The organism is Tistrella arctica (assembly GCF_039630945.1).
Lineage (GTDB): Bacteria > Pseudomonadota > Alphaproteobacteria > Tistrellales > Tistrellaceae > Tistrella > Tistrella bauzanensis.
Genome location: NZ_JBBKTV010000008.1, coordinates 173,015 through 286,792, shown reverse-complemented (window position 1 = coordinate 286,792; position 113,778 = coordinate 173,015). Strand labels below are relative to the sequence as shown.

Sequence of the window (113,778 nt, the reverse complement as noted above, 5' to 3'; positions counted from 1 at the left end):
AGCCTTCATAGATCATGCCGTCGAACCGGATATGGGGCGCCTCCGGTATCTCCATCCGGCCGACCACGCCCGGGAAGGGCATGAAATTATTGGCCGGATCCTCGGCATTGATCCGCACCTCGATCGCATGACCGCTGATCCGGATGTCGTCCTGCGCCAGGCTCAGCGGTTCGCCGCCGGCGATGCGGATCATTTCCGCCACCAGATCGACACCGGTCACCATTTCGGTCACCGGATGCTCCACCTGGATGCGGGTGTTCATCTCGATGAAGAAGAACTGGCCGCTTGGCGCGTCATACAGATATTCCAGCGTGCCGGCGCCGCGATAGCCGACGTTTTCGGCCAGGGCGACGGCCGATGCGCATAGTGTCGCGCGGGTGGCGTCGTCCAGACAGGCGGCGGGCGCTTCCTCCCACACCTTCTGGCGGCGGCGCTGCAGCGAACATTCGCGCTCGAAGCAATGCACGGCGCGGTTGCCATCGCCCAGGATCTGAACCTCGATATGACGGGCGTTGATGATCACCCGTTCCAGATACAGCCCGCCATCACCGAAGGCGGCCTCGGCCTCGGATGCCGCCTGCGGCGCCAGCTTGCGCAACTCGGCCGGATCATTGGCAATGCGGATACCGCGCCCGCCACCGCCGGCGGCAGCCTTGATCATCACCGGATAGCCGACCGCCTCGGCGGCGACCAATGCGGCGTCGGTGTCGGCAAGCCGGCCATCCGATCCCGGCACCACCGGCACGCCGGCGGCAATGGCTGCTGCCCGGGCGGCGGCCTTGTCGCCCATCATCCGGATGGTCGCGGCCGTGGGGCCTACGAAGATGAGGCCGGCGGCGTCGACCGCCTCGGCGAAGGTGGCATTCTCGGCAAGGAAGCCATAGCCCGGATGGATGGCATCGCAGCCGGTTTCCCGGGCAGCGGCAATGATGGCCGCGGCATTCAGGTAAGAGGCCTTGGCCGGCGCCGGCCCGATGCATGCCGCCTGATCGGCCAGCCGCACCGCCAGCATGTCGGCATCGGCCTCGGAATGGGCCTGGACCGTCTCGATGCCCAGTGCCTTGGCGGCGCGCACGATCCGGACCGCGATCTCGCCGCGATTGGCGATGAAAAGCCGCTTGATCGCCATCGGCCTCAGCCTTCGACGGTGGCGAGGACGGCGCCTGCCATCACCGGGGTTTCGTTTTCGGCCAGAAAGCGGGTGATGGTGCCGCCGATCTCGGACTTCACCTCGATGAACGACTTCATCACCTCGATCAGACCGATGACCTCACCGGGTGTCACCATGTCACCGTCGGACTTGAAGGGCGGCTGGTCCGGCGCGGGCCGGCGATAGAACGTACCGGGAAGCGGCGAGCGGATTTCGGCCATCGATATGGTCCTTCTGGAGAGGGTCAGGTCGGCAGGGGCGGTGACTCGATGTCGGCGCGGGGGTGCGGTGCGCAGGAGGGAGTGGAGCAGGCGGCAGCGGGCTGGTGCGATCAGGTCGCGGGGGCGGCGGATACTTCGGCGGCATTGGCGATGCGGATGCCGGCATCGATCAGCGCGGCGCGCAGGGTGGTGCCGATCTTCAGCGCGCCGGGCGTGTCGGAATGGAAGCAGATCGAGTCGAAGGCGATCTCGATATCGTCGCCATCGACAGTGCGAACCCGGCCTTCCAGGCAGGCGCGGACGCATTTGCGCGCAACCTCGTCGGGGTCGAGCGCGCGCATGCGGCGGGCGAAGACGATCGAGCCGGACCGGTCGTAATCACGATCGGCATAGAATTCGCGGATCACCGGCAGCCCGGCATGGCGGGCGATGTCATAGGTAACCGATGCGCCCATGCAGTAGAGATAGGTCTCGGGGCTCGATTTCAGCAGCGCCTCGACCAGCAGTTGCGACAGGGTTTCGTCGCGGGCGACCTCCATGTACAGCGCGCCATGGGGTTTCACATGCTGCAACCGGACGCCGTGACGGCGGGCGAATTCGCGCAGCGCGCCAAGCTGATACAGGATGTCGTTGACCAGTTCGTCGGGCTTGGCCTGGATCACCCGGCGGCCGAAGCCCTGAAGGTCGCGGAAGCCCGGATGGGCACCCAGCGCCACACCGCGTTCGGCGGCCAGACGAACCACCCTGTCCATCAGATTGGGATCGCCGGCATGAAACCCGGTGGCGACATTGGCCGAACTGATCAGGTCGAGCAGGACGTCGTCCGATGCTTCGCTGATGGTCCAGTGGCCGAAGCTTTCACCCAGATCACAATTGAGATCGACCAGTCTGTTTGCCAAGCGTCTCTCTCCCGTTCTGGCGAACCGCCGCGATGGCATGCGGTCGTGAGCGCCGGTTTCTTCACATATCGTGCGGGAGAGTCTGTCATCTTCGCAATTTCTATTTTCTGAGGATATATTATCGAAAAATCAGAAGTTACCGGCTGCGCTTCAGCCTTCCAAATCCTTCGCTCATCATCTTATGATCGGATCGTGACAGGGCGAATTATCCGTTTCTTTGGAAAACATGCCCCACCTCTATCGAAAAATCAGAAGGCCGCCGGCCGATGTCGCTGAACTTCCGCCACGTGAAGTACTTCGTTGCCACTGCCACGCTGGGGCAGGTATCGCGGGCCGCCAAGGAATTGTCGATTTCGCAATCGGCCATCACCTCGGCGATCAAGGAACTGGAAGCGGAAACCGGCACCCGGCTGTTCGACCGCACCGCCCATGGCATGGAACTGACCGATGCCGGGCGGCGGTTTCTGGCCGCCGGCTATCGGATTCTGGCCAGCATCGAGGAGGCGCTGCACCCCGGCACGACGGATGATGAATTATCGGGGACGCTGTCGGTGGCCGCCAGCTATACCGTGCTGGGCTATTTCCTGCCGCAGCACCTTGAGCGGCTGGAGCGTCGCTATCCCAATCTGCGCATTCAACTGTATGAACTCAGCCGTGAGATGATCGAGGACGGGCTGGTGACCAACCGCTTCGATATGGCGGTGGTGTTGACGTCGAACGTCAACAATCCGGAACTGGTCACCGAGACCCTGATGTCGAGCCAGCGGCGGCTGTGGCTGCCCGCCGGCCACCCGCTGCTCGGCGGCGGCCGGGTCCGGTTCGCCGATATCGCGGCCGAGCCCTATATCATGCTGACGGTTGACGAAGCGGCACATTCGGCCTTGAAATACTGGAACCGCTCGTCTCACCAGCCGAATATCCGCCTGCGCACCTCGTCGATCGAGGCGGTGCGCTCGACCGTCGCCAATGGCCAGGGCATCTCGATCCTGTCCGACATGGTCTATCGGCCGTGGTCGCTGGAGGGTAAACGCATCGAAACCGTGGTGATGGCGGAAGAGGTGCCGCCGATGAATGTCGGCCTCGCCTGGCGCCAGGGGGTGGACCTGACGCCGGCGATGAAGCTGTTCCGCGGCTATTTCGCCGAGGTCTATCAAACCCCGCAAAGCATGCTGCCGCGTTGACGCCGCCAGTCACGTCGGCGCAACGAGATGCTCTCAACGGGCATGGCGGCCTTCGCCGATCTCCTCGACCAGCTTGTCGATGAAGGCCGGCAGGTCGCCCGGATTGCGCGAGGTGACGATGCCCTGATCGGTCACGACCTCGTCGTCGATCCAGGTGGCGCCGGCATTCCTGACGTCGGTGGCGATGGAGGGATAGGAGGTCACGGTCCGGCCGCGCAGGACACCGGCCTCGACCAGCATCCACGGGCCGTGGCAGATTGCCGCCACCGGTTTGCCGCTGGCGACGAAATCCGCCACCAGTTTCACCGCATCCCGGTCCTGACGCAGCGTGTCGGGGTTGATCTGACCGCCGGGCAGGATCAGGGCATCGAAGTCGTCGATCGTGACATCGGCGACCGTCAGGTCGACATCGGCCTCGTCGCCCCAGTCGGTCTTGTCCCAACTGCGGATGCGGCCGGATCCGGGGGCGGCGACCCGCACCTCGGCGCCGCGGCGGCGCAGATCGTCGCGCGGTTGAACCAGTTCGGCGCGTTCATAGCCGTCGGTGGCCAGGATCAGAACCCGGGCCTGATCGATCGCGGTCATGTCTCGTCTCCCGTTATGGGGTGGGGCGAGACCAACCCGCCGGGGCCCGGCAGGTTCCGCGACAGCTATGCCCGGCCGTTGGTTATGCCCGATCGGCGGTTACATCCGGTCGGTCGGGCGTCGGTCGGCGGTGAAGGCGCGGGTGCTGCGCTGGCGTGGCCCGGCACTGCGGCCGGGGGCGGCGGCATCCGGTTCGGCCTTGTCGGGGGCGATTTCGGCGTGCAGCCAGTTCACCACCGGCGCCGCGGTCAATGCAAGGCGGGCCACTTCGCCCACAATCGCATTGGCGGTATAGGGCGGTGACATGAGCTGTTCCTGGTTCACCACCACGATATGCTGGCGGTTGGTCACCTCGACGCCGATGCCGGTGCGGCCCGACCAGGATTTGCGGCCCACCAGCGACAGATAGCGCTGCCGGCGTTCCGGCGCCTCGGCGGAATAGGGCAGCACCCCCAGATCGGCGATCAGGCTGAGGAACACGCCTTCCGGCGCATTGCGCAAGGTGCCGGTATAGGCGATGTTGCGCCAGCGAAAGGTGAAGCGCAGCGGCTGGAGGCTGTCATTGCGCTTGAACTCGCCGTCCGACCCGATGCTCACGCTCATCGGCATGATCGGCAGCGGCTGCGACGAGATGAACCGGATCATCCGTTCACGGCGCTGGGCAGCCGTCTCCCCCTGATAGGGGCTGATGCCGCTGCGCGCGCCGTCTGTCTGGCCGCTTGCGGTCATGTCTACCCCTTCATGGCCTGCACGGTCGGTCATTGTTGATCAATCCATGGCTTGCGGCCCCGGTCCCACTGGACCCGCCGGCTCTTCATTAAGACTATAGGCACGAACGCCACGGAATGTCAGGTATGGCGATCGGGCAAGGCCGCCGGACAAAGAGCCGCCTGAACACGGGCTCGTGACTTGTGGCAGGGTATCCGCCGCGCGCATCATCGGGTCCATGTTCGACATCATCATCCGTCGCCGGATCGACCCGGCCCTGAACCGGATCGGCCACAGACTGGCCAGCGCCGGCATCACCGCCGATGCCCTGACCCTGACCGGGTTCGGGATCGGGCTCGGCGCCGTGCCGGCACTGGCGTTGCACGCATTCTGGATCGCACTTGGTTGCATTCTGGTTAACCGGATTGCAGATGGGCTCGACGGGGCTGTGGCACGTGCCGCCCTGGCACGCGCCGGTCCGCCGTCGACGGCCGATGGCCCGGCTGTCGGCACCGATCGCGGCGGGTTTCTGGACATCGCCTGTGACTTTCTGTTCTACGCGGCCGTGCCCTTCGGCTTCGCGCTGGCCGACCCGGCCGCCAATGCTCTGCCGGCGGCCTTTCTGATTTTCAGCTTCGTCGGCACCGGATCCAGCTTTCTGGCCTTCGCCGCCATCGCGGCACGGCGCGGCCTGTCATCGGCGCCGCAGACCGGCCTGAAGGCGATCCACTATCTGGGCGGGCTGACCGAGGGTACCGAGACCATCGCCCTGTTCATCGTGATCTGCCTGTGGCCGGGCCTGTTTCCATGGGCGGCATGGATCTTCGGCAGCCTGTGCCTGCTGACCACCGCAACCCGCTTCGTCGCGGCGATGCGGCAGTTCCGATGAGGGTCGGCGTATGCCGCCTGCAGGTCGATATCCACAGAAATGCAAAAAAACACAAAAATACATATTGTCGCCATATTTCCGCAAAGGGCGGTCCCCATGATCCGGCAGCGGCCTGCACACCCGGCGGTGCCGCATGACCTGGATATCCCCAGATGGGCATGAAGGATCGGACAGATGTTCAAGCGCCTCGCAGGTGGTGCCACCGCCACCATCGCTGCCGCCATGCTGATCGGCGGCAGCCTGTTCATGGCCCCGGCCGCCGCGGTTGCCGCCGACCAGATCGACAATAGCGCTTTGTCGGAGACGGGCTTCCGCGCCCATGAGCGGACCTTCGGGCTGGTCTACACCCTGCCGGCCGCGGTGAACGAGCAGCTTGCCCGCACCATCGCAGGGCCGCTGAAACAGGCGCTGCTGACTGAAGGGCTGATTGCCGAGGCGGTGACGCCCAACATTCCGCATGTGACCGTGGTTCATGTCCATAATGCCGATCCGGCAACGCCGGATCGCATGCTGGCGGCGCTGCCCGATCTGCCGCCGGTGCTGGATGTGTCCCTGACCCGGTTCTACACCACCGAGGCGGCCAAGGGTGCCGGCCAGCCCTGGTGGCTGGATCTGGGCGTGGCGAAGGAGGGGGCCGGCTATGAGGCGATGATGGCCTTCGATACCACGGCCACCGCGGCGCTGACCCCTCTGCGCGACGGCCCCCTGCCGCGTGTCACCGGCCCGGTCTATGCGGCGATGAGCGACGCCGGCAAGGACCTGGTCAAAACGGTCGGCGTCAGTGGCGTCAATGTCATGAAGGACGGCAAAGAAGTCCGGTCGCACAATCCGCACACCACCCTGGTCTACAGCATGGCCCGGTTCACGCCCGATTTGCAGGCGGCCATGGACAAGACCGCCAGCGCCTTCAACCAGATCATCCCCGCGCCGATCGACACCCGCTTCACCACAGTATCGATCGTGGAACTGGGCTTTGCCGGCAATGTCACCCGCGAGATCTATCGCATCAGCCTGGAAGATGGCAGCGTGCTGAACGTGGCGACCGGCCAGACCATGCCGGCGGCGCGGTAACAACTGGCGCTCCAAGGGGCCGGTCCGTGGACGGGCCGAGCCCCCCATTTCGTTGATTGCTGGAAGACCGGGACATCATGCTTCAGGACGAACGCCATCAGCGCATCCTGGCCATGCTCGCAACCTTCGGCCGGATGTCGACCGACCGCATCGCGGCGGATCTGGCGGTGTCGCGTGAGACGGTGCGCCGCGATGTTCTGGAACTCGATGCCCGGGGCGCGCTGCGCCGGGTGCATGGCGGTGTGGTCTCGATCGATCCGCCCGCCGAACCGTCGCTGGGCGAGCGGGCGCTGATCCGTCAGGCGCAGAAGCGGAGCATCGCCCGCGCGGCCGCATCGATCGTGCGGGCCGGTCAGACGCTGTTCATCGATGCCGGCACCACTGTCTCGGCACTGGCCGATGAACTGGCCACTCTCAACGGCCTGACCATCATCACCAACTCCTTCGACGTTGCGGCGCGCATCATGATCGCGGGGCGCGAGGACCGCGGCCATCGCGTGTTCCAGATCGGCGGCCAGGTCGCCCCCGGCGCCGCGGCCACGCTTGGGGCCGCGGCCATCGCCGGTATCGCGCGCTATCGCGTCGACATGGCCATGCTGTCGCCGGTCGGCATCGACAGCACGGATGGCGCCACGAGTTTCGATCATGACGAGGCCGAGATCGCGCGCGCGATGGCCGATCGGGCCGATCGGGTGGTGATCCTGGCCGATCACGCCAAGATCGGCCAGCGCAGCCGGGTCAGCTATTGCATCCCCGATCGGATCGATCTGCTGGTCACCGACATGGGCGCGCGCGATCTGGCCGAGCTCGACCGGCTCCGACAACTGGTCGGCGAGGTCATCATCGGGTGAGGCAGCCGGACGGGGCGCCCGGCTGCTTGCGGGTCATGCGGCGGGCCGCGGCTCGCGCCGGATGATCCGCCGCGCCCAGGCGCCGACCCGGTCGCCCAGCACCAGCATGGCCGGGGTCAGGATCAGGGTCAGCAGGGTGGCGAAGCCCAGGCCATAGACGATCGCGGTCGACAACTGCGTCCACCACTGGGTGGATGGCGCGCCGACCGCGATCACCCGGTTGGGAATGTCGACATTGACCGACAGCATCATCGGCACCAGCCCAAGCATGGTGGTGACGGTGGTCAGCATCACCGGCCGCAGGCGCTGAGCGCCGGTGCGCAGCGCCGCTTCCACAGCACCCACGCCGCGCGCGCGGATCTCGTTATAGGTATCGATCAGCACGATATTGTTGTTGACCACGATGCCGGCCAGCGCAATCAGCCCGATGCCGCCCATCACGATGCCAAAGGGCTGCGCCGTCGCCATCATGCCGATCAGCACGCCCAGCGACGAGAACACCACCGCCGAGAGCACCAGTGCCGTCTGATAGAAGCTGTTGAACTGGGTGACCAGGATGATCGCGATCAGGAACAACGCGATGCCGAAGGCGCGGCTGAGGAATTCCTGCGCGGCGCGCTGTTCCTCATCCTCGCCCTTATAGGCGATCTCCACCTGCGGATCGAGCGGGTTGGCGGCGATCCAGGCGCGGATCTCGCGCATCTTGTTGTCGGGCAGGACGCCATCCGGCACGTCGGCGTCCACCGTCAACACCCGGCGGGCATCCACCCGTTCGATGGTGCCCTGGGTGGGCGCGGCGCGGCGGATGACGAAATTGCTGATCGGCGTCTGGCCCATGGCGGTCTGTACCCGCAACTGGTCCAGCCGGTCGCCGGTGCGGTCGACCTCGGGGAAGCGCACCCGGATCTCGACCTCGTCATCGGTATCGTCGGGGCGGTAGGTGCCGACATTCACGCCCTGGGTCACGAAGCGCACGGCATTGCCCACGCCCATGACATCGGCGCCGAACCGGCTCGCCTGGGCACGGTCGACCACCATCTCCCATTCGATACCCGGCACCGGCCGGCTGTCGGCGATGTCGATCAGGCCTCCGACGGCATTCAGCCCCTTCAGCACATGCTCGACCGCCGCGGGCAGGACTTCGGGCGTGCGGCTGGACAGCTCGATCTGGATCGCCTTGCCGACCGGGGGCCCTGATTCCTCTTCGCGGGCCTCGACCACCAGCCCCGGATGTTCGGCGGTGCGTTCGCGGATGGTCTGCAGGATCTCGCTGGCATGTGGGCGGGTCCGCCAGTCGGCGAATTCCAGGGTGATGATGCCGATGGTATCGGCGGGGAAATCCTCGCCACGGATCGTGCCGGTGCGGGTATAGACGGTCTTGAACCCGTCCAGTTCCAGAACCTCGGCTTCCACCTCGCGGACCAGGGCGTCCTTTTCCTGGATCGACATATTGCCGCGCGCCCGGATCTGGACCTGGGCGTTGTCAGGCTCGACCGTGGGGAAGAATTCGATGCCGCGGCCGAAGGTGCCATAGGCCGTGAACACCAGAACCGCGGTCGCGATCGCGATCGCGATCACGATCCACGGATAGCGCACCGCCTTGTCCAGAGTGCGGACATACAGCCCGGCCATGCCGCCGACCGAGCGGATATCGCCTTCCTCGGCCGCCTGCATCATCTCGGCGACCCGGCTGCTGCCGGCGGTAGGCTTGCCGATGATGCTGCCGGTCACCGGCACGAACACCAGCGCCATGGCGAGCGAGGCGGTCAGGGTGACGATCAGGGTGATCGGCAGATATTTCATGAATTCGCCGACGATGCCCGGCCAGAACAGCAGCGGCAGGAAGGCCGCGAGCGTGGTTGCGGTCGACGAGATGATCGGCCAGGCCATGCGGTTCGAGGCTTCGCGATAGGCGGTGACCCGATGCGCGCCTTCCAGCATCCGCCGGTCGGCATATTCGGTCACCACGATCGCGCCATCCACCAGCATGCCCACGGCCAGGATCAGGGCGAACAGCACGACGATGTTGACGGTCAACCCCATTGACGACAGCACCAGCATGCCGGTGAGGAACGATCCCGGAATGGCGATGCCGACCAGGATTGCCGAGCGCAGGCCAAGGGCGGCCAGCACCACGATCATCACCAGAATGATGGCGCTCGCGACATTGCTCGACAGATCCGACAGCATGATCTTGATCTGCTCGGACTTGTCCTGGCTGTACGAAACCTCGACGCCGTCGGGATACAGCGCGCTTTCGGCCTCGGCCAGCGCCCGGACTTCGTCGATCGTGTCGATGATGTTCACGCCGATGCGCTTGGTCACCTCCAGCGCGATCGCCGGCCGGCCGTCGACGCGGGCAATGGATGCCGGATCCTTGAAGCCGCGCTGGCCGACCGCGATGTCACGGAAGGTCACCACCCGGCCGTCCACCGCCTTCACCGGCATGTCGAGGATGTCGTCGACCGACTGGATCAGACCGGGCACCTTGATCGACACGCGTCCGGCATCGCTGTCGAGCGCGCCGGCCGGCACCAACTGGTTGTTGCGGCCGACCAGTTGCACCAGTTCGTCCTGCGAGATGCCATAGCTGTCGAGCGCCCGCGGATCGACCACGATCTCGGCCAGATCCTCGCGATCACCGGCGACATCGACCTCCAGCACGCCGGGGAGAGCCGCGATCTTGTCCTTCAGATCGCGCCCCAGCCGGATCAGCAGCCGTTCATCGACATCGCCCGACAGGGTGACGACCAGAATCGGGAACAGCGCGACATTGACCTCGTTCAGTTCGGGTTCCTCGGTCTCGCTGGGCAGTTCGACCTTGGCGATATCCATCTGCTCACGGACATCGCGTTTGGCTTTTTCCACGTCGAATCCGGCCTCGAATTCCAGAACGACGGTGGCGAAGCCTTCCTCGGCCGTCGCCCGCATTTCCTTCAGGCCCTCGATCGACCGCAATTCCTGTTCCATCGGCCGCACCAGCAGCCGTTCGGCATCCTCCGGCGAAATGCCGTCATGCTTCATGGTGATGTACAGGATCGGGATCGCGACATCCGGGTCGCTTTCCTTCGGGATGTCGTTATAGGCCACCGCCCCGGAAATCAGCAGCAGCACCAGCAGGCTCATCACCGTGCGGGTGCGGGCGAGGCAGGCGTTGATCAGCGCCCTCACGAGCGGCCCTCCGCACCCGACCGCGCGCCCATGCCGGCCGCCGGGGTCGCCCGCGACATCTCCATGGCGTCGAGCGCGTCCTCGATCTCTCTGGGCAGCGGCACCAGGCCGCGCAGCTCGGCCGGCGTCACCTCCACCGGCGCCACACGCTCGCCGGTGGCGACATATCCCTGGCCGACCACGATCACGCGGGCATCCTCGCCAAGCCCGGTCACCCAGACCCCCTCGTCGCTGGCCGACAGAATCGACACCACGTCGAATACCACGCGATCGTCGTCATCCACCACCTTCACGCCCACCCGGCCGCGACCGTCCAGCGACAGCAGGGCAGGGGTGAGCAGGACAGCCGGCCGCTTGTCCAGCGGTATCGCCAGTTCGGCCGTGACACCGCCGGGCAGGGTGCCGTCGGGATTGCCGACCTCGATCTCGATGCGGAAGGTCCGGGTCTGGGGATCCGCCTGACGGCTGATATGGGCGAGCGTGCCGGAAACCTCGGTGCCGTCGGCCAGCCGCGCGCGCGCGGTCTGGCCGCGGGTGAGCGAGCCGATGTCACGCTCGGCGATCTCGGCCACGATCAGATAGGGCTCGGGCGCCAGCAGGCGGGCGATCTGGCTGCCGGGCGATACATAGGCGCCGATCTCGACATGGCGGCGATCGATAAAGCCCGCGAAGGGCGCATTCAGCGTGCTGTCGGCCAGATCCTGCTCGATCTCGGCAAGTTCGGCGCGGGCCGCCTCGAACTGGGCGCGGGCCTCGGCCAGCCGGAGCTCGGTCTGAAAGCCCTTGGCGCTGAGCGCCGTCGCCGCCTTCAACTCCGCCCGGCGCTGATCGACCAGTGCCTTGGCACGGGCGCCGCGGGCCTCCAGATCACGGCGATCCAGACGGGCGATCACGTCGCCAGCCGCCACCCGCATGCCCTGCGCCACCGGCAGGTCGATGATCCGGCCGGCGCTTTCCGCCGACAGGTCGACCACCCTGCGCATCTCGGTATGGCCGCTGACCACCAGGTCACGCACCTGCGATGCCTGCGACAGCCGCGCGGTGCGCACGGTGAACGGTCCGGCCTCTGCCGGCGGCGATGTGGCCGGATCGGCACCGGCATCGCCACCTGCCTCCGGCGCGGCTGTCGCATCGGCGGTCGATGCGGCATCGGCATCGAAGCCGTATTCGATGCGGCCGGTATACATCCAGGCGCCAAGGGCGGCGGCGAGGATCAGGGCAAGCAGGATGGAGCGGTTCATGATCGGTCCCGGCTGTGGCTGCAGGCCCCGGTCGGGCCATCGTCGGTTGGAGGGTCGGTTTCGGCAGGTGCCCGGGGATCGGGGGGCTGTTCGCGTTCGCGCGCCAGCGCTTCCAGCAGGGCGGGGCCTTCCCGCTCGACATGGGCCAGCGCCGCGCCATAGACGGCGCGGCCGAAGTCGAGCGTGAAGCGGGGGCCGGCACCGATCGGGCCGCAGGCGGCCTCTTCGTGCCGGTTCAATGTATCGAGCATCTGTCGATAGAAGGCGGCCTTCATCTTCAGCACGTCCTCGACCCGATCCAGGGTCATCATCCGTGCGAAGAACAGCAGCACCAGAAATTCCGACCGCACCTTCTGTCGCGGCCGGGCTGTGGCCAGCGCATCGACGAATGCCGCTTCGCCAGCGGCGGTGATGCGATACACCTTCTTGTCGGGGCGACCGTCACGTTCGACCCCGGTCACGGTCACCAGGCCCTCGTCGGCCAGGGTGGCAAGCGCCGGATAGATCGAGCCGAAGCCCGCCGCATGGAAATGCGCGAAGGCGTTCTCGAAATACTGCTTCACCTCATAGCCGGTCGCCTCGCCATGCGTCAGCACGCCAAGGCACAGCGTTCGCACGTCCATGCCACCATCCGCCTTTGCGGCCATCCCCTATCGGTCCGACATATCGATCCGATACACCCGGAGCGGACTCTGACACGTCTCACCGGTCCAGGTGGTGTGACTTATCTCACAATTAACAAGACTTCACATCAGATCTGGCGGCGCAGATGAACGCGCGGCGTGGAATCGGGCGGGGCAGGTCCGGGCCGTCGGACGATCGGCGACGGCCACGACTGGTCAGCGGCGCGGCAGGGCGGCCGACACCACCCGCACTTCCGCCGCCAGCGGCACGCGGCCTTCGGCGTCGGCCAGGGCCGCGAAGGCCGCGCGGATGCGGGCCTCGATCAGCGGTCGGGCCTGCGGTGCGGCGTCCAGGCGATGGCCCCAGCTCATCTCAAGCTGCGGGCGCCAGAAATCATCGGACAGGCGCGGGCGGGGCGCGAAGTTGTGGGTGTCGGTACGGATATCCCCCAATCCGGCATCGGTCATCGCATCGGCCAGCCGCGTGCAACTGCCGAAACGGAACGGGGTCAGGGCGTCGGCGTGATCGCCGTCATCGCCACCAAGCTCGGCATCGACCGCACTGCCCAGCACGTCGACCATGGTCGAGGCGCTGCGCCGGGTCCAGACCATCAGCGCCACCCGTCCGCCCGGACGCAGCACGCGGCGGATGCCGGCCATCACCACGTCGGTCTGCGGGGCGAACATGATGCCGAACCGGCTGACCACGGCATCGACGCTGGCATCGGCCAGCGGCAGGCGCTCCATATCGGCGGCGCAGACCGACACGACATCGCCAAGCCCGGCCTCTCCGGCGCGGGCGCGGATGGCCGGCAGCATCGCCGGCACCAGATCGGTGGCGATCACCAGGCCATCGCCGCCGACCTTGCGGGCCAGCGTCATCGCCGGTTCACCCGCGCCGCTCGCCAGATCCAGCACCCGATGGCCGGGCGCCACGCCGGCCGCGTCGAGCAGAATCTCGTTGAAGCGGGTCGCCATGGCTTCCATCGGCCGTGCCCAGCGCACCCAGGTCTCGGCCTTCGCGGCCCATAAGGCACTCTGTTCGCGGGTGCGGGCGGCGGCGGCGTCGGCGTCAGTGACAACACTGGTCACGGAGGCGGCGGTCACGGGGGCGGCGGTCGGGGTGGTGGCGGTCACGGCTCGGGTCATCCTTGGTCGGCGGGGGAGGGGGAGGTGGCGACCGACGGGGCGGCGGCAGTCGGGGCGGCCGGCAGTGGGGCGCCGCTTGCCGGCGGCAGGCCCTGGGCGCGTGCGGCGGCATCGGCGGCGGCGAGCGCCTCGGGCGTGTCGATATCGCCCAGGATCGCGGCATCGGGCATCTCCACCTCGACGACCATATCCTCATGGGCGCGCACCACCTCGCGGGCGCCACGATCGCCGGTTTGGGACATCATCTCGGTGAAGAACCGGCGGTCGAACAAGACGGGATTGCCGCGCCGCCCCTTATAGACCGGCACGCAGATCAACCGGCCCTCATCCGGGTCATAGGCATCGATCAGCCGGTCCAGGTGCCGGGCGCTGATGCCGGGCATGTCGGCCAGCAGCACCACGGCCGCTTCGGCGCCCTCCGGCACGTCGGCCAGCCCCAGCGACAGCGACAGCGACATGCCGGCCGCGGGATCCTCGTTCACCACCACCGGCACCGGCCGGCCGCCGATCGCCAGCCGGACATCGGTTTCGGGGCCGGTAACCACGGTCAGCGCCCGCAGCCGGCTTTCCAGCGCCGCATCCAGCACATGGCCGATCAGCGGCTTGCCCATGATCTGGCGCACCAGCTTGTTGGGCGGTCCCATCCGGGTGCCACGGCCGGCGGCCAGCACGACACCCGCCACATTGCGCACCGCCCGCGGGCCCCGCCGGCGCGGACCGGGGGAGGCGGCGGCCCGTGGCAGCGGCCGTTCACCCACCTCTTTCAGCAGCCCGCCGACGCCGAAATCGGCGATGTCGAGGGCCTCGATCGCCTCGCCGGCCGCCGCGCGCTCAAGAACGCGGTCGAATCCATTCATCTTGGGGCTGCGGGCACAGCCCGGCGCGCCGATCACCACCCGTCCGGCCAGACGCCCCAGCATCAGCAGATTGCCAGGATCGACCGGCATGCCCAGCCGCACCACCGTGCCGCCGATATCGGTCAGCGCCGCCGGGATCACATCGGCCCGATCCACGATCGCCGAGGCACCGGCCACGACAATGAGATCCATCGGCTCCCGCGCCAGATCGGCCATGGCACGGGCCAGACGCGTGCGGTCGTGGGGCACGCGTTCGATCACCGGTGCCCGCGCGCCCAGCCGCATCAACCGGGCACCGATGGCGCGCGCGGTTTCCTCGTAGATCTTCTCTTTCAGATGCGGCAGTTCGGTCATGATCAGCGCCGCATGGATCACCCGCCAGGGCGCGATCCGGATCGCCGGCCGTCCGGCGCGGGCGATCGATGCCAGCACCTTCTCAAGCGCCGGGCGGGGTGCCGCGAAGGGGATGATCTTGATCGTCGCCAGCATCTCGCCGCCCTCGCAGGCGGTGTCGTCGGCCAGGGTCGCGACCGTGATCGCCTCGTCGATCCGGTTGACCGCCCGGATCATGGCCTCGTCGATCCGCACCAGGCCGCGGGTGGCCGCATACAGGTTGACGCGGCCGGTGAAGGCGCGGGCGACGCGTACATTCGGCCCGGCCAGCGCCTCGGCCACCTGGGCCGCGGCCTCGTCCTCATGCACGTCGTCGGGGCCCAGGCGCGCGCCCAGAACCTGGGTGCGCCCCTGATCCCGGATCAGGGCAATCGTCTCCGCATCCAGCCGGTGGCCCTTCTTGAGCACGCGGCCCTCGACGGCGATGGCATGGGCCAGCAGAACGCCGTCTGCCTGATCAAGCGGATGTTCGGAGAAATCCATGGGGTCGGTCGACTTCGCATATGGCAGGGACAGGGTGGAGGATCGGGAGCGTCAGACGGGATGGCGGCCGCGCTATCCCTTGGGCGGGCGCTGCCGCAGGCTGGCGGCCGAGCCGGTGCGGCGCACGGCGACCACTTCCGACAGGATCGACAAGGCGATCTCGGGCGCGGTGCGCGCGCCGATGGCCAGGCCGATCGGCGCATGGATGCGGGCGATCCGGCCGGCATCGATACCGGCCTCCCGCAGACGCGCGACCCGCTTGCCATGGGTGCGGCTGCTGCCAAGGGCGCCGATATAGAACAGATCCGAGGTCACCGCCATCTGCAGCGCCGGGTCGTCGAGCTTCGGATCATGGGTCAGCGCCAGCATCGCCGAGGCGCCATCCAGGCCGATCTCGCCCAGCACGTCCTCGGGCCAGGCGACATGGGCGGTGACGCCGGGGAAGCGCTCCGGCGTCAGAAACGCGCCGCGCGGGTCCACCACCACCATGTCATAGCCGATCGCCGCCGCCATCGGCGCCAGCGCCTGGGCGATGTGCACGGCGCCGATCACGATCAGCCGTGGCCGGGGCGCGAAGACGTTGATGAACCAGCGCGTGCCGTCGGCCTCGACCGTGGCCGCGCGATCGTCGCGGATCGCGGCCAGCGCCGCATCGCGCAGGGCATCGGGCAGCGGGGCACCGGCGTCATCGCCGTTGTCGGCGATCAGCGCGGCCGGCCCGCCGGGGGTGAGGGCGCTGACCAGTGCCACGCCACGGCGTGCGGCACGGTCGGCGGCGATACGGCGGATCAGGGTTGCATCCATGGGTTTCCGCGCTCCTGTCAATCCAGCCGTTCGACCCAGACTTCCAGCCGGCCACCGCAGGCCAGGCCCACGGCCCAGGCCTGATCGTCGCCGATCGAGAAATCCATCAATCGCGGCGGTGCGCCGCCGATGCAGGCCTGCGCCGCCTCGATCACTGCACCTTCGACGCAGCCGCCCGACACCGACCCCGCGAAGCGGCCATCGGCGGTGACAGCCATCTGGGCGCCGGGCAGGCGCGGCGCGCTGCCCCAGGTGGACACCACCGTCGCCAGCGCCACGCCGGTGCCGGCATCGCGCCAGCCCAGTGCCGCGGCCAGAACGTCGTCGCCGGTGATGGCGGTGGTATCGTTTGCAGCAGCCGGACGTCCGGTCATGATCGCCTCCTTCTCGTCGTCGCCAGCCCGCGCCGTGGCGCGCGTCACGCGCCCGGCCCCAATGTCTCAGACCGGATCTGGGTCTCAGACCGGATCTGGGTCTCAGACCGGATCTGGGTTTCGGCCCGGATCTGGCGGCGCCATGCCTCCAGCCTCGGATCGGCCGCGGCGGCAGGGCGGGTCAATGCGGTTGCCAGCGCCTCGATCCCGATCAGATTATGCACCGCCCTGAATTCATGCACATGGGGCAAAATCGCCCGCACGCCACGGGCGGCCGGCTGGAACCCGTCGAACCGCAGCAGCGGGTTCAGCCAGATCAGCCGTGGCGTCAGCCGCGACAGGCGCTCGACCGCGCGGCCCAGAACGTCGTCTTCGGCCCGGTCCAGCCCGTCGGTGACCAGCAGCACAACGGCATTGCGGGTCAGCACCCTGCGGGCGAAGCGCCGGTTGAAATCGGCGAGACAAGGCCCGATCCGGGTGCCGCCGGACCAGTCCTTCACCCGACCGCCGACCGCCGCCAGGGCCTCGTCGGGGTCGCGGCGCGCCAGATCATGAGTGACATTGCTCAACCGCGTGCCGAACAGGAACACGCTCACCCGCTGCCCGGCATCCTGCATCATCGCGTGCAGCAGATGCAGCATCATCCGGGCATAGGCGTCCATCGAGCCCGAGACATCGACGATCGCCACCAGCGGCGGCCGTTCGCGCCGGGGCCCCCGGCGGGCCAGCCGCACCGCCTCGCCGCCGCTGCGGATCTGGGCCTGCAGGCTGCGGCGCAGATCGATGCGCCGGCCATGGGGCGCCGGCTTCATCCGGCGTGTCGGCCGTTCCGGCAGGCGGGCGCGGATCAGGCGGATGGCGCGCCGGGCCTCGGCGGCTTCCACGGCGCTCATCTGTTCGAAGTCGCGGGTCTTCAGCCGTTCGGTCGCATCCCAGGTCAGGCTGGCATCGATGCGGGTTTCCTCACGCACCTTCTGCCCGGATGGTGGCGGGGGTGGTGGCGCATCGCCGGTGAAGGCATCGGCCAGCCGCCGGGCCAGCTTGCGGCCATCGGGAGGCCGGTCGGCCTCCACCTGCGGCAGCAGCAGCGCCAGCAGCCGTTCCCGCAATTGCGGGTCGCGCCAGAACACGTCGAAGGCCTGTTCGAACAGCGCCAGATGCTCGCGCCGTTTGACCAATGTCGCCTTCAGCGCGGCGTGAACCTGCGGCCGCGAGGCCATGTCGACGGCGGCCATCGCCTCGGCCGCAACCAGCACGTCGCCGGGGCCGATGGTCAGGCCGGCACGCCTGAGCAGTCGCGCGAAGCGGGCGATATTGGCCGGCAGCCGGCCGCTTGTGCCTTGGTCTTTCGCAGGCCGGCCGGTCATGCTGTCGCCGGTCACGCGGTCGCGGCCCTTGCGCCGGCGCTGGCCCGCTTCTGGATATCGGCCTGCGCCTCGGCCAGCAGACGGGCGGTCTCGGCGCCGGTCATCCGGGTGATGTCATCCTGATATTTCAGCAGCACGCCCATGCTGCCATCGATCAGCCCGGGGTTGAGGTCTACGGCGTCCAACTGGACCAGAGCATTGGCCCAATCGAGCGTTTCGGCGACGCCCGGCGCCTTGAACAGGTCTTCAGACCGCAGCCGCTGCACGAAGCCCACGATCTGGGCGGCCATCGCCTCGGCCACGGCGGGGGTCTTGCGGCGGACGATGGCGATCTCGCGCGCCTCGTTCGGAAAATCGATCCAGCGATACAGGCAGCGGCGTTTCAGGGCATCGTGGATTTCGCGGGTGCGGTTCGAGGTCACGATCACGATCGGCGGCGTTTCGGCACGGATGGTGCCGATTTCAGGGATGGTGACCTGGAAATCGGCCAGAAGCTCCAGCAGGAAGGCTTCGAACGGCTCGTCGGCCCGGTCGATTTCATCGATCAGCAGCACCGGCGGCCCGGCGGGATCGGGGGTGATGGCGTCGAGCAATGGCCGGCGCAGCAGGAAGCGTTCCGAGAACAGATCGGCGCTCAGGCGTTCGCGGGCGCCGGCACCGTCGGCCTCGCCGGCGGCTTCGGCCAGACGGATTTCCAGCATCTGGCGGGCATAGTTCCAGTCATACAATGCCTGGGCCTGATCCAGCCCCTCATAGCATTGCAGGCGGATCAGCCGGCGGCCCAGCGCCTTGGCCAGCACCTTGGCGATCTCGGTCTTGCCGACCCCGGCTTCCCCTTCCAGCAGCAGTGGCCGGCCCAGCCGCATGGCCAGGAACAGCACCGTGGCCAGCGCCTCGTCGGCGACATAATCGCCGGCATCGAGCAGAGCCAGGGTCTCGGCGACGGAGGTGGGCATGGCGGCGGGTTCTGACTGCGTCAAGACAGGCTCCTCAGGCGACGGGATAGCGGTGGCGGGCCGGGCCGCAGTGGCGAGGGACATAGCCCCACCCGGTCAATCTGGGCACCGGGCCGGCAAACGGCAAGCGGCGGCATGGCGCGGATCCGCCACCATGCCGCCGCCATGTCGGGGCCGCCGTTACCGGGGGTGGTTCTGGCCGTCGCCGGATCAGGCGAGGGCGGCGGCCACCGCGCGCTTTGCGATCACGCCCACCAGATGCGCGCGATAGGCGGCACTGGCATGCATGTCGGCATTCAGGCCATCGGCCGGCACGGTGATGCCGTCGAGCGCTTCGGGCCGGAAATCGGCGGCAAGCGCCGCTTCCATGGCCTCGATCCTGAACACCGACGGGGCGGCACCGGTAACCGCCACCCGGACCGATCCATCCATGTGTCGGGCCACGAACACGCCCACCAGCGCATAGCGCGAGGCCGGGTTGGGGAACTTCACATAGCCGGCCTTGTCGACCAGCGGGAAGCGGACCGCCTGGACGATTTCTGCAGGGGCCAGCGCGGTTTCGAACATGCCGACGAAATAGTCGTCGGCGGCGATGGTCCGCTGGTCGGTGACGATGTCGGCAGCCAGGGCCAGCGCCGCCGCCGGATAATCCGCAGCCGGATCGTTATTGGCCAGCGATCCGCCGATGGTGCCGCGGTTGCGGACCTGGGCATCGCCGATATGCGCCGCCAGATGGGCCAGGGCCGGAATGGCGGCCTTGACCTCGTCGGAGCGGCCGACGGCGGCATGACGGGTCATGGCGCCGATGACCAGGTGGTCGCCGTCGCGGCTGATGCCGGCCAGATCGGCGATGCCGTTGAGGTCGACCAGGTCCGACGGCGCCGCCAGGCGCTGTTTCATGGTCGGTACCAGGGTCATGCCCCCGGCAACCAGCTTGGCTTCGTCATTGCCGGCAAGAGCGGCCGCGGCGTCGGCGACCGTGCCCGGGCGGTGATATTCGAAAGCATACATCTTAAAGCGTTCCCCGATCGTCATCAGACAGACAGGCGTGACCAGACAGGCAGGCGTGACCAGACAGGCAGGTCCATGATCGCTGCATGTCGATCATTCCGCCGCGGCGGGCATGCGTGCCGCATTGATCGTCGTCCACACCCGGTTCGGCGTTGCGGGCATGTCCATATCGGTGACGCCCAGCGGCCTGAGCGCGTCGATCACCGCATTGATGATCGCCGGCGGCGAGCCGATGGCGCCGGCCTCGCCGCAGCCCTTCACCCCCAGCGGGTTGGTGGTGCAGGGGACTTCGTTGTGCGCGACCGTGAAGTTGGGCAGATCGTCGGCACGCGGCATGCAGTAATCCATGAACGAGCCGGTCATCAACTGGCCGCTGTCCTGATCATAGACCGCCGCTTCCAGCAGGGCCTGACCGATGCCCTGGCCGATTCCGCCATGGACCTGACCTTCGACGATCATCGGATTGACGACATTGCCGAAATCGTCGACCGCCACGAAGCGCTTGATCTCGACCACGCCGGTTTCCGGGTCGATTTCCACCTCGCACAGATGGCAGCCATTGGGATAGGTGAAGTTGATCGGATCGTAATAGGCGCTCTCGTCCAGCCCCGGTTCCAGCTTGTCGAGCGGATAGTTGTGCGGCACATAGGCCGCTAGCGCCACCTCGCCGATCGTGACCCCCTTGTCGGTGCCCTTGACCGAGAACCGGCCGTCCTTGAACTCGATATCGGCTTCGGCTGCTTCCATCAGATGGGCCGCGATCTTACGGCTCTTGTCGACCACCTTGTCGATCGCCTTGACCAGCGCCGAGCCGCCGACCGGCAGCGAGCGCGAGCCATAGGTGCCCATGCCGAAGGGCACCCGGTCGGTGTCGCCGTGAACGATTTCCACCTGTGACAGCGGCACGCCCAGCTTGTCGGCCACCACCTGCGCGAAGGTGGTCTCGTGGCCCTGGCCATGGCTGTGGGCACCGGTGAACACGGTGACCGATCCGGTCGGATGCAACCGCACCTCGGCCGCTTCATACAGACCCGCGCGGGCGCCGAGCTGGCCGGCCAGCGCCGATGGCGCCAGACCGCAGGCCTCGATATAGGTCGACACGCCCAGGCCGACCATCTTGCCGCGCGCCTTCGCCTCGACCTTGCGGGCATCCAGCCCGGCATAGTCGATCAGCGCCATGGCGTCGTCGAGATTCTTGTGGAAATTGCCGCTGTCGTACTGCACCGCCACCGGGGTCTGATAGGGCATCATGTCGGGCGTGATGAAGTTCTGCTTGCGCAGCGCGATCCGGTCGATACCGCTCTCGGCGGCCGCCTTGTCGACCAGCCGTTCCAGCAGATAGCAGGCTTCGGGCCGGCCGGCGCCACGATAGGCATCCACCGGCGTGGTGTTGGTGAATGCGGCCTTCACCTCGCAATAGATCGCCGGCGTCTTGTACAGCCCCGCCAGCAGCGTGCCATACAGATAGGTCGGGATCGAGGGCGCGAAGGTGGAAAGATAGGCGCCGAGATTGGCGACCGTCTCGACATGCAGGCCCAGGAAATTGCCGTCGGCATCCATGGCCAGCCGCGCGCGGCTCCAGTGATCGCGGCCATGGGCATCGGTCATGAAGCTTTCGGTGCGCTCCGCCGTCCAGCGGACCGGGCGTTCCAGCTTGCGCGCCGCCCAGGTGACGATGGCCTCTTCGGCATAATGATAGATCTTCGACCCGAAACCGCCGCCGACATCCGGCGCCACCACCCGCAGCTTGTGTTCGGGGATCTGCAGCACATAGGCGCCCATCAGCAGGCGGATGACATGCGGATTCTGGCTGGTGGTATAGAGCGTATAGTTGCCGCTCGACGGCTCGTAATCGCCGATCGCCGCCCGCGGCTCCATGGCATTGGGGATCAGGCGGTTGTTGATCAGCTCCAGCTCTACCACCCGGTGGGCATTGGCGAAGGCGGCGTCGGTCGCGGCCTTGTCGCCCAGCTCCCAGTCATAGCACAGATTGCCCGGTGCCTGATCGTCCCAGACCGCCGGCGCGCCGCCGGCGAGTGCCTTGCGGGCATCGGCCACGGCCGGCAGCTCGGCATAGTCGACGACCACGTCTTCCGCGGCATCCTTGGCCAGTTCCTTGGATGTCGCGATCACCACCGCGACATTGTCGCCGACATGGCGGACCCGATCGGGGATCAGCGGCGGATGCGCCGGCTCCTTCATCGGTGAGCCGTCCTTGGAATGCACCGCCCAGCCGCAGGGCAGGCCGCCGACGCCGTCGGCCGCCATGTCCTTGCCGGTGAACACGGCGATCACCCCCGGCCGTGCCAGCGCCGCCGAGGCATCGATGCCGGCGATGTCGGCATGGGCATGGGGGCTGCGGATGATATAGGCATAGGTCTGGCGGGCCAGTTGAATATCGTCGGTATATCGGCCGCGGCCGGTCAGGAAGCGCCGGTCTTCGGTGCGCCTCACGGGCTTGCCCATCGACTGCTCGGTCATGTCCTCAACTCCTCCCCATCGCCCGGCCGGTTCATGCCGCCGGGCCTGTTCTCGTGTTGCGGCGCGTCCGGGCAGCGGGTCAGCCGCGCATCGTTTCGGCGGCGGCCTGCACCGCCTTCACGATGTTGTGGTATCCGGTGCAGCGGCAGATATTGCCTTCCAGATGCTTGCGGATTTCCGCTTCGGTCGGGTCGGGGTTGTTCTTCAGCAGGTCGACGGCGCTCATCACCATGCCGGGGGTGCAGAAGCCGCACTGAAGGCCGTGATTCTCGTGAAACGCCGCCTGCATCGGATGCAGGGTGCCGTTCTGTGCCATGCCTTCGATGGTGGTGACCTCGCAGCCATCGGCCTGCACCGCCAGCAGCGTGCACGACTTCACGGATGCGCCGTCGACATGGACCACGCAGGCACCGCACTGGCTGGTGTCGCAGCCGACATGGGTTCCGGTGAGTCCGAGATGGTCGCGGATGAACTGCACCAGCAGGGTCCGCGGCTCGACCGGGCGTTCCACCCGCTCGCCGTTCACCGTCAGGCTGATCTGGACCGGCATGTATAACCTCCCCATCGGTCGGTAGACGACGGCCGCACGGGCAGGCCGCCGTGGATCACGCACGGGCCGGAGGCATCGGGGCCGGGGAAGCGTTGGATGATACCGCGATCAGTCTGTCCGCCGCTCAATCAGCGCGGTTGGCTCTGGTCGCACCGCCACAGCGCCGGTTCACGGCCACCACAGGCGGAACCCGGGCGATCGCTCGCCCGCCGGTTCATTCACTCGTCCTCCGCCGGCATCGGTGTCGGGGTTCAAACCCCTTGTTTGCATCCGACCGGGCGACGAGAAGTTTGGCGCTGCGAACCGGGGTGGTCAAGCGCGATACCATGACGGCGGCGCGCTAAAAACCGCCGAAAAAATGCCGCACCGCAACCGCCGACGACGCCGATGCGGCCGTGCCGGCGGACAAGCAACTGAACTTGGGTCAGTATCCGCGATCACGCAGCACGGGATCGCGCGGCGGCAGGCCGCCCGCATGGCGGCGCAGGCTGTCGGCCAGGATCGGCGCCATCGTCTCGGGCGTGCTGTCGGCGGCGACATGGGGTGTGAGCACGATCCTCGGGTGGTGCCAGAACCGGTGCCCGGGGGCCAAGGGCTCGGTCGCGGTGACATCGAGTGTCGCGGAGGCAAGGTGGCCGTTGTCGAGGGCGGCCAGAAGGTCATTCTCGACCACATGACCGCCGCGCGCGACATTGACCAGATGGCTGCCGGCCGGCATCCGCGCCAGACGCCGGGCATCGATCAGGCCACGGGTCTCGTCGGTCAGCGGCAGCAGATTGACCAGACAGCCGGATGTGGCGATCACCCGGTCCAGCCCCTCGGCACCCGACAGGCAGGCGATACCCTCGACCGTCTTGGGGCTGCGCGACCAGCCGGTGACGGTGAAGCCCAGTGCCGCCAGGGCGCGGGCGGCGCTGGCACCCAACTCGCCCAGCCCCAGCATGCCCACGGCAAGCGCGCCGCCGGGAACGTCGCGTTTCGCCCAGCGTCCGGCCGCCTGCTGTTCCCGATAGCCCAGGGCATCCACCGACACCGCCAGCACCGCATGAACCACGAAGCGCACCATCTCGGCTGTCATCTCAGGGTCGACCGCGCGCCCCAGCACAACATCCGGCCCGATCGCCGGATCCGCCAGCAGATGCTCGACCCCGGCACCCAGCGACTGGGCAAAACCCAGCCGGGTCATGCCCTCAAGCGCGCCCTCCGGCTGCTTCCACAACAGCGCCGCTTCGATCTCGCCCCGATCGCCCAGATCCGGCCACAGCCGCAGATCGATCCCCGGCGCCGCCGCCCGCAATGCCGCCGCCCAGCGCGGCAGATCCCATCCCGGCGCGATGATGGCGGTGACGGGCAGGCGGGGGGTGGTGGCGTCGGTCGTGGTCATGACGATGCAGGCTCCGATGGCAGGGCAGAGGCGGAAGGGGCGCAGCATAGCGCGGCGCGGCCGTGGTCGTCATGCGCCAGCTTGATCGTTGATCCGCGCGGACGCAGAGGCCATGTCCGGACAGGGAAGATTTTCCGCGCCATCTTCGCGTATGGCGTGGCGCATGTCGGAGTTGAAAGATGGCGTTGTCGAACCGGCCCCGCTGGCGGGCGGCGATCAGCCGTGTGGTCGTGGCAGTCGCTGTCGCTGCAATCGCGGCCTGTGCTGAGCGTCAGCAGGTCGAGACGCCGCCGCCCGATGATCTCCACCGGATCGGAACCTGCGACGATGCTTTCATGTCGGCCATGGCGTCGCATATCCGCGACATCGGCGTCGCCACCTCACGCCACGACGTGGATATGAAGATCTTGAACATCCTCAAGGATTTTGAAGCGACGAGCGGATGGTCCTATTCGAACACCGGCTTCTGCTTCTTCGATTTCATCGAGAAGAATGGCGTCGATGTGTATTATAGCGGTGTCGTCCATTTCCCGGTGTATGTCGAGGTCTGGCTGCTGCCCGGCGAGGGTGACGGCCATTATGGCATCTGCGTCGGTGCCAATCCGCTGGGCTGGAATTCCGACACCGCGCTCGATCGCTTTCATCCCAGGGGCATTCCGGTGCCACCCGGCTATGGCGATGACGGCCCGGCGGCGCAGGCACGCTTCCTGCCCGTCTGCCGCGACGACCGGGGGAGGGAGAGCTTTTTGTGAGGGCGGGTGGGGAGGCAGCCCGGCAGTATGGGCGATACCTTCTGGGCCGTGGTTTCCCTACCGATTTGCCCATGGTAGGTTTCTCCGGCGGCAACATCCGCTGGTACCTGCGCCGTGGTTTCCCTACCGATTTGCCCATGGTAGGTTACCACAACATCTACATGCGCGCGCACAAGCGCCGTGGTTTCCCTACCGATTTGCCCATGGTAGGTTACCCGGGCTTCCGGCCCTACATAGGCCGTGGCCGTGGTTTCCCTACCGATTTGCCCATGGTAGGTTCGGCATCGGACTGGATGCCCGCTTCAACGGGCCGTGGTTTCCCTACCGATTTGCCCATGGTAGGTTAAGGCCCGCGAACAGATCCTGGCCGCTGATGCCGTGGTTTCCCTACCGATTTGCCCATGGTAGGTTCATCAATGCCGGTCGCCTGCCTGACTACGTGCCGTGGTTTCCCTACCGATTTGCCCATGGTAGGTTCAGCCTCCGTTCTTCTCCGGTCCTCGCGGCGCCGTGGTTTCCCTACCGATTTGCCCATGGTAGGTTGGCGCGTCGACGCACCCGTGCAGGTCGATGGCCGTGGTTTCCCTACCGATTTGCCCATGGTAGGTTGAGGGGGCGCCTGGGTGGATACATGCAGCGGCCGTGGTTTCCCTACCGATTTGCCCATGGTAGGTTGGCGTGTTTGGTCTCGTCATCGAACTTGACGCCGTGGTTTCCCTACCGATTTGCCCATGGTAGGTTGTCCTGGCCGGGCAGGCCGCGATCGCGGCAGCCGTGGTTTCCCTACCGATTTGCCCATGGTAGGTTACCTTCGTCATAACCGACTGGAAATGCTGTGATTTCCGCGCGTTCAGGCGCGCCGAAATCACAGCAGGACCATCTGATTTGATCCCACGCGCTCGGTTTTCGGCGCGAGGCCGAGCATGAGTTGCATGCGTGCATATTGTTTGTCCGTTATCTGAAGCGTTCGCACGCTGCCTTCCCTCGGCAGGTTCGACCGGACGCGCCCGATATGTTTGTCCACTGCATCCTGGCCCCGGCAGACCCGCGCGTACACAGAAAATTGCAGCATCAGGAAGCCGTCGTCTTTCAACGACTTCCGGAAGCGGGTGGCCCGTCGACGTTGCTCCTTCGTCCTGACGGGAAGGTCAAAGAAGACCATGAGCCACATGAAGCGGATATCCTCGGCTTTCATCGCGCGACGTCAGTCCTCGCCTGGCCAGATCGGTGTCTGCAAAAGGGCGGCGCTGTTATGTTCCATGGTGCGTACCATAGACATGGTGACGATTTCCGTGGCGGCGAGTATCGACATGCGGTCCCGGCCGATCGCGGCATTCTGATGGAGGATCGCGGCCATATGGCGGCGATCGTCGATGGTCAGGTCATCGCTCCGGTGGTCCATCGCCCGGTCATGCGCCACCCGATCCACGAACGGGCGGAACGGCTCGATCAGATCATCCACCAGATTGAAGGCGTTCGATCTGGAGGCGTGATGGATGCCGAATGCCGGAAGCAGGCCCGAGGCGACGCAGGCCCGCGCAAGGCCGGCACGCACAACCGCATAGCCATAATTCAGCAGCGCATTGCGCCGGTCCGCCTCGTCCGCCCGCGTGAAGTCGCTGAACAGGGCCGACCAATAGGCCCGCGCGGCCTGCGCCTCGATATTGTCCGGGTCGCCTGAGCCCACCCGGTCCGCCATGGCAAAGACGGCTTTGGCCTGCGGGCGCCCAAGCTGGTTCAGAAGTGCCGCCTGATTGCGTATCTTGGCGACCACCAATCCCTGCCAGAGGCGCTTCTTCAAGGGCTGAGTGATGCCGGTCTGGAGATGGGCGATATGCGCCTGTGCATGATGCTGATGAAATGACAGCAGAACACCGGCCGGATGATGTCTGGCATCGGGCACGATCATGGCGACCCCGCTCTCGACCAGAGTGGAGAGCAGGGCGCCGGTCACGCTCACCTGGGGCGTGTCGAGGACCAGCCACGCTATGTCCTCGATGGCGAGCGTGACCTCGCCATCATCCTGTGCCACGACGAGTTGCCGGTCCCGGACCGTCAGTCGGGAGGGCTGGGAGATGTGCACGCCACGCCATGCCATTCGCGAACCTCGCTCTTTGTCTCGGCGCGGGCGCCGAATCGATCCACGTTGTACTTGGAAAATCTCTTGAGGGTTTTCACGCCAGTTTTCTTTTCAATCGGTATCATAGTATTATGGCCAGAAATTGTGATTGCGGCGACTGACCGATCGAATGATGTCACGTATCCTCTTGTAATTATTCCATCTTTGTGCTTCTCACATTCGATAAATGATCGATTGAATATGCTCATCTTGAATTTGTGATCATCTGTGAGGGGAATTTCTTTTCCGCCTCTTTCGATGTAGCAGTGTGGCGGAGAAGGTAGGTGTATTTCATGGGGATAGATGGGGACCAGGTAATATTCGACCGCACCCTTTGCATTTGTCTTGGTAAAGACATCAATCCGAACGAAATTTCCCCGATCCGCCGTTCCATGGCGAACCATGACGGCGGGCTTCGTCGATGACATCAGCCTGATCTTTGTCATGACATGACCTGCCGGAGAGCGGGGCAGGCTGTCCTTGTCCATCGGGCGCCCGGCGGAAATCCAGGCCCGGATGGCCTCTGCGGTTTTCGCGTTGCGCTCGGGATCTTTGATCCTCTCCAACTGCTTCAGCGCCTTGGCTTCCACGAACCGGCCCTTGTCGAGCCCCAGGGCGAGAACCGCGACCCGCTCGGTGGTTGTCGTCTCTCCGTCGCGCTCCAATAGCTGGCGGATCGTTGCCATGTGCGCTTCGCCCCGCGCACGTCGGCGTTCGGGCCGGGCCACGAGAATGCCGTCATAGGCGGTGAGCACATGGCTGCGGAATCCGGGCCATGGCGGATCGACATGGCGCAGGGGCCGGCCGAGCCCCTGCTGTTCCCAGGTCTGGAACGACTTGGTCAGGCGCTGGACTTCGGCCTCGCCAACCGCGGCCACGGTCAGGGCGTCGATGGCGTGGTGGCGAGCGTCCTCGACCCGTTTCCCATCGACCTTCTTCAGAGCTTCCAAGCCCCATGCTTGGCGGAGTGCGGCCGTCAAGGCACCGGGGCGGGTGAGAACCCGGCGTCTGCCACCCTTTTCCTGCCGCTCGCCCTTCGGATAGAACAGCTTTACGGCCTCGGCGAGCAGCTTTGACGCATAGCGCGTGTCATTGAGGTTGCGGCTTCGGAATTTCTCCGCCACCTCGTCGGCATTCTTCAGCAGGTAGTTGCGCTTCTTGAAGCCGCGCAGGCTGTGATTGGTCTCGACCCGCTGGGTATAGACCGCCCACGCGTCGGGTGATGCGTCTCGCGTGAACCACTCATAAGGGGTCTGGCCCTTCTTGCGCTGATTGGCGCTGGCAAGACATAGGGTCTTGTTGTTGAAGCTGTCGTCGCCGAAGCGAGACCATGGCAGGATATGATCGACCTGCACGCTGTTATCTGTGGCGATAACTTGGGAGACAACGATATTTTCGCCGGTATAAACACATTTGCCGCCCTGTTCCTTCCACAGGCGATAGCGCAGCAGCGTATCGCTGTCGACATCGGTGATGTCCAGGTGACCGCGCACTTCGTCGCGCTCTCTGTCCCGCTGCTTCGTGTTCTTTTCGATCTGATTTTTTATCTCCCGGCGCTTCTCGATGCTGTTGCCGACATCGCGGGTCAGTTCGATGTGGATCGAACCCGGCAGCCCCCAGCGGTTGCGCATCGCCCACAGTTGCTTGAGCCCTTCGGTCAAGGCCTTGCGGGCGACGGGGTTGGCGATGTTATGGCCGACATCCTCCACCAGCCGGTTGAACAGGGCTTTGGATGTGACCTGTTCGCGCCCCGACATGGCGGATGCGGCGTGGTCATATCCGGCAAATCGACAGGCCTCGTCATATCGATGTCCCTGTTCCAGATATGGAATCAGCTTGCGGCACGCCTTGGTCGACAGGTTCCCGCTGCCCTTGAACCTGGCGAACGCCGCCGCATCCAGCGCGGTCAGCAGGGCGTCGAGTACATCGGGATGAAGGCCGATCTCGCGCAGTCTGGCCGCGATGGTCTGGTTGGTTTCAAAGAAGCTCAGCGCATGCGCGACCGCGTCGAGCTGATCGGGACGGGCAGAGGCCTCCGCCCAGAGTGCTTCCCCCAGAGCTTTGCGCAAGGCCCAGGTGCCGGCCGTGGCCTCGCCGGTCCGCAGCGCGATGTCGCGCTCTTCGTCTTCGGGCTTTATGGTGGTGAAACACTCATCGGCGGTCAGGCCGATCAGGCCACGGATCTTCTTAACGGTGATTTTGGCGGTCTTGCCGAGATCGGCCGTGGCGCGCGCCAGTTCGTCGGGTGACAGCGACCGCTCGCCGCCTGCCGTTCGGACCCGCAGATTGACCAGTCGGGTCAACAGGCGAAAGCGCTCGAAGGACGGCGCCAGTCTGGCTGTCCGTTTCTCCTGCGGCTCGAAGACGCAGGTGCCGACCAGTTGTTCACTGTCCTGCATCGGCAACTGCCGGAAGGCGATGGCGGTAAACGCCTCTTCCAGATCGACCGAGGCGAAATTCTGCCCCAGCCGGCGCTGCGCGGCGAACAGCCGGCCCACCTCATGGGTCAGGTCTTCGCGCCGGGTCGTGCGGTCGAACAGACCGTCGCGGTTGCGTCGACGCGCCGCAAAATCCGGGTCGCGGGCAAACATCTCTCCGACAGTTCGATAGCGCGCCAGCCGTTCCTGCGTGGCGTTCAGCGCGGCCAGCATCTTCGTGTCGTCGCTGGTCGCATTCGCAGCCTTGCGCTTGGCGGCGGATTTGAAGCCGCGCCGCTTGGCGATGTGGGCAAGCGCCACGGCGAGTTCGGCCGGTTGCAAGGGCGCGTCCAGTCCCTTGGCCCTGAGTTGCCAGGGATCGAGGCCGGGTTGCTTCAGGGCATCGCAATCGGCCGCAGGCAGAAGCTTGTGGGCATGAAACAGCCGCCGAATGTCGATCATCCGCTTGCGCCGCCGCCGGATAACCCGACGCAACAGCCGGTTGCTTCGCCGGACCTGATTGGTCGGCACACGGTCCTGAGCGGTTTCAGGGACGTCGAAGCACCAGCTTCCAAGCCCCTCGATCCTGCCGGCCTCGCCCAAGAGGGCAGGGTGGCGCAGCACCGCCCACCCACATGAACCGATGCCAAGATCGATTCCAAACGTGAGTTGTTCATCAATCATGCTGCCCCTCCCATGTCACTCTTGACTTTTTCTTCCCGGCCGGGCCAACTGTCCTTGGCAAATCGGTAGGGAAGCCACGGTAACAGAATTACCGTAAGGTTTTCTGCGAAGGATTATCCCCCGTTGGGCAACCAGCGGGGGAGATTCCTTGTCCGGATGGCCGATTTACATACTGTTCAGCCGCTTCAGGTCTGGAACGGCGTCTTAATATTTTGAGTTGTTTCTGAAGACCCTTTGACGATCCCCCAGGGGCCGCAGACATCCATATGACCGATGTGTTTGTATGGTCTCTCATTGACATCAATGCCGCAATGGGATCGTGACCTGAGACGATGTCCGGTTGCACTGGGCCGATGGACGTTGCTTTCCATTCCCCCGACCCCATCCCCACGCTATCCTCGACACGACACCCATTCCTAAGGATGCCGTGCCGACCATGTCAGAGCCCATCTCTGCCTATCGTGTCCTGATCGTGGATGATCATTCCGTGGTGCGCGCGGGGCTGCGGCATCTGCTGGCGGAGGTGTTCGATCCGGTCGAGATCGTCGAGGCCAACGGCATTGCGGCGCTTGAAGCGTTGCTGGACGAGGGGACGCGGTTCAATTTCGCGGTGATCGATCTGTATCTGCCCGATTTTCTGGGGCAGGACCGGCTGGACCGTATTCGCCGCCGGCTGGAGCCGGCGCCGGTGGTGGCCTTCACCATGTCGGAGAGCAAATCCGATCTGCGCGCCGCGCTGGCGGCGGGTTTGCGCGGCTATATCCCCAAATCCACCCATGACGAGGTGATCATCGGCATTCTGCGGATGATCCAGGTGGGCGGCACCTATTTCCCCTATGAGCTTCTGGCCCGCGATGCCGATGCCGGGCGGCCGTCATCCGCGCCGGCACAGGTCGCGAACCCGCAAACCTCCGCCGGCGGCGAGGATGACGAGGGCGAGGCCGGCGGCGCGCTGACCGAGCGGCAGGCCGAGATCATGGACCTGCTGGCCCGCGGCCATTCCAACCAGCAGATCGGCGACGTGCTGGGCCTGAACCTGAATACGGTGAAAGGCCATCTGTCGCGGATCTTCCGGCAGATGGGGGTGGAGAGCCGGACCCAGGCGATCCTGAAATACCAGCGGATGCGCGGCGAATAGGCGCGTCAGCGGCCGGTGGCGGTCATCGGGTCCAGCCGGTCGCGCAGACGGTCGCCCAGCAGGCAGACCGACATCGTGGTCAGCAGGATCAGCACCCCCGGCACGACCGCGATCCACCACGCGTTCAGCAGAAAGCCGCGGCCGTCGCCCAGCATCTGGCCCAGCGAGGTTTCAGGCGGCTGCACGCCCAGCCCCAGGAATGACAGCGCGGTTTCCAGCAGGATGGTGCCGGGAAAATTCAGCGTCGCCTGCACCACCAGGGGGCCGGCGATATTGGGCAGCACATGGCGGGCATGGATGCGACCGGCCCCGGCACCGGCCATTTTCAGCGCCCGGACATAGCCGGCGCCGCTGGCACCGCGCACCAGATTGCGCGACAGCCGGGCATAGCGTTCCCAGCCATCCAGCCCCACCAGCAGCACGAACAGGATCAGGTCGTTGCCAAGGAAGGCGATCACCGCCAGCGCCAGCACGATCGATGGGATCGCCGCCTGGACATCGACCAGCATCATCAGAAGCTGATCCACCCCGTTTCGGAAATGGGCGGCAAGGAAGCCGAGAACTGTGCCCAAAACCGCACCGATTAGGGTGCCGGCAACCGCGATCAGAATCGAGATCCGGGCGCCATGGATCACCCGCGACAGGATGTCCCGCCCCAGACCATCGGTGCCGAGCGGATAGGCCATGCTGCCCCCGAACAGCACCGGCGGGCGCAGCCGGGCGCCGAGATTCATGGCCTTGGGGTCCATCGGCGCCACCCAGTCGGCGCCGATGGCGACGATCAGCATCAGCACCAGGAAGGCCAGGGCCAGACGCACCGACCATGGGGTGTTATTGCGCCGGTGGGACGGAGCGCCTGCGGGGGATTTTCCGCCAGAGACCGGCGCATTGGCCGAGGCAGGTGTGCGGATGCTGTCGGTCATGTCAGCGCACCCGCGGATCGAGACGGGCATGGACGATATCGGCCAGCAGATTGGCGGTGATCATGGCCAGCGCGATCATCAGAATGATGGTCTGCACCACCGCCAGATCGCGGGCCGCCACCGACTGCACCAGCAGCCGGCCGACGCCCGGCCAGCCGAACACGCTTTCCACCACCACACCGCCGCCGACGATCAACCCCAGCTCGAAGCCGAGGAAGGTGATCACCGGCACCGCGGCATTGGGCGCGATATGGGCGGTGAGGATCCGCAGTGGCGGCAGGCGCTTGCCGCGCGCCACCCGGATGTGCAACTGCCCCAGAACGTCGAGTACGGCGCCGCGCACGAAACGCGCGAGCTTGCCGGCCATGGCCGTGCCCAGCGTCAGCGCCGGCAGCACCAGATGCGCGGCGGTGCCATGGCCCGAGGATGGCAGCACCCGCAGCCACAGCGCAAAGATGATGATCAGCACCAGCCCCAGGAAGAAATTCGGCATCGCATAACCGATCACGGCCGCCCCCATGACGCTGCGATCGGTGGCGCTGTCGCGGCGCAGAGCGGCAATGGTGCCCGCCGGCACACCGATCAGCAGGGCCAGCGCGAAGGCAGTGCCGCCGAGCATCAAGGTTGCCGGCAGTCGTTCCGCCACCACCCCCAGCGCGTCGCGGCCATCGAGCATCGAGCGGCCGAAATCGCCTTCGAACACCGACAGCACATAGCGGGCGTATTGCTCGCCGATCGGCCGATCCAGGCCGAGCCGTGCGGCATAGGCATCACGGATGCTTTGCGGTGCGTCTTCCGGCAGCAGCGCGTCGAGCGGGTCGCCCGACAGCCTGAGCACGATGAAGGTGAGGCTGATGCAGATCAGCACGGTGACCAGGGTGCGGAACAGGCGGATCAGCACGGTGCGGGGCATCAGGGCTCAGACCTCGTCGAGACGGTGGCAGGCGGCCTGATGGCCGGGATGGGCCGCCACCATGCGCAGGGCGGGGCGGCTGGTGGCACAGGCAGCGACGGCATGGGCGCAGCGTGGATGAAATGCACAACCCGATGGCGGCGCCAGCAGGCTCGGCGGTTCACCCGCCAGACGCGCGCGCCGGCGGCGGGCGACGGGATGGGCGACCGGGATGGCGTCGATCAGGGCGCGGGTATAGGGATGGGCCGGTCGGTCGAACACCGCCTCGACCGGGCCGGTTTCGACGATCCGGCCCAGATACATCACCGCCACCCGGTCGCAGAGATGGCCGACGACGCCGAGGTCATGGCTGATGAACACCAGCCCCAGGCCGTGATCGCGGGCCAGACCCGCCAGATGATTGACCACCTGCGCCTGCACCGACACGTCGAGCGCCGAGACCGGTTCGTCGAGCACCAGCACCGACGGGTTCAGCGCCAGCGCCCGGGCCAGCACCGCCCGCTGGCGCTGACCGCCCGACACTTCATGAGGCAGACGGTCGAGCAGCCCCGACCCCAGCCCTACGGCCGCCAGCGCCTGATCGATCCGCTGGCGCCGAGCGGCCGCATCGATGCCACGGATCACCAGCGGCTCGGCCAGTTGCCGGCCGATCGGCAGGCGCGGATCGAAGGCGCCGAGCGTGTCCTGAAAAACCAGTTGCACGGCAGCCCGGCGATCGGGCGTGAAGGGAGGCTGGAAGGGCTGCCCCGCGACATGAATGGTTCCGGCATCGGGCCTGAGTTCCCCGGCCAGCATCCGGCCGACCGTGGTCTTGCCCGAACCGCTTTCGCCGACGATCCCCAGCGCCTCGCCATGGTCGAGCGTCAGGCTGATCTGTGCGACGGCTGTCACCTGCTGCCGGCGCTGCCAGAGCCGGGCACCCGGCAGGCTGAAGGTGGCTGTCAGGTCGCGGGCATCGAGCAAGGCGGCACTCATCCCCGCACCCCGCAGGCGACCATGCCGCCACCGGCCACGCTGTGAACCGCCGGCGGCTGACGGCGGCAGGCATCGACCGCCCGTCGGCAGCGATCGGCGAAGCCGCAACCGGGGCCGCGCGCGCCCGGGGGCGGCACCTGTCCGGGAATGGCGGCCAGAGCAGTGCCGCGGATGGCGTGGCCGGGGCGGCAGGCCAGCAGGTCGGCGGTGTAGGGATGGGCCGCCTGATCGAAAATCCGGGCGACCGGGCCGGCCTCGGCAATCCGGCCGGCATACATCACCGCCATCTCGTCGGCGATTTCGGCGACGACACCCAGATCATGAGTGATGAACAGGACACCCATTCCGGTATCGGCCCGCAGGTCGAGCAGCAGGTCGAGAATCTGTGCCTGAATGGTGACGTCAAGTGCCGTGGTCGGTTCATCGGCGATCAGCAGCAATGGCCGGCAGGCCAGCGCCATGGCGATCGCCACCCGCTGGTTCATGCCGCCCGAGAATTCATGCGGAAACGCCAGTGCCCGATGGCGCGCGCCGGCAATGCCCACCCGGTCCATCAGCCGCACCGCTTCATCCAGCGCGCGGGCACGGCTCAGGCCGTCATGGACCATCAGGGGTTCGGCGATCTGGCGGCCGACCGGCATCAGCGGATCGAGCGAGGCGATCGCATCCTGATGGACCATGGCGAGGCCGGGGGGCGTGCCGGTACCGGGCTTGACCGGGCGCCCGGCAATCCGGGCACGGCCCGCCGTCACCCGCGCGCCCGGCGGCAGCAGGCCCATCAGCGCCAGCGCGGTCAGGCTTTTGCCGCAGCCGCTTTCACCGACAAGGCAGAAGATCCGGCCGGCACCGATCCGGATGTCCAGCCCCTCGACCGCCGCGCCGCCCGCCACCGATATGGTGAGGCCGCAGAGATCGAGCGCCGGCACATCGCCGCCGGGTGGCACAGTCTCTGCCGCCACCCGGCCGGGCATCGCCATCATGGTCATGAGAACGACAGGTTGTCGGGGCGGAAATCCATGTAATAGAGCGGGTAATGGGTCCAGTTGACCGATATCCGCTTGGCGAAGACCTCGTTGACGCCATACAGGATCGTGCCCGGCGCCTCCTCCTCGAAGATATCGAGCAGGGCCTGGAAGGTCCGCCGACGATCGGCCGGGCTGCGGGCCGCGATCAGTGCCGCGACGCCGTCGTTATAGGCGGTCGAGGTCCAGAAACCGCGCTTCTGCACCGCCGAATCCGGCCCCCAGGCGGGAATGACGCCGCCGCCCAGCGGATCGGGGAAACGGAAGGCGGCCGAGATCATCCGCACATCGGCGCCAGGCTCCAGCGCCTGCTTCATGCTCTCGACGAACTCCAGCTCGACCGTCACGCCGATCTGCGCCCACATCGCCTGAATGATCTGGCCGGCGGCCTCGGCGCCGACGTAGTAGCCGGAAATCAGGCGCATCTTCAGCGGCTTGCCGTCGAAACCGCCCTCGGCCAGCAGTGCCCTGGCACGCGCCGGGTCATAGGGGAAGTGCTTGCGGTCGGGATCATAGAGCGGGCCGAAGGCTGGCGTCTGCAAGCCGTTCGGGCGGGTCGCGGCATCACCCCAGACCGCGCGGCCGAGGGCCTGATAATCGATCGCGTGGTTCAGCGCCTGCCGGACCGTCGCACTGGCGACACCGGGCCTGCGGGTGTCGTAGAACAGCATATGAACCAGATCCAGCGGCACCGACACCGCCTCGACATCGTCATAGCCATCAAGCTGCGACATCTGGTCGGGCAGCAGATTGGTGACGATGTCATATTCACCGGAAATCAGCCCGGCGATGCGGGTTGCGGCCTCGGGCACCACATCCAGCCGCACTTCGCGGGCCGCGGGCCGGCCCATCCAGTAATCGTCATGCGCGGCCAGAACCAGCCGGGTGTCGCGGGTGAATTCGGCAAGCTTATAGGGGCCGGCGCCGATCGGATGGCTGCGCACGCCCTCGGCACCGCCGGCGGCATAGGCCTTCGCACCGATCACCCAGCCGCCATAGCCGGCAAGCCGCTGATCCATCACCTCGTCGGGCGCGCGGGTCACGATCTGTACGGTCAGATCGTCGATCCGGCGCAGCGCGGCGATGTGGCCGAACAGGATGCGGCCTTCCGGATAGGGGGAGTTCGGGCCGATGCGGGCGGGCGAGAAGGTCGCCAGAATGTCGTCGGCCGACAGGATCGAGCCGTCATGCAGGTGGACATCGGGGCGCAGGGCGAGTTCCCAGGTCAGGTCATCGACCCGGCGCAGGCCGGTCGCCAGTTGCGGCATCAGGGCGCTGGTGCCGGGTTTTGCCGCCTCGGCCTTGAAGTCGCGGCGCAGGGCCGTGTCGAACAGGCAGGTGGTCTGGCGCAGGCCGATATTGGAGATGGTCTCCAGCGGCTCCAGGCTGGCGGGCAGGGCCTGAACCGCGATCCGCAGGACCGGCCGGTTGTCGCCGGCGGCCTGGGCAAGCGCGCCGGTGGCGGTGCCGGCCATCAGGCTGCCACCGCCCAGCAGGCCCCGGCTGATAAGGCCGCCCGCGGTCAGCCCGGTGCCGAACAGACGCAGCAGATCGCGACGATTGATGGTCATGGGTCGATATCCTTGAACAGCGGCGTGATGTCAGGTGAGGCTTGCTGTGCCCGTATCCGCACCCGACCGGGCGAGCCGGTCGCGCAGCGCAATAACACCGGGATAGGCCTCGGCATGGTCGAGCAGGTCGTGATCGGTCAATCCGGCCGGGTGGCGGAACGTGATCGCATGGTCGTCGGGGGCCAGCGTCAGCAGGGCATAGCCGACGCGCTTGTCGCCGATCCGCTCCTGCACCGCGTCGGGGATGATGAAGGCGGTGGACGGCATCCACAGATGCTCCACCCCGCCACGGTGCAGCCGCCGTGCCTGATGGGCATGGCCCGAGATCACGAAGCGCAGGTCGACCCGGTCGAGCAGTGCCAGCAGCCGCGCCCGTGGCGCCGCCGGCACATAGCGGACATGGATCTCGGTATCGTCGGGAGCGTCGCGGAACAGCGGTTTGTGCAGGAACAGGCCCACCGGCCGGTCGGCGGTGGCAAGTGCTGCGTCCAGCCAGGCGAACTGATCGGCTTCGGCATCCAGACCGCTGCCCAGCAACTGAGCATTGATGCCGATCAGCCGGAACCCCGCCAGATCGCGCTGCCAGCGATCGGGCCCGAAGGCCGCGTCATAGGCGGCGAGGCGGGCGGGCAGCACCAGGCTCGACACCGCCATGCCGGGGGCGGGCGGATTGTCGCCCAGATCGTGATTGCCGGGAACGGCGAGCAGCGGCGCATGCAGGCGGGCCAGTTCCGCCAGCGCCTGGGTGTGTTCGGCCGGATCGCCGGCGCCATCGACGGTGATGTCGCCCAGATGCACCACCAGATCGGGGGCATCGGCGTTGATCAGCCCGGCCAGCACCCGCCAGTTGGCGACGAAGGCGGTGGCGCGGTCGGCCAGATGAGTGTCTGAGACAAGGGCGATGCGCATGATGGGCGGCTCCCGGATGGGCCGGCGGGGGGCCGCATCCACCGGTATGCCGGTGACGCGACCCCGCCGCGTCGGCGGCGGTGACGGGCCGACCATAAGCGGTCATGATGTCAGGGCCGTGACCGCCTTCGAACGCTGCCCGAAACCGGTCGCGAAACCGTCATCTCTCCGTCCGGACCCCGCTGGCGATGTCGACTGAACTGACCGTGGCGCGCATTCTTCAGGTGACCGAACGCCTGATGGCCACCACCGACGATCCCGATCAGATCACCGTCCGGCGGATCGCCGTCGAGGCAGGGGTCGCCATGTCGGCGATCAGCTATCATTTCGGCTCGCGGGACGATCTGATGGTGGCGGCGATGGCCCGCTGCTACACCCGGTTCAACGCCGAACGGCTGAACCTGCTGCAAGCGGCGATCGACGGCGCATGGCCGGCGCCGCCGCGGCTGGATGCGGTGCTGACCGCGCTGCTGGAGCCATCGGTGCGCTGGCGCTATGACCCGTCATCCGATTACCGGGTGTTCCTGAACTTCCGCGCCATCACCCGCCACAGCGCCAATCCGGATCTCGGCCGCGATATTTCCGAGAATGTCGAACATTTGAACCTGTTCGCCGATGCGCTGGCAAAGCTGGCGCCGCATCTGACCCGCGCCGAGATCGGCTGGCGGCTGCATGCGGCACTGGGCGTGCGCGACAATGTGCTGCGCAAGCGCACCCGGTTGAAGGCGCTGGCGGGCGACGCCATCGATATCGACGATCCGGCCCGTGTTCTGGCCGAACTGGTGGCGATGATCCGGGGCATGTTTCTGCGGGATGCGCCGGTGAGGCCGGGAAGCGTGCGGCGGTGACGGGGCCGCGCGCCGTCCCCGTCTGATGTTTGTCACCCATCTGATGTTTGCCATTTCGGTGACGATTGAAATGGGGCCGGTGCTGCGCTTACCTTTGTTTGTGAAAGCACTGGAGGTCGATGAATGAGCATGTCCCGAAAACAGGCAGGCGAGACTGCGCCGGCCCGCTCCGAGGAGCCACAGGGCCTCAGCCGATTCGAGGTGCGGGGCCGGTCGTCGGATCGTGCTCTGATCAGATCTCTGGCCCGCCGGCTTGCCGAGGATAGCCCGGAGGCGACGCGCATCCGGAATGTGGTTGCCAACACGATTGCCAGCGGCTCGCCACCCACAGGTGGCATTCTCGCCGCATTGCGTCGCTCCCCGCTGGTGGGGGCCGATCTTGACCTGTCCCGACCGCATGTCGATGAACGCAAGACGGAATTGTGACCCGCTATCTTCTTGATACGAACATCATCAGTAACATCGTCAAACCGGCACCATCTCAAGCGTTGATGGACTGGCTTGGTGATCGTGCGGACCATGAACTGTTCATTGCCTCGCTGACTGTGGCCGAGATCTGGCGCGGTATTCTTGCGATGCCAATGGGCCGCAAACGGCACGCGCTGGAGCTGTGGTTCGTTGGACCGGAAGGGCCACAGATGCTGTTCACGGGCCGGGTGCTGGCTTTCGATGAACGGGCCGCTCTGCATTGGGCCGCGCTGATGGCGGACGGCAGGCGCATTGGCCAGTCGCGCAGTCCGCTGGACATGATCATCGCGTCTGTTGCGCAGGCATATGGCTGTACGATCGTCACCGACAACGAGCGCGATTTCGCCGGACTGGATGTCATAAATCCGATGCGCCGGAGCGGGACATGATCTCGCCCCTGGTTCAGGGGCGCTGGGCACCGCTATCAGGGCGGCGGCGTGGCTGCGGTCCCGGCGACGCCAGCGCCACCGTCAGCATGAACCGCGCGCCCTGGCCCGGCTGGCTCACGAGCGTGAGGTCGTGTTCCAGGATCTGGGCCATCCGCCGCGCGATCGACAGGCCGAGGCCGACGCCGGTTGAACGGTCGCGGCGGGCATCGTCGATCTGGGTGAATTCGGCGAAGATCCGCTCCTGATCGGCGGGATCGATGCCGGGACCGGTGTCGGTGACGGTGAAGCATACGGCCTCCCGGTCGTGCAGCGTCGCGGCCGCGGCGGTCAGCGTCACCATGCCCGCGGGGGTATAGCGCACGGCATTGCCCAGCAGGTTGCGTAGAATCCGGCCGGTCATCACCGGATCGGTCAGAATCATGGTGTCGGGGGCGATCGACAGCACCACGCCGAAACCCAGCCCCTTGTCCTCGGCCAGCGGCTCGAATTCCCGCGCCAGATCGTCGATCAGCCGGGCGGCATCGACCGGCTGGATCTGGGGGGTCACCGATCCGGTATCGAGGCGGGCGGTGTCCAGCAGATTGCCCAGCATCTGGCGCATGCCCGACAGCGCCTTGCGCATATCGTCGATCGGGGCGCCCAGCGCCGGATCGCGGTTGCGTCGGGCCAGCGACCCCAGCAGCAGGCGCAGCGACTCGATCGGTTGCAACAGATCGTGGCCCGCCGTTGCCAGGAAGCGGGCCTTGGCGATATTGGCCTGCTCGGCGCGGTCCTTGGCCTGACGCAGTTCGCGGGTGCGGTCGGCAACCTCGGCTTCCAGCCCGTCGGCCGAGGCCCTGAGCGCCGCAGACGCGGCTTCCAGATCGCCGATCCGGCGCCGGGCGGCATTGGCCATCGGCTGGAACACAAGCGCTGCCTCAAGGGCCAGGGTCAGCAGGGTCAGCATCAGCAGCCCGACATGCAGGTCGTGCAGCCGGTCGACCGCGGCCTCACCCTCGGCTTGAAACCGGGCCACCACCCGGTCGAGCTGGGCCAGAAGCTCACCCGGCCCTTCGGTCAGTACATGGGCGACGGCGGGATCGTCGCGCGGCACCGGCGCGCGGGGATCGGCCAGCACGGCTTCCATCGCGGCCAGATAGGCCCGCACCCGCCGGTCGATCGCCGCCGGCTCGGTGTGGAACAGCTCCGCCATGCCGGGCGACAGGCCCAGACGGGCGCCGCTGTCCGATCCGCCGGCCAGCAGCGCCAGATGATTGGCGCGCATCTGCGCGATCACCTCGGCCAGCCGCAGTCGGGCGTTGCTGTGGTCGGCGGCGGCCACCGGATAGGTCAGGCGGCCGACATAGAGCGCGCCGCGCTGCGACAGAAACCGCTGCTGGCCACTGACATTGATGATGCCCGCGGTGGCGCGCTCGTGGCTGATCACCTGGGTCAGCACCACGAAGGACCCGATGGCGAGCGCCGCCACCAGCCCCAGCGCCAGCCGATAGCGCAATGCCATCCGGGTTGGATCGCCGCCGTCGATCTTCATGGCATGGCTGTGGTCATGGATGGTGCCCGCGCGCGGCCCACAGCGCGCGGGCCTGTGCTTCCGCCTTGGTCGGCGAGGCGGCACGGCCGGCGATCCTGAGGGCCACCGCCGCGGTGCCGATCACCGTGGCCTCGCCGGCGTCGTCTCGTGCCTCGCCGCGCCAGACGGCGGCCAGATGGGCGGGATCGTCACGCTCGGTGTCGTGGGCTTGCGTGGTGGCATCGATCAGCGCCGGCCAGTGCTCAACGCCCGTGGCGCCGGCATCGACCAGCCGCAGATCGACCGGCTTGAACGGCCGGCGCTCGCCTTCGCCGCCGGCACCCTTCACCACGCCCAGCCGCCGCCCGGCATCCAGCAGCAGCGCGGCGGCGGTATGGCTGTCCAGGTAGCCCGGGTGAAACACACCGATCAGGGTTGCGGGCGCATTCAGCGGGTTGAGGTGGCGAACCAGCGTGTTGACCGGCGACCGCAGGCCCAGCACCGCGCGCAGATCCAGCAGCGTCTTCAAGGCCGGGCATAAACGCGCCAGCGGCAGATAGGCGAAGCCGGTGGCGGCAAGCTGCCCCGCCGCGTCATCCAGGTCACGCGCCGGTGCCAGCCCCAGCGCCGCCAGCCCCTGCATGGCGCCGGTGCCACCGGTTTGAAGATCGTTGTCGCCATGCATCAGCACCGGCACACCGGCCGCACCGATCAGCCGCGCCGCCAGCAGATACCAGGGCAGGCCGCGGGTGCGGCCCGCCGCATAGCTGGGCCAGTCCAGCGCCGGCACCGGCGCATCGGCCGGTGGCGGGCCGATATGGGCGCGGGCGGCATCGACCAGCCCGGCGAGTTCCTCGGCGGTTTCCCCGCGATAGCGCATCAGCAGCAGAAAGGCCCCGGCCTGCACGTCCAGCGCCTGACCGGTGAGCAGGGCGCTGAAGGCACCACATGCCTCGCCGCGCGTCAGCGGCCGCGACCGGCCCGGGCCGCGCCCGATGATGCCAAGGGCGCTGGCCAGGGTAGAGATGCCGGCGGTGGTGGTTGTGACGGCCGGGGTGGCGGTGGGTTCTGTTTCCGTGGTCATGATGGTCTGGCGGTTCCGGCCTGGGGAGGTGGGATCAGGCGACCCGGCGGTCATCGGCGGCAGTGGCGCCAGCCATCGCCGTCGCCGCCAGGGCCTCTCCCACCAGTATCGTCACCGGGCCGTCGGCGTCGAGCCCCGCAAGTGCTGCCGGCAGATCGGCCAGCGTCGTTGTGACATGACGGGCGGTGGCGCGGCCGGCCCATTCCACCGCAATGGCGGGCTCATGGGCCGGACGGCCACCGGCGGTCAGGGCCGCGGCAATCGCCCCGACCCGGTCGCGGCCCATATAGATGGCGATGGTGCCACGCGTGGCCGCCAGTGCGGTCAGATCATCGGGCAGGCCGCCTTCGGCATCATGGCCCGCCACCAGGGTGACCGCGCGTGCGGTGCCACGCAGGGTCAGCGGCCGGCGCAGATGGGCGGCGGCGGCAGCGGCGGCGGTGACGCCGGGGATGACATGGGCGGGAATGCCGGCTGCATCCAAGGCGGCCAGTTCTTCATCCAGGCGCCCGAAGATCGCCGGGTCACCCCCCTTCAGGCGCACCACATGCAGGCCCTCGCCGGCCAGCCGGACCATCAGCGCCGAGATCGCGGACTGGCGCATGGCATGGGCGCCGCAGCGTTTGCCGACCGGGATCCGACGTGCCTCGCGGCGGCCGAGCTCCAGGATCGCCGGATCGGTCAACGCGTCATACAGAATGACGTCGGCGGCCTGGATCGCGCGGGCGGCATCGCCGGTCAGCATGCCGGGACCGCCGGGGCCGGCGCCGACCAGATCGACCCGGCCGCAACATGTGGCGGCCGACAGTCGCAGCCCGGTCAGAACATCGTCGACCAGGGCTGCCGCATCCAGGCCCGGTGCCGCCGGCCGGTCGAGGATCAGCGCCGCCGCCTGCCGCCACAGCGACCGGCGGGCGCCAGGATCTGTGACCAGCCGGGCAATGCCGACGCGGGCGGCACCGGCTGCCCTGACCCGCGCGCCCAGATCTGCCGGCAGCAGGGCGTCCAGCCGCTGGCGCAGCACCGATGCCAGGGCCGGAAACCGGCCACCGGTATGGATGGCGATCGCCAGTGGCCCGCGTCGGACCATGGCGGGCAGGGTGATGTCGCCCAGATCCGGCCGGTCTACCGCATGAACCAGCACGCCTGCATCATGGGCGGCCCGGGCGATCGCATCGGCGAGCGGCGCCGACAGTTCCGGCGCGATCACCACCAGCCGCATCCCCTGAAGCCGGGGCAGGCGGGTCGGATCGATCGGGGCGATGTCGGCCGACGCCATGCCGGGCAGGGTCCGCAGATCGGGGCAGGGGCCATTTGCATCGGCCGGATCGGCGAAGACCCGGGGCCGGGCGCCTGCCGCGATCAGCAGCGCCAGTTTGGCGGCGGCACCGGGGCCGGCGCCGAAGACCGCGACCGGGCGGTCGCGCAGGATCAGCGCCACCGGCAGGTCGCCGCCGTCATCGGGCGAGTTGGCGCCAGGCAAGGGGGCACCAGGCATGGGGGCACCAGACGAGCCGGCGGCATGATCAGGCAGTGACGAGGTCATGGGCCAGCAGCTCCCGGATTGCGCCCCGGCACGAGCCGCAGCCCCCGCCGGCGCCGGTGGTTTCGGTGATGCGGTTCAGGCGTGCGGCCATGTCGCCACCTGTGCCGGCGGCGGCCAGGATGGCGCCGCGACCGATGCCGGCGCAGGCACAGACCGCCGGTTCCGCCGCGACGCCGCCGTCACCGGCCGGATCATGATCGGCCAGCAGGGCCAGCCGCAGCAGCGGCGGTGCCGAGGGCCCGCGATCCGCCGCCGGGTCCAGCAGCCGGGCCAGATTTGCCACCGCCGGCAGGTCGTCGTGGCGGGGCGCCAGCGCCATCACCGCGGCAATGCGCCCGTCGCTGCCGGTCCAGGCGATCCGCATCCGGCCGCGACCGCCATCGTACAGCTCGATCGGCGGGCTGGTGTCGATGGCGGCACCGAAGCCGCGCGCCAGCCGGTTGGCCAGCGATCGCCAGCCATCGGCATCGGCGGGCCGGCCGTCATCGGCGGCCATGATCAGCGCGCGTCCGGCCTCGACCGCATGGCGGGTCCAATAGCGGGGCAGGCGCACGCCACGGCGCAGCGGCGCCGCGGTGCTGCGGTCGACCAGAACGCCGGCCCAGTCGGCTTGCCAGCGCTCGACGCGGATCGCCGCATGTTTCAGCTCCGGCTGCCCGGAGAGCGGATCGGTGACGGGGGATGCGATGCGGCCGATCGCGGCCTCGGCGGCGAAGGCATCCGACCAGTGGATCGGGGCGAAAGCCTCACCCGGGCGCTGACCGGCATCGATGATCACCCGCAGCAGACAGGCGCCGCGCCGTCCGGTGACGGTGGCGATGTCGGCGTCCTGCACGCCTGCCGCCGCCGCATCGGCGGGATGCAGGGCGAGACAGGGCTCAGGGCTGTGGGCGGCCAGCCGCGCCGCGCGGCCGGTGCGGGTCATGGTGTGCCATTGATCGCGCAGCCGGCCGGTGTTCAGCACCAGTGGAAAATCTGTGTCGGGCTGATCATCGGGTCGGCGATGGCGGACCGCCACCATCCGCGCCGCATCGCCGCTGAGCGTCAGGCGCGCGGTGCCGGCATGGCCCAGTTGCCCGTTCCGTGGCCCGCTCTGTGGCCCGTTCCGTGACACCGGCACTGGCCATTGCACGGGGGCGAGCGCGTCATATCCCTGCCGTCCCAGCCCGGCAAGGCCGCCGATGTCGAACCGCCGGCCGAAGTGCCGCGCGGCTTCGGCCGACAGCCGGGCGTGTTCGTCGAAGATCTCGGATGGGTGCCGCCAGTCGAAGGCGTGGCCGAAACCCAGCCGCCGGGCCACAGCCTGGATCAGCCGCCAGTCGGGCAGGGCGTCGCCGGGGGCCGGCAGAACCGCGCGCTGACGGCTGATCCGGCGTTCCGAATTGGTGACGGTGCCGTCCTTTTCCGACCAGCCGGCCGCGGGCAGCAGGATATGAGCCAGTGCCTGGGTATCGGTGCCGGTCACGCAGTCCGACACCACCACCAGGGGGCATCGCGCCAGTGCCCGGCGGAACCGGCCGGCATCGGGCAGGCTGACGGCGGGGTTGGTGCCGATGATCCAGATCGCCTCGATCCGGCCATCCTCAAGCGCATCGATCATCTCGACCGCCTTGAGCCCCGGGCCGGTCGCGACCGTATCCGTGCCCCAGAAGCGGCCGACCATGGCACGCTCGGCATCCGAAAACCCCAGATGCGCGGCCAACTGGTTGGCGAGGCCACCGACCTCGCGCCCGCCCATGGCATTGGGCTGGCCGGTCAGCGAGAACGGCCCGGCGCCCGGCCGCCCGATCCGGCCAAGGGCGATATCCAGGTTCAGGATCGCGTTCACCTTGTCGGTGCCGGCGCCGGACTGGTTCACGCCCTGGCTGAACAGGGTGACGGTGCGGTCGGTGGCCAGCACCATATCGGCGAAGCGGTGCAGGCTGTCGGGGGTGAGCCCGGTCAGGTCCGCGGCGGCGGCAAGATCGGGGGTGTCGGCGCGGGCGTCGGCCAGCGCATCGGCAAGCCCGATGGCGGCCGGGGCCGCGATCAGGCCGCGCCGCGCCGCCTCGACCAGCAGAAACTGATACAGCGCCACATCGCCGCCCGGCCGGATCGGCAGATGCAGATCGGCGCCGGCAGCGGTTTCGGTGCGGCGGGGATCGATGACCACCAGCCTGGTGCCACGGCTGCCGCGGGCATCCATCAGCCGGCCGAACAGCACCGGATGGCACCAGGCGGCGTTCGACCCGACCAGCACCGCCAGATCGCAGCCATCCAGATCGTCATAGGCGCCGGGCACCAGATCCTCGCCGAAGGCCCGGACATGGCCGGCCACCGTCGACGACATGCACAGCCGCGAATTGGTGTCGACATTGGCGGTGCAAAGGAAGCCCTTGGCCAGCTTGTTGGCGGCGTAGTAATCCTCGGTCAGCATCTGGCCCGACAGATAGAACGCCACCCCCGACGGCCCCTTGCGCGCCAGCGTCGCCGCAAACCCCGCCGCCACCCGGTCCAGCGCCGCATCCAGCGCCACCGGCCGGCCATGCAGCCGGGCGCGGGTCAGCCGCCCGGCGCCACCCAGCGTGTCGGCCAGCGACCGGCCCTTGCCACACAGCCGGCCGCGATTGGCCGGATGATCGGGATCACCCTGCACCGGCGCCAACCCGCCGGCGCCATCCGGCCGGGCCAGCACCCCGCAACCCACCCCGCAATAGGGGCAGGTCGTGCGGGTGGCGGCCATGGGCGGCAGGGCGGTCATTCCGCCGCCTCGGTCAGGGTCGTAACGGGGCCGGGCATGACGGGACTGGGCATGACGGGGTTGGGCATGATCGCGGCACCGGCCGGTGCCGCCGGGCTCAGCGGCCGCAACCGCACCAGCACCCGGCCGTCCACCGTCACCGCCACCGGATAGCGGGTCACGCAATCGCGGTCGGGGGCGGCGGCCCGGCCGCTGTCCAGATCGAACACCCGGCCATGCAGCGGGCAGCTCACCGACCGGCCGTGAACCATGCCGTCGGCCAGCGGTCCCGCCTTGTGCGGGCAGGCATTGTTGATCGCGGCCGGCAGGCCCTGGGCCGGGCGGAACACGGCGATGCTGCCGCCGGCATGGCGGATCACCCGGGCGCCGCGCAGCGGTAGCTGGTCGACGGTGCCGCAGTCGATCCAGTCGGTCATGTCGCTGTGGCCGGTGTCGATGAGCGCGTTCATGCTGTCGTCTCCTCTCACTCGGCCGCCGCGCGGGCGGGCACGTCGATCGCGGTGAATTCGGCCGTCGGCCGGTCGACCAGGGCGGCCCAGGGGTCGTGGCGGGCATGGACCTGCGATGCCTGAAAGCGCGCCGCCAGCGCCTTGCGCCCGGCCGCATCCTCTACGATCACCGACCGCACCCGGTCGATGCCGATCCGCTCGATCCACGGCGCCGTGCGCTCCAGATAGCGGGCGTCCTCGCGATAGAACTGGATGAAGGCCAGGCAGATCTCGATCGCCTCATCCTCGGTCGCAACCTTGGCGAGCGCATCGGTGCCGCGCAGATGAATGCCGCCATTGCCGCCGACCACCAGCTCGTAGCCGCTGTCGACGCAGACCACGCCGAAATCCTTGATCGTGGCCTCGGCACAGTTCCGCGGGCAGCCCGACACCGCCATCTTGAACTTGTGCGGCATCCAGGCGCCCCAGGTCAGCCGTTCCAGCCGCACGCCCAGTCCGGTCGAATCCTGCGTCCCGAAGCGGCACCATTCCGATCCGACGCAGGTCTTCACCGTGCGCAGGCCCTTGGCATAGGCATGGCCCGACACCATGCCGGCCGCGTTCAGGTCGCGCCACACCGCCGGCAGATCCTGTTTGCGGACCCCCAGCAGGTCGATGCGCTGGCCGCCGGTGACCTTGACGGTCGGGATGTCGTAGCGGTCGACCACATCGGCGATGGCCCGCAACTCGCTGGCGGACGTCAAGCCGCCCCACATCCGCGGCACCACCGAGAAACTGCCATCCTTCTGAATGTTGGCATGGACGCGTTCGTTGACGAAGCGCGAGGCCGGATCGTCGATGCCGGCGCCGGGATGGGCACAGAGCAGATAATAATTCAGCGCCGGCCGGCATTTGGCGCAGCCTTCGGGGGTGGTCCAATCCAGGGCCGCCATGGCGTCGATCGCGGTCATCGGCGCCAGATCGCGCACCGCCGCCCGCAGGCTGTCATGGCCGTGGCTGGTGCAGGCGCAGATCGCCGGATCGGCATCCTCGGTTACCGCCGGTGCCGCATCGCCCAGCGTCAGCCCGATCAATGCCTTGACCTGACCGGTGCACGATCCGCAGGATGCCGATGCCTTGGTATGGGCACGCACCGCATCGATGGTGGCAAGGCCGTGATCGCTGATCGCCTGGGTGATCGCGCCCTTGCAGACACCGTTGCAGCCGCAGATCTCGGCATCGGCGGGCAGGGCCGCGATCGCGGCGGTCGCGGCATCCATGCCGCCGCCGGCAGCACCTAAGGTGGCGAAGGCCGGGCCGAAGATCAGCCGGTCGCGTGCCTCGCCCAGCGGCGCCGCCTTGCGCATGGTCTCGAAAAACCACGGCCCGTCGGCGACATCGCCATACATCACCACGCCGACCAGCCGGTCGTCGCGGATCACCAGCTTGCGATAGGCGGCACGGCCGGCGTCGCGCAGCACGATCTCTTCGGCCGCCTGATCGGCGCCACCCAGCTCGCCGGCCGAGAACACATCGACACCCGACACCTTCAGCCGGGTCGCCGTCGGCCGGATCGCGAAGCCCGGACCATCGATGCCCGCCAGCCGCCGCGCCAGCACCTTCGCCTGATCGTAAAGCGGCGCCACAAGGCCGAAGGTGGCGCCGTCGAATTCGACACATTCGCCCAGCGCATCGATATGCGGGTCCGATGTGGCAAGCCCGGCATCGACCTGGATGCCGCGCCCGATGGTCAGGCCGGCATCGCGGGCCAGCGTGGTCTCGGGCCGGATGCCCACGGCCATCACCAGCAACTCGGCCGGCAGCACGCGGCCATCGGCCAGTTCCAGGCCGCTGACGCATCCGGACGGGTCGCCGAGGATCGCGCGGCTTTGGGCGGCGGTGGCAAGGGCGATGCCGCGCCGGGCCAGGGCCGCCGCCAGCAGGCCGCCGGCCTCGGCGTCGAGCTGTCGTTCCATGACGGTGGGCGCCAGATGAACCACGGTGACCGCCATGCCGCGGCCGGCGAGGCCAGCGGCGGCTTCCAGCCCCAGCAGGCCGCCGCCGATCACCACGGCGGGCGCGCCGGGGCGTGTGCGTGCCAGCATGGCATCGACATCGCCGAGGTCGCGGAAGGTGACGACGCCATCCAACCCCGCCCCCGGCAGCGGCAGGCGGATCGGCTGCGATCCGGTGGCCAGAACCAGACGGTCATACCCGATCACCCGGCCGGTGCCGGTGGTGACATGGCGGGCCTGGCGGTCGATGGCCGCGACGCCGTCGCCGGCATGCAGGGCGACGTCGTGGGTGCTCAGGAAATCCGCGTCCAGCAGGCGGATCGCCTCGGGCGTCTTGTCGCCGGCCAGGACCGGCGACAGCATGATCCGGTCATAGGGCGCGTGATGTTCGGCGCCGATCATGGTGATCCGATGGCGTCCCGGTGCCAGGGCCACCAGATCCTGCACCAGCCGGGTGCCGGCCATGCCGGTGCCGACGACGACGATGTGGTCACGGTGAGCGGCGCGGGAAGGGGCGGGGGTGCGGGCAGGAATGGGGTTCACGGTCATGGCATCACGCTCCAGGGTCATTCCGCCGCGACCGGCAGCAGGTTGGCCACCATGTCGTCCGCATCGCTATCGACATCCGGCTCCGGCTCGTCGCCCTGCAGGAAGGACAGCATCTGAACCCGCGCCTCGATGAAGGCCGGATCGCGCAGCACCCGGGCCCGCTTGCGCGGCCGGCTGAGCGGGATGTCGACGATCCGGCCGATGCGTGCACCCGGACCTTCCGACATCATCACCACCCGATCGGCCAGAAGGGCCGCTTCGTCGACATCGTGGGTGACCATCATCACGGTCATCTTCAGATCGGCCTGAATGGCCATCAACTCGTCCTGAAGCCGGGCACGGGTGAGGGCGTCGAGCGCGCCGAAGGGCTCGTCCATCAGCAGCACTGCCGGCCGCATGGCCAGCGCGCGGGCGATGCCGACCCGCTGGCGCATGCCGCCCGACAATTCATGCGGGAAACGGCGGGCGGCATGGTCCATCCGCACCAGCGCCAGATGATCGTCGACCAGACGTGTGCGGGCGGCCTGATCCATCGCCTTGCGGTGCACCTGATCCACCGCCAGCGCCACGTTTTCGTGCACGGTCAGCCAGGGCAGCAGGGCATGCGACTGGAAGACCATGGCGCGGTCGGGGCCGGGCTCGTCGACCAGCTTGCCATCGACCAGAATGGCGCCGCGATCGGGGGTGATCAGCCCGGCGACAATGTTCAACAGCGTGGACTTGCCGCAGCCGGAATGGCCGATGACCGCCACGAATTCACCGCGCGCGACCTTGAGGTCGATGCCGCGCAGCACCGGCCGGACGCCGTCGCGGGTCTTGAAGTCCAGGTCCACGCCTTCGATGGAAAGATGGGTCGTGCTCATGACTAGGCTTCCTGTACCGGGAGAGGCGAGGCGGGGGTAGGAAAGAGGGCGGGGGTGGGTGGGGTGGGAGCGGGGGTGGTCGGCTGTCAGCCGGCATGGCTGAGGCGGCGCTGGATCGCGGCCATGCCGGCATCCAGGGCGATGCCGACCACGCCGATCAGCACGATGGCGACCAGGATGCTGGGCACCGACAGGTTGTTCCATTCGTCCCAGATGAAGAAGCCGATGCCGATGCCGCCGGTCAGCATCTCGGCCGCCACGATCACCATCCAGGCGGTGCCAAGCGACAGCCGCATGCCGGCCAGCACATAGGGCAGGGCCGATGGCAGCAGGATGCGGCGGAACATCGCCATCCGGCCCAGGCGCAGCACCCGGCCAACCTGGATATAGTCCTGCGGCACGGCACGCACGCCGGTGGCGGTGTTCAGGATGATCGGCCAGATGCTGGTGATCACGATCACGAACACCGCCGAGGGGTCGACCGCGCGGAACAGCAGCAGGCCGATCGGCAACCAGGCGAGCGGGCTGACCGGCCGCATGATCTCGATGAACGGGGTCAGCGCGCGGGTCGCGGCCTGGCTGGTGCCGACCAGCAGCCCAACAGGCAGGCCGATCAGGCAGGCGAGCGCGAAGCCCGACAGCACCCGCGCCAGCGAGTACAGCAACTGCCACATGATGCCCTGGTCGCCGGGGCCCGCGATGTAGAACGGGTCGGAGAACAGCGCGATGCCGTGGCTGACGGTCTCGGCGACGCTGGGCAGATCGGTTGCCACCGTCTGCTGAACCAGTGTCCATGCGCCCAGCAGGACGAGCAGGGTGACGAGCGGCCAGACCACCCGTTCGGCCAGGTCGCCCAGCCTGCGGGCAAGGCCCTCAGGCGCGCGGGCGGGCGTGTCGGGGGTGGCGGGCGTGGCGATCTCTGCCATGGTCGTTCGGTCCTCGGGCCAATGTCGGCGGGGGTGTCGGCGGGGGTGTGGACAAGATGGTGCGGGGGAGGGCGGGGAGCGGTGCGGCTATCAGGCCGCGGCGGCACGCGTGCCCGACTGGGCCGCTTCCAGCGCCGCCAGATCGACCGCGGGGGCTTTGACCGCGAATTGCCGGACATAGCCGACCGGATCGGCCGGGTCGAAACGGCCGCCATCGAAGAACACATCGGGCCCCATCGCGATCGGGCTGGTGGCCTCGCTCAGTGTCCAGGGCTGGTCGTGAACACCTTCGGGTTTACGATCGATGGTGGGGGCGGCCAGCCCCATCTCGGCCGCGACCTCGCGATACAGCGCCGGCTTGTAGACCGCGGCGGCGGTGGCGGCGATGTCGACCGGCCGGTCGATCTGGCCCCAGCGGATCATCTGGGTCAGGGTCCACTCCGCATGGCTGAGCCAGGGGAAATTGGCGGCGTGGCGGCTGAAGACGTTGAAATCGGGCAGCGGGCGCGGCGCTTCCTCGGCGGCATAGCGGAAGGTGCCGGTCATCGACATCCGCACCACCTCGGCCGGCGCGTTGACATAGGCGCGCCCGGCGATGATGTCGGCGCCCTCTGGCCGGTTCGCCGCATCGTCCAGCCATTGGCCGGCGCTGATCACCGCGCGCAGCATCGCCTTATGGGTGGCGGGGTTGGCGGCCGCCCAGTCGGCGGCGACACCCAGCACCTTCTCGGGCTGGTTGGCCCACAGCTCGACGCTGGTGATGGCGACCTTGCCGATGCCGGCTTCGACCGCGCGTTCGTTCCACGGCTCGCCCACGCAATAGCCGTCGCAATTGCCGGCGCGCAGATTGGCCACCATCTGCGGCGGCGGGATCACGATGATCCGCAGATCCTGATCGGGATCGATGCCGGCGCTGGCTAGCCAGTAGCGCAATTCATACATATGCGACGATACCGGGAACACCGCGGCGAAGGTCAGCGGCGGCCGGCCGGCGGCCTTGTCGGCCTCGATCACGGTCTTCAGCGCCCGTGCGGTCATCGGCCGTTCGGCCACCGCCGCCGGGTCGGCGGCGGCCATCCGATCGAACAGGGTGTTGGACAGGGTGATGGCGTTGCCGTTCAGATCCAGCGACAGCGCCGTGATCTGGGGCTGGGCGATGGCGCCGAGGCCCAGCGTCGCCGCGATCGGCATGCCGGCCAGCATATGGGCCGCATCCAGAGCGCCGATGGTCATCTTGTCGCGGATGTTGGCCCAGGACGCCTCTTTAGACAGAGTGACATTCAAGCCTTCACGCTTGAAGAATCCCTTCTCATGGGCGATGACCAGGGGTGCGCAGTCGGTGAGCGGAATGAAGCCGATGGTCAGGTCGGTTTTTTCAGGCCCGGTGCCGGCGGCGGCGAAGGCGCCCGAGGGCAGCAGTGCGCGGGCGGCGGCCAGGGTCAGGGCCGTGCCCAGCAATGCGCGGCGGCTGATCCGGATGCCGGGGCGGCTGGATGTGGTGGTATCGGTCATGGTCGCTGGTCTCGCAATCTGCGGCGGCAGGTGGCACAGCGGGGGGCGGAGCGGGTATCGACACCGGGAGAAAGAAGGTGTCGACACCAAGGTATCTAGTCCTAAGTCTTTACAACTTTCGTGCCAACCCGAACGAGACGCCAGATTCCGCGGTATTCCGGCCGTTTGCGGTGCAACAGGTGTCGGCCGGTAACCGCGCTGCACATGCCAACATGCCCCTAAATTATGCAGATCTGAATTAATGGCTATAAAATGTGCATATTTATGTCAGGTGTCGGATCTTTCGGGTCGACCCTTAACCATCGGCCCCGACTCAGCGATAAGGACACAGGCTTCATATGACGCGGATCATCGGGCTGGTGGGGCCAAGCGGCAGCGGCAAGACCACGCTGATCGAACGACTGATCCCAGCGCTGGCCATGCGCGGCCTTAAGGTGGTCACGGTCAAGCGCAGCCATCACCGCCCCGATCTCGACCGGCCGGGAAAGGACAGCGACCGCCACCGGATGGCAGGTGCTGCGGCGGTGGTGGTTGGCGGCGGCGGTCTGGTCGGCGTGCTGCGGGAAGAACCGGCCGATGGCGGCGATGGCGGAGCCGAGCCCGATGCGGCCGGGCAGTTGCGCCGCTGGCTGGGCTATGCCGGCGCCGCCGACGTGGCGATCGTCGAAGGTTTTGCCGGCGCCGGACATCCGCGCCTCGAACTCCTTATGCCACAGCGTCCCGGCCGGCCGGATGCGCGCTGGCCGCTGTTTCCGCGTGATGATGCGGTGCGGGCCGTGATCGTGCCCGATCCGTTGCGGCTTAGCTGCGGCGCGCTCGACCGCGACCTTCTGGGCGATCGGCCGATTCTGGGGCGCGACGACGTCGACGCGGTCGCGGCACTGGTGCTGTCGGCCGACTGGCCCGCCTGGCGCTGACGCCGGCGGCGCGACCGGACGACCATCATGAAACCGTCAGTTATGTTGATGGAAACGTCATCGTCTTCGCGCAAGGCGCTTGCGATGCCGCGCGCAATCGACAAAGCTTGCCGCGCGTAAAATCCATCCAATGACGGTGCCGGTCCACCTTGCCCTTCTCATCTTTATCGGCCGCCTTGATTGCGGCGCTGGTCGGATTCGGCGGCACCGTCGCCCTGATCGTTCAGGCCGCACAGGCATTGGGCGGCACGCCTGAACAGGTCGCGTCGGCCGTGACGGCATTGTGTCTTGGTATGTCGGTCGCGGGCGGGCTGCTCAGCGCCGGGCTGCGGATGCCGGTGGTGCTGGCATGGTCGACGCCGGGGGCGGCACTGCTGGCGGCCAGCACGCTTCAGGCCGGCTATGGCGCGGCCATCGGCGCCTATGTCGCCGCGGCACTGATGATGATCGTGCTGGGGCTGGTGCCGGCCCTGGGGCGGCTGGCGGCGCGGATCCCGGCCGCTGTCGCCGCGGCCATGCTGGCCGGAGTGCTGCTGCCGTTCTGTCTGGCGCTGTTCCGCAGCTTTCAGTCGGATGCCGTGCTGGCCGGTGTGGTGCTGGTGGTGTTCGTCATTGCCCGGCAACGTGTTCCCATCTATGCGCTGCTGATCGTGCTGGCGGTGGTGGTGGGGGCCGTGGTGCTGCGCGATGATCTGGGGCCGGCCGGCGGGATACTGGCGCAGCAGGGCGTGTTCGGCGTGCTGCACGCGACCACGCCGGTGTTCGACTGGGCGGTGGTGATCAGCCTGGGGGTGCCGCTGTTTCTGGTGACGCTGGTGTCGCAGAACCTGCCGGGCTTCGTGGTGCTGAACGCCGCCGGCTATCGGCCGCCAACCCGGCCGGTGTTGCTGACAACCGGTGTGGCATCGCTGGTGCTGGCGCCGTTCGGCGCCATGGCGGTCAATCTGGCCGCCATCACCGCGGCATTGTGCACCGGGCCCGATGCCCATCCCGATCCGGAACGCCGCTGGGTGGTCGGTATCGCCTATGCCGGATGCTATGCCGTGCTGGCCTTGTTCTCGACACCGCTGGTCGCGCTGTTCATGGGCCTGCCGCGCGACACCATCCTGATCATCACCGGGGTGGCCCTGCTGGGACCGCTGACCAATGCGCTGGGCGCGATGTTCAGCGTGCCCGATGATCGCGAGGTGGCGGTGATGACCTTTGCCGCCACCGCCTCGGGCGTCGTGCTGCTGGGCATCGGTTCGGCCTTCTGGGGCCTGGCCACCGGGTTTCTGGTGCTGGGCGTGCGGGCGGGCCTGGCGCGTTTACGTCCGGGCGGTGCCGGCCGGACATGACATGACCCGAAGGGGCAGGGTTGCGGGACATGCGCGTGTCGCACGGGCCCGCAGGCTGTAAGGTGACCGCTCATCCTCAGCCAGCGGAGGCCTTGCCCGCCCGTGCCTGCCGATACCGCCCCCAGATCAGCGCCGCCCTCTGGCAGCCCCCCGGCCAGGGATGGCAACACAACCGCCCGGATGGTGGCGGTCATGTGCCTGTGCGAGGTGCTGTCGATGGCCGCCTATGGCTGCTATCCGGCCCTGCTGCCATTGCTGCGTGACGACTGGGCAATGAGCAACGGCACCGCCGGCTGGATTTCCAGCGCCTTCTTCATCGGCTATGTCGGTGGTGTGCCGATTCTGACCGGGGCCACCGACCGGATCGACGCCCGCAAGGTCTATCTGGGCTGCCTGGGCCTGATCGCCGCCGCCACCGCTGGTTTCGCGCTGCTGGCTCAGGGGCCGTGGTCGGCCGGCCTGCTGCAGGCCCTGGCGGGAGCCGGATTTGCCGGCACCTATATGCCAGGGCTGAAAATCCTCAGCGACCATGTGCGCGGGCCGCGCGCCAGCCGCGCGATCGCTTGCTACACCGCCTGTTTCTCGCTGGGCGCCGGGGTGTCGTTGTGGATCGCCGGGCTGGTGGCCGCGGCGGGCGGCTGGTCCGCCGCCTTCTGGGCGGCGGGGCTGTCGGCGGCGGCAGCCCTGGTTCTGGGCATCTTTCTGGTGCCGCGCACCGATCCGCCGCCGCTGCCTGAAGGTGTGCGGGTGCGGCCGTGGTGGCTGCCACCGGATTTCCGGCCGGTGCTGCGCAACCGTCGCGCCATTGCCTATACCTTTGCCTATGGCGGCCATTGCTGGGAGATGTTCGGCCTGCGTAGCTGGCTGGTTGCCTTTCTGGTTCATGCCGGCTCGGCGGTGGCGGTTGCCAGCAGCCTTGGCGGGGCGATCATCGCATCGGGCATCATCACCAGTTTCCTTGGCAACGAGATGGCGATGCGGATGGGGCGGCGGCGCTGGGTCACCTGCGCCATGCTGCTGACGGCCGTCGCCGCCGCACTGACCGCGGCGCTGGCCGGCGCGCCGCTGCTGGCGGTGGTGGCGGCGGTGGCGCTGTATAATCTGCTGGTCATGGCCGACAGCGCGTCGCTGACCGCCGGCGCCATCGCCGAAAGCGATCCGGCGGTGCGTGGTGCCGCCATGGCGCTGCATGCGCTGCTGGGTTTCGGCGGCGCAATCCTGTCGCCGCTGGTCTTCGGGCTGGTGCTCGACGGGGCGGGGGGTGAAACCGATCCGCTGGGCTGGGGGGCCGGCTTTGCCGTTCTGGCGATGGGGGGGCTGGCGGGGCTCGCACTGTTCCGCCGCATCGGCAGCGACGGACCGCCGCCGGCTGTGACGATTTCGTCGGACGATCGTGGCAACGGTTGATCCGTCATTCACATGAGCCATATTCTGCGGCAGGCGTGGCATATCGGCGGCGGCAACCGCCGAGACGACGATCAGAGGCTTCGGAGGCTGACATTCTAGACCTCGCGTCCATTGATCCGGTCTGGCTGGGCCTCGGCGGCAGCCTTCTGGCCGGGCTCGCGACCGGCATCGGTGCCCTGCCGGTGCTCGTGATCCGCCGCCCCAGCATCCGGCGGGAAAATCTGCTGCTTGGCGGGGCTGCCGGCGTGATGCTGGCGGCGGCGCTGTTTTCATTGCTGGTGCCGGCGCTGGACAGTTCGACCGCCCATTATGGCGCCCTGGGTGGGGCGCTGGGCGTGGGAGCCGCGATCGCGTTGGGTGCGGCGGCCATTGCCGCCCTGCATGCCGTGGTGCCGCATCTGCACGTCCAGCAGGACAGGGACGCGGTGGACGACGCAGCCCATGGCGCGGCTGCGCGGGGCACGATGATCACCAGCGGCGGTGAGGCGGTGCTGGTGATGGACGGCGGTGGTGTGGCCGCCATTGATGCCCGCCGCATGGCGCCGGCCCTGCTGATGGTGCTGGCGATCGCGCTGCACAACCTGCCCGAAGGTCTGGCGGTCGGTGTGGGGCTGGGTGGATCGGGCATCGCGGGCGGCGGCGATCTGGGCGACGGGCTGGCGCTGGCGATCGGCATCATGATCCAGAATCTGCCCGAAGGCTTCGTGGCGGCCGTCGGCATGATGATGGTGGGGGCCAGCCGGATCAACGCGATGCTGGTGGCATTCGGCACCGGCGCGCTGGAGATTATCGGCGGCGGGCTGGGCGTGGCCATGGCCGGGCTCGGGGCGGGGGTGCTGCCCTGGACGATGGCTTTCGCGGCCGGTGCGATGATTTTCGTGGTCAGCCACGAGATGATTCCGGAAACCCACCGCCATGGCCAGGAAATGGGGGCAAGCTGGGCGTTGATCCTGGGCTTTGCCGGGATGACCGCGATTGCCGCCAGTTTCGGCTGATGACGTTTGCTGACGGGCCGGGATGGACCCTGAACGGCTTATGTGCCGATGGGCCCGACGTCAGGGCTGAATGACAACAAACGATAGGCGGACCCCGGACCGGGCGGGCGATCCGCCAGAGATGGACGAGATCCCGCAGGCTGTATCAGGCGCTGCGGACGGATTGACGGAGAAGGAGACGAGCCTATGGCTGGACAAGTTCTGCATGCCCCGCGTGAAAAGCTGAGCCGCCACACCATGGCGCTGCATCATGCGATTTCGTCGCTGATGGAAGAGCTGGAGGCGGTGGACTGGTATCGTCAGCGCGCCGATGACTGCGAGGACGACAGCTTGCGCGACATTCTGCTGCACAACATGCGCGAGGAAATCGAGCATGCGATGATGACGCTGGAATGGTTGCGGCGGAACGACGACGACTTCGCCGAACAGATCAAGACCTATCTGTTCACCGAGGGGCCGATCACCGAGGTCGAGGAAGATGCGACTGACGGTGCCGCTGGCGCGGGCGGCAAGGGGGCGTCGTCGGGTGACGGCGCCAAGGGCAACTCCGAGGACGGGCTGACCATCGGCAGCCTGAAGAGGCGGCGCTGACCGGCCGATTTCGTCCGCATTCCCCGTCGCATGACCGCAGGAGTTTTCACGACCATGGATTATCTGAACCGTTCCCAGGCGCCGTTCGGCGTCGATTTGTGGAAGAAGATCGACGCGGCCGCGATCGACGCTGCCCGTGACGCGCTGACCGCCCGCCGGTTTCTTGAGGTCGACGGGCCGTATGGCGTCGGCCTGACCTCGATCGAGATCGGCAACGACGTCTATTGCCGCGATCCGGGGCCGGACGAGGCCGGCGCGGTGATGAGCCGGGCGATATCGGTGCCGATGTTCCGCAAGGGTTTTCGCCTCAGCGTCCGGCGCATCGCCTCGTCGACCGATCAGAGCCAGCCCTTGAGCCTGGCGCCGGTCGAGGATGCGGCCGAAGCCGTGGCCGCCCGCGAAGAAGAGATGGTCTATTACGGCAACACCGATTTCGGCCTGGAGGGGCTGCTGACCGCGAAAGGTCGTCATGCCATCGATGGCGGCGACTGGTCGAACATCGATCAGGCGCTGCAGGATGTGCTGGCGGCCGTGAACAAGCTGGACGAAAGCGGCCTGCGCGGCCCCTATGCGTTGGCCCTGTCGCCGAAGCTGTATAATTCGCTGTTCCGTCGCTATGACGGCAGCGACGTGCTGCAACTGGAACATATCAACAGCGTCTGCACCGTCGGCATCTTCAAGGCGCCGATCGAGGGCGGCGTCCTGATCGATCCGCGCGTGGGCGTGCTGGTCGTGGGCCAGGATCTGCGCGCCGGCTATGCCTCGCATGACGGCATCCACCATCATCTCTATCTGGCGGAAAGCCTGGTGCTGCGCATCGACGACCCCAAGGCGGTCTGCACCATCGGCGCCGATGTCGGCGGCCTGCTGGTCAAGAAGGCCTGACCCTGACCCAGGCGGCCCACGCCGCCTGATCCGGCGGACCGGCTGGGGCCAAGCCCGGACGATAACGAGAAACGCCGTCATCCGGATGCCCGGATGGCGGCGTTTCTGTTCGGCCCCACCAAAACTGCGGGGGAATTGTCGGGAGCTGGGGGCCGGACCTCGCGGACCGGCCGTCAGGGCCGCCCCTGTATTACTTCTTGGCCATCTCGCATTCACCCTTCTCGATCGGCCGGAAGGCCTGATCGCCGGGGATGGTTGCCAGGATGTTGTAATAGTCCCACGGACCCTTGGAGTCGCCGGGCTTCTTCACCTCGGCCAGATACATGTCGTGGACCATGCGGCCATCGGCACGGATATGACCGTTCTTGGCGAAGAAGTCGTTGATCGGGGTCTCTTTCATCTTGTTGACGACGGTGAGCGCGTCATCTGTTCCAGTGGCCTCGATCGCCTTCAGATACTCCGTGACCGCCGAATAGATGCCGGCCTGGAGCATGTTCGGCATCTTGCCGGCCTTCTCCATGAACCGGGTCGCGAAGGCGCGGGTCTCGTCATTAAGATCCCAGTAATAGCCTGTGGTGACCACCAGCCCCTGGGCGACATCGAGGCCCAGCGCATGGATGTCGTTGATGAACACCAGCAGACCCGCCAGCTTCTGGCCGCCCTGGGTGATGCCGAATTCCGCCGCCTGCTTGATCGAGTTGATCGTGTCGCCGCCGGCGTTGGCGAGCCCGATCACGTCGGCGCCAGACCCTTGTGCCTGCAGCAGGAAGGACGAGAAGTCGGTGTTCGGGAACGGCACCTTCACGCCGCCAACAATCTCGCCGCCGGCGCTGAGCACGGCATTGGTGGTGTCGCGTTCCAGCGCGTGGCCGAAGGCATAGTCGGCGGTAAGGAAGTACCATTTCTTCGCGCCCTGGCCGACCAGCGCCGAGCCGGTGCCGGTCGCGAGGGCATAGGTGTCATAGACATAGTGGATGCCGGTGGGCGAGCAGGCCTTGCTGGTCAGATCCGACGAGCCGGTGCCGGCATTCAGATGCAGCTTGCCTTTTTCCTTGGCGATGTTCTGGACCGCCAGGCCCACCGACGAGGTCGGCACGTCGACGATCGCGTCGACGCCATCGCGATCATACCACTGGTTGGCGATGTTGGAGCCGATATCCGGCTTGTTCTGATGGTCGGCGAAGATCACCTCGACCGGCGTGTTGCCGACCTTTCCACCATAATCCTCCACCGCCATCCGGGCGGCGATCACCGATGCCTGGCCGGTGACATCGGAATAGATGCCGGACTGGTCGTTCAAAACGCCGATGCGGACGACGTTATCGGAAATCTCGGCCTGGGCCGCCCCCGCGGCCATGCCCATCATGGTCGCAAGAACCGCGGCAGCGATCGCGTTCCTGGTGTTCATCTGCTTCCTCCCTGGGCGGATCCGGGCCTGACGGCCTCAGTACCCTGTCATCCCGGAGGCGATGTCGGCCGCCATGCAGGGCGTGCCGCAACGCGGTCTCGACACCCGGCGCCGCTGCCACTCCCCAGCATGCGTGCCACGTATCGTCATCCGGAAAGATCCGCTTGCTTTGATCTTGCGGGACAGGTGCCGAGCAATGCCTCACACCAGTTCCCGGGCCGTCTTGAGAAAGATCATGCTGCAATGAGCGAACTTCGTGAAATGAAAAAACGCCGTTATCGCAGGAAAGCGAGAACGGCGTCAGTGAATGCAACTTCAATGGGGATCACGCTGCGCGAATATCGCCAAGGAAGCGATCCACGACGGTCTTCAGGTCGTCCGCCTGGCGATTGAGCCGGGTTGCCGCTTCCCGCACCGTGCCGGCGGTGCCGCCGGTCTGGCTGGCGGCGGCACCCACGGCGCCGATGCTGCTGGTCACGGCCTCGGTCGCCTGGGCGGCAGCCTGGGTGCTGTGGGCGATGGCGCCGGTGCCGGCCCCCTGTTCCTGGACCGCGGCCGCGATGTCGCTCGCGATCTCGCTGACCGCCGAGATGGTCTTGACGATTCCGTCGATGGCGCCGACGGCCTTGCGGGTTTCTTCCTGGACGGCGCCGATCTGGCGCGAGATATCCTCGGTGGCGCGGCCGGTCTGGCTTGCCAGATTCTTGACCTCGGATGCGACCACGGCGAAGCCCTTGCCGGCGTCGCCGGCGCGCGCCGCCTCGATCGTGGCATTCAGGGCCAGGAGGTTCGTCTGGTCGGCGATGGCATCGATCAGCACCAGAACCTCGCCGATCCGGCCGCTGGTCTCGGCAAGGCCGCGGACGATCTCGGTGGTGCGGCGTGCCTCTTCGGTGGCGCGTGCGGCAACATCGGCTGCCTGTGTCACCCGGCGGGCGATGTCGCTGATCGACGTCGACAGCTCTTCGGCCGCGGCGGCGATGGTCTGGACATTGGCATCCGCCTGATCGGCGGCGCCCACCATGGTGTCGGCCTGCTGCCGGGTCTGGTCGGCTGCATGGGTCAGGTCGCCTGCGGCCAGTTCCATCTCGTGTGCGGCCTGAAGCACGATCTGCAGCGACCGTGCCGCTTCGGCATCGAAGCCTTCGGTCAGGGCGTCCACCCGCTTTGACCGCTCCAACTGCCGCGTCTGGTCGGCATCTCGCTGGCGGCTCAGATGGTCGGCTTCCTTCAGCCCCTCGCGCACCACGTTGAAGGCCCGGACCATGGCGCCGATTTCATCGCGCCGGCTGTCGCCATTGACCTGAATGTCGCGCTCGCCGGTCGCCAGACGACCAAGCGCTGTGGTGATCGAGCGCAAGGGAGGCACGGTGTGGCGAATGACCTGGATCGCCAGGATCACCATCACGGCAAGGGTGATGGCGGCGATCGTGCCCAGGCGGATCGCCTCGTGACGGAAGGTGGTGGTCAGGTCGCCGATATAGACGCCGGTCATCAGGGCGACATCGGTTCCAGGTACCCGCCGCACCAGGGTCAGCTTCGGTTCGGGAACATCGCTGCCGCTGCGGGGCCAGAGATAGTTGATATAGCCGCCGCTCGCCGGGCCGAAACCCAGCGTCACGGCGTCGCGGATGAACTCGACGCCGTTGGGGTCCTTCAGCGCGATCAGGTTCTTGCCGATCAGATCGCCGCGCACCCCATGCAGCACGATGACGCCTTTGGCATCGACACCCAGAAAATACTCGGCCCCGTCGTCATAGCGCATCCCCTCGACGAGCCGCAGGCCGGTGTCTAGCGCGGCGGCCTGGGCCGTGGTGTCGTTGCCCGCCTTGCCGATCTGGTTCCTGATGACGGTGGTGGCCATTTCGGTCAGGGCTTCAAGTTTGTCGCGCCGGTCGGCATAAAGCTGATCCTTCAGCGTCGACAGCGAAACCGCCATGATCGTGGCGATCGCGATCAGCGCGGCGATTACCAGCACGGCGAGCTTCGTCCCGGTCTTTAGGTTCTTCATCCCAGACTCCCGATCCTACTATGCGGTCCGGCACATGCAGCCAGAGGCAGTTTAGGAGGGGATTATTAATCAATGGTTGATTGATGATAATATTCATCAACCTGAATGACGTTAGAGACCGTGTAAGACGCACGAACGCCGCATGGCCTGAACCATGCGGCGTTCGTCGGCGGCGGGCCAGGTATGGGCCGTTCAGGAGTGGCGGTTGCGGCGCCGGTCGATGAAGGCCTGATATTCACCCACGATGCCGCGGCGGAACAGCAGCACGCAGGCCACGAAGATGGCGCCCTGGATGATGGTGACCCAGGCACCGACCTGCGCGAAATAGTTCTGGATGCCGGTGACCAGGAAGGCGCCGACCATGGGGCCGAACACCGTGCCGACACCGCCCAGCAGGGTCATCAGCACCACTTCGCCCGAGGCGTGCCAATGAACGTCGGTCAGGGTCGCGATCTGGAAGACCAGCGCCTTGGTGGAGCCTGCGAGGCCTGCGATGCCCGATGACAGCACGAAGGCCAGCAGCTTGTAGCGGTTGACGTCGTAACCCAGCGAGATCGCGCGCTGTTCGTTTTCGCGGATCGCCTTCAGCGTCTGGCCGAAGGGCGAATGAACGACGCGATGGATGAACAACAGCCCGACGACGAAGATCGTGAAGACGACATAATACATGGTCATGTCGTCATGCAGGCTGATGACGCCGAACAGCATGCCGCGCGGAATGCCCTGGATGCCGTCTTCACCACCGGTGAACGGGGCCTGAAGCGCCAGAAAGAAGATCATCTGCGCGAAGGCGAGGGTGACCATGGCGAAGTAGATGCCCTGGCGGCGGATGGCGAGGGACCCGATCACGAAGCCGAGCGCGGTGCCGATCGCCGTGCCGAACAGAATGCCGACTTCAGGCGGCAGACCCCAGACCTTGACCACGTGTCCGCAGACATAAGCCGCGAACCCGAAATAGGCGGCATGCCCGAAGCTGAGCAATCCGACATAGCCAAGCAGCAGGTTGAAGCCCGATGCGAATAGCGCGAAGCACAGCGCTTTCATCAGGAAGACCGGATAGACGACATGCGGGGCGATCAGCCCGACCATGATCGCCACCGCCACGGCGATCATGGTGAAGCCTGCGGCCTTCTGGCCGCGGGCGCTGCGGGTTCCGGACACGGTGTTGACGCTCATGGATCACGCCGCCTTTCCGAACAGGCCCGCAGGCTTGATGAGCAGGACGATGGCCATGACCACGAAGATCACGGTGCTCGACGCTTCTGGATAGAACACCTTGGTGAGACCCTCCAGCAGTCCAAGGCCGAACCCGGTGAGCACCGAGCCCATGATCGACCCCATCCCGCCGATGACCACCACCGCGAAGACAATGATGATCAGGTTGGAGCCCATCAGCGGGCTGACCTGATAGGCTGGGGCCGCCATCACGCCGGCGAAAGCGGCCAGCGCGACGCCAAAGCCATAGGTGATGGTAATCAGCAACGGCACGTTGATGCCAAAGGCCTGCACCATCATCGGGTTTTCGGTCGCGGCGCGCAGGTGAGCGCCAAGCCGGGTCTTTTCGATGATCAGCCAGGTGGCAAGGCAGATACCAGCCGAGGCGATCAGGATCCAGGCCCGATAGTTGGGCAGGAACATGAAGCCAAGGTTGGTGCCACCCTGCAACTCTGGCGGAATGGCATAAGGCTGGCCTGAAATGCCATAGGCCTGGCGGAAGCCGCCCTCGATCACCAGCGACAGACCAAAAGTCAGCAGCAGTCCGTAGAGGTGATCGAGGTTGTACAACCGCCGTATCAGCACCCGTTCCAGAATGATGCCGATAAGTCCGACGATGAGAGGGGCGACGATCAGGGCTGGCCAGTATCCGATCCCGGCATACTGCAGCACCAGCCACGCCACGAACGCGCCCATCATGTACTGGGCGCCGTGGGAGAAGTTGATGACGTTGAGCAGGCCGAAGATCAGGGCCAGGCCCAGGCTGAGCATGGCGTAGAAGGCGCCGTTGATCAGCCCTAGGAGCAGCTGGCCGAAAAGGACCTGCGGCGGAATGCCGATCAATTCCATCATGAAGGATGTGCCCCTCGTGTCGGCGTCGAAATCATAGGGTGACGGTTGCTTGGCGGTACGCGCTGATTACTTCTTGACCAGCGGGCATTCGCTTTCCGACAGCGGCCGGAAGGCCTGATCGCCCGGAATGGTCGCCAGCAGCTTGTAGTAGTCGTAAGGCGCCTTGGATTCGTCCGGCGACTTGATCTGCATCAGATACATGTCGTGGACCATGCGGCCATCCTCGCGGATCGTGCCGCCCTTGGCGAAGAAGTCGTTGACCGGCGTCTGCTTCATCTGTGCGACGACGGCCTTGCCTTCATCGGACTTGGTGGCCTCGATCGCCTTCAGATAGTGCATGACCGACGAATAGATGCCGGCCTGAACCATTGTCGGCATCCGGCCGTTGTTGCGCTCGGCGAAGCGCTTCGACCAGGCACGGGTCTCGTCGTTCAGATCCCAGTAGAAACCGGTGGTCAGCACCAGCCCCTGCGAGACCTGAAGACCCAGCGAGTGGACGTCGGTCAGGAACAGCAGCAGACCGGCCAGACGCTGGCCACCCTGGGTGATGCCGAATTCCGACGCCTGCTTGATGGTGTTGACGGTATCGCCGCCGGCATTGGCCACGCCGATCACCTCGGCGCCCGAGCCTTGAGCCTGCAACAGGAACGACGAGAAGTCGGTGTTCGGGAACGGATGACGCACCGAGCCCACGACCTCACCGCCCGCGGCTTTCACCGCGTTCATGGTGTCGCGTTCCAGCGCATGGCCGAAGGCATAGTCGGCGGTCAGGAAGAACCACTTCTTGGCGCCCTGCTGCACCAGCGCACCACCGGTGCCGTTGGCCAGCGCATAGGTGTCATAGGTCCAGTGAATGCCGGTCGGCGAGCAGGCCTTGCCGGTCAGGTCCGAGGTGGCGGCGCCGTGATCGATGAGAATCTTGCCCTTTTCCTTGGCAATGTTCTGCACCGCAAGCGCCACCGACGACGTCGGCACGTCGAAGATCGCGTCCACGCCGTCGCGGTCGAACCACTCATTGGCGATGTTGGAGCCGATATCGGGCTTGTTCTGATGGTCGGCCGAGACGACTTCGATCTTGGCACCGGCGACGCTGCCACCGAAATCCTCGACCGCCATCTGGGCCGCGGCAACGCCGCCCGGACCGGACAGGTCGGTATAGATGCCGGACTGATCGTTCAGCACGCCGATGCGCACGACATTGTCGGAAATCTCGGCCTGAGCGGCCCCGGCCGAAAAGGCGGCGACAACAGCGGCGGTCACGGCCGCCAGTGTAAACTTCAACGTCATAGAAATTTTCCTCCCCCTGAGGATCTTGAGCGTCCTGAGGTCACAAGACGGTATCCGTCGGCAGTCAAGGTCGGGTCACAGCAACCTGTCCGGCCCGGCCGGCCGGCCCGATGGGACCGGCCGTGCACGAGCGCGAGCGTCGCGTACGGACTTGGCGGGAGACAGAGCCTCGATCGGGTTCAGCCGGCCTTCTTGTGTGGGCCTGCATGAACACGGAGACGCACCGCCGCGACCTTCCGCCCGGCGTCGTGATCAGACGCCGAGATACGTTTTGAGCTTTTCCTGGCTGCTCGCGATCGCGTCAGACGCGATCATGTCGACCACCCGTCCTTCCTCGACGACATAATGCCGGTCGGCGACGGTGGATGCGAAATGGAAATTCTGTTCCACCAGCACGATGGTGAAACCTTTTGCCTTCAGCGCCCGGATGATGTCGCCGATCTGCTGCACGATGACCGGGGCCAGACCCTCGGTCGGCTCGTCCAGCAGCAGAAGATTGGCGCCGGTGCGCAGGATACGCGCGATGGCCAGCATCTGCTGCTCGCCGCCGGACAGCTTGGTGCCCTGGCTGCTGCCGCGTTCCTTCAGGCGGGGGAACAGACCGAAGACTTCGTCGACCGTCATGCCGCCCGGCTTCACCACCGGCGGCAGCATCAGGTTCTCGACCACGTCGAGGCTGGCGAAGATCGCGCGTTCTTCCGGGCAGAAGGCGATGCCGGCGCGGGCGATCTGGTTCGACGGCAGCTTGATCAGTTCGCGACCGTCGAAGGTGATGCTGCCCTTGCGGCTCGACACGATGCCCATGACGCATTTCAGCGTCGTGGTCTTGCCGGCGCCATTGCGGCCCAGCAGGGTGACGACCTCACCCGGCTGAACGTCGAAGCCGATGCCGTGCAGGACATGGCTTTCGCCGTACCAGGCGTTCAGATCCTGAACCGACAGCAGCGGCGCGGTGCCAGTGGCGGATGCTGTGGCGGATGCGGTGCGTGCAGGCTCAGCCATGACCGGTCCCCATATAGGCCTGAATCACTTCGGGGTTCTGCGACACCTCGTCATAGGTGCCTTCCGCCAGGATCGCGCCGCGCTGAAGCACGGTGATCGTGTCCGACAGATTGGCCACGACCTTCAGGTTGTGCTCCACCATCAGAACCGTGCGGCCCTGGGCAACCCGCTTGATCAGTTCGGCGATACGCCCGACATCTTCATGCGCCATGCCGGCCATGGGCTCGTCGAGCAGCATGACCTTGGGTTCCAGCGCCAGCGTGGTCGCGATCTCCAGCGCCCGTTTGCGGCCATAGGGCAGCTCGGCGGTGATCGCGTCGGCATAACCGTCCAGGCCGACATCATCCAGCAGCTCGTCGGCACGATCGTGCAGATTGTCGAGCACGCGTTCCGAGCGCCAGAAATGGAAGGAATTGCCCAGCTTGTGCTGAAGGGCGATCCGCACGTTCTCGCGCACCGTCAGGTGCGGGAACACGGCGGAAATCTGGAAAGACCGCACCATGCCGCGCCGGGCGATCGCCGCCGGCTTCTGGCTGGTGATGTCGTGACCGTCATAGAGAATCTGCCCCGAGGTCGGGATCAGGAACTTGGTGATCAGATTGAAACAGGTCGTCTTGCCCGCTCCGTTGGGGCCGATCAGGGCGTGGATCGTACCACGACGCACCTGAAGATCGACCTTGCTGACCGCCGTGAAGCCCTTGAACTCCTTGGTCAGACCCTTCGTCTCGATGATGATGTCCTGAGCCATGCCCCTGTAAGCGTCCGCAACACGCAGACCACCATCGCACTGCCGCCGGGCCATCGGCCCGCAGCACCAGTGCGTGGATCGCCTGTGTTCACGGACGGCTCACTCCTCCCCTAGATGAGCACACGTCTGCCGGGCGTCCTGGGAGACAGCGTCCGGTTTTCGTGACGATCGGGTCCCTGTAGTCTTTTGTAATTATATTTTGTGAAGGGAAGTCTTATCGGAATTCCGCCAAGCGGTCAAGGCGTCCGCGGTCCGCCATTTGAGCCGTTTCAGGCCTGGTGCGACCGGGGCGCGATGACTGGTGATATCGATCACCCGGCAGGCGCAATGATGCGGTTGCGCAGGGTGCCGATGCCGTCGATTTCCAGCTCGATCAGGTCGCCTGAGGCCAGAAGCTGGCCGGTCTCGATGCCACAGCCATTGCCGACCGTGCCCGATCCGATGAATTCGCCGGCATGCAGGGTCTCGTCGCGGGAGATATGGGCGAGGATGCGGTCGAAGCGATGCTGCATGCTTGCGGTCGAGCCCTTGCCGCGCAACTCGCCATTCACCCGTACCTGCATCGTCAGGTTGTAAGGGTCGGTCAACTCGTCGCTGGTCACGATCCAGGGGCCGATGATGTTGCCGGTGTCGAAATCCTTGCCCTTGGCGGGTCCCAGGCTGCCCTGCATCTCGGCGAACTGGGCATCGCGGGCGGTCATGTCGTTGAAGATCGTATAGCCGAAGATGTGATCCGCGGCCGTCTGAGAGGTGATGCCGCGACCGGTTCGGCCCAGCACGATGCCGAATTCCAGCTCGTAATCCATCATGCGCGAGAAGGACGGCCAGCGGACGATCTGATCGTGGCCGATGACGCTGAAGCGGTTGGCCTTGTAGTAGATCGGCTGTTCATACCACACCGGCGGCACCTTCACCGGCGGCAGGCCCAGCGCTTCGGGCGTGGTGCCGCGCATCTCGGCCAGCAGCTTGCGGCCGCCTTCCATGGCCTGGATCAGATGGGTCTCGAACACCAGGCAATCGCGCATCTGGCGCGGTTCCGGCAGAGGGCTGCGGAACGAGATCCCGTCAAGCGGAACCAGATGGGCGGCGGCCTCGCCGCCACGCGCCGCTTCGGCCAGAAGCTCATGCGCGCGCGCAAGGCCGTCGGCGCCGGCATCGATCAGCGCCAGCATGCTGGCGGCGAACGCGCCATCGGTGCCCATGCGGCTCTGTGCGGCCAGAGTCAGGTTCAGCACATGCCGGCCATCGGCGGCGAGTGCACCGATATGGCGGGTTTCGCCAGCGGTGAATTCAATGGCGCCGGCTTCTGGCACGAAGGTGAGCAGCTTCATCGGGTGAGATCCGTCATGTCGGAGAGAATGGGGGCGGGACCAGAGGGCTGGTCTTGGCGATCAGTCGAAGATCGCCACCGCACGTGTCCATCCGGCCGATGCGGCGCGGATCTTCACCGGGAAACAGGCGATGGTGAAGCCGGTCGCAGGCACCGATTCCAGGTTGTGCAGCTTTTCGAGGTGGCAATAGCCGATGTCGCGGCCGGCACGGTGGCCTTCCCAGATCAGCCCGGCATCGCCGCTTTCGATGTATTTCTCCCGCGTGTGCGTGAAGGGCGCGTCCCAGCTCCAGGCATCGGTGCCGGTGACGCGCACGCCGCGTTCCAGCAGATACATCGTGGCCTCGCGCCCCATGCCGCAGCCGGCATCGACATAATCATCATGGCCATAGCGGCTGCCGGCGCGGGTGTTGATCACCACGATGTCCAGCGGCTGCAGCGTGTGGCCGATGCGGGCCAGTTCGGCTTCCACCTCGTCGGCGGTCACCACATGGCCGTCGGGCAGGCGCCGGAAATCCAGCTTCACGCCCGGACGGAAGCACCAGTCCAGCGGCACCTCGTCGATGGTGATCGCGCGCTCGCCCTTGTTCATGGTCGAGGCGAAGTGATAGGGCGCGTCCAGATGGGTGCCGTTATGGGTGATCAGGTTGATCTGCTCCACCGCCCAACCCTCGCCATCAGGCAGATCCTCAGGCTTCAGGCCCGGAAAGAAGCCGGTGATCTGTGCTGGCGTCTGTTCGTGGTTCATGTAGGTGATCTTGGGTTCGAAACCGGGCGGGTCGGACCGGACATCGTTTTCGAGCATGATCGACAGGTCGACGAAACGGCGGGTCATGGGGCTCATCCTCCCTTGATGGCGGGTGATCGCTTGCTGGTTGCGATCATCTGGTTGCGTACAGCATACAGCGCCATTTGCGCGATCATGCATAAAAAAATCGAAATTCCGGCCTGAAACGATGTAAGCTGTATCAATAGCGATATTGCAGCGCAATATCAGGCGTGAGGGCGATCAACCGATGACCGATGCAGATCTCAACCCCGAGGCCGTGGCCGGTCATTCCGATCTGCGCGCCGCCGTGGCCGACGGCTTCGTGGGCGAGGAGGGCACGCGTGCCGCCACCCTGTCGCTTGAGGCGTTGGAACGGATCCGGACCGATATCGTGGCGGGTGCGCTGAAGCCCGATATGAAGCTGCATCTGGGCAGCATGCGCGCCCGGTATGGGGTGGGGTTGAGCCCGCTGCGCGAAGCGCTGTCGCGGCTGGCGGCCGACGGGCTGGTGTCGTTCTCGGGCCAGCGCGGCTTCAGGGTGGCGCCGGTCAGCCGGGCGGATCTGGCCGATATCACCCGGTCGCGTCAGATCGTCGAGGGGGCGGCGCTCAGGCTTGCCATCGCCTGCGGCGGCGACGACTGGGAGGCCGAAATCGTCACCAGCCATCATCTCCTGCGCCGGGCGACAGAACGCAGCGCCGCCGACCACACGATCAGTGTCGACGATGTCGCCTGGGCGGCATGGGAAGCGCGCCACCGTGCCTTTCACGCCAGTCTGGTGTCGGCATGCCCGCTCAACGCGCTCAAAGGCTTCCGGGCGCTGCTTTACGACAAGGCCGAACGCTATCGCCGGCTGATGCTGAGCTGGCCGTTCCGGCCCGACGAGGTGCTGGCCGAGCACGACCTGCTGCGCGATGCCGTGCTGGCCCGCGACCCCGACCGCGCGGTCGGGGTTCTGGAAGAACATATCGCCATCACCGCCGATCTGCTGGATGCGGAGCTGGCCCGGATCGAGGGCGGCTGACCGGCAGACCGGCGGGTTCCCGCCCCGACATGACCAGGCACCAGATGCCCTGGCACCGGGGCCCCGAGGGCGGGAACAGAACAACCGGGCCCCCCTGGGAGGGATGACCAAGATGACGGATACCCGTATCGACAGCGGCCCGCGGCCGCGTCATGACATGTCGCTGGGACGGGGCAGCTCGCTGGGGCGGGGTGTCAGGTCCGTTCTGTGCGCGGCGGCACTGGCACTCGGCGCCGGTCAGATTCTGGCGCCGGCAGCGCATGCGACCGAGACTATTCCCCTGACGGTCGTCGCCGGCCATCCGCCGGCGTTCCTGTGGGTGAAGACGCTGAGCGAGAGCTTCATTCCCGGCGTCGACCGGCGCCTGAAGGAGGGCGGCGACGCCTATCGTATCGCCTGGACCGAGGCGTATGGCGGCACGGTCGCCAAGATCGGCGGCGAACTTGAGGCGATGGAAGAAGGCATCGCCGATATGGGCTTCGTCGGCTCGGTGTTCGAGGCCGCGAAGATGCCGCTGCACAACGTCACCTACATGCTGCCGTTTTCGACCGACAATCTGTTCCTGGTGACCCAGACCGTGGCCGGTCTGTCGAAGCGCATCCCTGAGATGGACGAGGAATGGACCCGTAACAATCAGATGGCGCTGGCGGGGGCGGCCCTCGACAGCTATCACCTGTTCACGAATTTTCCGGTCAACTCGATCGACGATCTGAACGGGCGCAAGATCGCGGCCCCCGGGCCTGCCGCCAACTGGCTGAAGGGCACCGGTGCGGTCGCCGTCGCCGGCAACCTTCAGACCTATTACAACGACATCAAGACCGGTGTGTTCGAAGGTACGCTGACCTTCGCCACCGCGGCCGCCGCGGCCAAGCTTCAGGAAGTGGCGCCCTATGTCACCAAGGTGAATATCGGCGCGCAGTTCGCCGGCGCCATCACCATCAATGCCGATGTCTGGGCCGATCTGCCGCAGCCGGTGAAGGATGCGATCCTGGCCGAGGCGGCGCTCTATAGCGACACCTTCGCCAAGGCTCAGGCGGCGCGGGTGAATGCGTCGTTCAAGGCGATGGCCGATGGCGGCGCCACCATCACCGAATTGTCGCCGGCCGAGCGCAAGCGCTGGGCGGACGCGCTGCCCAACGTCGCCAAGGAATGGGCGGCGGATCTGGAGGCCAAGGGCGTGCCGGGCAAGGCCGTCATGACCGGCTATCTGGATGGCCTGCGCGCGGCCGGTGTCACCCTGCCGCGTAACTGGGACCGCGAGTGAGCGGGGCGGCGGAGCCGCGGGGGAACCCCACCCCTGCGGCCTTGCCGCAAACCGGCCTGCTGGGCCGGATCGCGGCAATCGCAAGCGCCGTCGGCACCGCCTGGATTCTGCTGATGATGGTGCTGGTGAACGCCGATGTCATCGGCCGCGCGGCGCTGTCGGCACCGATCCGGGGCGTGCCGGAATTCGTCGGACTGTCGATCGTGGGCATCGTGTTTCTTCAGGCCGGCCACGCGCTGGCATCGGGCCGCTTCACCCGGTCCGACGCGCTGCTGGACCAGTTGGCACAGCGCCGGCCACGGGTGGCGGCGGGGCTTGACGCCGTTCATTCCCTGGCCGGCGCGGCCTTCTTCTCGATTCTGGCCTGGGCGCTGTGGCCGCGCCTGCTGCGGGCGATCGCGGAAGGCGATTATGTCGGCGCCGCCGGCGACTTCACCCTGCCGGTCTGGCCGATCCGGGTGCTGATGGTCGCGGGCTCGGTGATGGTGATCGGGATCTATCTCATTCTGGCGGCGGCTGCCCTCCGCCGTGTCGCCGGGGGACGGTCATGACCGGACTTGAAATCGGCCTGCTGTCGGTGGTGGCGCTGCTGCTGCTGATCTGGGCGGGCATGCATGTGTCGGTGGCGCTGGGTCTGGTCTCGCTGCTGGCGATCTGGGAAGTGCGCGGCCGCTGGTCGGTTGCCGCCAGCGCGATCGCGCAGGCGGCGCTGGATTCGATCGACAGCTATGTCTTCGGTGTCGTGCCGCTGTTCGTGCTGATGGGCTATCTGGTGGGCGTGTCCGATCTGGGGCGCGATGCCTTCCGGCTGGCCGACCGGGTTGTCGGGCGATTGCGGGGCGGCCTGGGCGTCGCCACGGTCGGGGCCAACGCGGCCTTCGCGGCCGTGACCGGCATTTCCATCGCCTCCGCCGCCGTGTTCACCAAGGTGGCGGTGCCCGAGATGATCAGGCTGGGCTATATGCCCCGCTTCGCGGTCGGCGTGGTCGCCGGCTCGTCGGTGCTGGGCATGCTGATCCCGCCCAGCCTGCTGCTGATCCTGTATGCGGTGGTCGCCGAACAATCGGTGGGCGACATGTTCCTGGCCGGCATCGGCCCCGGACTGCTGATGGCGCTGGTCTTCGGCATTTATATCGTGCTGATGGCGCATCTGCGCCCCGACAGCGTTCAGCCGCGCGCGGCTGCCGAGGCGGTGCGTCTGGCGGCCGCGGCCGATCAGCGTCACGGCCGGCGGGGCAATGTCTTCGCCGAGGGCGCACCGCTGTTCGGGCTGATCCTGCTGGTGCTGGGCGGCATCTATGGCGGGCTGTTCACGCCCACCGAAGCGGGTGCCGTGGGGGCCGCCGGCGCGCTGCTGGTGGCGGTCGGCCGCCGGCGGCTGGACCTGCGCGGCTTCTGGAAGGTGCTGGTCGATACCGGCCATGTCACCGCCTCGATCTCGCTGCTGATCATCGCGGCCTCGCTCTACAGCCGCATGCTGGCGCTGACCGGGGTGCCCGATGCCATGGGCGCGCTGTTCGCCGATGCGGGCCTTGGCCCCGCCGGGTTCCTGGTGATCTATGTGCTGATCGCGGTGCTGCTGGGCACAATCCTGGACAGCAGCTCCATCCTGTTGATCCTGGTGCCGCTGGCGATGCCGGTGGTCGACGGCTTCGGCATGAACATGGTCTGGTTCGGCGTGATCACGGTGATTGCGGTCGAGGTGGGTCTGCTGACACCGCCGCTGGGCCTGTCGGTGTTCGTGATCCGATCTTCGCTGGATGATCCGAGCATCACGCTTGGCGACGTGTTTCGCGGCGCCCTGCCATTCGCCGGGCTGATGCTTCTGGTCCTGGCGATCATCGCCCTGGTGCCGGCGATCGCGATCGCCCCGGTGATGTGGTGACGCAGCACTGACGATCGGATGCAGGTGCCGCCCGCGACGAAGATGCGGGCGGCACCGTGACACCGGTCAGGGGGTCAGGGTCATCACCCGGCCGAAGCGCTGTTTCACCGCCGCATCGGTCAGCGGCAGGTGGAGATACTGCCCGCTCCGCCACAGGCCAGCCTGATCCATGAAGGTGGTGGAGCCGAGCCAGCCATCCTGACCGCCCAGCAGCACGAACCAGTTGGCGTCCGGGTCGCCCAGATCCGAGACATGGCGCGACTGGGCGCCATAGCGGGCGCTGTGCAGGTCGTCGACCAGGTCATGCGCGGTCTTCATCGGTGTCTCGCGCGATCCGCCGACCGGCCAGTCGCCATAGGTGAAGAAGCTGCCGATCACCGGCGCCTGCCCCATCAGATGCCCCAGCCGCAGGCGATGCATGGTGCCCCAGCTCGGGAAACTGTTCAGGGTTTCATCGGCGGCGGCGAGGCCGTCCGACAGGATGCGCGCCTGTTCCGCCGGCGGCAGTGCGGTCAGGTCGTCGATCAGATAGCGGGTCAACTGGGTCCAGTTGCTGGCGAAGCCCAGCCGGCTGTCGGCGTCGTCGCTGTCGCCATAGACCGCCGTCGCCACCGTCTTGAGCAACTGTTCGAAGGCAACGGGGGCCGCCGCATCGGCGTCATAGACGCCCTGCCAGCCATCGATCAGGGCAAGGCTGCGCTGGCCCGGCGCATCGGCCGGCCGGTCGCCGAGCCCGACAACGCGCGCCGCCAGAACCAGGGCCGCCGCGAGTTTCGCCGAGGCCGGCGAGGTCACGTCCTGCTGCAGGCGCTTCAGATCGTCGATCGACACCGGCGCGGATGCCCGAACCACGGCCTGAAGCCGTTCGACCCGCTCATCGGTGGAAAAGAACAGGCCGATCGGCACCAGACCGGTGGTCGTGGTGGGCCGGTTGTTGGCGCTGGCGATGAAGCCTTCCGCCGGATCGACAGCGGCGGGCAGGCTGCCGGCGTCGACATAGGCGGTCCATTCGGCCTGCGGGTCGCCGGCGGATGAGATCATGTCGTCGGGGATGCCGTCCGGTCGCACCGGCAGGCGGGCGGCCAGCACCTGACCGATATGGCCCGCCCGGTCGGCCCAGAGCATGTTCTGGGCCGAGACCGAATAGCGGTCGGCGAAGGCTGCGCGGAATTCGGTGCCGTTGCCGGCGCGCATGGCCGCCAGCATCGCACCGATTTCATCCGATGGCTGATGACCCAGCCAGCGCAGCGCCAGCACCTCGCCCGGCCGCGACGGAATGAGGTCGCTGTCGGACATGACCGGGCCATAGGGGCTGATCCGCACCGTGACCGTCCGGTCGAACCAGAATCGAGTGCGGATGGTGTGGGTTTCGGTGCGGAACGCGCTCTCAGGCAGCGACGACACGTCATAGAGCTGGCTCGACAGTGCCCGCATATTGGTGCCGCCCCAGGCCAGCCCCGGATTGCGACCGACCGCGACGAAAGGCAGCCCCGGCGGCATCAGGCCGACGGCGTGATAGGAGGGGGAGCGCATGCCCGCCAGCAGCCAGAAATTCGGCAGGCTCATGCCCAGATGCGGATCATTGGCGATCAGCGCCGAGCCGGTGTCGGACAGGGCCGGCGATACCGCGACCGAATTCGAACCGGTGCGCGACAGGCCCGCCAGATCCGCCAGCAGCTTTTCCAGGCGGGCATGGGTTTCATTGGGGCCGAAACTGGCGGCGTTGCCATGCCCGGCCTCGATCGCCCGTGCCCAGGCGCTCTTCCAACCGGCATCGTCGGGGCCGTTGCGGCTGCGTTCCCGCAGCAGGCCGGCCCAGGCCAGCCAGTTGATATCGGTGCCAGCCAAGCGGCCGATGGTCAGAACATCTTCCACCGTCCACGGCTCGGCGCGGATGCCAAGCAGCGCGAATTCCGGCGGCCAGGGGCCCTTGGATGCCGCCAGCCGGTCCTGATAATCGTTCAGGCCCTTCACGAAGGCCACGACCCACTGGCGGCTTTCGGGCGGCAACGCGGCGACGGTTTCGGTGGCGCCGCGGCCGAAGCCCAGAATGCGCAGCGCCCGATCGATATCGCCGGCGACCGGCCCGCCCATCTCGGACAACCGGCCCTGGGCCACCCGCTTCATCAGGCTGATCTGGCCCAGCCTGAGATGGGCATGCACCAGCCCCAGCGTATAGGCGAGGTCGCGGTCGGTGTCCGCTTCGATGAACGGCACCTGTTCGTCGGTCCAGCGCAGGACCACGGGCCGTTCCAGGTCCAGACCGCTCACCGGGAAGGTCTGAAGCCGCTTGTCGACCGCGACCGGTTTGGGGTCGAGTGCCGCACAACCCGGCAGTATCAGCATGGCTGCGGCGGCAACCATGCGCGCGCCGCGCCCGGCGGGGCGGCGGAATGGCCGGCCGCTGCGCGTCCTGGACGGGTTGGACGCCGGCGTGGAGCCCGATTCCTTTGAAGACAAGGCGGACGGGGTGGTGCGATCGGTCATGCAGGGCCTCTGGCCATCAAGGTCTGCGGCCCACGGCACGTGCCCGGGGCGGTGAAATCGGCGGTGGATGATCATCGACATCGTGGCGTCAGTGTCATCCTGCATCAACCACACATCGATGACGGTGACAAATGACACATTCCGTCATCCGTTGAGCATCTACCGGTCATGGATGCGGGGACACACAGTCAATACGGCGGGCCGAACGGTATGGATCATCCGTCCGGCCCGTGGTTGCCATCTCAGCGCTTCTGATACTGACCACTGCCGAACAGGGTCTGGAAAGCCTTGGGGTCGGTCGGGCTCTGGCCGGCCCCGATGCCTTTGGCGACGGCCAGCCCGGCGACCACGGCCGGGCGGGCGTTCATCGCCTCGAACCAGCGTTTCAGGTGCGGGCGGTCGGCGAGCGACTGCCCCTGACGCTCATAGGGTACGATCCACGGCATGATCGCGATATCGGCGATGGAATAGCTGTCGCCCGCCACCCATTCATGATCGGCGAGCTGCGTGTCGAGCACATTGTAAAGCCGGCCCGCTTCGTTGGTATAGCGATCGATGGCATACTGGATCTTCTCGGGCGCATACTGGCGGAAATGATGCGCCTGACCCAGCATCGGGCCAATGCCACCCATCTGGAACATCAGCCACTGCAGAACGTTGTAACGTCCGGCCGGATCGGCCGGCATCAACTGACCGGTCTTCTCGGCCAGATAGATCAGGATCGCCCCCGACTCGAAAATCGAGATCGGCGTGCCCCCGGGGCCGTCGGGATCGATGATCGCGGGCATCTTGTTATTAGGGCTGATCTTCAGGAAATCGGGCTTGAACTGGTCGCCCCCGCCGATATTGACCGGGGTGATGGTGTAGGGCAGGCCCAGTTCTTCCAGTGCGATGGTGATCTTCCAGCCATTGGGGGTCGGCCAGTAGAACAGCTCGATCGGCTTGGTCATGCAATCCTCGCTCAGACGGAATGGGGTTCTGGTGACGGTTTCATGCCGGACACGATCCGTCGATCCTGGCCCCGCGCAGCCGATGTGGCCATGCGGCGGTGCGGCGGCAAGTCGCCCCCGGGCACAACAGCGTTGACCAATGACGGCGCATCGGCAACGCTCGGTGCCGTTCACGCCCAGAAAGATGCGCCCGAATGACGTTGGACCAGATCCTGATCAGCGGATTGCTTGTTGCCGCCCTGGTCCTGTTCGTCCTTGGCCGACCACGCTATGACCTGGTGGCGTTGTCCGCCCTGGTCGCCGGCGTGGTGCTGGGCCTGGTGCCGGCGGACAAGGCGTTTTCCGGCTTTGGCCATGATGCGGTGATCACCGTGGCGGCCGTGCTGGCCATCAGTCGGGCGCTGTCGCTGACCGGGGCACTGGAACCGCTGACCGGCCTGGTGCGCCGGGCATCGGGCAGCACCGTCACCCATATTCTGGCGCTGTGCGGCGTGGGGGCGGTGATATCGGCGTTCATGAACAATGTCGGCGCGCTGGCGCTGCTGATGCCGATCGCGATCCAGAGTTCCACCCGCGCCGGACGGTCTCCCGCGGCGGTGCTGATGCCGCTTGCCTTCGCGACGGTGCTGGGCGGCATGGTCACGCTGATCGGCACGCCGCCCAATCTGATCGTCTCGGGCTTTCGCGACCGGGCGGTGGGGCAGCCCTTCGGGCTGCTCGATTTCGCCTGGGTCGGGCTGCCGGTCGCGGCGGCGGGGCTGGTTTATATCGCCATCCTGGGCTGGCGGCTGATCCCCGGTGACCGGCTGGGCAGGGGGGCCGCCGCCGAATTGATGGAAGTGAGCGCCTATGTCACCGAACTGACCGTTCAGGCCGGATCGGCGCTGATCGACAAGACCGTGGGCGATGCCGAGGGGATGTGGAAGGACAGCGATCTGACCGTCATCGGTCTGATCCGGGACGACCGCCGGATCTTCGGTGCCATGGCCCGTCAGCGGATCGCCGCCGGCGACGTGCTGCTGGTGCGCGGCGAAAGCGAGGCGATCACCAAGCGCGCCCGCGCGGCCGGCCTCGAATTCGCGGCATCCGAGCGGCCGACCGCGGAACATCTTCAGTCGCAGGATGTGGTGATGGCGGAAGCGGTGGTGGGGGCGGCCTCGTCGCTGATCGGCCGTCATGCCGGTGAACTGGGTCTGCGCGAGACCTATGGCATCAATCTGCTGGCCTTGTCGCGCGAAGGTGCCGCGATCCGTTCGCGGCTCAGCCGGGTGCGGATGGCGACCGGCGATGTGCTGCTGTTGCAGGGCGATGCCCGCCGCCTGCAGGCGGTGATGACCGATCTGGGCTGCCTGCCGCTGGTGGAGCGCGAGATCCTGAAGCAGAACCAGCACCGCGGCCTGCTGGCGCTGGGCCTGTTCGCCTGCGGGATCGCCCTTGCCGCATCCGGTCTGCTGCCCACGGCCATCGCGTTCTCATTGGTCGTGCTGGGGCTGGTGGTCAGCCGGGCGCTGCCGACGCGAGAGCTGTATACCGGCATAGAATGGCCGGTGATCGTGCTGCTGGGGGCCATGATCCCGCTGGGATCGGCGCTGGAGAGCACCGGCGTCACCGGGCTGATCGCCGACGGCATCGTGGGCATGGCCGGCGATGTGCCGGTCTGGGCGCTGCTGGGCGCGCTGCTGGTGGTGACGATGACCATGTCCGACATTCTGAACAATGCCGCGACCGCGGTCATCATGGCGCCGATTTCGATCGCGGTTGCCCAGGGGCTTCAGGTATCACCCGATCCATTCCTGATGGCGGTGGCGATCGGCGCCTCGTCTTCGTTCCTCACCCCCATCGGGCATCAGAACAATGCCCTGGTCATGGGCCCCGGCGGCTATCATTTCGGCGACTACTGGCGCGTGGGATTGCCGCTGGAAATCGTGGTGGCGGTGGTATCGGTGCCGCTGCTGCTGCTGTTCTGGCCGCTCTGACCACCCTGCTGTCCGGAAGACCTGCCGCCTCATGGCCAAACGCAGCTTCATCAAGCCCCGGCCGCAGCCGATCGGCTTTCATCCCGGTGACACGCCCGATGGCGGGGCCGTGGCGCTGGCGCTCGGCGCCATGCGCCGGCCGCAGGTGCCGGTGCCGGCGGCGGCGCGGGTGATCGATCCGGCCGCCGCCGCCTTCATGGGCGATTGCCCGATGGGCTTCCGGCCCCCGGTCGTGGTGATCGACGGCGCCAGCCACATCATCGGGGCGCGCGCGGCCCTGAACGCGCTGGCGGCGGCCGACGAGCGGCTGATGCCCCGCCGCCAGGCCGAACAGGCGGTCGCCCGCGACTGGCTCGACTGGATCGAGAGCGATCTTGTGCCGCCGATGCTGGCGCTGCTGGCGCTGCGGCGCTTCGCCCCGCGCCATCTGCCCGATGCGATCGATGCCGCGCGCGATGTGCTGCGCCGGCATCTGCTGCGCGTCGAGGATGCCCTTGCCGACGGCCCGACCCTGGCCGGTCGATGGTCGGCGGCCGATATGCGGCTGATGGCCTGGATGCACCGCGCCGACTGGCTGGGCGTGGGGCTGGCATCGCGGCCGGCGCTGTCGGCCTTCGTCGATCGCGGTTACGCGCGGCCGCAGGTGGTGCTGGCGCTGGCCGGCACCCGGCGTCCGCCGAATGGCTGACGCCGGGATGAAGGGCTGACGCGGCGATGGCTGGCAGTTGAGGGGGCCGCTCAGATCCCCGGCAGATCGCGGCGCGGGTCTGGCTGTGGATGCGCCTCGGCCCAGCCGCGCACCGCATCGGCCAGCCCCGGATCGGCCTTCTCGGGCAGCACGATCTTCAGATGCACATACAGGTCACCCGATGTGCCCCCGGCGTGGATGCCCTTACCCTTCAGCCGCAGGGTCCGGCCGCTGCTGCTGGATGCCGGTACCGTCACCCGGGCATGGCCGTCGAGTGTCGGCACGTCGACCTTGGCACCCAGCACAGCTTCGGCCAGGGTTACCGGCAGGTCCAGATGGATATCGCGGTCCTCGCGCCGGAACAGTGGATGCGGCGCCACCTCGACCTGGACGATCAGGTCGCCGCCACCCTGGCCCTTGCCACGCAGCCGCAACCGGGCACCGTCGGCGGTGCCGGCGGGAATTTTCAGGTCGATATCCGATGCGTGCGGCAGGGCGATCCGGCGGGTGGCACCGCGCGCGGCCTCGATGAAGCCCACACGGATGCGGGCCTCGGTGGCCGGCACGCCGCCGCCGATATCGGAAAACCCGCCGGCCTGCGGGCCGCGGCCGCCCAGGATCTCGTCGAACAGATCGGAGAAGCCGCCGAAGCCGGCGCCGCCGAAACCGGCGCTGCCACGGCCGCCTGAAAATCCCTGTTCGAAGCCGCGACCACCGCGGCCACCAAAGCCTGCGCCGCCGAAGCCACCCGGACCGAAACCCGCGGCCGCCCGTTCTCGGCCGTCTTCGTCGATCTCGCCGGCGTCATAGCGCTTGCGCAGATCGGGCTCGCCCAGAATGCCATAGGCGGCGCTGATCTGCTTGAACCGGTCTTCGGCCGCCTTGTCGCCGGGATTGCGATCGGGATGATACTGCTTGGCAAGGCGGCGGAAGGCCGCCCGGATGTCGGTGTCGCTCGCAGTCGACGCGACCCCGAGACGGTCGTACAGAATCCGGCTCACCGCTCGATGCTCCTCATGCTCTTCAGTCAGTGGTCAAAGCCATGTGTGCCCTGTTTCCGCGGCACCCCCTGAACGGGCGGCACGCCACCATCGATGACCGGATCCGTATGATCCGAGGCTCATTGATGGCGGTTGCGGAACAGCGCGAGCTGTCGCCTCATATTTAGGCATTCGGCCCCGGTCGTGCAATCACCGTGCCGCTGGAAGATGCGCGAGCCGGCATATTTCAGACGCGATCCTCTCAGGCGCGCGGCAGCACCCGCCAGACCGTTGTCCGGCGTATGGCCTTGTCCTCGATCGCGATATCGGTCGGCACGTCGACCACCATCACCGCCTCGACGCCGTCGACCGGGCCATAGCTGCGCGCGGGGTCGCCCAGCAGCACCAGCACGCCGGTATCGGCCAGATCGCGCAGCCAGCCCAACACGCGTTCGGCCATCGGCTTTTCATAGCAGACATCACCCGCGATCACGACCTCGGCCCCACCGGGGGGCGGGACATGACCGATGACGTCATCGGCGATGGTTTGGATCACGACATCATTGGCCCGTGCATTCAGGCTGGTGGCGGCCAGCGCCATCGGGTCGATATCGACCCCAGTCACCATGGCCGCGCCCGACAATGCGGCAGCGATCCCCGCCACACCGCCGCCACAGGCGAAATCCAGCACCCGGCGGCCGCGCACCAGATCGGGCCGGTCCAGCAGCAGACGGGCCACGGCCTGGCCCCCGGCCCAGGAAAAGGCCCAGAACGGTGGTGGCAGGCCGGTTTCGGCCAGCCGGGTCTCGGTCGCCAGCCACAAGGGTGTCACGTCGGTGGCCAGATACAGCACCAGCTCCGGCAGCAGGGGCGTCCGGTCCTGAACCGTGGTTGCGATGATAAAGTCTTCCGGCGCCTGTATGGAGGGAAGCTGCGCGATCAGCGATGGCATATCGGTCACGGACGGTCGTCCTCGATCCTGTCGATGCGGGTGCGCAGTTCCCTGATCAGGGCGTTGGCCTGCGGCAGATGCGGTGCTTCCACCTCCAGGATTGCCCGGAACAGGCGGCATTTGGCGCGTGACGGGTCGGGCAGGGTGGTTACACCGGCGCGGGTCGCGGCATCGATCAGCAGGTCCACCATACGCTCGGCGCCATGCAGCCGTCCCCACAGATAATCGTTTTCGCGCCAGGCGCGACTGAAGAACGCACCGAAATGCTGCATGCCGATGCCCTTGAGGGTCGCGGCCGTCCCCCCCGGTTCCAGGGACAGGGCATCGTCGGGGCTGATCCGCATCACGCCCACGGTCTGTGACGGGTCGGGCTGGCGGGGATCGGACAGCGGCAGCAGCAGAACGTCGATCCAGGCGAAGCCGATATAGGCGGCGATCAGCCGCTTGCGGCAGGCGGCACCGAAATCGCCGTCCAGTGCCGCCAGCCGGGCATCCAGTGCGCCGACCGCGTCGCTCAGCGCCAGGGCGCTGGCCGCGGCCCTGGCCGCGTCGGCCGTCGATACGGCATCCGCCGACCGCATGCCGTCGACAGCCGCCCGCAACTCTGCGGCAGCCGGATCATCGACCGACAGCATGTCGCAGACACCGCGTTCGATCCGGCCCAGCATGGCGTACAGATCCGCCTTCAACGCCGCCACCACCTCATAGGGCGGCGGGTCCGGCTCATCGGCCAGGATGTTCACCACCCGCAGCAGAAAGCGCAGCCGGCGGGCGGCATAGGCAGTATCGAACTGGCGCAGGAAGGCGACCGATCCTTCCGCTTCGGCCAGACGCCGCAGGTCCGGGATCAGCCGCGACAGTCCCCCGCCGCCGTCATCGCCGGCACCGCCGTCACGGCCGCCGCCGGCCTGGGGCCCGCCACCTGGTGCCAGTTGCGCCAGCAATCTGGCCAGCGCGTCGATTTCGCGGCCCAACTTCAGACGAAGATAGGCGTCATAGGCAAAGCCCGCATCCTGCCGGGCCGCTTCATGGCCCGCGACCCGTGCTGCACCGATCGCCGCCGCATCCGATCCGGGCTCAAGGGCCGCACCTGCCACCGCATGGACGCGCGGCCGGACCCGGTCCCAGGTCCGGCTCACCGCGTCCTGAACCTCGGCGCCGCGGCGATTGGTCTCGGCGATGCTCTCCAACTCGTCGCGGATCGGCTCCTGCCGTGGGATATCGCTCAACGAGGCCTTCAGCGCCGCCAGAAAGCCGGGGGTGCGCGCGGCGGCGGCGGCGGCGGCGTTGTCGGCATCACCAAGGTCGGCCGGCGGCACCTCGTGGGGGTGAGGATCGATATAGATCAACCGCCGGTCCACCGGCCGCAGCGCAGGATGAAGCGCGATCCGGTCGATCGCCGCCCCGAAGGGCTTGTTGTCGAGCACGGCGCCGTCGATCAGCCAGATCCGCTCCGGATCCAGGCCGCTTGCAATCTGGTCGGCGAAGCAGCGCGCCACCGTCGCCCCACGTGCCGGCCAGTGCAGACCGCGGGCACGGAGTGCGGCATCGATCTCGCCCAGATGGGCGGGGGGAAAGGCGCCGGGGAAGGACGATGTCGCCCGCATCGCGAAGGCCAGCGCCGGCAGACCGGCGGCGCCGAAATCATCGGTGACCCTGCCGCTGCCATCGCGCCGATAGGTGAAGGCCAGCCGGTGGCGATGGTCGCGCTCCGTCACCCAGGCCGGATCACCGACCGCCACCCGGCGCGGATGGCCATAGAAATCCGTCGCGGTGACGATCAGGTCCAAGGGCACACCGCGTGGCATCAGCGAACCCGGATGGTCCGGCTCCACCCCGGCATCGCGCACCGGCGACTGGGCCGCCAGGGCGTCGAGAAACCGACCGGCAAGGGCGGTGCCGTCGAAGGGTGGTTCGAACCAGCGCGCGCGCAGGAAGCGCGACAGTTTGTCGGTGAACTCGGCCTCGGCGGCGGCACCATGCCCCATGGCCAGTCGTCGCACCAGCGGCAGAAGCGGGCGCAGCAGCAGCTTCGACAGCGGCCGGGCACGATTGCGCTCGGCGGTCAGGGCGTCGACATCGGCGCCGTCCAGCCACAGCGCCCGCAACGGCTCCAGGCTGAGGTCATGGGCCAGCGACCGTGCCAGCGTCACCGCGTTGACGCCGCCTGCCGACGCGCCGGCCAGGATGTCGATCACCACCCGCATCGGCCGCTCGGCGGCGATGGCGTTCAGCAGATCGGCATAGATCTGCTCGGTGGGGTCGAGTGGTGCCGGGGGCTGTCCACGGCGCGCGCGGGCGGTCCGCTCCGACGCCCGCACCAGCGCCAGCAACTCGCGGCTGACCCCGTGGATATAAACCGCCAGCGAAATGCCGCCAAAGCAGACCACCGCCAATCTGAGTTCGATTTCGCGCATCGCTGTCCCGTCACGTCCGTGGCGCCGTGCCTGTGGCCGCACCATCCCTGGCACTGCACTTGCCGGTGTGCAAGCGGGGCGGGGGCGCATTCGCACGATATTTGTCGAAGTCTTGATACAGGTCAAAGCGGGCGGGAAGGGCGGCGGGCATGGTGTTGCACGTGACCCACGTCTCCGGTCGCCGCCGGTCTACCGGACCACCGGCGCGACCGATACTTTCGGGACCGCATCATCTGGCTCGATGCGGTCCCGATTTTTTTTCAGTGCCCAGCCGGCTTCAGTGCCCAGGCGGCGCTCAGCCTCGTCGCGCGCGCTCGGCTCTCCAGGCCAGCAGGGTGCACGACACCGTGCCGATCCCGCAGCCGACCATCACCCAGACCAGCGGCCAGGTGTCGGTGCCGCGTGTCCAGCCGATCACCTGTGATGCCACGGCGCCACTGCCCATCTGAAGGAAGCCGGCGAGGCCGGCCGCGGCCCCCACGCTGGCCATGCCGGCGGCCGACAGCGCACCCGCGGTGGCATTGGGCAGGATGATGCCGTTGGCGAAGGCGATCATGGTCATCGGCAGGAACACGGTCGGCGGCACCATCGGCAGCAGCAGCGTGCAGACCACCATCGCGCCATAGCCAAGAACGGCCGCGGCCGATCCGGCCACCACCATCCGCATCGGCCCGGCCCGCGAGGCCAGACGCGCGGTGATGATATTGCCCAGCATATAGCCGCCTGAGGCGATGATGTACCACAGGCCGAATTCGCCGGGCGTGCGGCCCATCAACTCGATGATCACATGCGGCGCGCCGGCCACGAAGGCGAAGAAGGCCGCGGTCCCGAAACCGGCGGCGCCGGCATGGCCCAGAAACGCCGGGTCGCGCAACAGGTTGCGATAGGCGTTGATCATGGGCGCGATGCCCGGCATCGGCCGGCGGTCGTGATGGGTTTCGGGCAGCTTCAGCGCCACGGCGGCGAAGATCGCGCCGCCGATGCCGGCAATGATCCAGAACCCGGCCCGCCAGCCCAGGAACTGGTCGGCATAGCCGCCGACGGCGGGTGTCAGCATCGGCGCCAGCATCATCGCCAGAGTAACGGTCGCGATCCGTGATGCCGCCTCGGACGGATCATGCCGGTCGCGGATCATCGCCCGGCCCAGCACCAGCCCGGCACAGCCGCCGGCCGCCTGAAGCACGCGCCCCAGCACCAACTGGGTGGCGCTGTCGGCGGTTGCCGCCACCACGCTGCCCAGCGCCAGGAACACCAGCCCGGCGATCAGAGGCGGGCGCCGTCCGAAGCGGTCGGAGACCGGGCCATAGATCAACTGCGCCCCCGCCAGCGCCACCAGATACAGGGTCAGGGTCAACTGGATCGCGGCATCGCTGATCGCCAGCATCCGCTGTGCCGCCGGCATCGAGGGCACGAACAGGTTCAGCGCCACCGGCCCGATGGCGGTGATGACCACCAGAATCCACAGCGGCGCATCCAGCCCGCGCGGTGCGCCCGGGGGCGGGGGTGTGGCCTTGGCCGTGGCCTGTGCCGCCGAGGTGCCCGCAGGCCCCAATGTGGCACGCATCTCGTCGGGGGGATCAGACCTCGGCATCGCGCGCCGCCGCCGCCGGCCTCAACTCGATCACATGCTCGATCGCGGCGGTCTTGCCCATCATGATCGAGGCCGAGCAGTATTTTTCCGCCGACAGCGCCACCGCCCGCTCGACCCGGGCGAGGTCGAGGCCATCGCCGAACACCACATAGCGCATCACGATGCGGGTATAGACCTTGGGGTCGGTTTCGGCGCGGTCGCCCTCGATCTCGATCCGGCAGCCGGCGATCGGCTGGCGGCCCTTCTTCAGGATCTGCACGACGTCGAAGGCCGAGCAGCCGCCCATGCCCAGCAGCAGCATTTCCATGGGACGGATGCCGTGATTGCGGCCGCCGTGGTCGGGCGCCCCGTCCATCACCACCGAATGCCCTGAACCGCTTTCGCCCACGAACATCATTCCGTCCAGCCAGGACACGCGCGCCGTCATCGTCATCTGAAACCTGTCTGCTTTTATTGTGCCGGCATCTGCTGATATGGCGCCGGCATCCGCGCCGGCACAGTGGCGCGCAGCCGCCACCCGTCGGCCGCGTGCGCCACGGCCACGATATGTCTCGTGCGGAGCGAGAGTAAAGCATGCCCGAAGCCACGCGGCCAGAGCCGGGACCGACCGGTGCCGTCCGTCCGGCGTTTGTGGCGCGGTCTGTGACGGGCGCGGATGAGGGGTGACGCCGGGCTGCGCGCCAGTGCAAGATCGCGATCGGATCGGGACCGAAGGCGCCGCCGACCGGCCAGTTCAGGCAGTCATCAGATCAAAGCTTCTACCGAAAGTGGGCAAACCATGGACGCCGATTGTCCGGAAGGCCGGTTTTTCGTCACCGCCGACGTGTTCACCGATCGTCCCTTCGGGGGCAATCCGCTGGCGGTCGTGCCCGATGCGGCCGGGCTCGACGGCACGGCGATGCAGGCCATCGCGCGGGAATTCAACCTGTCCGAGACGACGTTCGTGCTGCCATCGGACCGCGCGGATTGCGATCTGCGGTTCCGGATCTTCTCACCGCAGGCGGAGTTGCCGTTCGCGGGCCATCCGACCATTGGCGGTGTTCTGATGCTGGCGGCGCTTGGGCGCCTGTCGGCCGACACCGACGACATGCCATTGCGTCTGGTGATCGAAGAACAGGCCGGGCCGGTTGCGGTGGAACTGCGGACCGATCCGGCGACCGGCGCGCGGCGGGCGGTGATGGGCGCACCCATATGCCCGGCACCCGTCGCCGATGCGCCTGATCGGGAGGCGCTGGCCGCACTTCTGGGCCTGTCGCCCGACGCGATTGCCGATGGCGCGGCCGTGGTGTCGGCAGGTCTGCCATTCCTGTTCGTGCCGCTGATGCGGGACGCCGATCTAGACCGCTGTCGGGCGGACCTTGCCGCATTCGACCGGATCCTGCCGCACGGGTCGCCGTCGCGGCTGGTCTATCCCATGGTGGTCGACCGGGCGGCCCGGCGGGTGCGCGCGCGGATGTTCGGGCCCTCGGTCGGCATTGCCGAAGATCCGGCCACCGGGTCCGCCGCCATGGCGCTGGCCGGGTGGCTGGCCGCGATCGAGCAGGTTCTGGTTCCGGCAACCGTGTCGTGGACCATCGTTCAGGGCGAGGCCATGGGCCGGCCCAGCCGCCTGGATCTGGCGATCGATCTGGATCACACCGGCATTATCTCCGCGCGCCTGAGTGGCGAGGCGGTGATGATCAGCCGTGGCTGGCTGCTGCCGGCGGCATAAGGAACCATCCGCCCGGCAGGGTATTTCCCCGGGACCGGTGCCGGGGCACGGGCGGCCCGTCGAGGGATGGCCCCATGGAGGGCCTGGCCGGCGCTTTGTTGTGATATGCGCTTCACTGTGATATATGGGCAACAATCTCTATGCGTCTCGTGACATGACGACAAAGGCGCGCCGCGGACCGGTGAAACGTGACGGATGTTATGCTACGGTCTGAACGGTATGTATGTGGGTGCGCCACATGCTGCCCAGATAACTGGAGATATGTCATGAATATGAACCGTATCAAGCGCGTTGCGCTGCCTCTCTTCGGCGCCACCGCCCTGATCGCGGTCGCCGGCTGCGCGAGCCTCTCGGATGAGGATCGCATGATGCTGAACGAGGCGAAGACCACCGCGGCCCAGGCGAAGCAGAGCGCCGATGCCTCGCGCGCCTCGGCGGCCGAATCCGCCCGCAGCGCCCAGGCGGCTGCCTCGTCGGCCGACCGCGCCGAGCGTGCCGCCGAGCGCGCCGAGCGTGCGTTCAGCGCCGGCCAGCGCAAGTGATCGACTGCGCCGGCCCGGCCGGCGCAGTGGAAACCCCCGGCAGGATGTGTCCAGCCGGGGGTTTTGCCGTCTGACGGATGCGGGCACCGGGGGTCGAAAGGCGCCGCGGTACCAGTCATGCGCCCGGCGGTGATGACGGACGACCAGAACGACCAGACCCAAGGGGGCCGGCTGTGTGAACTGCCGGCCCCCTTGGTCGTTTCATCGTTTGCCAGACCCGTTGTCGTTGAACAGACCCGTTATCGTTAGAACAGGTCCGTTATCGTTAGAACAGGCGGGGCGGCACCCGCGTCATCTGTGGCAACAGATGCAGTTGTTGCGTATTTGCCCCAAGAGTGTCGCGTCGGCTGCGCCGATGCCATGCCAGGGGCAGTGTCATCGGGCAGCCATACCGGCGGGTGTCAATCGGCGGGTCGGATCAACTGCAACGGCGCGCCGCGCGGAATGCGGTTCGGATCGATCGGTTCGGGCTCATAGATCGAGGCGGGCCGACCCGATGGCTGTTGTACCGATGGCTGCTGGACAGAGGCGGATGGCACCGGCTGCCGGATGTCGGCACCCGATCGCGGCGCCTGCGGCGACACGCTCAGCGTCACCACACCATCGCCGCCGGGGCCGGGGCGGATGGGTTCCACCGGCTTGATCTCGGCCGGGAAGGTATGGGCCGTCAGCGGGTCGACCCGGGGGTCGATCGAGGGTGCCGGCAGCGCGCCGGTGTCGTTCGCGCGCCCGGTACCGGCGCTGTTTCCGGCGGGGACGGGGGCGAGCGGCGTCATCGTGCCGGTGCCGGTCGAGGCCGGCATCAGGCGCAGGGGTCCGCCATCTTCCGCCGGCGCCTCACGATCCTGCGGATTGGCCCGGCCGGCCGGCCGGGGCGGGTCGATCTTGACGGCGGCCAGTTCCCGGATCGTGTTGCCACCAACCGACACCTTGACCGGAATGCCGCTGCGCTCGATCACGGCACGCGTCACCGCCGCCCAGTCGACCCGCAGGCCGGCACGGGTCGCGGCGGCGGCGACCTTGGGCTCCACCTCCGGCATCGGCTCCGGCGTGAACTTGCCGACCTCCTCGATCTGGTCGACCTGCATCTGGGTGGGATGGACCTGAAGATACAGCGCGCCGTCGATCAACTGCACTTTGGCCGGCTGGTCGATGACCGTCACCCTGGTGCCGACCTCGGTCATCGCGAACAGCTTGATGATGTCTTCGGGATACAGCCGCACACAGCCCTGGCTGACCCGCCGGCCGATGCCATAGGGGCGATGGGTGCCGTGGATGACATAATTCGGCCAGCCCATGTTCATCGCATGGGTGCCAAGCGGGTTCTGCGGGCCGGGGCCGACAAAGGCCGGAAGATCAGGGTTGCGGGCGCGCATCGACGGCGTCGGGGTCCAGGTCGGCCCGTCGCGCTTCAGCGTGATGCGCGTGCTGCCATAGGGCGTGGCAAAGCCTTCGCGCCCGATGCCGATCGGGAAGCTGACCGGCGTGCCGCCATTCTTGGGGAAGAAATAGACCCGGAGGTCGCCCATATTGACCACGATGCCTTCAGGTGCCACGTCGGGCAGCAGATGGGCCTTGGGGACCACGATCTGCGTGCCTTCGCCCGGCAACCACGGCTCCACTCCCGGATTGGCGGTCAACAGCTCGACATAGCCCACGTTCAGGGTCCGGGCCAGATCGACCAGCGTGTCCTCGTGGCGCGTGATCATGGTCTGCATCTGGCCGATGACCCCGCGGGGGCCTTCAGCCTTCTTTGGCGTGGCCGGGCGCGTGGCGGCGCCGGCGGTGGCACCGGCGGTGGCGGTCTGCGCCCAGGCGGGCAGGGCGGCCGTGACGGCAAGGCCGATCAGCGTCGCGCCGATCAGGCTTGTCCTGGCCGTGTGGCGGTGTGCGGCAATGACCGTGTTCACAGAAACTTCTCCACGAGGTCGACGCTCGACTCCCGGCCGATCTTGTCGGCATGGGCGGCAAGCCAGGTGTCGGCTGAGGCGCGGCCGATATCGCGCAGATGCAGGATGAAGTCGCGGTCGGCATTCATTTTCGAGAAGCTGCCCAGCGGCACCATCTCCTGTTCGCCGTCGATCCAGTGCACCCGCATGCGCTTGTAGCGCCGGGGGTCCAGCCGGTTCTCGTCCAGCAGCCGTGCGACGAAGCCGATGGCGCGCATCTCGCGCATCAGCGACGAATTGAAGCTGATTTCGTTGACCCGCTCCCAGATCTCGGTGGCGCTGTGGGGCACGTCGGGCCGGTTGATCGGCGTCACCTGGATGATCACCACATCTGCGGTCTCAGCGCCATAGATCAGTGGGAAAATCGCCGGATTTCCCATATAGCCGCCGTCCCAATAGGCCTCGTTCTCGATCTCGACGGCCTGGAAGACATAGGGCAGGCAGGCTGAGGCGAGCAGGGCTTCAGGGGTGATGGCGGCGTTCTCGAACACCTTGATCTTGCCGGTCCGCACATTGGTGGCGGACACGAACAGCTTGACCGCGCCACAGCGTCGCACGGCGTCGAGGTCGATGGCCTCGGCCACCACGTCACGCAGCGGGTTGATGTTCAGCGGATTGAACTGATAGGGCGACACGAACCGGCTGGTCAGGTCGAACAGCATCCGGGCCGGGCTCTGGTCCATGTTCCAGCCGCCCATCAGCCGGTCGAGCAGCGTGCGGCGCACCAGGCTGAACCGGCTGGCCTCCATCACCGCCTGCCATAGCTGGTCCAGCGCCTTGCGGGCGCCGGCGCGGCCATCGGTTTCGAACCCGGCCACCAGTGCGGCCGCGTTCAGGGCACCGGCACTGGTGCCGCTGACGGCCTCGACACCGAAGCTTTCCTCTTCAAGCAGACGGTCGAGCACGCCCCAGGTATAGGCACCGTGGGAACCGCCGCCCTGAAGGGCCAGCGACACCGGCTTGACCTTCACCACCCCGGCCCGCCTGGCGGCAGCGCGGATGGCAGCCGCGGGCTGCCCGCTGCTGGGCGAGACCTGCGACGTATCGCCGATCGGATCGTCGACATGGTCTTTCTGAGGACGATCAGTGGGCTGGCGATCGGTCATGACGGTGAATGCCTCGAATTGTGCAGTGCAATCGTGCTCTCAGCGATATAGGGCCGGAACGGCTGCTCTGCAAAGCCCGGTGGGTGGGGCCGCATCGGAATGGACCACCTTGTGGCGCTGCCGCCACCATCTGTGTCACCGGGGCCGCACCCATAAAAAAAACGGCGGTCGCGCTGCGCGACCGCCGTGAAAGGCGACAGGGTTGAGGCTTGCTGGAGAGCCTGCGTCCACGCGGCCTGGTCGGCGTTGCGGGTTCAAGGGCCGGTATGTCGGGCGAGACATGCCGGCCGCTCACCATCGAGATCATCATGCCCGGATCGCTGTGCCGGTGGCGTGTCAAGCCGGGCGCCGGCTGTGACCAACCGGGGGCATTCAGCGACAGGCGGCTGGCGATCGCGGTCGTCGGGCATCTGTATTGGTCGAACGTTTGCTTGACGCGATCCGGGCCATCGGCGCAGGATCGGCGACAGTGTCGCCCTGAGCGACCATCGCCCCCGCCATGTGCCCGATCTTCCGACGACTGCGTCGGCGCCGGCGCCGGCGGCAGAGACGCGATGGCGGCGGGCGGCTTGGAGGATGCGCCTGAAGGAGAGCCCGTGCCATGGCGGTCGACACCAGCAATGGCGCGGCGGCGTCACGACGCCGCGGCGGTGGCGAGTTCTATGTGGCCAGTGTGGCCGTTATCTGGGGTCTGAACTTTCCCATCGCCAAATCGGTGCTCGACCAGATCTCGCCGCTGGCGTTCTCGGCCACCCGTTACCTGGCCGGGGCGGCCATTCTTCTGGTGCTGCTGCGCCTGCGCGGGGTGCGGCTCAGCCTGGGGCGCGGCGACGTGCTGCCCCTGATCGGGCTGGGGCTGATCGGCATCACGGCGTTTCAGGGGTTCTGGGCGGCCGGGCTGCAGCGCACGGCCGCATCCAGTGCCGCGATCATGATGTCGGCGGCGCCCATCTTCGGTGCACTGCTGGGGCAGATGATGGGGCAGAAGGCCGGCGCGCGCGGCTGGGCCGGCATTCTGATCGCCTTTGCCGGTGTGGGACTGGTGGTCAACAACAGCCTGACCGGGTTTCATATCGAAAGCGGCAGCCTGGCGGGTGATGCGATGATGATGGCCGCCGCCGCGGCATGGGCGCTGTATTCGGCCCTGTCGCGTGGCGTGCTGGCACGGCTGGGGCCGCTGGCGGTGACGGCCTGGACCATGTTGTTCGGTGCCATCGGGCTGACGGTGCTGGCGGCACCGGATCTGGCGGATCAGCCATGGCAGGCGCTGACCATGGGGCACTGGGCCGCCTTCTGGTTCAGTGTCGTCTTCGCGGCGGCCCTGGCCTTCGTCTGGTGGTATGAAGGCATCACGCGCCTGGGGGTCGCGCGGGCGATGGTCTTCACATATCTGACACCGGTGGTCGCGGTCGCGGTCGCGGTGGTTCTGCTGGGAGAAGATCTCACCCTGGCGCGTGTCCTGGGGGCCATGGTGGTGATCGCCGGCGTGCGTATGGCGAGACGCGCCTGAAGGCATATGCGTGACTGGCACACGCGTGATGGGCACACGCGTGATGGGCACAGGCGTGATGGGCACAGGCGTGATTGGCGCACGCGGCTGCACAGGACAGCGTTTGTCCGGCATGGCCCCTGTACGGCGATCGTGGGACGCATATACTCGTCTCATGACGTCACATCGGCTGCAATCCGGCAGAACCGGGGCGTCGACACGAAGGGCAGGGGACGCATGCTTTTCCGGAACCGTCGGCGGCGGGACGAGCATGATGGCATGTCTGCATGGCTGGTGGCCGGGGTCGCGGTGGCCGCGCTGACGGGGGCTGCGATGGCACTGGCTGCCGGGCAACTTGTTCTTGTGCAGATGGATCGTGCGGACATACGCAGTGAACTGGCGCAGATGGTGTCTCGGATGGACGACTTCACCGGCACCGCCACCCGCGTCATCCTGTTGTCCAACGAGGACCAGGCTCCGTTCTGTTCAGATGCCGATCTGACGACCCTGCGAGACCGGCTGTTCGACAACCCGGTCATCAGCGACATCGCCCGCCGTGCCGACGGTGCCATCGTCTGCACCGCCATGTGGGGACGGCTGGAGACGCCGATGACGCTGGGCCCTGTCACCTATCAGGCGCCGAGCGGTGCCGATGTCTGGACGGCGACGCGCGACGTGGCAACCCGCCGAACATCCCCCGACATGATCGGCTTCGGCCGGACGGTGGTCTATCTGTCTGAAACCGAAATCGGCAGCAGGGTCCGCGATCTGGCCGCGCGTCATCCGGCCGTGATCTATAGTCGCGGGACCGGTCAGATCTTCCGCACGGTGCGGATTGCCGATGCCGAAGCGCGCCGCTTGTTGCAGTCCCGGGTCGATGTCGCCGGCAATGATGCCTCGCCAGGCACCGACCGGGGCACCGGCGGTCCGGGCATGGCGTTCGCCGGCGACATCGACCGGCCGGCTGCTGCCGGCATGACCGGCGGAGACGGCCGCGGGGAAACCACCACTGTCATTGCCGGTGTCCAGCGCGCCTGTTCGCGATGGTTCGACGTCTGCGTTGCGATGCCGCCGGCAAAGGTGAGTATTCTGGACCAGCCGCCCCTGGTCGGCGCAGGCATCGGCTTGCTGGGGGGCATAGCTGGCGGCGGGCTTGGCCTGTTCGGCGCATTGCGTCAGCGGCGCGGCCGGTCGGTCGAAGCGGAACTGCGCCGGGCGCTTGCGCGCGGCCGGCTGCGACTGGCCTATCAACCTGTAGTGCATGTCCGCACCGGGCGGGTGATCGGTGCGGAAGCCCTGCTGCGGCTGACCACGCCCTCGGGGCGCGACATCCCGACGGAACAGGTCATCGCCGTGGGCGAGCGGGTGGGTCTGATGGGGCAGATCGCGCGCTATGCCGTCCGCACGGCATTGGCGGAGTTTCATCCATATCTGAACGGCCCGTCACCGCTGCAACTGGGCATCAACGTAACGGTGGCGGATCTGATCGATCCGGCTTTCCTGACGATGCTGGATGCCGAGACCGCCCGCCATGGCGTGTCGCCCGACGCCGTGGCGCTGGAGATCACCGAGCGTTCGACCACCGACTACGCCAGGCTGGCGGCGGCGATCACCACCATCCGGTCCCATGGCTATCACATTCATATCGACGATTTCGGCACCGGCTATTCCGGGCTGGCACATCTCACCCAGTTGCCGGTCGACGTGATCAAGATCGATCGGTTGTTCACCTCGGCCATCGGCACCGACGCGGTGAGCGCCTCGATCGTGCCGCAGATCTTTTCGATGGCGGCCACATTGGGGGTCGATGTGGTGGTGGAAGGCATCGAGACGGAAGCGCAGGCCCTGCATCTGGCGATGTATCATCCGGATGCCTGTGCCCAGGGCTGGTATTACGGCGCACCGGTGCCGGTGGGCGAGTTCCGGGCCGGCTGAGATGATAATTTGTGGCGGGACGGCCGATCCGGCGATGCGCCGGCGTTAGTGTCCGGCCGCGACGGTATCGGGATCGTCGCCCTGCAGAACCGCGATGAAGGCCTCGCCATAGCGGCTGAGCTTGGTGGATGCCACGCCGGGTATTTCCGCCAGCGCGCGTTCGTCCAGCGGCCGCTGGCGGGCCATCTCGACCAGCGTCGCGTCGTGGAAGATCACATAGGGCGGCACGCCCTGTGCCTTGGCCAGCGCGAAGCGCAGGCGGCGCAGGGTCTGGAACATATCTTCATCCTCGCCGGCGAGGCTTGGGCGCTCGGCGCGTGGGCGGTCGCGGCCGGTGGCGCCACGCGCCCGCCCTCGTGGCGCGGGATCGCGGCGCAGGGTCAGGCTGGTCTCGCCACGCAACAGCGGCCGGCAGGTCTCGTTGTCGCCCAGTTTCAGCCCGCCATGCCCGACGCTGTCGACCACCAGAAAACGATGCGCGACAAGTTGGCGGAACACCGCCCGCCACGCCCGCTTGTCCAGCTCGGCGCCGATGCCGAACACGCTGAGTGCGTCGTGGCCGAACTGACGGACCTTCTCGGTCGCGGTACCGGTCAGCACGTCGACGACATGGGCGGCACCGAACAACTGGCCGGTACGATACACCGCCGACAACGCCTTCTGTGCCACCACCGTGCCGTCGAAGGTGACGGCGGGTTCCAGACAGGTATCGCAATTGCCGCAGGGCTGTGTGCCGTGCTCGTCGAAATAGTCCAGCAGCACCTGACGGCGGCAGCGTGTGGTTTCGCAGAAGCCGACCAGTGCATCGACCTTGCGCCGCTCCACCCGCTTCTGGACCTCGGGTGACTCAGATGCCTCGATCAGTTGATAGATCCGCGCGATGTCGGGCGTGCCATAGAGCATCATCACTTCCGATGCCAGCCCGTCACGGCCGGCACGGCCGGTTTCCTGATAATAGGCTTCCAGCGATTTCGGCAGATCCAGATGGATGACGAAACGGACATCGGGCTTGTCGATGCCCATGCCGAAGGCGATGGTCGCCACCATCACCACGCCGTCGCCCTTCAGAAAGCGATCCTGATTGGCGGCGCGGGCGTCCTTGTTCAGTCCGGCGTGATAGGGCAGGGCATCGATGCCTTCTCCGGCCAGCCAGGCCGCGGTTTCGTCGACCTTGTTGCGCGACATGCAGTAGACGATTCCGGCCTCGCCCTTATGGCGGTCCAGAACGTCCTTGATCTGCTGGCGCGGCTGTTCCTTGGGGGCGACGCGATAGCGGATGTTCGGCCGGTCGAAGCTGGACAGAAACACCCGGCCCTGTCCCAGATCCAGATGGGTCTGGATATCGGCGCGGGTCGGGGCATCGGCGGTTGCGGTCAGCGCCACCCGTGGCACATGGGGAAACTGTTCATGCAGGATGGTCAGCCGGCGGTATTCCGGCCGGAAATCATGCCCCCATTGCGACACGCAATGCGCCTCGTCGATCGCGAACAGCGCGATGTCGATCTCGTCGAGCAGACGCAGGAAGGGCTCGGTCAACAGCCGCTCAGGGGCGACATAAACCAGATCGATCTCGCCGTGGCGCATCGCCCGCTCGATCGACATGGCTTCCTGAAAGGGGATGGTGGAATTCAGCGCGGCAGCGCGCACGCCCAGTTGGCGCAGCGCCTCGACCTGATCCTGCATCAGTGCGATCAGGGGCGATATCACGATGCCGATGCCGGGGCGGCACAGCGCCGGGATCTGATAGCACAGCGATTTGCCGCCGCCGGTCGGCATCAGTACCAGGGCGTCGCCGCCGGCCGTGACATGCGAGATGACATCGGCCTGAAGACTGCGGAACGCCTTGTAGCCGAAAACCTCGGTCAGAACCTCGGCCGGCTCGCGGGTCGCTGTCTTCGGGCCGGGCCCGATCCCGGTTGCGGGATCGGGGCTCGCCATGGCGCCGGCTCCGATCGCGAGGTCGGGCTCGGTCATCCAGTCGGGAATGGTGTCGTCGCTGTCCAAGGTGTCGGATCAGCCTTCGATGTCGGCCTGAACCTTGAGCGACTTGATCTGGTCGGGCTTGCGCGGCGGCTCGCCCCGGGCCAGCTTGTCGACCGCGTCCATGCCCTCGACGACCTCGCCCCACACGGTGTACTGACCATCCAGGAAGCGAGCCGGCGCGAAGCAGATGAAGAACTGGCTGTCGGCGCTGTTGGGGTCGTTGGTGCGGGCCGCGCCGATCACGCCGCGTTCGAACGACGCCTTGGTGAATTCCGCCTTCAGCTTCTGGCCGGAACCGCCACGGCCGGTGCCGGTGGGGTCGCCGGTCTGGGCCATGAAGCCCTCGATCACGCGATGGAACACGACGCCGTCGTAAAAGCCTTCGCGCGCCAGTTCCTTCATGCGGGCGACATGGCCCGGGGCAAGATCCGGGCGCAGGCGGATCACCACCGTCCCATGATCAAGGGTCATCACCAGCGTGTTCTCGCGGTCGGGCGCGGTCTCGGTCATGAGCGGAGGGCTCCGTAGCGGTTGGTCAAGGTGGCGGATCTGAAACGGCGCGTCGCAGGCCAGCCCGAATGCGGCCGGCGCCACGATAAGAGGCGCGCAAGGGAACAACCGGAGGGAACCGGCTGCCGCTTGCGCGCCCATCCTAGCCCGATCATCCGCCGATGCGAGCGAAAAAGCCCGTGGCGTGTGATCGGGTCGTCGTCGATCGCCGATCAGGCAGCGGGCAGCAGCGCATCGATCGGCCAGGCGGCCGCCTCGGCGCTGGGCCGCGCCACCAGCAGACGGCAGCGATAGAAGCCATCGATCTCGGCGCCGCCGGCATCGATGCCGAACTCGCCCAGACGGGTCAGAGCGGCTTCCTGCTCGCTGCTGTCGCGGAAGCGGCGATGCCGGAAGGTCTTGGAGCTGCGCTCCACGACATAGCCGTAATCGGCCAGCATCTCTTCCACGCCGCTGGTGTCGACGGTCCGCACCGGCATCGACAGCACCCAGGGCTTGCGCCCGGTTTCCGAGGCGCTGATCAGCTTTGAAATGCTCGCCTCACCGACATAGCCGACGCCACCGGCCTCGACGATCACGTCGGTATCCGACGCCCATTCGGCCAGCGCCTCGCTGGGGGCCGCGGCTTCCAGATCCTCGATGAAGGCCCGCTCGATCAGGCCGGCCGCACGCGAATAACCGAGCGCCTTGTCGGCGACGTCGACACCGGCGATGCGATGCTGAGCCGCCGCCTTGCGGCGCTGAAGCATATTGCGGTCATAATCGACCCGTGCCGTATCGGTCGGCAGCGCCGCGCGCTTCGGGTCGGTATAAAGCCGGTGCAGCGTGCCCGGCTGGAGGTCGTGGTTCAACATCATCGGCAGCGCGCCATAGCCGCTGCACAGATCGATGAGCTTGAGCGAGCCGCGGCCACGGGCAACAGCCAGGCTGCCCAGCAGCGACCGGTAGAAGCCGGCCGCGATCTCGGGCGTCACATAATCCAGCGGGGCAAGCTTCTGCCAATAGGCTGCCGGATCCGCGAGGTTATAGACATCGTCGAACGCGGCCTTATCCGGTCCCCAGAGGCCGTTGTTCATGGGAAATCCTCCTGCGTTGTTGATCCGGGTCTGTTGCTGCGTCATTTATCAACCATTGGTTGATAGACGGGCAGGCAAACATGGCCACGGCGACCGACATGGTCACCGTGGCTGTGGTCTTACTTGTTCGTCGCGGCGTCTGCCTGGACCGTCATCGTCACGATGCGGTCGGGGCGCCGGGGCGGTTCGCCCCGCGCGATACGATCGACCACCGACATGCCGTCGACCACCTCGCCCCAGACGGTGTAGTTGCCGTCCAGATGGGCCGCACGGTCATAGCAGATGAAAAACTGGCTGTCGGCGCTGTCCAGGCTGCCGCCGCGGGCCATGCCCACGGTGCCGCGCCGGAAGGGCGTATTCGACAGCTCCGCCGTCAGCTTCTGGCCGGAGCCGCCGCGACCCGTGCCGGTGGGATCGCCGGTCTGGGCCATGAAGCCGGGGATGACGCGGTGGAAGACCACCCCGTCATAGAAACCCTGGCGGGTCAGTTCCTTGATCCGCGCCACATGGGCCGGCGCAATATCCGGACGCAGACGGATCACGACCTGGCCTGCGTCCAGGGTCATGATCAGCGTGTTTTCCGGATCGGGCGCCGCGGTGGCGGGCGTGTTCGTCGTCTGGGCCCAGGCCCCGTTCAGGGGGCTCAAGGCGGCTGCGGCGCACCCGGCTATCGAGCCAAGGGCCGCGCGTCGGCTGATCATCACCAAGGGATGGATCCTGATCGTGATCGTTATGGCGGGTTCAGACGGAATATAGGGGATGAGTGCCGCAAAACCAACCCATGTGGCGGAAATCATCGTCAAGTCGCGGCGTCTGCCTCAAAAATGTCAGCGGCACGTGGGTCGGTCACGATCTGCACGCGGTCGCCTGCGAACAGGGTCATCCCGTATTGCAACGGTCGCCCCGCGGTGTCGACATCGACATATTCGGTCTTCAGAAGTGGCCGGTTCGGTGGCTGGCGCAGCAGCGATGCTTCCTCGGCCGTGGGCATGCGGGCGGTGATGCGCGTGCGTCCGCGGTTATAGTCGTGGATATCGAAGCGGGCGAGCGCCCGGGTCATCGACGGGGTTTCCCGGAAGATCTCGTCGATGCCGCGGAAGCGGTCGAAGTCGAGATAATGCCGGCCCATGCTGACCGGAACGTTGTCGGCGAAGGACAGTGTCGCCAGGCAGATCAGCGGCCGGCCCTCGGGCACGTTCAGCCCCTCGGCGATCCGCCCCGACGCGGCGACGGCGCTGGTGTCGAGCAGCAGGCCCGCGGGGCGGCGGTCCTGCGCCCGCAGATTGGCACTGAACCGGGTTTTCCGGCCCAGCGCATAATCCATCACATTCTCATGCACGAAGGTGCCGCGCCCCTGTTCCACCCGGATCAGGCCGCGGGTCTTCAATTCGCGGATGGCGCGGCGGACGGTGTGGCGGTTGGCGCCGAAGCGCTCGGCCAGTTGATGTTCGGTCGCGAGCTGCGCCCCCGGCGGCATCACGCCCCGCTGTATTTCATCGGCCAGCACCCGTTCGATCTGCCGCCAGAGCGTCACCCCCGGTTCGCGCTCAATGATCATCCGACATCTCCTGCTGTACCGGTCCGGTCCCGGTGCGTCACACAATCGTCACCGTCGGGCCCTTGCCGTCGACGGGCTGTGGAGGCATCATGCCCATGAAGAGATACGGATGTCTATACAAATATACCAAGTTGTCGACATCTGATGGTTCGGCGCCGGCCGGTAGATCCGCGACGGCCCCGATGACCCGGATGACCCGGATTGCCCCGATTGCGAAAGGCCCCAAGGATGACGTCCCCAGGGATCACGGCCCCACGGATGACCAGCGAGCCGGAGGCTGCCGCCGGAACGGTTGCCCGGCGGCAGAACTGGCTGGCGGTATTGGCGCGCGCACCGGTGGCGCGGCTTGAGGCGGCGCTCGACGACCTGCCCGGCGGCCGCGCCGCGGTGTTGGACGGCGCGGTGGCACTGCGCCGGCCGGAAACCGGCCTCGCCATGGTGCGCGGCCGGGCCGGCGGGTCGGGCGGCCGCTTCAACATCGGCGAGATGACGGTGTCGCGCGCGGTGGTGCGGCTGGCGGGGGGCGAGGCCGGTGTCGGCTATGTCGCGGGCCGCGATCGCCGCAAGGCCGAGCTGGTGGCCGTGATCGACGCCTTGTTGCAGACGCCGGCGCATGGGCCCGCCCTGACCGCCCGGCTGGTGGAGCCGCTTGCCGGCGAACAGGCGGCGGCGCGGGAACAGGCGTCGCGCAAGGCCGCCGCCAGCCGCGTCGAGTTCTTCACCATGGTGCGGGGAGCGTGAGACGGATGACCATCACCCGAGAGACGGCATCGGCCGCCGACCTGGCCACCCTGGCGGCGGGCTTTCCCGATCCGACCGCCGATGCTCAGGCGACGTTCCGTCTGGTGCTGGACGCGATGGCGCGCCCCGGCCGGATCATGACGGTTGGCGCCGTGCCCGGACATGACCGGCCGCTGTCGCGCGCCGCCTGTACCGTGATGCTGGCGCTGGCCGATCACGACACGGCGGTGTGGCTGGATCGTGCCGCCGCGCCGGCATTGCCCTATCTGCGGTTCCACACCGGCGCCACGGTTGCCGGCACCCCCGACCGCGCGGCCTTCGCGGTGATCGGGGATGCGATGGCGATGCCGGCGCTGGACCGCTTCGCTCTTGGCAGCGATGCCTATCCCGACCGGTCGACGACGCTGGTGATCGAGGTCGATGGCCTTTCGGGTGGGGGCCTTTCGGGAGGGGGCCTTTCGGGAGGGGGCCTTTCGGGCGAGGGCCTTTCGGGCGGGCAGGACGGCCGTGATGTGGCATGGCGGCTCGATGGCCCCGGCATCGATGGCAGCCGGCTGCTGCGGGTGACGGGGCTGCCGGCGGGGTTCGTGGTCGCCCGCGCGGCGCTGGCGCCGCTGTATCCGCGCGGAGTCGACATCGTCCTGACCTGCGGCGAGCGGCTGGCGGCATTGCCGCGGACCACCCGCATCACCACGACCAGTCTCACGCAAGAGGGTTGAAGCCATGTATGTCGCGGTCAAGGGCGGCGAGGCGGCGATCGCCAACGCCCATGCCCTGCTGGCGGAAGATCGCCGGGGGGGCACCGATGTGGCGGAGCTTGGGGTCGATCAGGTCACCGGCCAGTTGGGGCGCGCGGTCGACCGGGTGATGACCGAGGGTTCGGTCTATGATCCGGAACTCGCCGGCCTTGCCATCAAGCAGGCCCAGGGCGATCTGGTCGAGGCCATCTTCCTGCTGCGCGCCTATCGCACCACCCTGCCACGCTTCGGCGCCACCCGGCCGGTCGACACCGCGCGGATGGCGATCCGGCGGCGGATTTCGGCCACCTTCAAGGATCTGCCGGGCGGGCAGGTGCTGGGGGCGACCTTCGATTACACCCATCGCCTGCTCGACTTCTCGTTGCTGGCCGGCGGCGGCATACCGGAGCCGGTGGTGCCGGCGGCGGCGGCGCTCGACGACGCCATGCCGCGCGTGACCGAAATTCTGAACCATGAAGGGCTGATCGAGCAGGATCTGCCCGAAGATCCGGCGATCGCCGAGGCCGGTCTGCCACCGGTGCCGGACCTGACGCGCGAGCCGCTGGACTTTCCCGCCGACCGGGCGCTGCGCCTGCAGAACCTGGCGCGGGGCGATGAAGGTTTTCTGCTGGCGCTTGGCTATTCCACGCAGCGCGGCTATGCCAACAGTCATCCCTTTGCCGGCGAGATCCGCATCGGTGCGGTTGCGGTCGAGATGGTGCCCGAGGAGCTGGGCTTCCCGGTCGAGATCGGCGACATCACCCTGACCGAATGTCAGATGATCAACCAGTTCCACGGCAATGGTGAGGTGCTGGCGCAATTCACCCGCGGCTATGGCATCGGCTTCGGTCAGGTGGAACGCAAGACCATGGCCATGGCGCTGGTCGACCGCGCCATGCGCGCCGAGGAACTGGGCGAGGCGGTACGGGGGCCGGCGCAGGATCCGGAATTCGTGCTGTACCACAGCGACAATGTCGAAGCCTCTGGTTTCGTTCAGCATCTGAAGCTGCCGCATTATGTCGACTTCCAGTCGGAACTCGACATGGTCCGCCGGTTGCGCCGGGCCCATGCCGAACGCCGGACGGCTTGCGAAGACGACAGCAGCAACAGGGACGCCGCAGAATGACCGCGATCCTGCACGACCGGCCGGCCACCGATGCCGCCGCCGATACCGGCTATAACTTCGCGTATCTGGACGAACAGACCAAGCGGATGATCCGCCGCGCCCTTCTGAAGGCGGTGGCGATACCCGGCTATCAGGTGCCGTTCGCCAGCCGCGAGATGCCGCTGCCTTATGGCTGGGGCACCGGCGGCATCCAGGTGACCGCCGCCATCCTCGGCCAAGACGACGTGCTGAAGGTGATCGATCAGGGGGCCGACGATACCACCAATGCGGTGTCGATCCGGCGCTTCTTCGCCCGCACCGCAGGCGTCGCCACCACCGAGCACACCGCCGACGCGACCATCATCCAGACCCGCCATCGTGTGCCCGAGACCCCGCTGACCGATGGCCAGATCCTGGTCTATCAGGTGCCGATCCCCGAGCCGCTGCGCTGGCTGGAGCCGCGCGAGACCGAGACCCGGCGGATGCATGCGCTGGCCGAATACGGCGCCATGCATGTGAAGCTGTACGAGGATATCGCCCGCCACGGCCGCATCGCCACCACCTATGACTATCCGGTGATGGTGGCGGGCCGGCATCTGGCGCGGCCGTCGCCGATCCCCAAATTCGACAATCCCAAGCTCGACGACGCGCCGTTCCTGCAATTGTTCGGCGCCGGGCGCGAGAAGCGGATCTATGCCATCCCGCCGCACACCACGGTGCGCAGCCTCGATTTCGACGATCATCCATTCGCGGTCGAGGGCTGGGACCGGCCATGCGCCCTGTGCGGTGCCACCGACAGTTATCTGGACGAAGTCGTGATCGATGATGCCGGCGGGCGGATGTATGTCTGCTCCGACACCGATTACTGTGGCGGCCGGCGCGCCGCGGGTCATGAAGGCCCGGCGTTCGCACTGGCGCCGGCCATCGATCGGGAGACGGAAGAATGACCGTCATGCAGCGGCCAGCCGCTCAACCATCCGCCGCTGGATCGCCGGATCTGCCCTTGCTGGAGGTCAGCGGGCTGACCAAGACCTATGGCGGCGCCATCGGCTGCACCGAGGTCGATTTCCGGATGTGGCCGGGCGAGGTGCTGGGCATCGTCGGCGAAAGCGGCTCGGGCAAGACCACGCTTCTGGGCCTGCTGTCGGGCAGTCTGGTGGCCGATGGCGGTCAGGCGCTCTATAGCGACCGTGGCGGCCGGGTCCATGATCTGGTGACCATGGGCGAGGCGGAACGCCGGCGGCTGTCGCGTGAGGAATGGGGTGTGGTCCATCAGAACCCGCGCGACGGGCTCAGGCTCGATGTGTCGGCGGGCGCCAATGTCGGCGAGCCGCTGATGGCCACCGGCGCCCGCCATTACGGCCGGATCCGCGATCGTGCCCTCGACTGGCTGACCCGGGTGGAGATCGATGCCGGGCGCATCGACGATCTGCCCAAGACCTTCTCGGGCGGTATGCAGCAGCGTTTGCAGATCGCCCGCAATCTGGTGATCGGGCCGCGGCTGGTGTTCATGGACGAGCCGACCGGCGGCCTCGACGTCTCGGTGCAGGCACGGCTGCTGGATCTGATCCGCGAACTGAACGCCGGGCTCGGATTGTCGGTGATGATCGTCACCCATGACCTTGCCGTGGCACGGCTTCTGGCCGACCGGCTGATGGTGATGCGTCGCGGCCGGGTGGTGGAGCAGGGGTTGACCGACCAGATTCTCGATGATCCGCAGCATCCCTATACCCAGTTGCTGGTGTCGTCGGTGCTTCAGGTCTGAGGGGATGCGAAACATGACTGCGAACGACTGGAGCCTGAAGGCCGAAGGCATCGCCAAGACCTTCGTGCTGCACACCCAGGGCGGCACCCGTCTGCCGGTGCTGGCCGATATCGATCTTGAGGTGGCGCCGGGCGACTGCGTGGTGCTGGATGGTCCGTCCGGCACCGGCAAGAGCACGCTGCTGAAGACGCTGTATGCAAACTATCTGGTCGATCGCGGCCGGGTTCTGGTGCGCCATGACGGCCGGGTGGTCGATATGTGCCGGGCGGAACCACGCGAGATCCTCGACGTCCGGCGTCATACCATGGGCTATGTCAGCCAGTTCCTGCGGGTGATCCCGCGGGTGCCGACGCTGAAGATCGTGGCCGAACCCCTGCGCCGGCGCGGGGTGGACGCGGTCGCCGCCGATGCCCGCGCCGCCGACCTGCTGGCGCGGCTGAACCTGCCCGAGCGGTTGTGGCATCTGCCGCCGGCGACGTTTTCCGGTGGTGAGCAGCAGCGGGTCAACATCGCCCGTGGTCTGGCGGCCGCCCATCCGGTGTTGCTGCTCGACGAGCCTACCGCCTCGCTCGATGCCGCCAATGTCGATGCCGCCTGCGGATTGATCGAGACCGCCCGTGACAATGGCGCCGCGATCGTGGCCATCTTTCACGACCGGGCGGTGCGCGACCGGCTCGCTACCCGACAGATTTCCCTGACGCCCGCGGGAGTTGCGGCATGACCTTCGAAACCGTTCTCACCAATGCCCGCGTGGTCACTCCCGATGCCGTGCTGCCCGCCGGCACCGTGGTCATCGCCGATGGCCGGATCGTCGAGCTGTCGGACGGCATCTCTGCGGTGCCGGGGGCGCAGGATCTGGCGGGCGATCTGCTGATTCCCGGCCTGATCGAGCTGCACACCGACAATCTGGAACGGCATTTCGCGCCGCGCCCGGGGGTGCGCTGGCCGGCGCTGCCGGCGGTGCGTGCCCATGACGTGGAACTGGCCGCGGCCGGCATCACCACGGTGTTCGATGCGGTCACCATCGGCGATCTGAAACAGGGCAATCGCGGCCGCGATCTGGCCGACATGATCGATGCGGTGGCCGATGCGAAAGCCCGCGGCCTGCTTCGGGTCGATCACCGGCTGCATCTGCGTTGCGAGATCGCGCATGAGCGGATGCAGGCCCTGGTCGAACCGCTGATCGATCATCCGCTGACCGCGATGCTGTCGATCATGGACCACACCCCGGGCCAGCGGCAGTTCGTGAACGAGGACAAGTATCGCGAATATTATATGGGCAAGCATGGTGTGCGCGCCGACGAGATCGACGCGCTGATCGCCGGGCAGAAGCGCATGCAGATGGAATACGGCCCCGCCAACCGCGCCTTCGTGGTGGCCGAGGCCCGGGCGCGTGGCTATGCGCTGGCGTCTCATGACGATGCGACCCCGGCCCATGTCGCCGAGGCAGAGGCCGATGGCTGTTCTGTCGCCGAATTCCCGACCACCATCGATGCCGCGCGGGCATCGCGCGATGCGGGTATGGCGGTGCTGATGGGCGCGCCCAATTTCGTGCGCGGCGGGTCGCATTCGGGCAATGTCTCGGCGCGGGAACTGGCCGATGCGGGGCTGCTCGACGTGCTGTCATCGGATTACGTGCCGGCCAGCATGCTGCATGCGGCACTGATGCTGGGCGCGGTGGCGGGCATCGGTCTTGCCGCCGCCATCCGCACCGTCACCGACCGCCCGGCGCGGGCGGTGGGGCTGGACGATCGCGGCCGGATCGCCGCAGGAGCCCGTGCCGATCTGGTGCGGCTGTCGGTGGTGGACGAGCATGTGCCGGTGGTGCGCGCGGTGTGGCGCGCGGCCGAACGGGTGTTGTAGTCCCATGACCGTCAGCGCGTCACCGGCCGTTGATGGCCTGCTCTGCCTGATCGTCGGCCCCTCCGGGGCCGGCAAGGACACGCTGATCGATCGGGCGCGGGCGGCTCTGGCCCCGGCCGGCGGTCATGTCTTCGTGCGCCGGGTGATCACCCGGCCGGCCGGCAGCGGTGGCGAGGACCATCTGGCCGAGACGCCGGACGGCTTCGCACGGCGTGCGGCGGCCGGCGACTTCCTGCTGCACTGGCAGGCGCATGGCCTGTGTTACGGTATTCCGGCGGCCATCGACCGCGACCGCGCGGCGGGGCGGATCGTGGTCGCCAATGTCTCCCGCGCGGTCATCGACCAGGCACGCCGGGAGGCGGCGCCGGTGCGCATCGTGGTGGTCGATGCGCCCGATGCGGTGCTGGCGGCGCGGCTGGCCGCCCGTGGCCGCGAGGATGCGGCCGACATCCGGGCCCGCCTGATGCGGGCACGGGCCACGATGCCGGTCGGTCCGGATGTGGTGGTGGTCGACAATGGCGGCGATCTGGATCAGGCGACGGCGGCGTTCATCCGCGCGATCGGTGGCTGAACGCTCGTGGTTTTAGACAATGCTCGTGGACTCAGGCCCGGCCGCCCAGCGGATCGGGGCCGAACCGGTTGGGGCCATGGGTGCCGCGCAGAAAGCCCAGTTCCACCAGCAGCCAGATCGCGCCGATCAGCGGGATCAGGATGATCAGTTGAAACCAGCCGCTGCGGCCCCGGTCGTGGCAGCGCCGGGCGCCGATCGCGAAGGTCGGCCACAGGCAGGCAAGCGAGAACAGCGACCCCAGCAACCCGACATTGCCGTCACCGCTATAAGTGCCGAGCACCATGTCGACCGGGATCAGCAGCAGGCTGATGACGGTGACCGGCAGCACGTAATACAGCCAATAAGGCTTGCGGTTGGTGCGGCCGCTGAACGACAGGAAAAACCGCCGCCACGAGAAATCGCCGCTGACGTCGGCCGGGTCATAGACCGGGAAGATCGCCACGGCCAGATGGCCATCCGGGCTGAAATCGACCTGGAAGCCGGCGGCGGGATGGCCGTCGCTGCGCCATTCGGTGCCCGCGAATTCATAGCGGTTGCCGTCTTCGCCCTCCAGGGCGCCGGTGCCGGTGCGGCTGTCGAAGCCGATGATCCTGCCACGCATTGTCTGATGCAGCTTTCGTCCGGGCGGTGGGGTGGGTCGCCGGGCGGGCGGGCCCGCATGCGACCGCGTCGATCGATGTCACGTCAGCATGTCACCCGCCGATGCCGTCTTCAACCCTGCCGGCGTTCAACTGCGGATTTGGTCGTCAGCTCCGGCTGGATGGCCGAGCGGGATCTGCCGGTGGAGCATGAAGGCGGCACCCGGTGCAGGCTCCACCGCGATCGCGATCCGGTCGATGACCACAGGCGTCCCCGCTGCACCCGCCCGGCGCGCCAGGCCGGGCAGCGCCTCTTCGACGGCCTCGGCCCCGGCCATATCGGTGAGCGGGCCGGTCAGGGTCATGTGGAAGCGGAAGGCGTCCATCACGTAAGGATAGCCCCATCGGTCGAGCAGGGCGGTGTGGCGGGCATCGAGCCGGCCACGGGCGATCCGGCGGGCACGGTCGTCGGCCGATAATGGCCGGCGCAGATCGTCGGTGCCGGCGACGATGGCGGCGGCGAGGTCGATCAGTGCCGATGACGGCGAGGCCGGCACCAACGCCAGGAAGCTGCCGATCCGCCGCACGGACAGGCCGTCATCCAGCGTCACCGGCGCCAGCGTCGCCGCCAACCGCTCGATGGCGGCGACCAATGCTTGAGCGTCGAGCCCGTCCGCGGCCATGAACGGCGCTCTGAGTGTGGCGTGAAAGCCATAGCGCCGTGGTTCGGCGGTCAGCCGGTGAAGTGCTGCATCGTCCAGGCCCGGCACAGGCGGCCGCGCCGCCACCGGCCCGCCTTCCGCCTCACGCCCCAACCAGCTTGCGCCGAACCGGCCCAGCGGTGTTGTGACGGCGGGCATGAAATAAATCGCGGCGCGGTGAAACAGTGTCATCAGGCATCACCTTGATACGGCGGGTGGGGCGGAAGACGGGTCTTTGCGGGCCGCACCCCCGACATCCCGGCGGCAACGTCCGGAATACCGGATGTATCTCAAGGATTTGTCTAGGAAGGCGGCCGCCATGCTCCCCCTCATGCCATGGCCACCCCCCTTCATCAATGCTTTATGGTGCCGTCACCAAAGCGTCATCGACCACGGGTAATCAGTGGGCAACGGGGCCGGATCGCCGGCCGCCGGGGGCGGAGAACGGGCGGCGCCAGGACGATGAGCGCTGCTGTCTCAGGGGCAGATGCCCGTGTCACCCGGTGACGGCGCGATCGACCGGCCCTGATCCAGACTTTCGGAGGGCAGATCGGCAATGACCGATGCGGCAAGCGGACCCGCCATCGAGGTGGCGCGCCTGACCAAGACCTTTCGTGGCCACCGCGCGCTCGATGCGGTGAGCTTCGAAATCGGCCGGGGTGAGATGGTGGCCCTGATCGGGGCGTCCGGATCGGGAAAGTCGACGCTGATGCGGCATCTGTCGGGGCTGATCGCCTGCGACCGCAACGATGGCGGCGCCATCCGCGTGCTGGGCGGCAGCGTTCAGCAGAATGGCCGCATCGCCCGCGACATCCGCAGCCGTCGCGCCCGGATCGGCGTGGTGTTCCAGCAGTTCAATCTGGTCGGCCGGCTCAGCGTCATCACCAATGTCCTCACCGGCACGCTCGGCACCTTGCCGCTGTGGCGGGTGATCACCGGCCGCTTCCGGCGGGTCGATCAACTGCGGGCGCTGGCAGCGCTCGACCGGGTCGGCATCGCCGAATGGGCGCATCGCCGCGCCTCCACCCTGTCCGGCGGTCAGCAGCAGCGCGCGGCGATCGCCCGCGCGCTGGTCCAGCAGGCCGAGGTGATCATGGCCGACGAGCCGATCGCCTCGCTCGATCCGGAAAGCGCCAAACGGGTGATGGACACGCTGGCGCGGATCAATGCCGAGGATGGCACCACCGTGGTGGTGTCGCTGCATCAGGTCGATTACGCCCTGAAATACTGCCCGCGGGTGATCGCGCTGGCCAAGGGCCGGCTGATCTATGACGGCCCGAGTGCCGCCCTGACCACCGACCTGCTGGCCAGCCTCTATGGCACCGAGATCGAGGATATCGGCCTGCCGGACCGCCCGGCTGCGCCGCAGCCCCTGGGCGCCGAACCGGCCGCGCTTCGCGCACTCGCCGCATCCTGAATTTTCGAACCATCGGTCGGGAGCACATCCTCTGCGACCGCTCGCACGCGCTTGCGTCACACCCTACGGAAGGCACGCACCCATGTTCCTGAAGCGCCTGAGCCTTGCCGCCGCCGCGGCGGCGGTCGCCATCGGCACCGCCCTGCCGGCCGTTGCCGCCGACGATCTCAAGATCTCGTCGATGGACCAGATCAATTTCGGCATCATCTCGACTGAGTCGTCGCAGAACCTGCGGACCATGTGGGATCCGTTCCTGGCCGATATGAGCACCAAGCTGGGCGTCGAGGTGAAGGCCTTCTTCGCCCCCGATTATGCCGGCATCATCCAGGGCATGCGTTTCGACAAGGTCGATGTCGCCTGGTTCGGCAACAAGTCGGCGATGGAAGCGGTCGATCGCGCCGGCGGCGAGATCTTTGCCCAGACGGTGGCTGCCGATGGCTCCCCCGGCTACTGGTCGCTGCTGATCACCCAGGCCGACCGCACCGACCTGAACAATCTCGATGATTTCCTGGCCAAGGCCAAGGATCTGACCTTCGCGAACGGCGATCCCAACTCGACCTCGGGCTTCCTGGTGCCGAGCTATTACGTCTTCGCCCAGAACAATGTCGACGCCCGCACCGCCTTCAAGCGCACGCTCAGCGCCAATCACGAGACCAACGCGCTCGCGGTCGCCAACGGCCAGGTCGATGTCGCGACCAACAACACCGAGAACCTCGCCCGCCTGGAGAAGACCTTCCCCGAGAAGGCCAAGCAGATCAAGGCGATCTGGAAGTCGCCGCTGATCCCCGCCGATCCGATCGTCTGGCGCACCAATCTGCCGGAAGATGCCAAGACCAAGATCAAGAGCTTCTTCATGACCTATGGCGTCGAAGGGCCTGAGGTCGAGAAGGAGAAGGCGGTTCTGGCCGGCCTGACCTGGGCGCCGTTCCGCGACAGCAGCAATGATCAGCTGGTCCCGATCCGCCAGCTGGAGCTGTTCCGCACCAAGGCGAAGCTCACCGCCGACGAGGGCATGGCCGCTGACGAGAAGGCGAAGAAGATCGCCGAGATCGACGCGCAGCTCGACGTGCTGAACAAGCGCGCCGCCGAGATCGAGAAGGCCGCCAAGGCCTCCTGATCCCGCCTGCGATCAGGCCGGCGGTGCCCTGGTGCCGCCGGCCTTCGTCTTGTCTGCCCCGTGATCCGCCCATTTTCCCGAAGGTCCGACCGACCATGACCGATCTGGCCCAGCCCCGCACGCCGAGCATCACGCCACCGCGTGACATCAAGGGCTCGCTGCTGCGTTATCTCACCTATGGTCTGCTTGCGGCCCTGCTGGTCTGGTCGTGGGACGGCGCCGAGATGCGGCCGCTCGACCTGTTCCGCGATGCCGGCAACATGGGCGAGTTCGGCGCGGATTTTTTTCCGCCCAACTTCACCGAATGGCGGTTCTATCTTGACGAGCTGCTGATCACCATGCAGATCGCGGTCTGGGGAACCGCCTTGTCGGTGGTGTTCGCCATTCCCTTCGGCATCCTGTCGTCATCCAACGTGGCGCCGATCTGGGTGGTGCAGCCGGTCCGCCGTCTGATGGACGCGCTGCGCGCCATCAACGAGATGGTGTTCGCGATGCTGTTCGTGGTGGCGGTGGGACTTGGCCCCTTTGCTGGGGCGATGGCCCTGTTCGTCCACACCACCGGCGTTCTGGCCAAGCTGTTTTCCGAAGCGGTCGAGGCGATCGACCCGCGCCCGGTTGAAGGCATCCGCGCCACCGGCGCCGGGCCGCTGGCCGAGGTGATCTATGGCGTCATCCCGCAGGTGCTGCCGCTGTGGATCTCGTTTTCGCTGTACCGGTTTGAATCGAATGTCCGTTCGGCCACCGTGGTCGGCATGGTCGGCGCCGGCGGCATCGGCGTGGTGCTGTGGGAAGCCATCCGCGGCTTCTATTTCGCCGAGACCTGTGCCGTGATGATCATGGTTATCTTGATGGTCAGCCTGATCGACGTCGTCTCGGGCTGGCTGCGCAAGGTGTTCATCTGATCAGGCTGGTTTGGGATTCGCGCAGTCAACGGCGGGACTGGCCCGCCGGATCCTCGCTACCGCCACGATAGCGGAAGGTGCCCTGAGCCGAGGCGATCAGGGCACCGTGTTCGTCCGAAACCTCGCCCGTCACCATGAAGATCTTGCGACCGCCGCCCATCACCCGCCCGCGGGCCGTCAACTGCCGGCCGCGGGTCTGGCCGATGAAGCCGATGGTCAGCGACAGGGTGACGCAATAGCGCGCCCGTTCCGGGTCGGTGCAGTAATTGCCGGCATAGCCACAGGCGCTGTCGAGCAGCGAGGCGATGACGCCGCCATGGGGCACGCCGGCGCGGTTCATGTGCTGGGGGCCGAGCATCAGCGTCACCTCGGCATAATCGGGCTGCCAGCGCACCAGGCGGGTGCCGATCAATCCGTTATAGGCGCCCGGTGGCTCGCCCTCGGCCAGAATGGCGGCCAGTTCCACCGCATCGGGCGATGCGGTGGGCGAGAGGATCGTCGGGCGTCCGGACATGGTCGGGCTCTGGCTCCGGTTGAGGTGTGGACGGTGTCGTCGGGGTCGGTGTCGTCGGGATCGGGCAGGGGGTCAGCGGCGCACCAGCGATGCCTCGATCTGCTGAGCGATGCGCACCAGCCGCGGCCCGATATCCTTCTCGATCCGCTCGCGATGCACGATGAAGCTGGGCCCGCCGCAATTGATCGCCATCAGCCCGCCGGAGGGGCGGCGGACGGGCACGCCCACGGCATTGACGCCGGTGGTCCATTCACCGATCGAGGTGCAGAAGCCCCGCGCCTCGATCTCGTCGACCGCCTGTTTGATGCCGTCCTGGATCCTGGGCCATTCGGCGCCGCTGCGGCGCTGGATGTGTTCCATCAGAAAGCCGCGCTCATTTTCCGGCAGACCGGCCAGGAAGGCCCGGCCGATGGCGCTGGTGGCGATCGGGATGCGCGATCCCACATCCAGCCGCAGCGTCACCGCGGTGTCGGCGCGGCAGCACTCCACATAGAGCACGTTCAGCCGGTCACGGTCGCCCAGTGCCGCCGACACGCCGGAATAATCGGCGATCTCCTGCAGCATCGGCCGGGCGATCTCGCGCACCGTCAATCCGGCCAGCATGCTGTAGCCCAGGGTCAGCACCGCCGAGCCCAGCCGGTATTTGCCGATCCGCTCGTTATAGGACAGATAGCCCAGCCGGGTCAGGGTATAGGTCAGGCGCGACACCGTGGGCTTGGGCAGGCCGGTGATCTCGGCCAATTCCTGGTTGCCCATCGGCTGATTGCCGACCCGGAAGGCGCGCAGCACCTCCAGCCCGCGCGCCAGCGCCGTGACGAAATTCCGATCGCGTGAGGCTTCTTCCGGGTCGAGCTCCGCGATCGGCTCGATCTCGGCACGTTTCCGCATGCCAGTCTCCCACTTTTCCCCCCCGGGGCGTCTCCGGTCGGTCGCCGGATTTATAACCCCCCGCCTGCCGCACTGCACGCGCCGACGTATTCGCACAGGGCCATCGCCGTGGCCGTCAAATTCCGCGAATGCGCGCGCAGACGGATTGCGGTTGCAGGCCAATCTGACACTGCCTAACCTCGCCGTCAATGTGATGGAATTAGGGTCCGCAGTGCGGAAATGATGCTGCGGCCACGACCGGAGTGACCTGCCATGCCCCCCGCACTGCCATCTTCCCCGTCAACGGCATCCGTTCAGACCGGCCGCCCGATCGGCATGGCCGGCGTTATCGGCACCGGATCGATGGGCCGTGGCATCGCCCAGGTTCTGGCCGAAGCCGGGGTCGTGGTGCGTCTGGCCGATGCCGATCCGGGGGCGGCCGAAGCCGCGCGCGGCTTCATCGCCGACATGCTGGCACGCAAGATCGCCAAGGGCCAGTGCGACGAGGCTCACCGCGTGGCGACGCTCGACCGGCTGGTCATCGTGCCCGCCGAGCCCGAGGCCTTCGCGGGCGTCGATCTGGTGGTCGAGGCGATCGTCGAGGCGCTGGACGTCAAGCGCCGCCTGTTCAGCGGGCTGGAGCCGGCGGTCGGCCCGGATTGTATCCTTGCCTCCAACACGTCGTCGCTCTCGGTGACGGCGATCGCCGCCGGCTGTGCCGTGCCCGAACGGGTGGCCGGCTTCCATTTCTTCAACCCCGTGCCGGTGATGAAGATCGTCGAGGTGGTGGCGGGTGCCCGCACCGCCCCCTGGGTGACGGCGGCGCTGACCGCCCTTGCCGGCCGCACCGGCCATCGGGCGGCCAATGTCGCCGACAGCCCCGGCTTTCTGGTCAATCATGCCGGCCGCGGCTTCGGGGTCGAGGCGCTGCGCATCCTTCAGGACGGCGTCGCCCGACCGGTGGATATCGACCGGATCATGCGCGATGCCGCTGGCTTCAGGATGGGGCCGTTCGAGCTGTTCGATCTGGTGGGGCTCGACGTCTCGCAGCCGGTGATGGAATCGATCTACAACCAGTTCTTCCAGGAGCCGCGCTTCCGGCCGTCGCCGATCGGCCGCAACCGGATGGAATCGGGCCTGCTGGGCCGCAAGACCGGCGCCGGGTTTTATGTCTACGAGAACGGGCGCGCGCGAATCGAGCCCGATCCGGAGCCGGACCCGCGCGCCGGTGCCGCTGTCGACGCGCCGATCTGGGTCGGCCCTGCCGCCGATCCGCGCTGGCGCGGCGAGGTGCAGACACTGGTGGCGCAGACAGGCCTTGAGGTCGATGCCGGAGCGCGACCGCAACCATCGAGCATCGTGCTGCTGCTGCC

The 113,778-nt window shown here is 67.4% G+C and carries 101 protein-coding genes and 1 CRISPR repeat array (2 of these 102 only partly in view); of the genes, 38 read left to right on the top strand and 63 right to left on the bottom strand.

Annotation, left to right across the window (positions count from 1 at the left end; all coding sequences use genetic code 11):
* From WG924_RS19610 to WG924_RS19600, 3 genes are all read right to left on the bottom strand, one after another.
* Positions 1-1,129: the 5' portion of an acetyl-CoA carboxylase biotin carboxylase subunit gene (locus tag WG924_RS19610; RefSeq protein ID WP_345934787.1), read on the bottom strand. 293 nt of this gene lie to the left of the window's left edge; the window shows 1,129 of its 1,422 coding nt (coding positions 1-1,129); the start codon lies at positions 1,127-1,129; the stop codon falls past the left edge of the window.
* A gap of 5 nt (positions 1,130-1,134) precedes the next feature.
* Positions 1,135-1,371, bottom strand: coding sequence for an acetyl-CoA carboxylase (locus WG924_RS19605; protein ID WP_345934786.1), 237 nt, complete (start codon positions 1,369-1,371; stop codon positions 1,135-1,137).
* A gap of 110 nt (positions 1,372-1,481) precedes the next feature.
* Positions 1,482-2,270, bottom strand: a complete 789-nt coding sequence (locus WG924_RS19600) for a 5-oxoprolinase subunit PxpA (protein ID WP_345934785.1) — start codon at positions 2,268-2,270, stop codon at positions 1,482-1,484.
* A gap of 266 nt (positions 2,271-2,536) precedes the next feature.
* Here WG924_RS19600 and WG924_RS19595 point away from each other — a divergent pair, with 266 nt between their 5' ends.
* On the top strand, positions 2,537-3,451 hold the full coding sequence (locus WG924_RS19595) for a LysR family transcriptional regulator (protein WP_345934784.1): 915 nt from the start codon (positions 2,537-2,539) through the stop codon (positions 3,449-3,451).
* Between the two features lie 33 nt (positions 3,452-3,484).
* On the opposite strand, the gene WG924_RS19590 is transcribed toward WG924_RS19595, so the two are convergent.
* Entirely contained in the window at positions 3,485-4,036 is a 552-nt protein-coding gene (locus tag WG924_RS19590; RefSeq protein ID WP_345934783.1) for a type 1 glutamine amidotransferase domain-containing protein, read from the bottom strand.
* A gap of 99 nt (positions 4,037-4,135) precedes the next feature.
* Positions 4,136-4,798 carry a hypothetical protein gene (locus WG924_RS19585; RefSeq protein ID WP_345934782.1) on the bottom strand — a complete coding sequence of 221 codons (663 nt, stop codon included), beginning with the start codon at positions 4,796-4,798 and terminating at the stop codon, positions 4,136-4,138.
* A gap of 184 nt (positions 4,799-4,982) precedes the next feature.
* Here WG924_RS19585 and WG924_RS19580 point away from each other — a divergent pair, with 184 nt between their 5' ends.
* From WG924_RS19580 to WG924_RS19570, 3 genes are all read left to right on the top strand, one after another.
* The gene (locus WG924_RS19580; protein ID WP_345934781.1) at positions 4,983-5,633 is read left to right on the top strand and encodes a CDP-alcohol phosphatidyltransferase family protein; all 651 of its coding nucleotides are present in this window, start codon (positions 4,983-4,985) and stop codon (positions 5,631-5,633) included.
* Positions 5,634-5,807: 174 nt separating this feature from the next.
* Entirely contained in the window at positions 5,808-6,704 is an 897-nt protein-coding gene (locus WG924_RS19575; RefSeq protein WP_372045105.1) for a hypothetical protein, read from the top strand.
* 77 nt (positions 6,705-6,781) lie between these two features.
* Entirely contained in the window at positions 6,782-7,555 is a 774-nt protein-coding gene (locus WG924_RS19570; RefSeq protein WP_345934779.1) for a DeoR/GlpR family DNA-binding transcription regulator, read from the top strand.
* A 33-nt stretch (positions 7,556-7,588) separates the two neighbouring features.
* Here the strand turns inward: WG924_RS19570 and WG924_RS19565 are convergent, their stop codons facing one another.
* The 13 genes from WG924_RS19565 to WG924_RS19505 all read right to left on the bottom strand — a co-directional run bounded on the left by WG924_RS19565 (position 7,589) and on the right by WG924_RS19505 (position 24,399).
* The gene (locus WG924_RS19565; protein WP_345934778.1) at positions 7,589-10,726 is read right to left on the bottom strand and encodes an efflux RND transporter permease subunit; all 3,138 of its coding nucleotides are present in this window, start codon (positions 10,724-10,726) and stop codon (positions 7,589-7,591) included.
* On the bottom strand, positions 10,723-11,967 hold the full coding sequence (locus tag WG924_RS19560) for an efflux RND transporter periplasmic adaptor subunit (protein WP_345934777.1): 1,245 nt from the start codon (positions 11,965-11,967) through the stop codon (positions 10,723-10,725). Before WG924_RS19560 ends, WG924_RS19565 begins: the two co-directional genes overlap by 4 nt.
* On the bottom strand, positions 11,964-12,590 hold the full coding sequence (locus tag WG924_RS19555; protein ID WP_345934776.1) for a PadR family transcriptional regulator: 627 nt from the start codon (positions 12,588-12,590) through the stop codon (positions 11,964-11,966). Before WG924_RS19555 ends, WG924_RS19560 begins: the two co-directional genes overlap by 4 nt.
* A gap of 216 nt (positions 12,591-12,806) precedes the next feature.
* The gene (locus WG924_RS19550) at positions 12,807-13,727 is read right to left on the bottom strand and encodes a class I SAM-dependent methyltransferase (protein WP_345934775.1); all 921 of its coding nucleotides are present in this window, start codon (positions 13,725-13,727) and stop codon (positions 12,807-12,809) included.
* 8 nt (positions 13,728-13,735) lie between these two features.
* Positions 13,736-15,472 carry an NTP transferase domain-containing protein gene (locus WG924_RS19545; protein WP_345934774.1) on the bottom strand — a complete coding sequence of 579 codons (1,737 nt, stop codon included), beginning with the start codon at positions 15,470-15,472 and terminating at the stop codon, positions 13,736-13,738.
* Positions 15,473-15,544: 72 nt separating this feature from the next.
* Complete coding sequence (locus WG924_RS19540; RefSeq protein ID WP_345934773.1) at positions 15,545-16,276, bottom strand: XdhC family protein; 732 nt, start codon at positions 16,274-16,276, stop codon at positions 15,545-15,547.
* Positions 16,277-16,293: 17 nt separating this feature from the next.
* Entirely contained in the window at positions 16,294-16,650 is a 357-nt protein-coding gene (locus WG924_RS19535) for an XdhC family protein (RefSeq protein WP_345934772.1), read from the bottom strand.
* Positions 16,651-16,694: 44 nt separating this feature from the next.
* On the bottom strand, positions 16,695-18,032 hold the full coding sequence (locus WG924_RS19530; protein WP_345934771.1) for a vWA domain-containing protein: 1,338 nt from the start codon (positions 18,030-18,032) through the stop codon (positions 16,695-16,697).
* Positions 18,029-18,973 (bottom strand): AAA family ATPase, encoded by a 945-nt coding sequence (locus tag WG924_RS19525; RefSeq protein WP_345934884.1) that lies wholly within the window; start codon positions 18,971-18,973, stop codon positions 18,029-18,031. The genes WG924_RS19530 and WG924_RS19525 overlap by 4 nt, the downstream gene beginning before the upstream one ends.
* A 210-nt stretch (positions 18,974-19,183) precedes the next feature.
* Positions 19,184-19,984, bottom strand: coding sequence for an FAD binding domain-containing protein (locus WG924_RS19520; protein ID WP_345934770.1), 801 nt, complete (start codon positions 19,982-19,984; stop codon positions 19,184-19,186).
* A 93-nt stretch (positions 19,985-20,077) separates the two neighbouring features.
* A complete protein-coding gene (locus tag WG924_RS19515; protein WP_345934769.1) occupies positions 20,078-22,465 on the bottom strand; it encodes a xanthine dehydrogenase family protein molybdopterin-binding subunit in 2,388 nt (795 codons plus the stop codon).
* A 79-nt stretch (positions 22,466-22,544) separates the two neighbouring features.
* Entirely contained in the window at positions 22,545-23,015 is a 471-nt protein-coding gene (locus WG924_RS19510) for a (2Fe-2S)-binding protein (protein ID WP_345934768.1), read from the bottom strand.
* Positions 23,016-23,439: 424 nt separating this feature from the next.
* Entirely contained in the window at positions 23,440-24,399 is a 960-nt protein-coding gene (locus WG924_RS19505) for a 2-hydroxyacid dehydrogenase (protein WP_345934767.1), read from the bottom strand.
* Between the two features lie 179 nt (positions 24,400-24,578).
* On the opposite strand from WG924_RS19505, the gene WG924_RS19500 reads away from it, so the two are divergent.
* The gene (locus WG924_RS19500) at positions 24,579-25,151 is read left to right on the top strand and encodes a hypothetical protein (protein WP_345934766.1); all 573 of its coding nucleotides are present in this window, start codon (positions 24,579-24,581) and stop codon (positions 25,149-25,151) included.
* A gap of 45 nt (positions 25,152-25,196) precedes the next feature.
* Positions 25,197-25,958: direct repeats of the CRISPR family, unit length 36 nt; unit sequence GCCGTGGTTTCCCTACCGATTTGCCCATGGTAGGTT.
* Positions 25,959-26,016: 58 nt separating this feature from the next.
* Here the strand turns inward: WG924_RS19500 and cas2 are convergent.
* From cas2 to cas9, 3 genes are read right to left on the bottom strand one after another with little or no spacing between them, the layout of a single operon-like run.
* Positions 26,017-26,346, bottom strand: a complete 330-nt coding sequence (cas2, locus tag WG924_RS19495) for a CRISPR-associated endonuclease Cas2 (protein ID WP_345934764.1) — start codon at positions 26,344-26,346, stop codon at positions 26,017-26,019.
* 9 nt (positions 26,347-26,355) lie between these two features.
* The gene (cas1, locus tag WG924_RS19490) at positions 26,356-27,249 is read right to left on the bottom strand and encodes a type II CRISPR-associated endonuclease Cas1 (RefSeq protein ID WP_345934763.1); all 894 of its coding nucleotides are present in this window, start codon (positions 27,247-27,249) and stop codon (positions 26,356-26,358) included.
* Positions 27,207-30,371: a type II CRISPR RNA-guided endonuclease Cas9 gene (cas9, locus tag WG924_RS19485; protein WP_345934762.1), complete on the bottom strand. Its 3,165-nt coding sequence runs from the start codon at positions 30,369-30,371 to the stop codon at positions 27,207-27,209. The genes cas1 and cas9 overlap by 43 nt, the downstream gene beginning before the upstream one ends.
* Before the next feature lie 436 nt (positions 30,372-30,807).
* On the opposite strand from cas9, the gene WG924_RS19480 reads away from it, so the two are divergent.
* The gene (locus WG924_RS19480) at positions 30,808-31,509 is read left to right on the top strand and encodes a response regulator (RefSeq protein WP_345934761.1); all 702 of its coding nucleotides are present in this window, start codon (positions 30,808-30,810) and stop codon (positions 31,507-31,509) included.
* Positions 31,510-31,514: 5 nt separating this feature from the next.
* On the opposite strand, the gene WG924_RS19475 is transcribed toward WG924_RS19480, so the two are convergent.
* Genes WG924_RS19475 through WG924_RS19450 form a run of 6 tightly spaced genes read right to left on the bottom strand, consistent with a single transcriptional unit; the run spans position 31,515 to position 37,822 of the window.
* Positions 31,515-32,432 (bottom strand): ABC transporter permease, encoded by a 918-nt coding sequence (locus WG924_RS19475; RefSeq protein ID WP_345934760.1) that lies wholly within the window; start codon positions 32,430-32,432, stop codon positions 31,515-31,517.
* Between the two features lies 1 nt (position 32,433).
* Positions 32,434-33,345: an ABC transporter permease gene (locus tag WG924_RS19470; protein WP_345934759.1), complete on the bottom strand. Its 912-nt coding sequence runs from the start codon at positions 33,343-33,345 to the stop codon at positions 32,434-32,436.
* Positions 33,346-33,351: 6 nt separating this feature from the next.
* Positions 33,352-34,320, bottom strand: coding sequence for an oligopeptide/dipeptide ABC transporter ATP-binding protein (locus tag WG924_RS19465; protein ID WP_345934758.1), 969 nt, complete (start codon positions 34,318-34,320; stop codon positions 33,352-33,354).
* The gene (locus WG924_RS19460) at positions 34,317-35,306 is read right to left on the bottom strand and encodes an ABC transporter ATP-binding protein (RefSeq protein ID WP_345934757.1); all 990 of its coding nucleotides are present in this window, start codon (positions 35,304-35,306) and stop codon (positions 34,317-34,319) included. Before WG924_RS19460 ends, WG924_RS19465 begins: the two co-directional genes overlap by 4 nt.
* Entirely contained in the window at positions 35,303-36,913 is a 1,611-nt protein-coding gene (locus tag WG924_RS19455) for an ABC transporter substrate-binding protein (RefSeq protein WP_345934756.1), read from the bottom strand. The genes WG924_RS19460 and WG924_RS19455 overlap by 4 nt, the downstream gene beginning before the upstream one ends.
* 30 nt (positions 36,914-36,943) lie before the next feature.
* The gene (locus WG924_RS19450) at positions 36,944-37,822 is read right to left on the bottom strand and encodes a metallophosphoesterase family protein (RefSeq protein ID WP_345934755.1); all 879 of its coding nucleotides are present in this window, start codon (positions 37,820-37,822) and stop codon (positions 36,944-36,946) included.
* A gap of 188 nt (positions 37,823-38,010) precedes the next feature.
* Between WG924_RS19450 and WG924_RS19445 the strand changes: the two genes are divergently transcribed.
* The 3 genes from WG924_RS19445 to WG924_RS19435 all read left to right on the top strand — a co-directional run bounded on the left by WG924_RS19445 (position 38,011) and on the right by WG924_RS19435 (position 39,527).
* On the top strand, positions 38,011-38,670 hold the full coding sequence (locus WG924_RS19445; protein ID WP_345934754.1) for a TetR family transcriptional regulator: 660 nt from the start codon (positions 38,011-38,013) through the stop codon (positions 38,668-38,670).
* Between the two features lie 123 nt (positions 38,671-38,793).
* Entirely contained in the window at positions 38,794-39,096 is a 303-nt protein-coding gene (locus WG924_RS19440) for a hypothetical protein (protein WP_345934753.1), read from the top strand.
* Positions 39,093-39,527: a PIN domain-containing protein gene (locus WG924_RS19435; RefSeq protein ID WP_345934752.1), complete on the top strand. Its 435-nt coding sequence runs from the start codon at positions 39,093-39,095 to the stop codon at positions 39,525-39,527. The genes WG924_RS19440 and WG924_RS19435 overlap by 4 nt, the downstream gene beginning before the upstream one ends.
* A 13-nt stretch (positions 39,528-39,540) precedes the next feature.
* On the opposite strand, the gene WG924_RS19430 is transcribed toward WG924_RS19435, so the two are convergent.
* The 9 genes from WG924_RS19430 to WG924_RS19390 all read right to left on the bottom strand — a co-directional run bounded on the left by WG924_RS19430 (position 39,541) and on the right by WG924_RS19390 (position 52,700).
* Entirely contained in the window at positions 39,541-41,058 is a 1,518-nt protein-coding gene (locus tag WG924_RS19430) for an ATP-binding protein (RefSeq protein ID WP_345934751.1), read from the bottom strand.
* Between the two features lie 13 nt (positions 41,059-41,071).
* Complete coding sequence (locus tag WG924_RS19425; protein ID WP_345934750.1) at positions 41,072-42,121, bottom strand: glycosyl transferase family protein; 1,050 nt, start codon at positions 42,119-42,121, stop codon at positions 41,072-41,074.
* Between the two features lie 34 nt (positions 42,122-42,155).
* Positions 42,156-43,667: a uroporphyrinogen-III C-methyltransferase gene (cobA, locus tag WG924_RS19420; RefSeq protein ID WP_345934749.1), complete on the bottom strand. Its 1,512-nt coding sequence runs from the start codon at positions 43,665-43,667 to the stop codon at positions 42,156-42,158.
* Positions 43,648-46,407 carry a molybdopterin-dependent oxidoreductase gene (locus WG924_RS19415; RefSeq protein ID WP_345934748.1) on the bottom strand — a complete coding sequence of 920 codons (2,760 nt, stop codon included), beginning with the start codon at positions 46,405-46,407 and terminating at the stop codon, positions 43,648-43,650. The genes cobA and WG924_RS19415 overlap by 20 nt, the downstream gene beginning before the upstream one ends.
* Entirely contained in the window at positions 46,404-46,856 is a 453-nt protein-coding gene (locus tag WG924_RS19410) for a nitrite reductase (NAD(P)H) small subunit (RefSeq protein WP_345934747.1), read from the bottom strand. Before WG924_RS19410 ends, WG924_RS19415 begins: the two co-directional genes overlap by 4 nt.
* Before the next feature lie 14 nt (positions 46,857-46,870).
* Complete coding sequence (gene nirB, locus WG924_RS19405; protein ID WP_345934746.1) at positions 46,871-49,399, bottom strand: nitrite reductase large subunit NirB; 2,529 nt, start codon at positions 49,397-49,399, stop codon at positions 46,871-46,873.
* A gap of 17 nt (positions 49,400-49,416) precedes the next feature.
* Entirely contained in the window at positions 49,417-50,262 is an 846-nt protein-coding gene (locus WG924_RS19400; RefSeq protein ID WP_345934745.1) for an ABC transporter ATP-binding protein, read from the bottom strand.
* 86 nt (positions 50,263-50,348) lie between these two features.
* Complete coding sequence (gene ntrB / locus WG924_RS19395; protein ID WP_345934744.1) at positions 50,349-51,188, bottom strand: nitrate ABC transporter permease; 840 nt, start codon at positions 51,186-51,188, stop codon at positions 50,349-50,351.
* Between the two features lie 90 nt (positions 51,189-51,278).
* On the bottom strand, positions 51,279-52,700 hold the full coding sequence (locus WG924_RS19390) for a CmpA/NrtA family ABC transporter substrate-binding protein (protein ID WP_345934743.1): 1,422 nt from the start codon (positions 52,698-52,700) through the stop codon (positions 51,279-51,281).
* 338 nt (positions 52,701-53,038) lie between these two features.
* Between WG924_RS19390 and mobB the strand changes: the two genes are divergently transcribed.
* From mobB to WG924_RS19360, 6 genes are all read left to right on the top strand, one after another.
* Positions 53,039-53,617: a molybdopterin-guanine dinucleotide biosynthesis protein B gene (gene mobB / locus WG924_RS19385; RefSeq protein WP_345934742.1), complete on the top strand. Its 579-nt coding sequence runs from the start codon at positions 53,039-53,041 to the stop codon at positions 53,615-53,617.
* A 149-nt stretch (positions 53,618-53,766) separates the two neighbouring features.
* Positions 53,767-54,954 (top strand): benzoate/H(+) symporter BenE family transporter, encoded by a 1,188-nt coding sequence (locus tag WG924_RS19380; RefSeq protein ID WP_345934741.1) that lies wholly within the window; start codon positions 53,767-53,769, stop codon positions 54,952-54,954.
* Positions 54,955-55,146: 192 nt separating this feature from the next.
* Positions 55,147-56,361: an MFS transporter gene (locus tag WG924_RS19375; protein WP_345934740.1), complete on the top strand. Its 1,215-nt coding sequence runs from the start codon at positions 55,147-55,149 to the stop codon at positions 56,359-56,361.
* A 35-nt stretch (positions 56,362-56,396) separates the two neighbouring features.
* Positions 56,397-57,356 carry a ZIP family metal transporter gene (locus tag WG924_RS19370; protein ID WP_345934739.1) on the top strand — a complete coding sequence of 320 codons (960 nt, stop codon included), beginning with the start codon at positions 56,397-56,399 and terminating at the stop codon, positions 57,354-57,356.
* Positions 57,357-57,542: 186 nt separating this feature from the next.
* Complete coding sequence (locus WG924_RS19365) at positions 57,543-57,947, top strand: encapsulin-associated ferritin-like protein (protein WP_345934738.1); 405 nt, start codon at positions 57,543-57,545, stop codon at positions 57,945-57,947.
* A 54-nt stretch (positions 57,948-58,001) separates the two neighbouring features.
* The gene (locus WG924_RS19360) at positions 58,002-58,832 is read left to right on the top strand and encodes a family 1 encapsulin nanocompartment shell protein (protein WP_345934737.1); all 831 of its coding nucleotides are present in this window, start codon (positions 58,002-58,004) and stop codon (positions 58,830-58,832) included.
* Between the two features lie 190 nt (positions 58,833-59,022).
* Here WG924_RS19360 and WG924_RS19355 read toward each other — a convergent pair whose 3' ends face one another.
* The 9 genes from WG924_RS19355 to WG924_RS19315 all read right to left on the bottom strand — a co-directional run bounded on the left by WG924_RS19355 (position 59,023) and on the right by WG924_RS19315 (position 69,520).
* Positions 59,023-60,240, bottom strand: coding sequence for an ABC transporter substrate-binding protein (locus WG924_RS19355; protein ID WP_345934736.1), 1,218 nt, complete (start codon positions 60,238-60,240; stop codon positions 59,023-59,025).
* A gap of 325 nt (positions 60,241-60,565) precedes the next feature.
* Positions 60,566-62,251, bottom strand: coding sequence for a methyl-accepting chemotaxis protein (locus WG924_RS19350; protein WP_345934735.1), 1,686 nt, complete (start codon positions 62,249-62,251; stop codon positions 60,566-60,568).
* A gap of 192 nt (positions 62,252-62,443) precedes the next feature.
* On the bottom strand, positions 62,444-63,427 hold the full coding sequence (locus WG924_RS19345) for a branched-chain amino acid ABC transporter permease (protein WP_372045106.1): 984 nt from the start codon (positions 63,425-63,427) through the stop codon (positions 62,444-62,446).
* A gap of 3 nt (positions 63,428-63,430) precedes the next feature.
* Positions 63,431-64,318, bottom strand: a complete 888-nt coding sequence (locus WG924_RS19340; RefSeq protein WP_345934734.1) for a branched-chain amino acid ABC transporter permease — start codon at positions 64,316-64,318, stop codon at positions 63,431-63,433.
* 66 nt (positions 64,319-64,384) lie between these two features.
* Positions 64,385-65,605, bottom strand: a complete 1,221-nt coding sequence (locus WG924_RS19335) for an ABC transporter substrate-binding protein (RefSeq protein ID WP_345934733.1) — start codon at positions 65,603-65,605, stop codon at positions 64,385-64,387.
* 252 nt (positions 65,606-65,857) lie between these two features.
* Positions 65,858-66,607, bottom strand: a complete 750-nt coding sequence (locus WG924_RS19330) for an ABC transporter ATP-binding protein (RefSeq protein ID WP_188574168.1) — start codon at positions 66,605-66,607, stop codon at positions 65,858-65,860.
* On the bottom strand, positions 66,600-67,355 hold the full coding sequence (locus WG924_RS19325) for an ABC transporter ATP-binding protein (RefSeq protein WP_345934732.1): 756 nt from the start codon (positions 67,353-67,355) through the stop codon (positions 66,600-66,602). Before WG924_RS19325 ends, WG924_RS19330 begins: the two co-directional genes overlap by 8 nt.
* Before the next feature lie 311 nt (positions 67,356-67,666).
* Complete coding sequence (locus WG924_RS19320; RefSeq protein ID WP_345934731.1) at positions 67,667-68,686, bottom strand: fumarylacetoacetate hydrolase family protein; 1,020 nt, start codon at positions 68,684-68,686, stop codon at positions 67,667-67,669.
* A 60-nt stretch (positions 68,687-68,746) separates the two neighbouring features.
* Positions 68,747-69,520, bottom strand: a complete 774-nt coding sequence (locus tag WG924_RS19315) for a cyclase family protein (RefSeq protein ID WP_345934730.1) — start codon at positions 69,518-69,520, stop codon at positions 68,747-68,749.
* Positions 69,521-69,701: 181 nt separating this feature from the next.
* On the opposite strand from WG924_RS19315, the gene WG924_RS19310 reads away from it, so the two are divergent.
* From WG924_RS19310 to WG924_RS19295, 4 genes are all read left to right on the top strand, one after another.
* Positions 69,702-70,478 carry an FCD domain-containing protein gene (locus WG924_RS19310; protein WP_345934729.1) on the top strand — a complete coding sequence of 259 codons (777 nt, stop codon included), beginning with the start codon at positions 69,702-69,704 and terminating at the stop codon, positions 70,476-70,478.
* Between the two features lie 112 nt (positions 70,479-70,590).
* Positions 70,591-71,742 carry a C4-dicarboxylate TRAP transporter substrate-binding protein gene (locus WG924_RS19305; RefSeq protein ID WP_345934728.1) on the top strand — a complete coding sequence of 384 codons (1,152 nt, stop codon included), beginning with the start codon at positions 70,591-70,593 and terminating at the stop codon, positions 71,740-71,742.
* Positions 71,739-72,293: a TRAP transporter small permease subunit gene (locus WG924_RS19300; RefSeq protein ID WP_345934727.1), complete on the top strand. Its 555-nt coding sequence runs from the start codon at positions 71,739-71,741 to the stop codon at positions 72,291-72,293. Before WG924_RS19305 ends, WG924_RS19300 begins: the two co-directional genes overlap by 4 nt.
* Positions 72,290-73,627 (top strand): TRAP transporter large permease, encoded by a 1,338-nt coding sequence (locus WG924_RS19295; protein WP_345934726.1) that lies wholly within the window; start codon positions 72,290-72,292, stop codon positions 73,625-73,627. The genes WG924_RS19300 and WG924_RS19295 overlap by 4 nt, the downstream gene beginning before the upstream one ends.
* A gap of 66 nt (positions 73,628-73,693) precedes the next feature.
* Here the strand turns inward: WG924_RS19295 and WG924_RS19290 are convergent, their stop codons facing one another.
* Both WG924_RS19290 and WG924_RS19285 read right to left on the bottom strand, forming a co-directional pair.
* A complete protein-coding gene (locus tag WG924_RS19290) occupies positions 73,694-76,114 on the bottom strand; it encodes a penicillin acylase family protein (RefSeq protein ID WP_345934725.1) in 2,421 nt (806 codons plus the stop codon).
* A 242-nt stretch (positions 76,115-76,356) separates the two neighbouring features.
* The gene (locus WG924_RS19285; RefSeq protein WP_345934724.1) at positions 76,357-77,064 is read right to left on the bottom strand and encodes a glutathione S-transferase family protein; all 708 of its coding nucleotides are present in this window, start codon (positions 77,062-77,064) and stop codon (positions 76,357-76,359) included.
* 194 nt (positions 77,065-77,258) lie between these two features.
* On the opposite strand from WG924_RS19285, the gene WG924_RS19280 reads away from it, so the two are divergent.
* Together WG924_RS19280 and WG924_RS19275 are read left to right on the top strand one after the other, a co-directional pair.
* On the top strand, positions 77,259-79,040 hold the full coding sequence (locus WG924_RS19280; RefSeq protein WP_345934723.1) for an SLC13 family permease: 1,782 nt from the start codon (positions 77,259-77,261) through the stop codon (positions 79,038-79,040).
* Positions 79,041-79,071: 31 nt separating this feature from the next.
* Positions 79,072-79,728 carry a glutathione S-transferase family protein gene (locus WG924_RS19275; protein ID WP_345934722.1) on the top strand — a complete coding sequence of 219 codons (657 nt, stop codon included), beginning with the start codon at positions 79,072-79,074 and terminating at the stop codon, positions 79,726-79,728.
* Between the two features lie 50 nt (positions 79,729-79,778).
* On the opposite strand, the gene WG924_RS19270 is transcribed toward WG924_RS19275, so the two are convergent.
* From WG924_RS19270 to WG924_RS19250, 5 genes are all read right to left on the bottom strand, one after another.
* Positions 79,779-80,729 (bottom strand): DnaJ C-terminal domain-containing protein, encoded by a 951-nt coding sequence (locus WG924_RS19270; RefSeq protein ID WP_345934721.1) that lies wholly within the window; start codon positions 80,727-80,729, stop codon positions 79,779-79,781.
* Between the two features lie 241 nt (positions 80,730-80,970).
* Positions 80,971-81,660 carry a class I SAM-dependent methyltransferase gene (locus WG924_RS19265; protein ID WP_345934882.1) on the bottom strand — a complete coding sequence of 230 codons (690 nt, stop codon included), beginning with the start codon at positions 81,658-81,660 and terminating at the stop codon, positions 80,971-80,973.
* Positions 81,661-81,665: 5 nt separating this feature from the next.
* A complete protein-coding gene (locus WG924_RS19260; protein ID WP_345934720.1) occupies positions 81,666-84,077 on the bottom strand; it encodes a patatin-like protein in 2,412 nt (803 codons plus the stop codon).
* A gap of 295 nt (positions 84,078-84,372) precedes the next feature.
* The gene (locus WG924_RS19255; protein WP_345934719.1) at positions 84,373-85,668 is read right to left on the bottom strand and encodes a multidrug effflux MFS transporter; all 1,296 of its coding nucleotides are present in this window, start codon (positions 85,666-85,668) and stop codon (positions 84,373-84,375) included.
* Entirely contained in the window at positions 85,655-86,095 is a 441-nt protein-coding gene (locus tag WG924_RS19250) for an OsmC family protein (RefSeq protein ID WP_345934881.1), read from the bottom strand. Before WG924_RS19250 ends, WG924_RS19255 begins: the two co-directional genes overlap by 14 nt.
* Before the next feature lie 351 nt (positions 86,096-86,446).
* Between WG924_RS19250 and WG924_RS19245 the strand changes: the two genes are divergently transcribed.
* Complete coding sequence (locus WG924_RS19245; RefSeq protein WP_345934718.1) at positions 86,447-87,379, top strand: PhzF family phenazine biosynthesis protein; 933 nt, start codon at positions 86,447-86,449, stop codon at positions 87,377-87,379.
* A 266-nt stretch (positions 87,380-87,645) separates the two neighbouring features.
* The gene (locus WG924_RS19240; RefSeq protein ID WP_188574153.1) at positions 87,646-87,921 is read left to right on the top strand and encodes a hypothetical protein; all 276 of its coding nucleotides are present in this window, start codon (positions 87,646-87,648) and stop codon (positions 87,919-87,921) included.
* A gap of 401 nt (positions 87,922-88,322) precedes the next feature.
* Here WG924_RS19240 and WG924_RS19235 read toward each other — a convergent pair whose 3' ends face one another.
* Together WG924_RS19235 and WG924_RS19230 are read right to left on the bottom strand one after the other, a co-directional pair.
* Positions 88,323-89,831 carry a L,D-transpeptidase family protein gene (locus tag WG924_RS19235; RefSeq protein WP_345934717.1) on the bottom strand — a complete coding sequence of 503 codons (1,509 nt, stop codon included), beginning with the start codon at positions 89,829-89,831 and terminating at the stop codon, positions 88,323-88,325.
* Positions 89,828-90,976, bottom strand: coding sequence for a patatin-like phospholipase family protein (locus WG924_RS19230; RefSeq protein ID WP_345934716.1), 1,149 nt, complete (start codon positions 90,974-90,976; stop codon positions 89,828-89,830). The genes WG924_RS19235 and WG924_RS19230 overlap by 4 nt, the downstream gene beginning before the upstream one ends.
* Positions 90,977-91,577: 601 nt before the next feature.
* Between WG924_RS19230 and WG924_RS19225 the strand changes: the two genes are divergently transcribed.
* Together WG924_RS19225 and WG924_RS19220 are read left to right on the top strand one after the other, a co-directional pair.
* Complete coding sequence (locus WG924_RS19225) at positions 91,578-92,486, top strand: DMT family transporter (RefSeq protein ID WP_345934715.1); 909 nt, start codon at positions 91,578-91,580, stop codon at positions 92,484-92,486.
* Between the two features lie 258 nt (positions 92,487-92,744).
* Positions 92,745-94,400, top strand: a complete 1,656-nt coding sequence (locus WG924_RS19220) for an EAL domain-containing protein (protein ID WP_345934714.1) — start codon at positions 92,745-92,747, stop codon at positions 94,398-94,400.
* Between the two features lie 45 nt (positions 94,401-94,445).
* Here WG924_RS19220 and recQ read toward each other — a convergent pair whose 3' ends face one another.
* The 4 genes from recQ to WG924_RS19200 form a co-directional block, all read right to left on the bottom strand.
* Positions 94,446-96,338: a DNA helicase RecQ gene (recQ, locus tag WG924_RS19215; RefSeq protein WP_345934880.1), complete on the bottom strand. Its 1,893-nt coding sequence runs from the start codon at positions 96,336-96,338 to the stop codon at positions 94,446-94,448.
* Between the two features lie 75 nt (positions 96,339-96,413).
* A complete protein-coding gene (locus tag WG924_RS19210) occupies positions 96,414-96,893 on the bottom strand; it encodes a peptidylprolyl isomerase (protein WP_345934713.1) in 480 nt (159 codons plus the stop codon).
* Between the two features lie 212 nt (positions 96,894-97,105).
* Positions 97,106-97,969 (bottom strand): hypothetical protein, encoded by an 864-nt coding sequence (locus tag WG924_RS19205; RefSeq protein ID WP_188574147.1) that lies wholly within the window; start codon positions 97,967-97,969, stop codon positions 97,106-97,108.
* A gap of 119 nt (positions 97,970-98,088) precedes the next feature.
* Complete coding sequence (locus WG924_RS19200) at positions 98,089-98,535, bottom strand: peptidylprolyl isomerase (RefSeq protein WP_345934712.1); 447 nt, start codon at positions 98,533-98,535, stop codon at positions 98,089-98,091.
* On the opposite strand from WG924_RS19200, the gene WG924_RS19195 reads away from it, so the two are divergent.
* On the top strand, positions 98,534-98,725 hold the full coding sequence (locus tag WG924_RS19195; RefSeq protein WP_345934710.1) for a hypothetical protein: 192 nt from the start codon (positions 98,534-98,536) through the stop codon (positions 98,723-98,725). The genes WG924_RS19200 and WG924_RS19195 overlap by 2 nt on opposite strands.
* A 43-nt stretch (positions 98,726-98,768) precedes the next feature.
* Here WG924_RS19195 and phnF read toward each other — a convergent pair whose 3' ends face one another.
* On the bottom strand, positions 98,769-99,527 hold the full coding sequence (gene phnF / locus WG924_RS19190) for a phosphonate metabolism transcriptional regulator PhnF (protein WP_345934709.1): 759 nt from the start codon (positions 99,525-99,527) through the stop codon (positions 98,769-98,771).
* Positions 99,528-99,785: 258 nt separating this feature from the next.
* On the opposite strand from phnF, the gene phnG reads away from it, so the two are divergent.
* The 8 genes from phnG to phnN are packed head-to-tail and all read left to right on the top strand — an operon-like array spanning position 99,786 to position 106,309.
* Positions 99,786-100,268, top strand: a complete 483-nt coding sequence (gene phnG, locus WG924_RS19185) for a phosphonate C-P lyase system protein PhnG (protein ID WP_345934708.1) — start codon at positions 99,786-99,788, stop codon at positions 100,266-100,268.
* 5 nt (positions 100,269-100,273) lie between these two features.
* The gene (gene phnH, locus WG924_RS19180; RefSeq protein WP_345934707.1) at positions 100,274-100,987 is read left to right on the top strand and encodes a phosphonate C-P lyase system protein PhnH; all 714 of its coding nucleotides are present in this window, start codon (positions 100,274-100,276) and stop codon (positions 100,985-100,987) included.
* 4 nt (positions 100,988-100,991) lie between these two features.
* On the top strand, positions 100,992-102,131 hold the full coding sequence (locus WG924_RS19175) for a carbon-phosphorus lyase complex subunit (RefSeq protein WP_345934706.1): 1,140 nt from the start codon (positions 100,992-100,994) through the stop codon (positions 102,129-102,131).
* On the top strand, positions 102,128-103,057 hold the full coding sequence (locus WG924_RS19170) for an alpha-D-ribose 1-methylphosphonate 5-phosphate C-P-lyase PhnJ (RefSeq protein ID WP_345934705.1): 930 nt from the start codon (positions 102,128-102,130) through the stop codon (positions 103,055-103,057). Before WG924_RS19175 ends, WG924_RS19170 begins: the two co-directional genes overlap by 4 nt.
* A 5-nt stretch (positions 103,058-103,062) precedes the next feature.
* The gene (phnK, locus tag WG924_RS19165; RefSeq protein ID WP_345934879.1) at positions 103,063-103,875 is read left to right on the top strand and encodes a phosphonate C-P lyase system protein PhnK; all 813 of its coding nucleotides are present in this window, start codon (positions 103,063-103,065) and stop codon (positions 103,873-103,875) included.
* A gap of 13 nt (positions 103,876-103,888) precedes the next feature.
* Positions 103,889-104,596 (top strand): phosphonate C-P lyase system protein PhnL, encoded by a 708-nt coding sequence (gene phnL, locus WG924_RS19160; RefSeq protein ID WP_345934704.1) that lies wholly within the window; start codon positions 103,889-103,891, stop codon positions 104,594-104,596.
* Entirely contained in the window at positions 104,593-105,738 is a 1,146-nt protein-coding gene (locus tag WG924_RS19155; protein WP_345934703.1) for an alpha-D-ribose 1-methylphosphonate 5-triphosphate diphosphatase, read from the top strand. The genes phnL and WG924_RS19155 overlap by 4 nt, the downstream gene beginning before the upstream one ends.
* Before the next feature lie 4 nt (positions 105,739-105,742).
* A complete protein-coding gene (phnN, locus tag WG924_RS19150; RefSeq protein WP_345934702.1) occupies positions 105,743-106,309 on the top strand; it encodes a phosphonate metabolism protein/1,5-bisphosphokinase (PRPP-forming) PhnN in 567 nt (188 codons plus the stop codon).
* Between the two features lie 31 nt (positions 106,310-106,340).
* Here the strand turns inward: phnN and WG924_RS19145 are convergent, their stop codons facing one another.
* Together WG924_RS19145 and WG924_RS19140 are read right to left on the bottom strand one after the other, a co-directional pair.
* Positions 106,341-106,910, bottom strand: a complete 570-nt coding sequence (locus WG924_RS19145; RefSeq protein ID WP_345934701.1) for a DUF805 domain-containing protein — start codon at positions 106,908-106,910, stop codon at positions 106,341-106,343.
* A gap of 126 nt (positions 106,911-107,036) precedes the next feature.
* Entirely contained in the window at positions 107,037-107,780 is a 744-nt protein-coding gene (locus tag WG924_RS19140) for a DUF1045 domain-containing protein (protein ID WP_345934700.1), read from the bottom strand.
* 364 nt (positions 107,781-108,144) lie between these two features.
* Here WG924_RS19140 and phnC point away from each other — a divergent pair, with 364 nt between their 5' ends.
* From phnC to phnE, 3 genes are all read left to right on the top strand, one after another.
* Positions 108,145-109,005 (top strand): phosphonate ABC transporter ATP-binding protein, encoded by an 861-nt coding sequence (gene phnC / locus WG924_RS19135; protein ID WP_345934699.1) that lies wholly within the window; start codon positions 108,145-108,147, stop codon positions 109,003-109,005.
* A gap of 82 nt (positions 109,006-109,087) precedes the next feature.
* On the top strand, positions 109,088-110,122 hold the full coding sequence (phnD, locus tag WG924_RS19130) for a phosphonate ABC transporter substrate-binding protein (RefSeq protein ID WP_345934697.1): 1,035 nt from the start codon (positions 109,088-109,090) through the stop codon (positions 110,120-110,122).
* 95 nt (positions 110,123-110,217) lie between these two features.
* Positions 110,218-111,024 carry a phosphonate ABC transporter, permease protein PhnE gene (phnE, locus tag WG924_RS19125; protein WP_345934696.1) on the top strand — a complete coding sequence of 269 codons (807 nt, stop codon included), beginning with the start codon at positions 110,218-110,220 and terminating at the stop codon, positions 111,022-111,024.
* A 25-nt stretch (positions 111,025-111,049) separates the two neighbouring features.
* Here the strand turns inward: phnE and WG924_RS19120 are convergent, their stop codons facing one another.
* A complete protein-coding gene (locus WG924_RS19120) occupies positions 111,050-111,538 on the bottom strand; it encodes a PaaI family thioesterase (protein WP_345934695.1) in 489 nt (162 codons plus the stop codon).
* A gap of 72 nt (positions 111,539-111,610) precedes the next feature.
* Entirely contained in the window at positions 111,611-112,426 is an 816-nt protein-coding gene (locus WG924_RS19115; RefSeq protein WP_345934694.1) for an IclR family transcriptional regulator, read from the bottom strand.
* Positions 112,427-112,678: 252 nt separating this feature from the next.
* Here WG924_RS19115 and WG924_RS19110 point away from each other — a divergent pair, with 252 nt between their 5' ends.
* Positions 112,679-113,778 carry the 5' portion of a 3-hydroxyacyl-CoA dehydrogenase gene (locus WG924_RS19110; RefSeq protein ID WP_435369389.1) on the top strand. 478 nt of this gene lie beyond the right edge of the window, so only the first 1,100 of its 1,578 coding nucleotides appear in the window; its start codon is at positions 112,679-112,681; its stop codon lies off the right edge, out of view.

Excerpts from the sequence above, each read along its gene's own strand:
- WG924_RS19605 (WP_345934786.1), bottom strand. The coding sequence starts at position 1,371 with ATGGCCGAAATCCGCTCGCCGCTTCCCGGTACGTTCTATCGCCGGCCC.
- WG924_RS19595 (WP_345934784.1), top strand. The coding sequence starts at position 2,537 with ATGTCGCTGAACTTCCGCCACGTGAAGTACTTCGTTGCCACTGCCACG.
- WG924_RS19590 (WP_345934783.1), bottom strand. The coding sequence starts at position 4,036 with ATGACCGCGATCGATCAGGCCCGGGTTCTGATCCTGGCCACCGACGGC.
- WG924_RS19585 (WP_345934782.1), bottom strand. The coding sequence starts at position 4,798 with ATGACCGACCGTGCAGGCCATGAAGGGGTAGACATGACCGCAAGCGGC.
- WG924_RS19580 (WP_345934781.1), top strand. The coding sequence starts at position 4,983 with ATGTTCGACATCATCATCCGTCGCCGGATCGACCCGGCCCTGAACCGG.
- WG924_RS19575 (WP_372045105.1), top strand. The coding sequence starts at position 5,808 with ATGTTCAAGCGCCTCGCAGGTGGTGCCACCGCCACCATCGCTGCCGCC.
- WG924_RS19570 (WP_345934779.1), top strand. The coding sequence starts at position 6,782 with ATGCTTCAGGACGAACGCCATCAGCGCATCCTGGCCATGCTCGCAACC.
- WG924_RS19560 (WP_345934777.1), bottom strand. The coding sequence starts at position 11,967 with ATGAACCGCTCCATCCTGCTTGCCCTGATCCTCGCCGCCGCCCTTGGC.
- WG924_RS19555 (WP_345934776.1), bottom strand. The coding sequence starts at position 12,590 with ATGGACGTGCGAACGCTGTGCCTTGGCGTGCTGACGCATGGCGAGGCG.
- WG924_RS19545 (WP_345934774.1), bottom strand. The coding sequence starts at position 15,472 with ATGGATTTCTCCGAACATCCGCTTGATCAGGCAGACGGCGTTCTGCTG.
- WG924_RS19540 (WP_345934773.1), bottom strand. The coding sequence starts at position 16,276 with ATGGATGCAACCCTGATCCGCCGTATCGCCGCCGACCGTGCCGCACGC.
- WG924_RS19535 (WP_345934772.1), bottom strand. The coding sequence starts at position 16,650 with ATGACCGGACGTCCGGCTGCTGCAAACGATACCACCGCCATCACCGGC.
- WG924_RS19525 (WP_345934884.1), bottom strand. The coding sequence starts at position 18,973 with ATGCCCACCTCCGTCGCCGAGACCCTGGCTCTGCTCGATGCCGGCGAT.
- WG924_RS19520 (WP_345934770.1), bottom strand. The coding sequence starts at position 19,984 with ATGTATGCTTTCGAATATCACCGCCCGGGCACGGTCGCCGACGCCGCG.
- WG924_RS19515 (WP_345934769.1), bottom strand. The coding sequence starts at position 22,465 with ATGACCGAGCAGTCGATGGGCAAGCCCGTGAGGCGCACCGAAGACCGG.
- WG924_RS19510 (WP_345934768.1), bottom strand. The coding sequence starts at position 23,015 with ATGCCGGTCCAGATCAGCCTGACGGTGAACGGCGAGCGGGTGGAACGC.
- WG924_RS19505 (WP_345934767.1), bottom strand. The coding sequence starts at position 24,399 with ATGACCACGACCGACGCCACCACCCCCCGCCTGCCCGTCACCGCCATC.
- WG924_RS19500 (WP_345934766.1), top strand. The coding sequence starts at position 24,579 with ATGGCGTTGTCGAACCGGCCCCGCTGGCGGGCGGCGATCAGCCGTGTG.
- cas2 (WP_345934764.1), bottom strand. The coding sequence starts at position 26,346 with ATGAAAGCCGAGGATATCCGCTTCATGTGGCTCATGGTCTTCTTTGAC.
- cas1 (WP_345934763.1), bottom strand. The coding sequence starts at position 27,249 with ATGGCATGGCGTGGCGTGCACATCTCCCAGCCCTCCCGACTGACGGTC.
- cas9 (WP_345934762.1), bottom strand. The coding sequence starts at position 30,371 with ATGATTGATGAACAACTCACGTTTGGAATCGATCTTGGCATCGGTTCA.
- WG924_RS19480 (WP_345934761.1), top strand. The coding sequence starts at position 30,808 with ATGTCAGAGCCCATCTCTGCCTATCGTGTCCTGATCGTGGATGATCAT.
- WG924_RS19475 (WP_345934760.1), bottom strand. The coding sequence starts at position 32,432 with ATGACCGACAGCATCCGCACACCTGCCTCGGCCAATGCGCCGGTCTCT.
- WG924_RS19470 (WP_345934759.1), bottom strand. The coding sequence starts at position 33,345 with ATGCCCCGCACCGTGCTGATCCGCCTGTTCCGCACCCTGGTCACCGTG.
- WG924_RS19465 (WP_345934758.1), bottom strand. The coding sequence starts at position 34,320 with ATGAGTGCCGCCTTGCTCGATGCCCGCGACCTGACAGCCACCTTCAGC.
- WG924_RS19460 (WP_345934757.1), bottom strand. The coding sequence starts at position 35,306 with ATGACCATGATGGCGATGCCCGGCCGGGTGGCGGCAGAGACTGTGCCA.
- WG924_RS19455 (WP_345934756.1), bottom strand. The coding sequence starts at position 36,913 with ATGACCATCAATCGTCGCGATCTGCTGCGTCTGTTCGGCACCGGGCTG.
- WG924_RS19450 (WP_345934755.1), bottom strand. The coding sequence starts at position 37,822 with ATGCGCATCGCCCTTGTCTCAGACACTCATCTGGCCGACCGCGCCACC.
- WG924_RS19445 (WP_345934754.1), top strand. The coding sequence starts at position 38,011 with ATGTCGACTGAACTGACCGTGGCGCGCATTCTTCAGGTGACCGAACGC.
- WG924_RS19440 (WP_345934753.1), top strand. The coding sequence starts at position 38,794 with ATGAGCATGTCCCGAAAACAGGCAGGCGAGACTGCGCCGGCCCGCTCC.
- WG924_RS19430 (WP_345934751.1), bottom strand. The coding sequence starts at position 41,058 with ATGAAGATCGACGGCGGCGATCCAACCCGGATGGCATTGCGCTATCGG.
- WG924_RS19425 (WP_345934750.1), bottom strand. The coding sequence starts at position 42,121 with ATGACCACGGAAACAGAACCCACCGCCACCCCGGCCGTCACAACCACC.
- cobA (WP_345934749.1), bottom strand. The coding sequence starts at position 43,667 with ATGACCTCGTCACTGCCTGATCATGCCGCCGGCTCGTCTGGTGCCCCC.
- WG924_RS19415 (WP_345934748.1), bottom strand. The coding sequence starts at position 46,407 with ATGACCGCCCTGCCGCCCATGGCCGCCACCCGCACGACCTGCCCCTAT.
- WG924_RS19410 (WP_345934747.1), bottom strand. The coding sequence starts at position 46,856 with ATGAACGCGCTCATCGACACCGGCCACAGCGACATGACCGACTGGATC.
- nirB (WP_345934746.1), bottom strand. The coding sequence starts at position 49,399 with ATGACCGTGAACCCCATTCCTGCCCGCACCCCCGCCCCTTCCCGCGCC.
- WG924_RS19400 (WP_345934745.1), bottom strand. The coding sequence starts at position 50,262 with ATGAGCACGACCCATCTTTCCATCGAAGGCGTGGACCTGGACTTCAAG.
- ntrB (WP_345934744.1), bottom strand. The coding sequence starts at position 51,188 with ATGGCAGAGATCGCCACGCCCGCCACCCCCGACACGCCCGCCCGCGCG.
- WG924_RS19390 (WP_345934743.1), bottom strand. The coding sequence starts at position 52,700 with ATGACCGATACCACCACATCCAGCCGCCCCGGCATCCGGATCAGCCGC.
- mobB (WP_345934742.1), top strand. The coding sequence starts at position 53,039 with ATGACGCGGATCATCGGGCTGGTGGGGCCAAGCGGCAGCGGCAAGACC.
- WG924_RS19375 (WP_345934740.1), top strand. The coding sequence starts at position 55,147 with ATGTGCCTGTGCGAGGTGCTGTCGATGGCCGCCTATGGCTGCTATCCG.
- WG924_RS19365 (WP_345934738.1), top strand. The coding sequence starts at position 57,543 with ATGGCTGGACAAGTTCTGCATGCCCCGCGTGAAAAGCTGAGCCGCCAC.
- WG924_RS19360 (WP_345934737.1), top strand. The coding sequence starts at position 58,002 with ATGGATTATCTGAACCGTTCCCAGGCGCCGTTCGGCGTCGATTTGTGG.
- WG924_RS19355 (WP_345934736.1), bottom strand. The coding sequence starts at position 60,240 with ATGAACACCAGGAACGCGATCGCTGCCGCGGTTCTTGCGACCATGATG.
- WG924_RS19350 (WP_345934735.1), bottom strand. The coding sequence starts at position 62,251 with ATGAAGAACCTAAAGACCGGGACGAAGCTCGCCGTGCTGGTAATCGCC.
- WG924_RS19345 (WP_372045106.1), bottom strand. The coding sequence starts at position 63,427 with ATGAGCGTCAACACCGTGTCCGGAACCCGCAGCGCCCGCGGCCAGAAG.
- WG924_RS19340 (WP_345934734.1), bottom strand. The coding sequence starts at position 64,318 with ATGATGGAATTGATCGGCATTCCGCCGCAGGTCCTTTTCGGCCAGCTG.
- WG924_RS19335 (WP_345934733.1), bottom strand. The coding sequence starts at position 65,605 with ATGACGTTGAAGTTTACACTGGCGGCCGTGACCGCCGCTGTTGTCGCC.
- WG924_RS19330 (WP_188574168.1), bottom strand. The coding sequence starts at position 66,607 with ATGGCTGAGCCTGCACGCACCGCATCCGCCACAGCATCCGCCACTGGC.
- WG924_RS19325 (WP_345934732.1), bottom strand. The coding sequence starts at position 67,355 with ATGGCTCAGGACATCATCATCGAGACGAAGGGTCTGACCAAGGAGTTC.
- WG924_RS19320 (WP_345934731.1), bottom strand. The coding sequence starts at position 68,686 with ATGAAGCTGCTCACCTTCGTGCCAGAAGCCGGCGCCATTGAATTCACC.
- WG924_RS19315 (WP_345934730.1), bottom strand. The coding sequence starts at position 69,520 with ATGACCCGCCGTTTCGTCGACCTGTCGATCATGCTCGAAAACGATGTC.
- WG924_RS19310 (WP_345934729.1), top strand. The coding sequence starts at position 69,702 with ATGACCGATGCAGATCTCAACCCCGAGGCCGTGGCCGGTCATTCCGAT.
- WG924_RS19305 (WP_345934728.1), top strand. The coding sequence starts at position 70,591 with ATGACGGATACCCGTATCGACAGCGGCCCGCGGCCGCGTCATGACATG.
- WG924_RS19295 (WP_345934726.1), top strand. The coding sequence starts at position 72,290 with ATGACCGGACTTGAAATCGGCCTGCTGTCGGTGGTGGCGCTGCTGCTG.
- WG924_RS19290 (WP_345934725.1), bottom strand. The coding sequence starts at position 76,114 with ATGACCGATCGCACCACCCCGTCCGCCTTGTCTTCAAAGGAATCGGGC.
- WG924_RS19285 (WP_345934724.1), bottom strand. The coding sequence starts at position 77,064 with ATGACCAAGCCGATCGAGCTGTTCTACTGGCCGACCCCCAATGGCTGG.
- WG924_RS19280 (WP_345934723.1), top strand. The coding sequence starts at position 77,259 with ATGACGTTGGACCAGATCCTGATCAGCGGATTGCTTGTTGCCGCCCTG.
- WG924_RS19275 (WP_345934722.1), top strand. The coding sequence starts at position 79,072 with ATGGCCAAACGCAGCTTCATCAAGCCCCGGCCGCAGCCGATCGGCTTT.
- WG924_RS19265 (WP_345934882.1), bottom strand. The coding sequence starts at position 81,660 with ATGCCATCGCTGATCGCGCAGCTTCCCTCCATACAGGCGCCGGAAGAC.
- WG924_RS19260 (WP_345934720.1), bottom strand. The coding sequence starts at position 84,077 with ATGCGCGAAATCGAACTCAGATTGGCGGTGGTCTGCTTTGGCGGCATT.
- WG924_RS19255 (WP_345934719.1), bottom strand. The coding sequence starts at position 85,668 with ATGCCGAGGTCTGATCCCCCCGACGAGATGCGTGCCACATTGGGGCCT.
- WG924_RS19250 (WP_345934881.1), bottom strand. The coding sequence starts at position 86,095 with ATGACGGCGCGCGTGTCCTGGCTGGACGGAATGATGTTCGTGGGCGAA.
- WG924_RS19245 (WP_345934718.1), top strand. The coding sequence starts at position 86,447 with ATGGACGCCGATTGTCCGGAAGGCCGGTTTTTCGTCACCGCCGACGTG.
- WG924_RS19240 (WP_188574153.1), top strand. The coding sequence starts at position 87,646 with ATGAATATGAACCGTATCAAGCGCGTTGCGCTGCCTCTCTTCGGCGCC.
- WG924_RS19230 (WP_345934716.1), bottom strand. The coding sequence starts at position 90,976 with ATGACCGATCGCCAGCCCACTGATCGTCCTCAGAAAGACCATGTCGAC.
- WG924_RS19225 (WP_345934715.1), top strand. The coding sequence starts at position 91,578 with ATGGCGGTCGACACCAGCAATGGCGCGGCGGCGTCACGACGCCGCGGC.
- WG924_RS19220 (WP_345934714.1), top strand. The coding sequence starts at position 92,745 with ATGTCTGCATGGCTGGTGGCCGGGGTCGCGGTGGCCGCGCTGACGGGG.
- recQ (WP_345934880.1), bottom strand. The coding sequence starts at position 96,338 with ATGGCGAGCCCCGATCCCGCAACCGGGATCGGGCCCGGCCCGAAGACA.
- WG924_RS19210 (WP_345934713.1), bottom strand. The coding sequence starts at position 96,893 with ATGACCGAGACCGCGCCCGACCGCGAGAACACGCTGGTGATGACCCTT.
- WG924_RS19205 (WP_188574147.1), bottom strand. The coding sequence starts at position 97,969 with ATGAACAACGGCCTCTGGGGACCGGATAAGGCCGCGTTCGACGATGTC.
- WG924_RS19195 (WP_345934710.1), top strand. The coding sequence starts at position 98,534 with ATGATCAGCGTGTTTTCCGGATCGGGCGCCGCGGTGGCGGGCGTGTTC.
- WG924_RS19200 (WP_345934712.1), bottom strand. The coding sequence starts at position 98,535 with ATGACCCTGGACGCAGGCCAGGTCGTGATCCGTCTGCGTCCGGATATT.
- phnF (WP_345934709.1), bottom strand. The coding sequence starts at position 99,527 with ATGATCATTGAGCGCGAACCGGGGGTGACGCTCTGGCGGCAGATCGAA.
- phnG (WP_345934708.1), top strand. The coding sequence starts at position 99,786 with ATGACCAGCGAGCCGGAGGCTGCCGCCGGAACGGTTGCCCGGCGGCAG.
- phnH (WP_345934707.1), top strand. The coding sequence starts at position 100,274 with ATGACCATCACCCGAGAGACGGCATCGGCCGCCGACCTGGCCACCCTG.
- WG924_RS19175 (WP_345934706.1), top strand. The coding sequence starts at position 100,992 with ATGTATGTCGCGGTCAAGGGCGGCGAGGCGGCGATCGCCAACGCCCAT.
- WG924_RS19170 (WP_345934705.1), top strand. The coding sequence starts at position 102,128 with ATGACCGCGATCCTGCACGACCGGCCGGCCACCGATGCCGCCGCCGAT.
- phnK (WP_345934879.1), top strand. The coding sequence starts at position 103,063 with ATGCAGCGGCCAGCCGCTCAACCATCCGCCGCTGGATCGCCGGATCTG.
- phnL (WP_345934704.1), top strand. The coding sequence starts at position 103,889 with ATGACTGCGAACGACTGGAGCCTGAAGGCCGAAGGCATCGCCAAGACC.
- WG924_RS19155 (WP_345934703.1), top strand. The coding sequence starts at position 104,593 with ATGACCTTCGAAACCGTTCTCACCAATGCCCGCGTGGTCACTCCCGAT.
- phnN (WP_345934702.1), top strand. The coding sequence starts at position 105,743 with ATGACCGTCAGCGCGTCACCGGCCGTTGATGGCCTGCTCTGCCTGATC.
- WG924_RS19145 (WP_345934701.1), bottom strand. The coding sequence starts at position 106,910 with ATGCGTGGCAGGATCATCGGCTTCGACAGCCGCACCGGCACCGGCGCC.
- WG924_RS19140 (WP_345934700.1), bottom strand. The coding sequence starts at position 107,780 with ATGACACTGTTTCACCGCGCCGCGATTTATTTCATGCCCGCCGTCACA.
- phnC (WP_345934699.1), top strand. The coding sequence starts at position 108,145 with ATGACCGATGCGGCAAGCGGACCCGCCATCGAGGTGGCGCGCCTGACC.
- phnD (WP_345934697.1), top strand. The coding sequence starts at position 109,088 with ATGTTCCTGAAGCGCCTGAGCCTTGCCGCCGCCGCGGCGGCGGTCGCC.
- phnE (WP_345934696.1), top strand. The coding sequence starts at position 110,218 with ATGACCGATCTGGCCCAGCCCCGCACGCCGAGCATCACGCCACCGCGT.
- WG924_RS19120 (WP_345934695.1), bottom strand. The coding sequence starts at position 111,538 with ATGTCCGGACGCCCGACGATCCTCTCGCCCACCGCATCGCCCGATGCG.
- WG924_RS19115 (WP_345934694.1), bottom strand. The coding sequence starts at position 112,426 with ATGCGGAAACGTGCCGAGATCGAGCCGATCGCGGAGCTCGACCCGGAA.